A 115,343-nucleotide genomic window follows, 5' to 3' on the forward strand; every position below is an offset into this window, starting at 1 on the left:
GGCGCTGCCCTCCGCTTAATTCATGGGGATAGCGGAAAAGATACTGTTCCGCCGGCCTTAACCCGGCCCACTCCAACGCCTCAATCACTTTTTCCTTTTTGTGTTGTTCATTTTTTATCTGTCCATTTATTTCTAATGGCTCTGCCACGATGTCGATAATCAAAAATTTCGAGTTCAGGGACTCATAGGGGTCCTGGAAAATCATCTGTGCTTTTTGGCGGAATGCTTGTAGCTGCTTTTTATCCTTTTGATGGATCGGCGTACCATCATAGGTAATTTCCCCTTGGACATTGTCGAGCAACTGCAGGATGGCCTTCCCCGTTGTGGTTTTCCCACTGCCACTTTCGCCAACGAGTGAGAGGATTTCCCCTTTGTTGATTTCTAAATCGATGCCATCAACAGCTTTCACACGTTTCTTTTCCTTCGCAAGGATTCCTTTTATAAAGCCACTCTGTAAATCGAAGCTGACGCGCATATCGTTTGTTTTGATGAGACTGTCCATCCTACTCCCCCCTTAAGTGACAGGCAACATAATGGTCTTTTGCAATTTCTCTAAGCGTTGGAGCGGTCTTCTTGCACTCCTCCGTTGCTTGCTCGCATCTTGGATGAAAATAGCACCCTGTTGGTGGGTTGATTAAATCTGGTGGAGATCCAGGAATCGATTCGGTCATTTCCCGTTTTCCATGAATGTCGGGGAACGCTTTGACCAGCTTTTGCGTGTAAGGATGCGAGCTGTGATTGATCACGTTCTCCACCGTTCCCGTCTCCACGATTTTCCCGGCATACATCACCACCGCCTTGTCACAGGTTTCTGCCATAACGGACAGGTCATGTGTGATGAGAATCAGGGACATTCCGAGCTCTTGACGTAATTTTTCGAGTAACTCTAAGATTTGCGCTTGAACCATCACGTCCAACGCGGTAGTTGGCTCGTCGCCTATCAATATTTTCGGGTCACATGCAAGTGCCATCGCAATCATGACACGTTGCTTCATTCCCCCACTAAATTCATGGGGGTATTGATCAATTCTCTCGGGATCGATTTCGACTAATTCCATCAGACCCTTGGCTTTTTTCCTTGCTGCCTTATAATCCAGTTTGTTGTGATACATCATGACATCGGTGAGTTGCTCCCCGATTTTTTTTACTGGATTCAAGGCATTCATGGCCCCTTGAAAGGCGATCGAAATTTCGTTCCAGCGATATCTCCTGATTTGATTGGAATTCAACTCTACTAAATTTTTTCCGTTATAATGTATTTCCCCACCTGCAATTGTCCCTTCCTCCGGCAACAGGCTGGTGATCGATAAAGCGGTTGTTGTTTTCCCACAGCCGGATTCCCCAACAAGGCCGATCGCTTCGCCTTCTTCCAATGTGAAACTGACATCATCAACCGCTTTGACGATTCCTTCTTTTGTATGAAAATAGGTTTTTAGGTTTTTTACTTCTAGAAGACTCATCATCTATCTCCTTTTTAGCTTTGGGTTCAAAATTTCATCAAAGGCATACCCGATAAAGGTAAAGCCAAGTACAACAAGCACCACACATAATCCCGGCGCCATTAAGTACCAGTACGCGCCAAGGCTTGCTGCCCCCGATTCAAAGGCATAGTGCAGCATCATGCCCCAGCTTGGCTGTGTCGTATCCCCCATCCCTAAGAAGCTCAGGGTTGTTTCGGATAAAATCGCGACCGCAGAAACAAGGACGGTATTAGCAAAAATGAGGGGAAATACATTCGGTAAAATATGTTTTCTCATAATATAAAAGTTATTGGCACCAATGGAACGTGCCCGCTCGATGAACTGCCTTTCTTTGATGGAAAGGGTCTGGGAACGCACAATCCTGGCAGTTCCCGGCCAGCTCGTCAAGCCAATGACAAATATGATGTTCCATAAGCTTGCTCCGAGGATCGCAGTTAAGACGAGAGCCAGTGGCAACCACGGCAATACCAAAAATACATCTGTCAATCTCATTAACAAGGTATCTACTTTGCGCCCATAGTAGCCGGAAGCAATCCCCACCACCGTTCCAACAAACATCGAAATTAAGGTAGAGATGAATCCGACCATAATCGAGATTCTTGCGCCTAATATGACGCCTCCTAACACATCTCTGCCAAGGTCATCGGTTCCTAGCAAGTTATCCCAGGTAGGTGGACTTAACACGTCCGCTACCCCATATTCTTTTGGGTCATAGTCGGTTAAAAGCGGGCCAAATATCGCTATCAGCACGAAGAAACCTAGAATGATTGCCCCTGTGTACCCCATTTTGTTCCGTATAAATGTTCCGAGAAATTCTGTTGTTTTCTTTGCAGCAATTGAATGTTTTTGTTCCATCTTCCTTCACCCTAGGCTTTATTATTTATTCGTGGATCCAGGTAACCATATATGATATCCGCACAAAGATTTGCAAGCACCACACATACACTGACGATCAGGAAAATCCCCTGTAATAATGGATAATCTCTGTTGTTCAATGCCTCATACATCAAGCGCCCCAAGCCTGGCCATGAAAATACCGTTTCAATTTGAATGGCGCCTGCAATCATAAATCCGATGTTGATTGCGATGATGGTCACCATTGGGAGCATCGCATTCGGTAGCGCATGTCTTCTAATAATTAATTTTTCGGAGAACCCTTTTGCTTTTGCAGTAGTAATATAGTCCTCGGTCAATACCTCGAGTAATGAATTACGCATGATTAAGACGAATTGCCCTATTAAGACAAGGGCCAAAGTCAAGGTTGGTAAAAATAAGTGTTTGGACACATCCAGTGTCTTCTCAAAGGAATTGGCAAATACCGCACCTGCTGTATTCATCCCGCTTGTTGGAAATAGATTCAATGTGACGCTGAAAAAGACAATCAGCATGATTCCAAGCCAAAATGTGGGCATTGAGTAAGTAATAAGAGAAAAGGTCAGGGAGATAATATCAATCTTTTTGCCACGTTTAGACGCGGCAACAATTCCGATGAACATGCCAACGATGATTGCGACGATGGTGGATAATCCAACTAATAAAAGGGTCGGAATCAGCTTTTCACCAATGACTTGAATGACCGGCTCCTTTGTCATAAAGGACATTCCCAGATCACCTTGGGCCAGCTGCTTAAAATAAAGCCACAGCTGGACATACATTGGCTGGTCGACCCCAAATAACACTTTAATTTTTTCAATCGCTTCCTCTGATGCATTCGGGTTTCGAACGATCATGGCTAGCGGGTCTCCCGGCATGACGCGAAATAGAAAGAAGTTAATGATTAACACGAGAAAAATCGTAACCATAGATTGAAAGAGTTTTTTGATCAGAAAGTATTTATTCATTGTTTTCACCTTCGCCTTTGTAATAAAGGGCAAGGTAGGATCGCACTTTGCCCTTTACTTTTCTTACATATCGTCGTCTATAGAAACATCTTTTTTCTTGCGTTTCGCGATGAATATTCCCGTCATGATCACGGCTGCAACGATTACAACAGCAATGACAGATCCAGAGGAACTAGAAGCTTTTTCATCTCCTGTTGTATTCGCTGCTGTTGCTTCGGTGCCATCTTCCGTGTCAGCTGCTGCTTCACCTGCAGATGCCAGTTTTACATTTAAATAGTTTTCGTGGTTGAACGAATAGAAGTACACACCTGCTACCTTAGTCCAACCTTCCCATTTCTCGGTATTCACCGCTTGAAGGGCATTATCATACAAAAGGATGATATATGGTGCATCCTCATATAAAATTTCTTGCATCTGATGGACGACTTTTTGTCTTTCATCTTTATCAATGATGGTCATTTGTTCTGCGAGAAGCTTATCGTATTCCTCGTTGGAATAGTAAGAATCGCTTAAGTTACCAATTTGTTCAGAGGACATGACATTCAAAATGGTTGTTGGGTCTGCATCTGTTCCCCAGCCCCAGATGAACATATCAAAATCGGCATTATCATAGATTCGGTCTACAAGCAGCCCATCATCGACTGTTTCGAGCTTCACACCAATTCCCACTTCTTCCAGCATGCTGCTGATCATTTCACCAGCGCGGACCTCTTCGGATGTTTTCGAACGAACCATCAGCTCAAATTCCAATGGTTCCCCATCTGCTTCCCGGATTCCATCTCCATCTTTGTCGGTAAAACCGGCATTATCCAAGATTTCCTTTGCTTTTGCCGGGTCAAAGGAGCGTAGGTTCTCCGGTTTGTAATGCCAGAAGTCTAAACTCGGAGGAATTAACGTCGACCCGGCTGCTGCTTGACCGGCATAGGCCACATCAATGATCTTTTGCTTATCCATCGCATAGCTCATCGCGTGACGAATGTCTTCATTTCGCAGTAGTGGATTTCCTTTTGAATTTTCATCAGGCCAAGTATTGATGGAAAGCTCCGTAAACCCGTGTGTGGTGGCTGAAACAACCTCCATGCCTTCCTCTGCATCCAGCACTTTCACTTGGTTTGCACCAATATTAATGGCTGCATCAATCTCGCCAATTTTTAACGATTGCGTCAAAGTGTCCGTGTTTGCATAGAGAACGAACACAAGGTTATCAACGTTGGCCGGCTTGTAAAAGTAGTCTTGGTTTTTTTCCAGCTTAATGAACTCATCTTTTTTGAATTCACTAAACTTGAAGGCACCAGTTCCAATTGGGTTTTCATTTGGCCATGTTTCAAGCTCTTCCATCGAGATATCTTCCCAGATGTGCTTTGGTAAAATCGGGGTCGTGCTTTGCAGCATGTTCGCTTTCGGGTCCTCTGTTTTGATGACAACCGTATGCTCATCCGGCGTTTCAATGGATGTGATGCCATCTAAGTACCCTGCGTATAAGCCTAAGCCACTTTCTTGTAAGGTTTCATAGGTGAACTTAACGTCTGCAGAAGTAAACGGCATACCATCATGCCATTTGACTCCTTCTTGCAGATTGAACGTCCAAGTTAAATTATCATCACTTACCTGCCAGTCCTTTGCCAATCTTCCTACCGGCTCTACATCATTATCAAAGGCAACTAATGGATCATAGATTAACTTAAAGATTTCAGTCGCGGAAATGGTCCACGCTACAAACGGACTAAGACTATCAGCCTCTGCCGTCCATCCAATTTTCAATGTCGTGGGATCCTCCGCATTCGCCTGGTTCATCGGTAGTACCAGGTAACTGAACACTAACATGACCGTTAACAATATACTCCCTAGCTTTTTCATCCTTTTTTCCCCCTATTTGTTTATTGAAAGCTGCTTTCGCATCATACGAAAAGAGCCTTACTTCACACCAGATTCTGTTACGAACAACTTTTTATTGGTCGCATCCAGATAAGCATTTACACCCATCGGCAGGGTTGCGAGGTCTTTCGTATGCCCGATTGAGAGTCCATGTATCGCTGGGATTCCTAATGGTTCAATGAAGTCATACAGAATATCCTCCAAACTAAACGTCACGTGGAAGCCCGGATCCATTTTTTTCGGCTCACACAGTGTGCATTCTCCTATGACAATTCCCGCAGCCTCTTGCAGTTTCCCGGCATTAAGGAGGTGAGTGAACATATGGTCGATATTCCACGGCTCCGCCCAAACTTCTTCGAGAAAGAGAATTTTCCCTTTCGTATCGATCTCGTATGGCGTGCCTAGTGACGCACAAACTAGAGTAAGGTTTCCTCCTACCAGCTCTCCTTCTGCCTCCCCCTTGTTAATCCGATTGATCCACTTTTTTTCATTCGCTTTGCGGATTTCTCCAATTGGATCCGTTTCCATTAATGCTTTAAATAGAAACTCTTTTCGATAATCGGTCAGGTCCTCTGCGTTAAAGCCCGCCATACCCGGACCATGAAACGAAACTAAGCCTGTATATTTTTGAATCGCAAGGTGAATGGAAGTGATGTCACTATAACCAATGAAAATCTTTGGATTGTTTCTTACAAGATCAAAGTCTATGTATCTCAGCATTCTCGCTGAACCATAACCACCCTGTGTTACAAAGACGGCATCGACCTGATCGTTCCTGAACATCTCATTGAAATCATGTGCCCGTTCTTGGTCCGTTCCCGCTAAATACTCATGCTTGTTATGAACATTGTCCCCGACCACAACACGGAAGCCCCACTCCTCGAGCGTCTCGATGCCGCGTATGATATCGCTCCGATTGTAGTGGGGACTCGCGGGAGCCACAATCCCAATCGTATCCCCTTTCTCAAGCCGTTTCGGTTTGATTTTTTCCATAAGTGAATCTCCCTCCTATTTGGTGTTAATCTAGTAAACTTTTTTGTAGCCCAAATCCCGTGAGATTTCCTCTGCGGCAAGGAGTAGCGCTTTAATGTATTGGGGCCGTTTGTCTTCGGTGAAAAAGTGTTCCGGCCCAGTAATCGCAATACCCGCTTCGAGCTTCCCTTCATAGTTAAAGATGGGGGCAGCATAGGCAACTGCACCTAATTGCAGTTCTCCTTCTGATTTTGCATATCCATGCTGTCGAATGGATTCAATGTCGTGTTTCAGCTCTTGTCTTTGTGAGATGGTGATCGGTGTAAAGGTTTTAAACGTGTCCGATAATCGATCAAACTCTCTTTCCGGTAAATAGGCCAAAATCAATTTAGACAAGGCACCTGCATAGATTGGCAGCTTTTGCCCTACCTTAATTTCAAAGCCAAAGTTATGGAATGACTCGATGTTGACCAAGCACAGTGCTTCCCCATCGTCATAAACGCTTAAATTCACATTCATCTCCGTCGTTTTTGCTAGTCTTTGCAAATAGGGAGAAGCCTTTTGCACAAGGTCAAGGCCTTGAATTAGGATGCCTGCAATCCGGACAAACTGCATCCCCGGACGAAACTTCCCTGATATTTCATCCTGCTCCAAGTATCCTCTCTGTAGAAGCGACTGCACGTTTCTATGTACTGTTGTTAATGGTAGTCCTGCTTTTTTTGAAATGTCCACTAACGTAAGCTCACGCTCTCTCAGGGAAAATGTCTCGATAATATCGAGCGCTCGATCCACAGCTCTCACGCCTGTTTTATTTTTATCAACTGATTGTGTCATTTAGATCCCTCCTTTCAAGGCTGTATGGGGATGCAACCGGCATATTTCCACAGAATGGAAACCTGTTTCCGTTTATATGTTATAAAAATTTTATTCTGTCCCCAGAATAAGCAGTACTGTTTTTTAAATATTTTATATATTCAGAACATACCAGAGTGCAAAATGCTCCCTTGTTTCAATACAAGATCACGTATTCTTCCGTGAGAGTGAATCCCAATTCTTGATAAAAGGAATGCAGATGCGGGAGTGTTGCATCGTAGAATAAAAACGGTGTTTTGTTTTTCTTATATAAGTGATTCGCTAAGGCGCTTGTGCATGCATAGCCATACCCTTTTCCACGAGAATCATCATCTGTGTAGATTCCACCTATTAAGGCATATTGAGATGTTTCGGAATGTGCCAGTGCAATGGAAACAACCTTATTTCCTTCTTTAAAGATAAAAGCCGATCCATTCTTGATGATGTTAGGCAGCCGTTCAGGAATTTCAATCATTATTTCTTTGTCGGCATAAAAATCAGTAATGGCATGAATATCTTCAAGTGTTGCCTGGATGACCGGTGAGATAGTTGGTAATGGAGAGTCATTGCTTCTATTTAGGTATCCGTACCAATAGGGATACGTTTTTCGATTCGGTATGTCGCCCAGCTGCGAAAGTATATCCGCTCGGCCATATAAATAAGTGGATGAAATTTGTTCAATATGTTTCTTGAGGAGTGAAATGTAGTGTTTATCGTTATGGATTAGGGAGATTCCAGTATTTAATGGGCTAAAATACTGTACGGCTACAAGTTGGCGGTTGTCGTAATAACCAAAAAATCCAAATCTATCATTATCGCTTTGTAAATACTCCAGATACTCATAAAACTGTAAATTGTTCCTTCGATCTTTCGCGAGCATTTCTAATAGTTCCTGTTGATCTTGTGTATTCAATACCCTTTTTTCAAAGATGGCCCATCACTCCTGATTCCCATTTCCTAGTTTCCGTTAGGTGGAAATATGTTTCCGTTTTTCTGTTATTTGTAATTATACATACATTCGCATTCTATTTCAAATATTCTGTTAACTTTAGTCGTCGATAAGGCTGTATTTCGGGAATTTCTATGAGGGGTTAACCCTTGGGCTTATAGGGTTTTGTAGGGAAAAAACTTTTGGAGAATTTTTTTTATTTTTTATTCGATTGAATTTGATAATGTGAAAGCTGAGCCATCCTTTATTTGCTCATTCGGTCTGTTGAGTACGTTGGATGGCAATTGTTAAAGGAGAAAAGGATAACCGTCCTTTAGAGGGAAAAACCCCGACCAACCTTTTGGGTATGGGTTGTCAGGGTTTGAAAAAATATTATTTAATACATAAGTAGAGTATATGACGCAAAAAGGCAATGCAACTCACTTGCTCATCCATTTATCTGGGACGAGGGAACTGCCCCTCTGTCCGCACCTTTGTCGGTGGTAGAGAAAGCGTAACCGTGGTGCCTTCTTTCACCTTTGATGTAATTTGGATGTCTCCGTCATGGGCCTGGATGATTTCTTTGACGATGGATAAACCAAGGCCCGTTCCTCCAATTCTTCTGAGGTCGGAATTGTCTACCCGATAAAATTTGGTAAAGAGATGCTGTATGGCATCATTAGGTATTCCAATTCCATTGTCCTTTATGTCTACTTGTACCATATGATCGTGAGAGACTGTGATATGGATTTCCCCACCATCAGGAGAGTATTTGATCGCGTTGCTCACTAAATTAGTCATTACCTGCAACAGCTTTTCTCGGTCTCCTTCCACTTTCGTTTGTTCTGTCAACACGTGAAGTTGGATAGGGTGAGTGGCAGCGTTGACTTGGAAAACCTCACTGACCTCTTCAATGATACTTACTATATCCTCTTCCCGTTTGTGATAGAGCTGTTTCCCTGCTTCCATTTTCTGAACGTCCAAAAAGTCATTGATCAGAGCAGTCAGACGCTTGGCCTCTTGGTAAATGGTTGTCAAGTATGTCTTTTTCCGATCCTCAGATAGCTCTTTATATAGCATCCGCTCTGTAAAACCTAGCACGCTTGCCAACGGTGTCCGCAATTCATGACTAACCGTACTGACAAACTCCGATTTCATTCGATCGATTTCGTACTCTTTGGTGATATCCCGGAACACCAGGATATATCCGTAGCTCAAGTCTTGTCTGGACACCTTTTCCTTATACATTTTCATGACGCATGCACCATGTTTTTGCTTTAATTCAAAGGTGATGGTGGTGTCGTCTGCTTCCTGCGTGTTAAAAGTCTGGAGAAGGTCAGATTGGAGCTTCTCTTTATTTTCTGCCATTTCTATCAATACTGTTGTCCATTCTTCAAAAGATAAATGCAAGAGACGTTTAGGATTAGGGAAATCCATGATTGCACACATTTTCGTGTTGGGTTGGAGGATACTGCCCCTCTCGTCTACGAGTAAGACTCCCTCTTGGATGGTGTTCAGGATGTCTTGATAAAAAAGGCGATTTTCCTCTGAATCCTCATAAAGATCCACTTTCTCCAACGCCATGCTGACCTGCTTGGCCAAGGCTTCTCCTGTTTCCAACTCCCTTTCTGAAAAAGGAACATCGTATCTAGTAAACTGCATGTAAGCTGACAAGGCACCATTCGATGTAATGACAGGGATAAACAAATCAAAGGCGAGCATGTCCTTAGAGTGGTACGTACTCTCCATCTTTTCGCTTTTTCTACTAACGGTAAAAGCTTTTTGTTTTTCTTTTAACTGCTGCAGGAATACGTTGTTTTCTTCCTCCCTCATCGCTTCTACTGCCGCTTCCGAGAGGCCAATGGAAGCAGCCGGTTTCTTCTCATCTAATCTCATGAAAATACCGACATTGGCATGAAAGACCTTTCCCATATTCCTTACCACATTCTCGAGAAGTTTTCCTAGGCTTAATGTCTCGGCCATTTCATGTATGAAGGTGTTTCTTATCCCTAATTGTTCATTATTTTCTTCAATCATGGATAAGGTTTCTTGCAACTGATCCTGTTGCGCCTGCAATTCGTCCTGCTGGGCCATTAACTCCTCGTTTTGCCCCATCAGTTCTTCTTCTTTTGATTGTAAGGTATTGACCATTGTATTAAATGCATTGGATAATACGGCAATTTCATCAGATCCATTTTGGTATGACGGCAGTTTCGTGAGTCTACCACTTGTGATATCATCTGCTGCTTCTGCTAGTTCCCGCAGTGGTCTTCCTACCTTTTTGATGAGTATCCATGTGATGGTAAATAAAAGGGAAATCACTAGAAGAAAGTACAAGGCGAACAACAACTGACTTGCTTGCAGTTTTTCGGACATTATATCCACATTGTTTTCCATTTCCCGATCTACTTCATATCGATACTCTTTCATATAATCCATAAAAGACAAAATCCGTTGAGAGGTACCTTGGTTAAACAGATAGTCCTGAAGCTCTGCCATTTCCCCTTCATCAAACAGGTTCTCTACTCTTGGCAGATAGATGGTGAAATAGAACTGGTGAAAATCTGATACTTCATCAACAAACTGTTCATCATCTCCACCTTCCACCATTTGCCCCAACCTATCAATATCTCTTTTGATGGCACTATCATACCCTTTTGCCTCTTCCAGCATTGCTTCATTGGAAAAAGCGACATAGCCACGATATTGCAAGAAAGAACGATTCATATTATCATCAATTGACTGAATGAGATCTTTCTTCTGTACCAGCTGCTCTTTCCTGTCAATAAATTGATTAGACAAGGAAAACTCATACACTAATAGAGTAATGATACCCGTGATTAAAACCAGAAAAAAGATTCCGTTTATGAGTAAAAATTGCCTTGAAATACTATTCTTATTTTTCATCTAATAAAGCCTCTACTTTTTTCGCAAGCTCCATGGGACTAAACGGTTTGGACATAAATCCTGAAGCACCGGAGGCGAGAACTTCCTCGCGGACAGCCTGTTGACTTTTTGCTGTCAGGATAAGAACAGGCGGAAAGTGCTTGAGCTTCATGGTTTTCATCCGTGTTAATACTTCCAATCCTGTGTACACTGGCATCATATAATCCAGGATGATTAAATCGAATGCTTCTGTCGTTTCCAATCTCTCCACTGCTTCTTGCCCACTGCATGCCTCCACGACATGATGTCCCTCATCCTCCAATGTATCTGTTATCAGCATGCGAAGCACACTCTCATCTTCTGCAAGCAATATTTTTGCCATCTTTTATTCCCCCATTTTTTTCTGTCCATCTATTGAGAAACACCTTTACGCTGCATGTCTCCCCACCCTCTTTTCTTCCTTAAAACATCCACAATCCCCTGGCATCTCCATATTACTGTCAAAGGTCTGTACCAGAATGTTTCTGTTAGGGAATAAAAAAACAATACCGCAATATGCCTTGCCTTAGGATAGCGCTTGAGACTCCACTCTTCCATCAACACAGCCAGCATGGAAAAGATGGAGCCGTAGATAACAAAGAGCAGAACAAGCAGTAAAGCCAAATCTTTATAAACCCCGCCAATGAAATAAGATTGGATATATAGATATCCTGCCAATTCCACGACTGGCCCTAAGAATTCAATTAGAATAAAATAAGGCATCGAGACCATTCCAATCGATCCGTATTTTGGATTAAATGCCATGGACCGGTGCATCCAAAGGCTCTCTAACAGTCCCCTTTGCCACCTGTTTCTCTGTCTTTTTAAAAATATTCGTTTCTCTGGTGCCTCTGTCCAGCAAACGGGATCTGCCACATAGACGATTTTCTTGTTCGCATTTTTTTCCTTCAAATGTCGGTGTAACCGGACGACCAGTTCCATATCCTCCCCAACCGTATGAGAATATCCTCCAACCTCAATGACCCACTTTTTAGAGAACACGCCAAAGGCACCCGACACAATCAGTAGTAGATTGTGTCTGCTCAATCCGACACGTCCTACTAAAAAAGCTCGCAAGTACTCGATGACCTGCATGACGACTAGTGGATTAAGCGATAGCCCTACCTTCTTGATGGACCCGTTCTCAATATGTGAACCGTTCGCAATCCGTACACTTCCGCCTGTCGCAATAACATCTCCATCGGAATCGATGATCGGCTTCATTACTTTTAGAAAGGCATCCCTTTCCAGTATCGAGTCTCCATCCACCGAGCAAAAATAAGGATACGAGCTTACGTTTATACCCGCATTCAAAGCATCCGACTTTCCACCATTCTCTTTATCTATCACATATAAGTAGTCAATTATGGAAGACTGATAGATACCTTTCACTTCTTTGGTATCTAGCTTTTGCTTCACTATCTTCTTAATTTTATTCAGTTGAAATTCATCGATCAGCTTTTCCATCGTGTCATCTTTGGATCCATCATTAATGACAATGATTTCAAATTGCGGATATTCGATGCTGAGGAGGGACCTCACAGAGGGAATAATGCCCAACGATTCATTATAGGCTGGTACTAATATGGATAAAGGTTTCGAATAACTCACATGAAGGAGATCTTCATATGGCTCCGTATCATCCAATTGATAGTTTTTCCTGATTTGAAACAGGGCAATGATCAGCATGGCCAGGTAAAACACAATGACGATACCCATATAAGCAATGATAAACCAGCCAATCCCTTGTAAGAGAATTTCCATGATATTATTGCTCACGAATTTCTCCTCCTTTATAAAGCCATTCCTCTGCCATATCTCTCGCATAGCGGTTGGTGGAGGTTTCGTAGACGTGACGAAGCAGTTCTGTTCCTCCGTCAATGGCCAGGATCGATTTTGCGGCATTATTGCGGACATCAAAATTTGTATCACTTAGAAACTCCGTCAACACGGAAAAGCTTTCTGAAAGATTCGTCCTGCCGAGAAGCTTACTGAGCATCAGCCGCTCTTCCCATGTACTCTCAGGTGAATAAACTTGATCCATCCTTTTCAGGATCCCCGAGTACCCTAGTTCATTCATCGCCTTTAACATCCGAATTTTCATTTCTCCACTAGCACTGTTCAACTTCTCTTCAAGATATTCAAGATACTCCCTTTTCCCATCAATTCCAATCATATCGACCACCGGTAATTGAATATATTTTGGGTACTCTTTCAAACAGCTGACCATTGTGTGAAACTGGCTCTCCGTCATCACACCAAGAAGCGAACGATACATAAATTCCGAAAGACGCCACTCAGGATCTTTCAGTAAGTCTTCCCATTGAAATGTTTGAAAACGGACCAATATTTTCAACAACTGCCTTCTTTCTTCCAGAGAAAGTTTTCGAGATTGATAGGAACCGAGCAAGAAAGGAACCATCCCTCTCATTTGAAAATCCTCCATCGCATAAAGACTATTCATCCGGATACTCCAACGCCGATGAAGAAGGTTCCGTTTATAAAGCTCACTGAAGTGTGTTTCAGAAAAAATGGTGATTCGCTCCTCCACTTCATCCCCTTGAACCACATCAGCAAAGTCACTGAACAATTCCTCCAATGCTTTTAACTCCATACGACTCCAAGCTTGTTCAAGAATAGTGTTGTCATTACGATATAAATATCGAAAAACCATCTCTCTGAGCTCTTCCTTGAAATCGTCTATCTTTTGACGGTATCTATTCTGCAACAGTTTAGAAAGTAACATATAAATGAATAAAACCGATTGTACCGTAAACAAAGAGAGAATGATCATGATGACAACAGAAATAAGACTGTTTGCCAAGATTACATCACCCTCTTTATCAAATGCTGCAGCCTTGCTTCCACTTCAAGGAGCTTGAAAGGCTTTGTCACATAATCATCTGCTCCAAGCTGCAGGGCTTTTTGAATATCCCTTTCACTTTTCCGCGAGGTTAACATCATTACTTTGAACTGATCATGACGCCTTTCGGAACGGAGCTTCTGCAACACTTCCAAGCCATCCATTTTCGGCATCATGCCATCAAGGATAATGACATATCGGTCGTTACTTTCCAGCCATTCAGATTCTAAAAAGCTTTTCCCATCTTCAAACGTTTCTAGTTCGATTTTTTTATTTGCAGGAAGCACCATTTTATCTATTACTTCGGAAAGCATCATTCTTACAATCTCATCATCATCCACAACGGCGACCTTAATACTTTGTAGAAAGTCCACTTGCTCCCCTTCATATGCCTCGATCCGGGCCTTCCCATTCTTTTTTGCTTCATATAGCGCTTTATCCGCACATTCCATGACTCGCTCTAATGCCAGGCCTGCATCCTTTACCTGAATCACTCCGCCTGAAAAGGAAACGGAAAACGGCAAGGCATCTCCATGAAATTTCAACTGCATAAAACCATTCAACAGCCGTTCCACCACGTTTTTCGCCTGCTCCTTTGAGGTATTAGGCATCAACAAGGCAAACTCTTCGCCACCATATCGGGCAAAAATATCTCCTGGCCTGATATGGTGCTTCATATACTCTGCCAGCCCTTTCAACACCTCATCACCAATCACATGACCATACGTATCATTAATATTCTTGAAGTGATCAAGATCAATGATTCCCAGGCTAAAAGTTTCTTTCCTTCTTACAAGATCCGCCTGCAGTTTTGCAAATACAGACTGAAAATATTTTCGGTTATAAGCCTTAGTCAGTTCATCCATCAATAACAGCTCATCATATTGCTTTTTTCTTTCCACTTGCCTCGAAATCCTTACAAAAAACTCTTCCAAATCAAAGGGCATACCCAAAAAATCATCCGCTCCAGCACGGAATGCATGTAACCGATTTACCCTTTCGGCATTTGCACTGATGACCATGATGGGTGTCAATAGCTTCTGCCCACTTGATTGAAGGCGCTTCAAAAAGGAAAGACCATTTTCACCCTCCCACTCCTCTTCTAATACAAGACAATCCGGTTTCACATCATAAAATGTATCCAATGCCTTTTCCATATCCGTACTAACCAATACATGAAAAGACCTTTCCTCCAAATACTCTTTCCATTCAACCAGTAAAGAAGCATCCGGATCGGCAATTAGAATCGTTGGACGCTCTGCAGGTTTGCTGGCCTTGAGACAATATCCAATGACATTCTGCAAAAATAGATGGGCCTCTTCCCACTTCCAAAGAAACTCCCCATCACCATCCATCTTCTCATATAACGCTTCTGCCATTTCTCCAAGCTCATCCAGCCCAACTGTCCTGGCAGTCCCTTTTATCGAATGAACAAAACGATATACTTCTTCATGAGGGATGTGGCGAGCGTCATCTTTCCACTTTTCCACTTGATTTAAGATGTTACCTATCAGTTTCGATTTATATTTTTCCAACAATATGCAACCTTTCCTTGAGGCAATCCCGACGATAATACCTCTCATTCCCAATACACTATTTCCAATTATAGAGATGTATCCTATCCATGTCATGAATATTTTTCAGGAATTCCCACCTTTAACAAAGAAGCAATATTAAGGGGACGGTTCTTTTGTCCCTATTCCAATATACCGTGCTAAAAATAAAAGGAACTACTCGGAAATAGTAGTCCCTTTTAGTAATATGCTTCCAAATTGATTTATTTCTTCAAGAATCGTAGATAGTTCCATTCCTCTTTCAGTTAAGGAATATTCTACTTGTACAGGAATGGAAGGAATGACTCTTCTTAAGATTAGGCCGCTGTTCTCTAATTCTCTTAAATGCTGACTTAATACTTTTTTACTGATACCAATAAGGATCCTTTGTAGTTGGCCAAATCGTTTCTTACCAAATTTGAGATTCCAGATGATTAATACCTTCCATTTTCCGCTAATTAAATCTACAACATAATCCACTGGACAAATATTCGTATTTTCCATATATCCTCCAAAGGGAAAGGGTAATGAAATAATACCATATTTTCATAATTTTCACATTATGCTGCCAGCTTAGTCCTTTCGAAATTCATTAACCAGTTGACCATTCTGATAATGGGAAAGGGGATGGAACGGTATAGTTGGTTCTTCAAAAATATGCAGTAGCCTTTTTTTATAATTTTCAAAGTAGTCATTTCTAATTTCCAGAGGAGCTGACGAGGGGAAGATAAAAGGCTCTAACACTTCTATTCCACTAAAATATAGTTTTTCATGCTGAATATTAAATAATCGTTCCTCTAACTTTCCCTTCAATCCAAATTCCCCATAGTTGTTCAAGTTGGGAGCACCATGGGTCACAGAGAGCATCGCCTTTTTCCCTCTTAGATTACCTTTGTCATAAGCACCGGGACCATAGGCAAATCCAAATGCGAATACACGATCAAACCAGCCCTTTAAGATGGCTGGTGCCTCTGTCCACCAAATCGGAAACTGGAAAATGACGAAGTCGGCCCACTCCAATTTTTCCTGTTCAAGCAGGATGTCTTGCGAAAAAGACTTATTTTTGGAAGCATTCATCTGTTCCGTTAAATAATTTAATTGGTGGGGATTTTTCCTTTCCCTAAAATCGTTTCCATCCGCTATGGCCTTGAAACTCATTTCATATAAATCCGAAATCCCTACGTTATGTCCCTGGGATTCAAGCAGGGAGCAGGCAAATTCCTTCAGACTCCCATTTAAGGATGTTGGCTCTGGGTGGGCATAGACTATCAAAATATTCATGTATTTTTCCCCCTGATCATTTATAAGCTTAACGATAAATGATTAGGAAGTTACTGACAATTAGGCACTTTCAGGTTGCTGGGTTACTGATTTGTTACCACTATATTCCCCACATAAAGAAGAAGCATCGGAACAGCCCGATGCTTCATTCTTTGTCAAAGTTATCAAGCAATGCCCTCACTTCATCTGTCGATTTCGTGTTCATCATTTGATTTCTTAATTCACCGGCTCCACGGAATCCCTTGACATAAATTTTGAAGAAGCGATGAAGCCCTGTGAATGAACGTGGTACTTCCTCCGCATATTGGTCTTGAAGATCAAGCTGCAGTCTTAAGAGATCAAGGTATTCTTTACTGCTATGCTCTTTTGGCTCTTTTTCAAATGCAAAAGGATTTTTGAAGATGCCTCGCCCGATCATGACGCCATCAATTCCATATTGTTCAGCAAGCTGCAGGCCCACTTGACGGTCGGGAATGTCTCCGTTGATGGTAAGTAGGGTATTAGGTGCGATGCGGTCGCGTAGATTTTTGATCTGCGGAATGAGTTCCCAATGTGCCGGTACTTCGCTCATTTCCTTTCTTGTACGTAAATGGATGGAAAGGTTCGCAATATCCTGTTTTAATATGTGCCCGAGCCACTCCTCCCACTCATCTACTTCAGTAAAGCCAAGTCGTGTTTTCACGCTGACAGGCAGTCCGCCCGCCTTTGCCGCTTGAATAAGCTCTGCCGCAACGTCCGGACGCAGGATAAGGCCGCTGCCTTTCCCTCTTGTGGCCACATTCGGTACAGGGCAGCCCATATTGATATCGATGCCTTTGAATCCCAGCTCCGCCATGCCAATGCTCATCTGCCGGAAATATTCGGGATTATCGCCCCAAATATGTGCCACAATCGGCTGTTCATCTTCTGTAAAAGTCAAACGGCCACGCACACTTTTGATACCCTCAGGATGACAATAGCTATCCGAGTTTGTAAACTCTGTGAAAAATACATCCGGTCGACCGGCTTCACTCACTACGTGACGAAACACTACATCTGTCACATCCTCCATTGGGGCAAGTACAAAAAATGGCCGTGGTAAATCACGCCAAAAATTATCTATCATGTCAAACTCAAATCCTCTCTATACGATACAACTTCTAACTCTCGGTCAAAAAATATTCTTTTACACTTATATCATGCTTCCTCACTTATTATCAATCATAAGTACAATTATAATTTGTGCAAATTGACAATGTTTATTTTAACGAAAATTGGTGCTGAATGGTATTTTTATTACCAATAAATCAGATGGTATTTTATTCATTAAACTTTAATGAAAATAAAAAAACCTGTAATCGTTAATTTCTTAACGCTTACAGGTTTCTATATACGAGTAGGTGCCAGTTACTTTCACGCCTTCCTCAACCTGAAGTAATACATCCAACTTCTCGCAATGAATGTCCCAAACATCATGATACAAAAGAAAAACATAATCGTATTCGTATTAAGTATCGTCCACGCTTCCTCACTGCGAAGCATATATCCTATGTTCATGCTTATAATAAAAAGATATAAAAGGACCATTGGCAGGAATAGCATGGTATAGGAAAAAGCCACTTTCCTGGCATGCTTGAGCTTATGGGTTTTGTCGCTGTACATGTTTGGTGCTGTTTCGCCTTCTTCGTATGGCTTGCTCCAGATGGTCCATTTTTGCAGCGCGGATCCTGAGCGGTATTCGTCCTTCCAGCCTGCTTGTCTATGAATCTCGAAATAGCTGTCTTTGGAGAGGTTCTGATAGTCTGCACTGAATTTGACCTTTTTTGGTTCGCCTCTCAGGAAGTAAAAGGTAGTGCCGAGTTTGTGTACGCGGTGGAGGCGATTTCCTTCTGCTGCCATTTGCTCCAGCCATTGCTCGAGTTTATCCGGGGAGTACATCCATCCGAACCTGAAGCGCTTGAAGAGAACACCTTCGCGTTTAAGTTCTTTTTCTTCTGCTTTGTTAAGGGGTTTCTTTTCCAGCGTGTGATGGCCTGTAAAGGTTGCTGGGTTCTCGTTCGATAGTGCTTTATTTGTCTTCTTTATTTTCCAGACAGAGTAGATCATGAAGATGTTGAAGGCTGTTGCTAGTGCCGCGCCGAGATAGGTGATGATCCAGAATGGGCTCTCCACCACTTCCACTTGGCCGCGTGAGAAAAAGACTGTGGAGAATATGGCTACATTCAGAAGCGTTGTACATGTAAAGTAGATGAGTAGGGCGATGAATGTGTACATGATATAGTTGTTTCGCTTGATGATGGCATCGCGACTGGTGGATGTGGTTACTTCTGCTTGCGGTCTTTCGTTTGCGATCACATACCACTTGCCGCTTTGGCTGACTTTTTCCCAAGCATCTCTGCGCAATGTTTGGGAAAGGGTTGCGGTCTGAATTTTATCGTAGCCGATCCGGTAGGTGACTTCCTTCGCTTCTCCCTTTGTAAAAGTGAAGCCGCGCTTGAATCTGTGCAGCTCTTTGAGATGATAGCCTGCCTTTGCCTGTTCGGAAAGCCATTGCTCCGTTTTCTGCACATCGTAGCTCCATAATGGTTTGAAAACTGTTTTCATAAAAATTCCCCCTTGTACTTCAATGCATTTCCGTGAAGCTCCTTCAGCCTCTCGATTTCTGCGGTAATCAAGGCCTTTCCGGTATCGGTGATTTCATACACCGTCTTTCTCTCTGCATCCGCAAACACCGTGATGACCCCATCCTTCTGCATTTTCGTCAGCGTTCCGTAGATCGTGCCCGAGCCCAAGCGTATCCGGCCATTGGAGATCTCCTCCACATGCTTGATGATCCCATAGCCATGCCGAGGCTCCGTCAATGACAGCAAAATGTAAAACGCCGTTTCTGTCATTGGTATGTACTTTTTTATCACTTTTGTCAGTTCCAATCCTGTCACCTCTTCTTTTTCGATACATCGCGGTGAGATATGTCATGATATGACTATATCACGTTGTGACATAATAAAACAAGAAGAATTGTAAAGATACGTGAAAGGAAACAAGGTAACGGTTCTCTGCTTTTGAAGCAGAGAACCGTTACCTTGTTTTTTTATCACCGTTGCTTAACAGGAATCCAAATTTCGCTTTTCACAGACTGTGAGGTTAAGTCTTTGGTTATGATGGAGAGGATTTCGGGGCCTTCCGCTATCTGATAAATGGAAGATGGAAACCACTCTGCGTATATCCTTCCCCAAGTAATCTGCAGCGTACTTGGAAAAGGTCCCATTGATTCAAATATCGCCCAGGTCAAGGCAGGTACTTCAAGTTTTGAAAAGCTTTCAGGGCATTTTTGGGTTGTTGCTACACCTATATACTGATCAAGCTCTCCTTTTTCTTCCATCCGCCCTTCAGAAAAGTTTGTAGAAGCTTGAATCATCCCTTGTGGCTCTACATTAGAGACTTTTTTCAATTGATCTATGTCTTCCATACTCAAAGATTTCCACATTGCTGTTATTTCCGGATTTTCTCCTTCAAATATGATAGGGACCCTTTTCATGATACCAACTATGTTAAATGCTTCTTTTTGTTCGATTCTGTAATTCATTTCATCTCCCCCTCTAATCGATAATTGAAAGGTCATAGATGGATATGTCTTTAACTGCTGTCCATTGTTTCTTGCTTCTGATGGAGTGACACCATGCAGATTGTAAAAAGCCCTGGTAAACGAATCGGGTGAGCTGTAGCCATATTTAATCGCAGCATCGATTATTTTCATTCTACTATTGGTTAACTCAAATGCTGCCAAACTAATTCGTCTACGGCGGATGTATTCTGATAATGTAATGCCGGCAAGAAAAGAAAACATTCTCTTAAAATGATATTCAGAACAATGAGCGATTCTCGCCACCTCTTTGAAGTCTATCTCGTCCGTAAGATTATCCTCGATATACCTCATGGCATCATTCATGCTTTTTAACAAATCCATTATACGACCTCCTTTCATTATTAGAATAACAGGAGTTGAAGGTAGCCTTCCGACTTTATGTGCACGAATTTGTCGGTTGCAGCGGAAGAATCCCTTCAGCAGACCTTGGCTTTTCCGTATCAATCAACACCCAAACCTCCGGAGGAAGATAAAGCCCTCGGAAAACTGTTCAAGCCATGGATCAGCGTGATCAGAGATACCAGTTCTCCGCTAAGTCAAATGGGGCCGAGGAACCTGTCCCTGTGGATCATATAGGATGCAGGATTTAATTATTCACTCTCTATAACCATCGCAGTCAGCCCTCTTTCTGTCTTAGTTTCATGCCATTCTTTTTTGTCCCAAAAGACAGCATCGCCTGTTTGTACTTTAGTGTATTCTTTATTATCCCCACATACATAACCTTCTCCACTCAGAATTAATAGTAGCTGGGGTACTACGGCTTGGTGATATCCAACGACTCCGTTCTCTTCTAGATACATACAACCTATGTGAGTCGGCTTCTCCGTTTGTATAACGCGGGTTATGAAAAAATCTGAATTAAACTTTGTAATTTCCTTACCACTATCTTTAGTAAATTTATATATTTTCATATGTACCTCCAAAGTTTAATTGTGAAAGGTTACTTCCTAGAGACTATTATCATATAATGGAAATTACACCAAGAACAGACTGTAAATTAATGGTTAAATGCTGTATAATAAAAAAGAGAGATGAATTCAGGGGAAATTGATTCCCGAGATTTCATCTCTCTTATTTTATTTGAAGTAACCACGAGAAAATAAAGACTTTGGTCCTTTGCTTCCGTTATTTTCCCCAAAACGCCTTCGCTTCATCTTCTAGCTTCTTTAACCTTTGATAGTAATCAGGGAACTCATTCAGATGCGCAAGCGCTATTTTCCCAGTAAGCAGTGGGTCATCACCGGTTACATTGGTTTGTGGAGATCTTTTACCATGTTCAAGCTCTGTATTTACACCGCTCCAAAATTCATAAAGCGAAAATGGGCTTGTTGAAAAATCAATTCCCAGTAGTAAAGCTATCGCCTTAGCCTCTTCCATGCTGAAACTACTTATAACTCTGTTGTTCGTTGACTGATAGGTTCTTCCAGTGTATGGGGAATAATAATATCGATATGGATAGTAATGCATCAGTACCCCTCCAAATTAGCATAGTCAAAGGTACTATATGATGCTTTTCGGCAGGTGTTCTAACAAAAAATGGATTTCCCAAAAATTGATGCTTCTAAATCAAACTGAAGTTATTCAGGGCCATATAGATTGGTAAGCATACTGAACCCAGAAAATATCGCAAACAAACAGCCAAATTATAACAAAGAAAAAAACAGGTGAAAAGCATTAACCCCCCCTGCATTTTTCATATGCTTTTAGTGTTCAATTTTCACCAAAGACACATCAATAATAAGGATACGGGGATATGACGACAAAGGGACGGTTCTCGGTTGCGATTTGTGAAAAGCACTCGACATGTGAAGTTTATATGTGGTAACACATGGTTGCTGGTGCATTCACATCCAATTTATAAGAGGTTATTTATGTTGAAAAGTCCGTTCTTTTTTCGTTTGGTTCTCGTCCTGCCCCCTGATGCTTTTCCTTAATCAAAATCACTCCAATTAGACCAAAAATAGAGAAGATGACTGGAGTGAAGAAACCGTAGTAGTATCCATCACCAATGCTACCTGAAGTTGACTGAAAATGATCCAATATATATCCAATGATGCTTGGCAGCAGTACTGCACTCAGAAATCCGCCCGTATTCGCAAACCCAGTTACAATGCCCGTTTCTGTTATAGGAAAAGTTTGACGAACGACTGCAAAGGTTAAGGAATTTGACCCAAATCCAAAGCCAATGATAAAGAAAAGGATAATCAGTAAATAAAATGGTGGATGCTCTCTAAATATTAGAAAGATGGACCAACACAATAAAACCGTGATATGAAAAACAATGTAAGGCCGTTTAATCGTTGCTAAACAACTTGAAATCCATCCAATCAGAGGTGCTCCAATAAGCGCTCCAATTAGACTAAACATGATAAGCTGACTTGCATCTAAGCGTGTCATTCCATACACATCCATCATATATGGCACTGCCCACGACCCTATAAATCCGATATACCCTCCGACAATCCCAAAGTGACACAAAAATAACGCCCATGCCTGCCGATTCGAGAGTATTCTTCGTAGTAGAACCGAAGTTTTTTCTCGTTGAATTTTTGAGGCTACAAAAAATGATTGCTGTGATTTTTTTACGAGGACAAAATAAAGGAAAATACTTAGTAAACATAAGAGGATTCCAGCTGAAAGAAATGCTCCCCTCCAACCAAGTAACACAATCAACGCGGAGAAAGGCACCGTTGCCAAAAGGAACCCCAGGCTACCTGTCATTCCTGCAAAACCAATTAATCGAGTAAATTCCTTCTCATTAAACCATTGACTTAAAATCAGCACCATATTGACCCAGATGGTCGCATCCCCTATTCCCGTAAGGATTCTTGCAAAAAACAGGACAAATTCATGTGTGCCAAAACTATAAATGATTGTACCTACACCTGTAAGGTTCGCCCCGATAATAAGTAAAAAATTTGGCCCATAACGATCAGCCAACATACCCATTGGAACCTGCAAACCAGTGTATACAAAAAATTGGATACTTGTCACTAATCCAACCGTTGCCGCTGTTACACCAAAATCGATCATCAATTGGTCTGTAATTAACCCCGGAGCCGTTCGCTGGCTCGACATTATTAAATATGTAAACAATACAGAAGTAAATATAACCCATCTAAATTTACTATTTTGATTGTCCATTGATATCTACTCCTGTTAGCTTTTACCTTATATATATGGGTTTCCTGTAACAGTAGAAACAGTATTTAAAATGAATCAAGGGGACCTGACCTGTGAGCACGAATAAAAGCATCCCAACATCTTATTGGAATGCATCAATACAAGTTGCTTTCAAAAGGTTCTATCATCAATAATAAGGATACGGTGGATATGGATATGGAGGATAAGGTGGATAGTAGTATGGATACGGATATGGTCTTGGAGCCAATAATGCTCCTGCAGCCAATCCTGTTACAAACGGAAGGCCAAAACCAAACCCAAAGCCTGGACGGCCAAATCCTAGACCCGGACGGAAACCAAAGCCTGAACCAAATCCCCCTAATCCAAACCCTGGACGACCTATTCTTCTCTCCTGACGAAAATCATGATAATTTATATTCACTATGCGTTGCCCCCCTTCAAGTTTCTCCATATCATCCTATTCAATGGACATACGTCTATAAACTTGTACCCATTAAGATGTGCGTTTGCCTACTTTATAAGTAGTCGATGAAGGAAAAGCATCGAGGACTTTTCCGATGCTTTTCACAAGAAAAAAGGCAGGTGATTATCCTTATCGGACACCTGCCTTTCTCATTATATCTTTAAAGGAAAACAACAACTACTTCAAATGGAGTCACCTTTAAGACATCCATTACTAACAGGTTAAGATTCAACAACTCTTGTCACTTTATGTCCGCACTCTTGGCACTTTCCTTTTAAAACGATTCCAAATTGATCGTCTTCAATCGTAAAACTCTCAATTGTAACGGCATCTGTACAATGCCTACAAAAAACATTTTTTGTTATCTGATTTCTTATATCTTTAGGAATGGAGAGCCATTTTTTATTTGCATCCATATAAAAACACCCCTCTTCATTCTATTTTTCAATAAGTTTACAGAACCGGTTAAAGGGGTTCAAGCACAGTTACTGCTTTCACGCGTAAGATCAAGGCGTAAACAGTTTCCAATTCCCTTCGGATACAACTTCGACCGCTCCATCGATTACTTTGATGGCGGTTTGATCATCCATTGCATACGCCGGCCCCTGCATCTTGGCTGCCCATTTCTCTGCAGCAGCCATCGTGTTATGCGGCAGCATCTCGTGATCCAGATGCGGGAACATTGCAAAATCGACCAGACCCAGCGCTTTATCACTACCGTTTGGTGGAGTCCAGCCAACGAAGAATTCCCCGATGTTAGGTGTCATCACCATGCTCCCAGCACTCATTCCCACATAGACTGAACGCAGCGACGGCAAGAGATCTGCCAGTCCGGACTGCCGCATCCAGTGGGACAGGTAGAGAGCGTCGCCGCCCGCCACCAGTAGGACGTCCGTCTCCCGTACCAGCGGCACCCAGCGTTCTTCGTCGATGCTTGGCAGCGCTGTGAGCTCCAGCACGCCGACGGACTTCCAGCCCAAGTCGACCATGGGATTCTCGGAATTTCCGCTGATGAACTCCCAGGCATTGACGCCGGGGCCTACCCAGGGGTGTCCGTACAACGCAGTGGGTATGCAAAGGGCGCTACACTCGGCAATCGGTTTGTCCAGCATATCCACCAACGCGTCATGTATGCTTTTGTTATTGACCCCTGCAGAAGTAAGCAAAAGTTTCATAACCCTCAACTCCTCGTTTATTATTAATTGCTAACAGTGTTTCCACTTACTCAAATACTTGACGCAACTCGATTTGACCTTCTCCATATCCTTGTGGGTCAGGCATCCGCATGGCCCACTCGACCGCTTCTTCCTTCGATTTCACATCAATCAGTATGAAGCCGGCAATCAATTCTTTCGTGTTTGAAAATGGACCTTCCGTAACCACGGGTTGTCCCCCGGTTCCGGAAACGAAAGGCGCATCCCATTTGAACTTGGATGAAGTCCTTTCGCCATGACCCGTACGCCAGCCTTCACTAATTCCTGATTGTACTTCGTCATGGCTTCCATTAGCTCTGGATTCGGGAGGTTGTTGCCTTCCGAATTCTTTGAGGCTTTGACAATCAACATAAATAGCATTATTTGTTCCTCCTTCTTTAGAAAAATCTCATTCGCATCCACTTGAGCGAAATAGACTATTATTCTCGCACCTTTGGCCAAGAGCCTTGCTGTTTGCGAATTAATACAATTTGTCCTGTATGATATACGTTGTGTAAAATTTGACGAGCCAGTCGCCCGGCAAGTTCCTCATCCAACTGGCTGTCTTTAACTTGAGCCAGTGATCTACGCAAACTTTCACAAATTTGGAGCGTGTCTGCCAAGACGGCATTCCACTTTTCAGAATCTGCCGGGTCACCGACATATCCAAATGTATCCTCTGCCAAGATTTCCTTCCATTTAGAATCTACTGTTTCCCCGATATCTCCAAATGTAGCCTTATTATTCGACACATTTTCCCCAGTGGTGGTGTCATTGACCTGTTTAACAAGCAGGGCGTTGTAATAGTTAAGATGTTTCACAGTTTGCCAAATTGTATTCCCTCCACCAGGGGGTTGCCAACTGGCATTTATGGAATTCAACCCCTTAAGCGCCGATTCCAGAGGTGCAAACCAGGTCTCTGTATCCCAACAAAAGTCATATTCCATGCGAAAAACATCCATCAGTTTCAGGTTCATTCATTTGCAATCTCCCCTCACTTTAAAGAATGTGGCTCTGTTCCTGATGCTTTTACTTATTCACTAGTTATTCGCATTCGACAAAACGCACAATAATTCCTGTTAAGATGAATCACAAAATAAAGAGGGACCTTTCCGGCTAGTCAGAAAGGTCCTCTATCGATTTCTTTATCTACTTAAAAATATACCATTATTTCTAGGTATCGAAGTCAGTTGGTTCAATTATACTTTCTTCTATGGAGAATATTTCTTGGGGAGCATCCACACCAGTTCTTACCCCAAATCATCAAAGTATAGCTTCACATCAACTGAAAAGAAATCTTCCATATAGTAAATAAAAAAATTTATTTCGCTCATAAATAGCCCAATATCTTGAGGTCTTTGTATACAATCCAAGAATACATTTTTCTTCCCTCTCTGTTTAAATGATCTGAATCGATAAAATAATCTTTGTTGTTTACGAATCTTTGATCACTCATATAATTTAAAAATGGGACATCTAATTCAAGAGGCTCTACGTACTGAAAAACAAGTCTATTCATGACTTCCTCAGTTAAATATTCTTGATAAGACTGATGTACTGGCTCCATGGTTAATACTACTTGGTAGCCTTTCTCTTTACAATAATCTACAATCTCTCTTAACTGCTTCACATTTTGTTCAATGTTATTATTTTCAACTGCTTCTCTGTATTCGTCTTCTACTCTCTCATACTTTCTTTCGGAGTAATTTTTGCCGTTATTTGCCCAAGGCTGATGAGCATTCCATCTAAATTCTTTCAATTTACCCGAGAGCGCTGAATGAAAACTCCCGTTATTTGCCCCGGGTAAGTACAAGTAACTGTAATAATCAAGTACACTAAACGGTTCAATATCGGTACGATCCAAAATTTTATAATAATTACCTACGTTCTTGGTCTCAGAATTTGCGAATGAAATTTGAGATATGGAAACGATCACTACACCACCAGGTTTAAGGTACTTGCCGTATTCTTTTAACAATTTAAAATCGTATTGAAGCGTCTGAGAAGGAAGTGCTAAGTCCAGATGGGATAAACCCGTAGGCTTAAAATAATAACCGTACATGGAGTGAGATGCACCCAGATTGATGATATCAACTGGATTTGGATTTTTCTTAAAAGCCAGTATTGCATGGCTAATGTTGTAATCATAAGAATCCTTTACGAATTTATTTACTGGCATAAACAGTAATATAACAACTGTAATGATTATTGTTAACTTAATGAATAGACGTCCCATAGCACATAGCAATTCCTTTCAAAACATTGTTTCTTTCCCATGGAATTTGTATTAAAATCCGCCATAAATAAACCCTTTACCCGTAACACCGAATATAAGGACTGATAGAATGATAAAAATATAAAATGCAAATCTAACAAATGTCGGGCGCTGCGATAGCAATTTCCATGTTGAAACATTTTTTCTTTCAATATACTGAAATAGTTGAAAAACAATAAAGAAAAATACAAAAATCACCAAATCTAGTAGCGTAAATATTTCAAACGCTTTAACGATTCCCAATGGATTCCAGGAGCTAATGGATAAGAAAAGTTGTGCATTTTCAAAAGCTTGTGTGACGGAATCTGATCGGTAAAAAACTCTAGAAAAGCAAACTAGTAGGAAGGTTATTGCAATTTTCACCCATTTATGGAACACTGGATTTCTATCCAAATGAATAAATGAAGCTACTTCTCCACGCAAATGTTTTGTATAATCTCCAAACACTCGATAAAACCCATGAATTAGACCCCATATAACAAAAGTCCAAGCGGCTCCGTGCCAAATTCCGCTTACTAAAAAAGTAATAACAATTGCTGCATAAATGTCACTTCTTTTCTTTTTCCCCTTACATAACGGGAAAAAGATATAGTCCCTTAGCCATGTAGAGAACGTTATATGCCATCTATTCCAAAAATCCGATATCGAAACTGCAAAATGCGGTTGCTTAAAGTTTTCTGCCAACTTTATCCCTAGCATTCTGGCACAACCGATGGCAATGTCACTCAACGCTGAAAAATCAGCGAACAATTGTATCGAGAATAGAATAGTAGCTAGAACGATTTGTGAACCAGTCGGGTTAGGATTATCGAAAACACTGGATACAATTGGAGCTAGCCGATCTGCAATTAATGTCTTCTTAAAAAAACCCCATGCAATTCGCTTCATCCCATAGCTTAAATTTTCATAATTCAAACTATGTTCCGCTTTTAATTGTGGAAGTAATTTCTTGGCACGTTCAATCGGCCCCGCAACCAATTGTGGGAAGAATGCAAAAAATATTGAAAAATAGCCGTAATGTCTTTCTGCTTTTTGTTTTCCATGGTAGATATCCACAAGGTAACTTACTGCCTGTAAAGTATAAAAAGAAATCGCTAATGGCAATACAATTTCCTGATATGGTATGGAATAATTCAAATTAAAGTAGTTTGCAACGGCTCGAAGCGATTCATTTACAAAATTAACATATTTAAACCAACCGAGAAAAAGCAATAGCACGGAAATCCCAACGAGCATGGCGTTTTTCTTCTGTCTTTTTGTCTCCTGTTTTTCAATTACAATTCCAGAAAAATAGGTAAATACTGTGCTTGCAAGTAGTAACGGTACAAATTGGATACTTAAGATCGCGTAAAAAACGTAACTTGCTACTAATAAAAGGACCCATCTGAATCGATGTGGGATTAAATAATAAGTAAAAACGATTATTGCAAAAAATAGGAGAAACTCAATTGATATAAAACTCATCCAACCACCTGTTAAAAAATAAACTTAAGATGTTTCTATAACTTATCCATGTTTAGGTAACTCGGAATAGAGGATTTTTCCATACTGATTACGTGGGATTTCCTCAATCCTAATAATCTTCATGCCCTTTAAGTTTAATTTTTCCTTAATATTTTTTTTAATTGGAACACCATCATCTTTTAATGTGTAAATATACATTTGGTCATCCGTCCCAGCGCAGATACAATCATGACCATGCTCAAATAAAAACCCTTCAACCTCGTCAAGGCTGATACGGTTCCCATAGACCTTAATCATTCTTTTGATTCGGCCACTTATATAAAAATACCCATCCTGATCAAAATAGGCCATATCACCAGTACGCAAAATACCGTTATTCTCATCTTCTTTTGAAAGATCGAATATCGACTCAGCATATCCCAAAGAAACATTTGGTCCTTTGTATATCAATTCGCCCTTAACGTTAGGCTCTGTAATTTTGTTGCCATTGTCATCATGCAGAATCAGCTCTCCACCTGGAATCGCAATACCAATACTTCCGACTTTTTCAAGATTTTTTTCGCATGGTAAATAGGCCATACGCGCCGTTGCTTCCGTTTGACCATACATGGAAAAGAATCGGATCCCTTTTTGATTGCATACGTTAGCAAATTTCGACGATAGAGTTGAACTTAATTTTCCACCTGCTTGAGTTAGTTTTTGTAAACTCGGAAGATTAAAATCTTCAAACTTCAGCCTATCAAGCATCTCATACACGAAAGGAACTCCGCCAAAAGTTGTTACTTCTTGATTTCTACATAAGTCCCAAAACTCTTTTTTCATGATGGATGCATCCGTTACAACTATCGTCGCTCCGCATATGAAATGACTATTGATGATAGAGAGACCATAGGAGTAATTCATTGGAAGTGTTGTGATAGGTTTATCCTCTGCATGGATGTCAAGGTACTTTGCTATTGATTCAGCATTTTTAAAAATATTTTCATAACTTAAACGAACAAATTTGGGGCTTCCAGTACTTCCAGAGGTTGTTAAAAGGAGCGCAAGACTTTCATGAAGATCATGTTGGAAAGATGACGGACATCTAAATAATGTGTAATCTCCAAATACAAATGTACGATCCATTTCATTTAATAGGTCTTGATTTTCGCTACTCGCCCAAATGTATGTAGGCTTATAAAGGTTAATCAACCTGCGCAACTGATCCATATGGATGGACGCGTCCAATAGTACAGGTACAACACCACCTCTAATAAAGCCCACATAGCCAAATAAAGATTCTTTATTATTTGAACATAAGCAAAAAACGAGCGTTCTTTCTCCTACTTCTCCACAGATAGCGTCAGCAATTTCTAACATTTCAGAGTAAGAATATTGTCGTTCAGCGTATACAGCGGTGAGGTTCTCAAAACACTCCAATTCTTGGAAACTAATCATTAATAAAGTCGACTCCCAAGCGTTTCAACAACTCAATTCCTGATAGGTAAGAGTTGAACTCTGTAATCCATTCTGAATCTATTGAGACATCAAAAACATCCTCCATCTCAGAAATGAGGGCCATATGTCCAATTGAATCCCACTCTCTTATTTCTCCAAGTGTTAAATTTTCATTTACATCATTTTCCTCTATGTCCAGCGCATCGATAAATGTATTTCTATATTTTTCTATATTTCTCATCCATTTACACCCTCTCAATAATTCTCAGCTGTATGAAAATCTTGTTAGCTCAAACAGTTTCTATATATCTAATAAACTTTTCTAATGTCCAGCAACCACATCTTGAAAATGCTACACCTGAATTTTAGGGTAGCATAATCTCTATTTCTGTCTGATGTTATACTTTTTTGTCTAGGTTCATGCACACGTTAACTCGATTTCTAGAGTACTGAAAAAAGAACTTACTCGAATCAAAAATTATTTTTCATTGAGACACCACAAATTCTCATACTTATTGATAACAATAATCATTTTCATATAAGATTCTAGCATATCGCTTTTCAAAAGGTCAATAACTCACGCAACCTTATTAAAGATGGTATTTACCTCCTCTAAGTCACGTATTCTTTTAAAAGTTCTTTATTTTCCTTGTCATCAAGTTTTAGATTCCCTCTACCAACAAAAGCAGCTTCTCTGTACTGGATTTCTTAACCCAATTGTAATGTTTCTTCTGCAAGATACAGCTCACGTGCAATCTCCGCAACCCTCTTGTCACTTTCAACTAACTGAACAGCCTCTCAACAAAAGCTTGATAACAAGCAAATAGAAGTTAAAAATGCGAAAAAATTTATAAATATGATCCCTTTTGAAAAAATCAAGAATGATGAGTATTTAGAAAGGGGGGAAGTTAATACTTGCTCAAGTCTCGGAAAAGAAAAATGAAATGATTTCATTGCGTGAAAGTGAAAAAGTCATGGATAATATCAAAAACTAAAACAAGAGCTTATCAAATTCAAATAATTTGAGAAGCGCTTAAATTTTTTATAGACCGATCAACCGAGTCTATATAAAAAAAATGGCACTCCGATAATACATTACCTGTGTGCCCCTCAAACAATTAAATAGAAGCAGGTTCCCCCTTTATCGGGGACCTGCTTCTTCTTTTAGAATTATCTGGGATACTACCTCAACATGCACCGTATGCGGAAACATATCCACCGGCTGCACCTCGACTGTCTTATATCCTCCATCCTCGAGCACTCGCAGATCACGCGCAAGTGTCGCTGGATTACAGGATACATAGACCACTCGCTTCGGTTTCATTTCTTTGATGGTCTGCAGTAATGCTTCATCACAGCCTTTTCTTGGTGGATCGACCACGAGGACATCGGCTGTGTTTCCTTCTTTGTACCATTTCGGGATGACGACTTCAGCTTCCCCGACTGCAAACTCTGCGTTATTAATCTCGTTCAGCTCTGCGTTTCTCTTGGCATCTTCGATGGCTTCAGGGACGATTTCGACTCCGAATACTTTTCGGGCTTTCTTGGCAAGGAACAATGAAATGGTTCCGATGCCACAGTAGGCGTCGATGACACTTTCCTCGCCTGTCAGGCCTGCATATTCGAGCGCCTTTTCATACAGGACCTTCGTTTGTTCCGGGTTGACCTGGTAGAAGGATCTTGCAGAAATGGCGAATTTGATGTCTCCGATATAGTCGTAGATGTACTCGTTGCCCCAAAGGACGCGGGTTTCGTCGCCAAAGATGACGTTGGTTTTCTTCGGATTCACGTTTTGCACAACTGACTTCACTTCCGGCAATGCCGCGGCGATTTCTTCGACGATTGCCTTTCGGTTTGGGATGTCCGGGGTGCGGGTGATCAGCACGACCATCACTTCCCCAGTGACAAGGCCATAGCGCGCCATCACATGTCTTAGTGTTCCTTTTTGTGTTTTTTCATTGTAAGCGCGAACGCCATGCTTCTCACAGATCTCACGGACGGTTTGCACGACCGCATCGTTGATTTCCTGCTGGATGAGGCATTCCTTCATATCGATGATCTCGTGGCTGCGCTGCTGATAGAAACCGGCGATCAGGCCGCCTTCGCGTTCACCGATCGGGACCTGGGCTTTGTTGCGATAGCGCCAAGGGTTGTGATCCATTCCGAGTACGGGGTGGACCGGTATGTCCTTTAAGTGTCCGATGCGCTCAAGGACGTCCTGGACCTGTTTTCTTTTGGCGATAAGCTGACCCTCATAGCTCAGATGCTGAAGCTGACAGCCGCCGCATTGCTTGTAGATCGGGCAAGGTGCATCCACACGGTGCGGGCTTGGCTTTTTGATTTCTTCCAAGCGACCGAATGCATAGCCTTTCTTGACCTTGATGACTTTTATCATTACATCCTCATCCGGGAGGGCATTCTGGATAAAAATCGGAAAGCCGTCTATTTTCGCTACTCCGGCACCGTCATGCGTCAAATCCTGGACAGTGACATCGTAAAATTCGTTTTTTTGTACAGGTAATTCTGTCATAATTATTCTCTTCCTTCACGTTAACATGCTTTTCCGATTGTACCATATGAAGGGAGGCGGGGAAAGCAAGGGGACGGTTCTCTGCTTCGGAAGCAGAGAACCGCCCCCTTGCACCTTTTTTTCGAGGGGGCGAACCTCGATTCCCTTACAATAAATGGATTGTTGCTCATTTACAACAGTTTATTGAATAATTTAAGATATTTATCGCATAACTCTATTCGTTTATTGATCTATTCCTGTCATTTATTGATTACTCTCCTTGCACCTTCTGAAGTTTAATTAATTCAGTGATTTTCTCATCGTCACCTGGATCCACGTACACAAGCTCTGTGTTTTCTATAATGCTCTCTGTTAATTTTTTCATATAATTCTCATCCAGGTCATCAGGGACATTCGTTTCCCAGCGTAAAGGGACGTTGTACACGTTAATCGTGCCATCTCCATTACCACTATAGGTGACTGATCCATCTACAAGACGGCTGCCTGCCAACTGGATGACATCTTCCGGATAGTTGGCACTGGTGTCGTCATTGGGATTGATGGGAGTGCCTGCAGGAATAAGATGTGCATTCAATTCGTCGATTTCTTGATTGGGTCCAAGGAGCAGCCAGACGCGGGCATATTCGATCTGCTTAGGGGTATACCCGGATAAATCTCCTTTATCGCCTGCCTTTAGATCCCTATTTTCAAAATCCTGTATCAGCAATACAGAGAACTCCCCATCATAGGACACCCAATTTACCGAATCGATATGGATATCCTCCTCGATTTGTGGCAATTCGTCCATGATTTTTTTCGCCATTTCATTCATGGTTTCTATTTCTTCATACACTTTTACATGACCATTCTTGAACTTTTCATCCATCCCGTCACTATACTCTTTAGTATCCGGGAGGACCTTAACCGTATAGTCTGTCCGCCCAGTGTCTTCATTTTCCCATTTTTCCGCCACATAATGGACGTTATCCATCGCGTAATTCTCATTCAGGTATTTTCCCATGTCAAAGTTAGGGGTACTGCCTTCTGTTTTATTTGACGGATTTTCTGTCCCTTCCTTTGACTCGATTTCTGTTTTTGGTGAAGCTTGTTCGTCTCTAACTTCCTGTTTCTTGTCATCCTGTTTATCACCGGTCGCCTGCTCCCCACTTTCTGTGGACTTGGAACAAGCTCCAAATACGAGCAAGATTCCCGCTAGCAAGATAATAAAAGCTATTTTTTTCAAATCTTCCACATCCTTTAATGTACTTCAGTTACTTTTCTAAAAATCCTTTTTTAAAAGTTAATTTCTTTATCTTTTTTGAATCCCTTGGGCCACAACGACTTTTGAATTTTTTAATCAAACGTTTGTTTAAAAAAAGCTATTTCAAAAGACCATATTCATTCCGAGCTTCAATAGTATGAATACTTCCTTCTTCCACTCATAAACATGGATTTATATTGAAATATGTATTAAACTAGCTTAGTGAGAATGATTATCAAATTCAAGTATGTATATTTCACATTGACTCTATGAATACAGTTGAAAAGGAGATTCTACGATGGAGCATGCAAAATCAAGATTAGCCGAGATCATTCGCGAGCGCCGTTCGGTCAAAGCTGGTTATACCGATAAGGAAGTATCACAGGAGACCGTGCTTGAGCTGTTGAACGATGCCATCTGGGCGCCAAACCATGGGTTGCGGGAGCCTTGGCGCTTTATTTTTGTCTCATCAGCCGAGAAGGAAGGCTTTGTGGAGGATCTCGTCAAAACGTTTCCTCCAGATATGCAGGAGAACCGGCGGAACTATTTCAGCCAACCTGCCGCATTCCTCATCGTCGTGATGGCGGAGGACCCGAGACAAAAGCAATGGGAAGAGAATTTCGGTGCAGTCAGCTCGCTTATCCAAAACTTCCAGCTGCTAGCTTGGGAACAAAAGCTTGGAGTGGTATGGAAAACAAACTCCCATATCTATGATCCAAAAGTGCGTGACCTATTAGCCGTCAAGCCTGGAGAGAAGATTGCCGGGTTCCTGCACTTGGGTTATTTTGAAACACTTCCCCCACAGAGAACGCGCACACCCGCAGAAGCTAAACTGACGGTCTATAAGAAATAGCAGGGACAGGTACCTCGGCCCACTCAGAGTTTTTGTGCTGAGGTCCTCCTCGCTTGTTGAATAATCGAGCTAAAAGCACCTTTACTATTTGTAGCTCGTCCCACTTTATAGGGTATTTTTAAATTTTTCCGGCTTTTTCACATAACCTTCAATGATATAACCACATTCCGTGCATATGATGTACTCGACTTCACAGCCTAAACTCATTTTATTTATCGGGAACATCCCTCCATGGCCACTTTCCTTTCCCGCCCCCAATTCCTTCGCACCGCATTTCGGACATTTGTTGCTTTCATATGTGAACCCCCTTTTGACTTTCTACTTATTATAACGAGTTAGGCTGTTGATTCGTTTCATTTTTCCAACTATTTGTCAGCAAAACCTTTTCTGAAAAACCTTTTTTATAAGTTGATTTCTATTATTTTTTCCAATCCCTTGAGCCGCAATAGCTCTCGGATTTTTTAATCAAACGTTTGTTTAAAAATTGCTATGTCAGGAAAATCCACGTTGTTTTCCCCTCTTTCAAAAAAACGACCCTCTTTAGAAGAAGGTCGGTTTCTTGTCAAATTTTCCTAATCGGCATTGCGGACAATCAAATAGATGATGAAGCCGATCGGGCCGAGCAGGAAGACGACGAGGGCCCAGAGACAGCCGATGTTCGAGCCCCTCTTTTCTGAAGCGTCACTGTACACCCAGAACAGGGCGATGATTCCAATCGCAAACCAGAGTAAACCGAAGATTGCTTCCATGGTGCGTCACTCCCCTGACTATTTGTTTCGTACAATCAAGTAGGCAATCAAGCCGATCGGGCCGGCGGCGAATACAACAAGCGCCCAGAGGCAACCGAGATTTGTACCCTGTTTATCCTTAGCATCGGAGTATACCCAGAACACTGCGACGATACTTAAGATCCAAATTAGAAAAATGGCGATAAAAATTAATGATTCCAATGTTTTCCCTCCTATCGGGATGATTTCTACTTTATTCTACGAGTATATGAGCCAATAAGTTTCATTTTTCCAATTTGTTTAAAATGAGGGATTTAGGGGAAATTAAGACCAATTTCATTATTATATATTAGGAGGGTCTTATAACTTGAAACGAATATTCGGTGTCCTTCAAAAAGTCGGGAAAGCGTTGATGCTGCCGGTGGCGCTGTTGCCTGCTGCGGGTATCCTGCTTGCCTTGGGTAATGCCTTGAAAGAAGAAAATCTGATTGAGCTGATGCCGTTCCTTGCAGTTGACTGGGTGCAGATGGTGGCGTCCGTCATGGATGCTGCAGGTGGTATTGTATTTGGAAATCTCCCTGTGCTCTTTGCCGTCGGAGTGGCAGTTGGACTTGCTGGCGGGGAAGGGGTTGCCGCGCTTGCTGCGATCATCGGCTACCTTATCATGAATGCGACGATGGGTGTTGTGCTCGGGGTCGATGAAGGGATGCTTGAGAATCCTGCATACGCCAACGTTCTCGGGATTAATACGCTTCAGACCGGGGTGTTCGGCGGGGTAATTGTCGGGATACTCGGGGCTTTTATGTACAACAAGTACTACAATATTGAGCTGCCTTCCTATCTCGGATTCTTTGCAGGGAAGCGATTTGTTCCGATTGCGACCGCAGCCTCTGCCGTTGTGCTTGGTATTTTGATGACATTCATTTGGCCACCTATCCAGGGCGGCTTGAACACCCTTTCGGAAAGCATGATCAACACGAACCTGACCTTGTCCGCCTTTATCTTCGGGGTCATTGAGCGTGCCTTGATTCCGTTTGGTCTGCATCATATTTTCTACTCACCGTTCTGGTTTGAGTTTGGCTCCTATACGAATGAGGCCGGTCAGGTTGTCCGCGGGGATCAGGCGATTTTCTTCGCCCAGCTGCGCGACGGCATTAAGCCGACTGCCGGAACGTTCATGACCGGTAAATTCCCGTTCATGATGTTCGGTCTGCCTGCTGCGGCACTGGCGATCTATCATACGGCACGACCTGAAAAGAAGAAGGTGGTCGGCGGAATCATGGCCTCTGCTGCTCTTACTTCCTTTTTAACAGGGATCACCGAGCCGATAGAATTCTCGTTCCTCTTTGTGGCACCTGTCCTCTTTGGAATTCATACCTTGTTTGCGGGACTATCCTTCATGGTGATGCATATCCTAGATGTCAAAATCGGGATGACATTCTCCGGAGGGGTCATCGATTACCTACTCTTCGGGGTCGTGCCGAATCGGACAGCCTGGTGGCTCGTCATTCCGGTCGGTCTCTGCTTTTCGGTCATCTACTACTTCGGTTTCCGCTTTGCGATCCAGAAGTTCAACCTGCAGACTCCAGGTCGTGAGGATGTCGACGAGGACGAAGATGGGACAAGTACCTCCACAGCGGGCGACCTTCCTTTTGACGTCTTGGAGGCGATGGGTGGAAAAGAGAACATCTCCCACCTCGATGCGTGTATCACAAGGCTTCGCGTACAGGTCAATGAAGTCAGCATGGTCGATAAAAATCGTTTGAAAAAGCTTGGCGCTTCCGGCGTGCTCGAAGTCGGAAACAACATCCAGGCAATTTTCGGACCAAAATCGGATACGCTGAAGTCTCAGATTAAGGATGTCATGGACGGCAAAACGCCTCGTCCAGCAAAAACGGAACCAACAAAAGAAGTCGAACAGCAAATCGAAGAGGTCAATCCGGATGCCCTGCAGACGCACTCCGAATCAGAAGGCTTCCTCTCCCCGATCAAAGGGGAAATCAAGCCGCTTGATGACGTGCCAGATCAGGTATTCTCTGGAAAAATGATGGGCGACGGCTTTGCGATTTTGCCGACAGAAGGTGTAGTGGTATCTCCAGTCGACGGCGAAATCGTGAACCTGTTCCCGACGAAGCATGCAATCGGAATCCAGTCGGATGGCGGCCGTGAAATTCTGATCCACGTCGGAATCGATACGGTCAACCTGAAGGGTCAAGGCTTTGAAGCACTTGTCGCACAAGGCGATAAGGTCACGAAAGGCCAGGAGTTGCTTCGTTTTGACATTGAATTCTTAAAGCAGAATGCGCCATCGATCATCACCCCGATCATTTTCACGAACCTGCAGGACAATGAAAAGGTTAAGCTGAATAAGCATGGGGAAGTGGCGTTGAAGGAAGAGGATATTGTGGAGATTTCGAAGGGGTAGATATCGCTGCATAACGAAAAACCCGACCTGCAGAAGAAGGTCGGGTTTTTGCTCTGTTTAGGAAATTTGATTAACAAGTTGGCTCAAAGCCTCGTTTACTGGTGTAGCTGGGCGACCAAGCAATTTTTCAAAATCATTGCTTTCCACTTCCAGTTCGCCTTCACGGATGCCTTGTTGAATGGCTACAAGGAATGGAAGAAGGAATTCGGGTACCCCTGCACCTTTCATAATCTCGGCATATGTTTCATCATCCACTTGCTGTACCGCTACTTCTTTGCCTAATACCGTTCCAAGCGCAGCTGCAAACTCTTCTTGTGTGAGAAGCTTACCGGAAAGTTCGTAGACGGTATTCTCGTGTCCGTTTCCTGCCAATACGATCGCCGCAGCTTCTGCATACTCCTGTTGCAGTGCCCAGCCGATTTTGCCTGTTCCTGCAGATGTCACCCAAGGCGCTCCAGCCATTACACCTTGTATGCTCGGAATTTCATTTTCCAGGTACCAGTTGTTTCGTAAAAATGAGTATGGAATACCGGTTTTCAATATAGCTTCCTCTGCCGCTTGATGAGGTGGAGCAAGGAACATCTTGCTGTCACGCGCATTTCCGATACTGGTGTACGCAATAAATTTCACTTGCGCACGCTCTGCAGCAGCTACCGCATTCGTATGCTGTCTGATTCTTGCTTCATTGTCCCCATCCGCAGAAATGATTAACAGACGGTCAATCCCCGCAAAAGCAGCATCCAATGTTTCCGGCTGGTCAAAATCCCCTTGGCGAACTTCTACTCCACGAGCACGCAACCCTTCCGCTTTCTCTGGATTACGAACACTGACAGCCAGTTGATCGGCAGGTACAGTCTCCAATAACGCCTCCACCACTTTGGAGCCTAATTTTCCTGTTGCACCGGTAACTAATAATTTCATTGTCTATTCCTCCCATATGTGTTGTAAAAATCTATCTGGTTTAAAAAACTCATTTTAGTTGTAATCAAATCGATTACATGTAATCATATTAATTACATTTAATGTTTTTGTCAATAAATATAGTATACTTACACTAAAGAGGTTACTGATTGTTGTGGTAACCATGCAAGGAAGGTGACTACTTATGTCCATCAGCAGCCGATTTGCTGTAGGAGTTCATATATTAACTCTGATTGATTTTAATAAAGACGGGGTAAGCTCGTCGGAGTATTTGGCTGGAAGTGTAAACACCAATCCAGCCCTCATAAGAAAAATTACAGGAATGCTAAAAAAAGCAGGGTTAGTGGAAGTACATCCTGGTATCGCGGGTGCAAAGCTTGCCAGGGAATTATCTGATATAACCTTGCTGGACGTCTACAAGGCGGTTGATGTCGTACCGGACAATGAATTGTTCAGTGTTCATGAAAACCCGAACCCTGCTTGTCCTGTAGGGAGGAATATCCAGAACACAATCGGTCCCTTATTCTCCGTTGCACAGACCGCATTGGAGAAGGCTCTAGGAAATGTGACCATTGAAGATGTCGTAAAAGATATTATCGAAAAAGAAAAATTGGAAAGTAAAGAATAAAAGACATCCTATCTCACGGATGTCTTTTTCGTGCTTTCCAGTCTATTCGGCAACGGACTAGCCCATCTGGCATACATTAAAGAAACAGCAGAAAAGGGAGTTGCGCCTACCATGCCTACAACCAATAATTCCTTTGAATACCTCCTCCGCACGCAATTTTCATTCACTGTCGACGACGCGAAATTGGACAGCATACTAAAGGCGATTGCGGAGCAGAAAATAAACATAAACGCCTATGCACAGCACAAAAATAGCAGCCAGAATCTTATCCGTTTGGTGGTTGGCAGCAGTGAGGCGGAGAATCCATCCGACCTTCAGGGCATTCGCCGAATACTCATGCCGCTCCGGTTAAAGACCCAGGAAAAACAAGTCATCCAAATCATTCGCCTTCGGGCTGGAAAAGCCGGACAAATTCAAGACATCTTTTCCTCACTTTGGTGCAAGGTCGAAGTGAAAGCCATCTATATAGGGGAAAAAACGAATGTCTATGTAGAAACCTCCAATCTCGACCAGCTGATTAGTATTCTGTCCAAAGAAGAAATCGAACCGTGTACGTAGACCTCTCTATTTTGACGAATGGTGGAGCCGGAAAGTTTCAGAGAATCTGCTTGGCCTAATATGTGCCAGCAGATTCTGCTGTTTTAGTCCAAGCACTCCTCGTCCCTTTTCAAACACTGTATGTAATGCAATGTCCAAAGGATTGCTAGTCTTATTACGGAAAATCGATGGATTCTCGATTCGGGTGGACACCACTTCCCCGCACTTCAGGCAAAAGGTATAAAACTTCTGCGAGCCTGCCGAGAATTTCTTATCCAACGGCCTGACTCCCATATAGTCGGTTCCTTGAGCGAATTCCGTGTTGCTGCCTTTCGGGCATTTGGTTTCGTTCATGGGGAATTCCTCCTTGATATTTGTATGAAAGTAATACGAATTTGGAGGGGAAAGGTTTTTCAGATAGCATTATTATGTCTCTTTCAAGCTGCCGCTCGTTGGGATGCAGGCGCTACAAACACTGCCCGCAAAAAAATGCACACACCCTTTAAGATGTGTGCATCCCCCTTTTACTTCCCGTACATCTCTTCCCATTCCTCACGAAGCACGCCAAGCTTAACCGAATCATAATATTCGCCATTATAGAAGCGCGCCTTCCGGATGCGAGCTTCTTCCTGCATGCCAAGTTTCAAACCGACCTGGATCATCCGCTTGTTCCCGGACCATGTTGTGTACCCCAGCCTTGGAATCTGCGGGAATACCCTGAACAGATGCGACGTCCAGAGCTTGATCGCCTCCGTGCCATATCCGCCGTTCCAGTGATTGGGAGAGTAGATTGTTATACCGATCTCCATCCATTTGGTGGGCTCGTATTCCCAGTAGTATGTGACGCTACCGATAATCTCGTCTTCGGCTATGATGAGCCACTGGCTGTCCTGACCCTTCTCGATTCTTTCGAGCATGACAGACTCAAACGCCTTAAAGTCCACCCGCTTCCACGGAAAATACGGCGCATCCCACTTCTTGAATTCCGGCTCTTCCTCTCCGTAGATGAGGTTCCAAAGCACCGGAAAATCCTCTACATCTATAGGTTTAAGATCTATCTTGATTCCTTTTACTACACTTGCGCTTACCGCCATTCTCTTCCACTCCATCTATGTTTATTATGATATGTTCGTTCCTTACGTTCCGCTTTTTCATCATCATAATCGCCTCCCAATAAATGTCTACTATCTAATTTCTACTTTTATTACCAATCTCCTTCTAAAGTCGTACGTTATTTCGTTCATCCGATGTTTGGCGCTTTTGTCTGATAAGGATATGATTAAAGGAAAAAGAGGTGTCTTCATGAGAAAACTAGTCTTAATTACCGGTGTCACAAAAGGGCTCGGCCGGGCAATGGTAGACCAATTTGATGAGGCTGGCTGGACGGTCATCGGGTGTGGCCGTTCGGAGAAGAAAATCAAGGAGTTGCAGGAACAATACAAAGGGAGGCATGCTTTTTGGACGGCTGACGTTTCCGATGACAAAAGTATCGCTGCCTGGGCCACTGAAGTCCATACTCGCTTCGGCTTTCCCAATCTCCTTATCAACAATGCCTCCATCGTCAATAGGATTGCCCCTGTCTGGGAGGTATCCCCTGAAGAGTTCGCTCAGGTCATGAGCATCAATGTGAACGGTTCTGTTAATGTGCTACGAGCATTCGTGCCAGGGATGCTACTTGAGGGCAGCGGAGTTATTTTGAACATAAGCTCCAGCTGGGGACGGTCTGCAGAAGCTGGACTTGCCCCATATTGCGCCTCCAAATTTGCCATCGAAGGACTTACGCAATCCTTGGCATCTGAGCTCCCTTTGGGCATGGCCGCCATCTCACTCGACCCGGGTGGCAGCATCTCCACCCCGATGCTCCATGCCTGCGGACCGGAATATGTGGATAGCTCGCCAACGCCGGAAGAATGGGCGAAGAGTGCAGTACCTTATATTTTGGGTCTTGGTGTAGAGGATAATGGGAAAGCGTTGACGTTTCCTTGTCGATGAAGGTTTTTTGGTAGCGGGAAGTGTTGAGTTGGTTTTGCTCGTCATAACCATGATGATGAGCTTTTCGACTGGGTGGAGTGGCCGTTTTGCTCATCATAACCCCGATGATGAGCTTTTCGACTGGGTAAGGAGCTGGTTTTGCTCGTCATAACCCCGATGATGAGCTTTTCGACTTGCTGGGGAGCTGGTTTTGCTCGTCATAACTCTCAAATGGTCACTACTCCCCTCCCAAAATATAATTCCGCAATTCCTCCGTCACCTTGGCAGACGTCTCATACACCCCGTCTCCCTCTATGTACATGAAGTAACTCTTCTCCCCCTCATCGCCCAGCCACAAATGGATGCCATGAGCCGGAAATCCGCCTTCGCTATCTGTCTTGTATTCCACCATTACATCATAGTCCGGGTTGGACAGTTCTCCATCCCCGCTCTGCAACCGTGCAGTCGTTATCGCTCTTTCCCAGAAATCCAGCGCATCCTTGTCACTGAAGGAATGGAGGAGATCCAGGTTCATGTCTCCCCGACCGTTTGATTCTGAAATATTTACTGCCTCGAGGGGCTCGTCCATGAGGACCATTGTTTCTCCGAAAGTGGACTGGCACCCAACCAGCAGAATCCATACCATTGCTGTAAACCATCTATTCATAAGAGTCACCTTTCTTTTTACACTGGTCACGGTCGCCGCTCCCAAGGCTCCAACACACCAACCAAACTTACTTCACGCCTACCAGCTACTGCCTCAATCACACCAATTGCAATCTCGTCATTCCTCAGCCAGCGAGAACCGTCACCCTCCAGCACAAACCCGAGCTGAACCTGATGATAGCTGCTACCAGCTGTAATACTTACACTCTCTTTCACTTCTCGTAAGTCCGCTTTACTCCCAAGCACATGAAAAAGCGACCATTCCCCACGTTGATTTCCAACAATTGAAATCACCTGCCCCAAAGCCTGTGGAGCATCCGAATGAATCCATGCCACCACCAACTCAATCGGACCGTTTTCCTCAACTGCCCGCTCCAGTCCAGCAGCAAACTGTATCTCATTCTTGTAATCTACCAACACCGGACTGATATGCCCGCTCCTGGCAGTTAGCCTCTGCATACGTTCAGCATCTCGACCAACGACCGAGATATGATATCCCTCTCCTGCAAGCCATAGTGAAACCTCTGAAAGCATTCCCGTCCCGCCAATCACCAGCGCATGCTTCCTCACTTTTTCACCTTTGCAAAAATGCAGGTATCCCGTAGGCTGCCATCTACACCACGGTCATCATTTCGCAAGATGCCTTCCAATGTATAGTTCAATCGCTCTGCCACCGCACGGCTTTTGACATTGTTCGGGTCGCAGCGGATTTCCACCCGGTTCGCTGCCAGTTCCTCGAATGCGAAGCGAGTAATCCCTTCGACCGCTTCGGTGATGTAGCCTTTACCACCCTGTCTCGTATCGATCCAGTAGCCGATCTCAAATTTAGGTACGTCCCAATTGATCCGGTGCAGGCCGGACGATGCGATGAATTCCCCTGTCTCTTTCAAGAATACTAGCAATCTCAGATCCTCTCTTTTCAGGAATTTCGCATGGCTCTCGCGGAGATTCGCCTCCACTCCATCAAGCGTCTGCTCGTAGTTTGCAAATGGCAGCCAGGGCTTCAGTTCCTCCAGGGATGCCGCAACCGCGTCAAACACAGCCTGCCCGTCCCCAGGCATCGGCATTCTGATCAGTAATCTATCTGTGGTAAATTCAGAAGGAAACTCTTTTAAAATAGGATTTGTCATTTTCCATTGCTCCTTGTATTTGAAATAAAAAATAAGCTTTGCACTATCGAAATAGTGCGAAGCCCGAATATGTAGATTATTTCTCCCAGATTTCGATCCATCTTCCATCTGGATCCGATATCCAGATGAATGTACCATACTCGCTCTTTTCAGGCCCCTTTAAAAGCGGGATTTCAAGCTTTTTGAAATGCTCCATCCACCCTTCAAAGTCCTCCACCTGGAAATTCAGCATGACAGATTGGTCCACCGGATAATAATCATTGTCCTCTTTGAACAAGGAAAAGATGGTGATGTTGTCCTCATCCGGCTTGATGATTGTGCCGTTCCATTCCTCCATCCCCATTCCGAGTGTTTCCTTGTACCAGTTTTTCAGTGCCACTATATCCTTCGATCTCCAGAATACGCCACCAAATCCTTTGATTTTCATTACACTTGCCCCCATATCGTCTAATACATACTCATATTCGATGTTTTTAGTCAGATTCCCTCTAAAAAAGAGGAACTCCTTTATGCCAGGAAGCTCCCCAAGAAACATCAAATCCTCTCCATATACGTCCCATCTTCATAGACCATATAGATGCCGACGGTTCCAGAGCCACCATTCTTCTGCATTTCTTTCGAGACGAGTTTAATCGTATAGAAGGATCCGGAATTGTCCGTTTCTAGCGTGCCTCCCATATCATCGAATTGGATGTCTTCATTTTCCTCAAGCTCCAATACATGCTTTAGATATTCGATGGCATCGGCGCTGGAGGCGATGTTCACGCTGCCTTCTGTTGTTTCGGATTCCGATTTGTCCGCTGGTTCCTCTTGTGATTCGGCCGGTTCCTCTTCCTCTGAACCGGCAGCTTCCTTAGCACTCTCTTCATCCTCTTTTTCTGTAGATGGAGCAGCCTCTTCCCCACCATTATCCTCTACGCCAGAAGCACCTGTTGCCTTATCGTTCTTCTCACTTGTTTCTGTTTCCCCGCAAGCCGCCAAACCGCTCACAAGCATCAACAAACATACCCCAATCAAAAATCCCTTCACTCTTCCTCCCCCCTTTGATAATCACTGCTCCTCATTAAATTCAATCAGATTCCGATCCGGGTCCATACAAAAGATCTGTTTGAAGCCGCTCTTGCTCTCCGGCTTCGCCTTGACCTCCAGTCCCTTTTCCTGCAAATACTTCAACGTCTCATCATAGCTTTTCACCCGAACGGCAAAATGGCCGTCCCGGCTGTCGAGCTTATTGCTTGTCCGCAAAGTTTCCGCCTCGCTATTCTGAATCAGGTGCAGCTGCGCCGTCCCCACCTGATACCATGCACCAGGAAAGTCAAAATCGGGACGCTCTAACTCCGGAAAGCCGAGGACTGTTCCGTAAAAGTGCTTGGACTTCTCAATATCCGTAACGCTTAGACTGACATGATGAAAGTTCTCCAGTTGAATCACAAGACCACTCCTTTATTTTTGTGTTGTGGACTATTATAGCATTTTTCCAGAATTTACTTAACCACTTGATATAAGGTCCGGTATCTTTTTGGGGTATGGCCGGTGAACTTCTTGAATAACTTCGTGAAATGACTTTGATCGTGAAAATTAAGCCAGGTATAGATCTCCGTCAGGGAATAGCTCGATAAGGTGAGCAGCTTGATTGCTTCCTCCACTTTTTCCTTTTGCATGTATTCACTCAATGACATTCCGACTTCTTTACGGAAAAGGGAGGATAGATAGTTCGGGTGCATGCCCGCGACTTCTGCCAGCCGGGAGAGGGTAATCTCCTCATAAAGGTGCTTATAGATGTAAGTCTGGCATGCCATGATCGGCTTGGAGTATCTGTTGAGATTGCTCTCATGAACCCGATCGGCGAAGGTGCATAGTGCACTGTTCAAGAGCGTTTTGACCTCACTTACATTCTTCAAGTCCTCTGCAGATTGGATGTACATATCACTCATCGTATAGGCAAGCTCCGGCTGTAGCCCTCCTTCCATGGCCGCACGAGTCGCAAGTGTAATAGCGGAGATGAATAGGTTCTTCTCGCTGCGTAATTGGCTTGATTTTGATAAGACACCAAGCTTTCCCTCGACCGGACTGTTTAGCTGCCTTAATATGTCTTCTTTCCTACCGTCCTGAACTGCCTGAAACAGTTTTTTCTCAAACATCACACTTGCATGGAAAGCGATCTCCTGCCTGCTTTTGGAAACATGCAGATCCACAGGCTCCTGCATGATATTTTCCATTTTTATCACTTCAAGCTGCTGGATCACTTCCGTTATATCAATCTTTTTATGATAGATAAGAAAATAGGCAAGAATCGCTACATGCAATAGCTGTACCTTACTGATTCGGGGGACTGTCCGGTAATAGGTTCTCAACTCTTTTTGCGGGATATCAAGCGCCAAATCATTATATAGTCCCGTAAATACATCCTCAGAGAGATCGGAATAAATGGAGGGCCCGATAACAAGATGCCCGGAATATTGGATTCCCCTCCCCACCTTGATTGTGATGACCTGCTCGAGAAAGCGGGTTGATTTCAATACAGGTACTTCAGGAGCATCTCCAAGTAAATGCAACAGCTGATGGATTGCCTTATTTTCCGCATAGACGGGGTTGAGAGAAAAATCCACTGGAAACTTATTTAGAACCTCCCCTTCCTTACTTATATAAAAGACCGGAATTTGAACAGTTTCATAGATTATCTTGCAGATAAACTCGGCATCTTCCATATCTCTGATCATCAAAACATCCATCATAATCCTCTCCTCTCTTTGAAAACGCTTCAAAAAAAGATTCATCCGCATTATTTCCATACCATTTTTATTAAAATTATACCAAAAATACAAAATGAAAACGGTTAAGATTCAAAATAATCAATAAATAATACTTCTAGGAGGAAAGACAATGACGAGAGATATTTCCTATTTACTGCAAGAGTTGACGTTGGAAGAAAAGGCGGGACTATGCTCCGGTTTGAACTTCTGGCACACCAAGCCTGTAGAAAGACTTGGCATCCCTTCCATCATGGTGACGGATGGCCCTCATGGATTGAGAAAGCAGCGCGAAGGTTCAGACAATCTTGGAATCTTTGACAGTGTTCCAGCCACTTGCTTTCCATCTGCGGCCGGCTTGGCAACATCGTGGAACCGCGAGCTTGTAAAACAGGTCGGTGTAGCGCTTGGCGAAGAATGCCAGGCCGAAGATGTAGCGATTCTGCTCGGACCGGGAGCGAACATTAAGCGCTCCCCACTCTGCGGCCGTAACTTCGAGTATTTTTCCGAGGATCCATTCCTGTCCTCGGAGCTTGCAGCAAACCATATTGAAGGGGTGCAAAGCCAAGGGGTCGGTACTTCCCTGAAGCACTTTGCGGCAAACAATCAGGAGCACCGCCGCATGTCCACCAATGTATTGGTCGATGAAAGAACCTTAAGGGAAATCTATCTTGCAAGCTTCGAGGGTGCTGTCAAAAAGTCTCAGCCCTGGACGGTGATGTGCTCCTACAACCAGGTGAATGGCGATTTTGCAGCGGAAAATAAATACTTACTGACAGACATTTTAAAAGAGGAATGGGGCCATACCGGATTTGTTGTATCCGACTGGGGCGCTGTTAACGAGCGTGCTGACGGATTGGCTGCAGGACTTGAGCTGGAGATGCCTTCAAGCAACGGGGAAGGCGACCGAAAGATTATCGATGCGGTCGAGAATGGATCTCTCCCAATGGAAGCGTTGGACCGAGCAGTGGAACGACTGTTGAAGATCATTTTCATGGCGGTGGACCACAAGAAAGAGAATGCAGCGTATGACCAGGAATCCCACCATCAGCTAGCAAGAAAAGTGGCTGCGGAAAGCATGGTCCTTCTGAAAAACGACGAACAGATTCTGCCTCTGAAAATGGAAGGGAAAATTGCGTTAATCGGGGAATTCGCGAAAAAGTCCCGTTACCAGGGCGGCGGAAGCTCTCACGTGAACCCGACCAAGCTGGACAGTGTCTATGAGGAAATGGAGAAACTTGCGGGCAATAAAGCAAGTCTGAACTATTCGCAAGGGTATCAACTGGATTCCGATGATATCAACCATGCCTTGATTGGCGAAGCCAAAGTGGCTGCTCAGAACGCCGATGTCGCCATATTATTCGTCGGTTTGCCAGATCGGTATGAATCCGAGGGCTATGACCGCACCCATTTGAACATCCCTGCCAACCATCAGGCTTTAATCGAGGCGGTTGCATCTGTTCAAGAAAATGTCATTGTCGTCCTCAGCAACGGATCACCAGTTGAAATGCCCTGGATCAGCCAGGTAAAAGCAGTATTGGAAGGCTACTTGGGTGGCCAAGCATTCGGTGGCGCTGTGGCAGACCTGCTATTTGGCGAAGTGAACCCGAGCGGAAAGCTTGCTGAAACATTCCCGGAACAATTAGGTCACAACCCTTCCTTCCTGAACTTCCCGGGTGAGGGAGATCAAGTCGAGTACAAGGAAGGCATTTTCGTCGGATACCGCTACTACGACACGAAGAAAATCCAGCCACTTTTCCCATTCGGCTATGGGTTGAGCTATACCACCTTTGACTATACGGACATTATGGTTGATAAGAAAGATTTTGCAGACACAGAGACCGTAAATGTTCATATCACCGTAAAAAACACCGGAAGTCGCGCAGGAAAAGAAATCGTTCAGGTCTATGTAAAGGATCTGGAAAGCACTGCTTTCAGACCGGAAAAAGAATTGAAAGGCTTTGAAAAGGTTGAACTGCAGCCAGGAGAAGAAAAAACGGTTGTGGTCAAACTAGACAAGCGCTCGTTCGCCTACTATGATGTGGCTCGAAAGGATTGGCATGTTGAAAGTGGGGAATTTGAAATCCTCGCCGGCAAATCATCCGAGGAGATCGTGCTTTCTGAAAAAGTGGTGGTTCACTGCACTTCTCCTAAGTTCACAAAAGTGGTAACGAGAAACACAATCGTTGGGGACATCATAGACGACCCTGTTCACGGACCTGTTATCCAGGCAGCCCTACAGGAAATGAATAAGAACAGCGGGTTGATGGAGGCGATGCAGGAAGGCCAATCGGAAATGATGATTGCGATGATGAAATATATGCCACTCCGCGCGCTCGTAAATTTCAATGAGCATTTTACAGAAGAAATGCTTCAGGAGATTCTTCAAAAGCTGAACAAAACAGAACTCGTAAACAATTAAAATGGGAAAAATGGGTTGCGGCCGGAATACGCAACCCATTCCTTCCATCTTTCTTGGATAAAATGAAAACGCTTTAACCATTATGGATCAGGGGAGGAATATTTCAAAATGAGTGCAATTCGAAAAACCGATCTACCTTATACTTCCGCTACAGGGGATACTGCTGCAACGAAAATCAGTTTCACAGAGAAATTCGGCTACGGTTTAGGTGACTTTTCCAGCAATCTCATTTTTACCGCCATTTCTTCATTTCTACTATTTTATTATACGGACATTGCCGGAGCTTCTGCAGCCGCAATCGGTACCATCATTCTCTTATCCAGGCTATTGGATGGCGTCACCGATATCGGGATGGGTGCCATTGTCGACAAAACGAAATCCAAGCACGGTAAGGCCCGTCCTTGGCTCTTATGGATGGCCATTCCTTATACCATTTCTGGAATCCTTTTGTTTACAGTACCAGACCTTGGTCCTGTCGGAATGCTAGTGTATATCACGATCACCTACAACCTGATTCATATCATTTATACGGCCATCAATATTCCTTATGGCGTCCTTAATTCCCTTATCACGCAGGATCAGTATCAGCGCTCTTCCTTGAATATCTATCGTATGTTTATGGCGCTTTCCGCCGCAATCACCATCATCTTTTTCACGCTTCCACTCGTCAATGCTTTTGGCGGCGGAAAACAGGGCTGGATTATCACGTTCTCCATCTTCAGTGTTTTATCAGCTATTTTATTTCTTATTACCTTTTTTACAACGAAAGAAAGAGTGAAACCAGCCCAGCATGACAAAACACAAACTGTACCTTTGAAAATCGGACTGAAGGCCCTTTTCCGGAACAAATACTGGGCTTTGATGGTAGCATTCATGCTTATCACCTTTACCGGCTCCGGCATCGCGGGCGGACTGGGCATCTATTATGCGCAGTATATCCTGAATAATCCAAACCTTGTCGGCCCACTCGGTTTGGCCGGTCTCTTCCCGATGCTGTTCGGATTATTGTTCATCTCACCGTTAATTAAGAAATTCGGCAAAAGAAACTCCATTATCGCAGGCCTTGTTCTAGGATTAGTCGGTACGGTCATTATTGTAATCGATCCAAGCAGCTTCAGCCTCGTCCTGATCGGATCAATTATCCGTGGTATCGGTGGTGTTCCACTGGTCGGATCCATCTGGGCGATGCTTGCGGACACGATTGAATACGGTGAATACAAATCCGGCGTCCGTACAGAAGGTCTTGTTTACAGTGCTGGCAGCTTTGGAACCAAAGTAGGCATGGGCCTCGGCGCTGCCATAATGGGTTGGACACTCTCTTTTGGAGGTTATGTCGGCGGTATCGCTGAGCAATCCGACTCTGCAACGGCCACCATCCTATTCCTGTTTGTCTATGTACCGGTCATCATTACCGCCATCCAGCTGATCATCCTCTACTTCTATAAGCTGGATAAGGAGTATCCTAAGATTTTAAAGAAGCTGCAGAACAGAGCATAATGATAGTTAACGGTCCAACTAGGTTATTGTTGGGCTGTTTCTATTTAATGTGTCAATATGGCTTTTGATTCCTTTACTCAGAAAATTCCTGTTACGAAACTTCCATGAATTTTTTCTTCATATTCTGGAAGTGAATCTAAAAATGAATATGGTCGAAGCACAGGGACGGATCTCAATCTCCTCAATCACTAAAATATCTCTTATTCATAAAGTACTGTCCATGTGCTTTCAGACATCTTTTTACGTTACGTTTATAGACGGTATAATCTTATGTGGAAACCTAACTTCCTTTAATATGAAAACTTATGTTTATACGTTGAGAAAGGAATTATTGCCTCTATTTTGCACTGCATCTTCATAATTTCTTAATTACACAAAAATATTGTAAAAGTGAAGAGACGGGAGCAAAAGAAACTTCACTGATCTTTCCTAATAATCGAGGTCTACGGATGTACGAATAACCCATTGTGCATCGTAGAGCCTAATGATATTTAATCAAAATGGAAAATGAAGAGCTCCCATTCAAAAAAAGGCATCTCTTTTTCGATGCCTTTTTAAAAAAACTGATGTACCCTATACTGAACGAAAATCTATTCGAAGCCAAAGACCCGTCCCTATACTTCCTTTAAAAACGATTTCTCCGCTTCCGTAAAAACGCCGGAATTTTTAAATTTTCCTCTGGCTGCTTTGGTTCATCCTCCGGAACCAGTTTGGTATGGCTTATCGGATTATTTTTCACTGGGTGTTCTTTTTGGTAGGTATCAGGATTAGTACCCTCTTCCACTGCTGGCTGGAAAGAAGGTTGTGGTGTTGGGGCCTCTTTCACCGTGAATCCAGTGGCGATGATCGTTACGATGATTTCTTCTTTTATGTTTTCGTTAATGACCGAACCAAAAATCATGTTTAATTCTTCGTGAGAAGCGGAAGCAACGATACTGGCTGCCTCCTGTACTTCAAAAAGACTTAAATTGTGGCCGCCGGTGATGTTCATGATGACACCATGCGCTCCATTGATGGACGTTTCCAGTAGCGGACTGTTTAAGGCTTTCTGCGCAGCAGCTGCAGCACGTCCGTTCCCTTTAGCCATACCAATACCCATTAAGGCCGTTCCTTTGTGGGACATGACCGTTTTTACATCCGCGAAATCAAGGTTGATCAATCCTGGGACCGCAATTAAATCGGATATTCCTTGAACACCCTGTCGAAGAACGTTATCTGCTTCACGGAAGGCTTCCACCATAGGTGTTTTCCGATCAACAATCTCCAACAACCGGTCATTTGGGATGATAATCAAGGTGTCTACTGCTTTCCCCATTTCGGTTATTCCCTCTGCAGCATTGGCTGCACGCTTAGGGCCTTCAAACTTAAATGGACGTGTTACCACTCCAATTGTCAAGGCACCAAGGCTACGGGCGATTTCCGCAATGGCTGGCGCCGCCCCTGTGCCTGTCCCCCCGCCCATTCCGGCTGTTACGAAAACCATGTCTGCCCCTCTTAACACTTCTTCGATCTGTTTTTTACTTTCCTCCAACGCTCTTTTCCCTATTTCAGGATTTGCACCTGCTCCTAACCCTCTTGTCAATGACCCACCGATTTGTAACGAAATTTCTGCTTTTGATTGATGGAGCGCTTGTGCGTCTGTATTTACGGCAATAAATTCTACTCCCTTCACACCGTCCTCAATCATACGGTTCACGGCGTTGTTCCCTCCACCGCCAACTCCGATTACTTTTACCGTGGCAAATTGGTCTATCGTAGTATCAAACTCCAACGTGATTCTCCCTCCCCCTTCATACATATTGCCTCGATTTCAAACTAATCAAGATTGCCCGTAGTACTTCTTTATATTATTCGAAGATTCTATCAATTTTTGGATGGTTTAGTAGAATAATAAGCAGGATATTTTGGTCCCTCCTGATTAAAGAGGCGTTGCTGGACCAGGGATTGGGCTGGAGGAATGATGTGTGAGCCAATTTTCATCCATTTATTATACTTGTCTAATCACTAGTAAATTACCTAGCATATTTTATAGTAAACCATGAAAGGAGGGGAACTAAATGTCAAATGATAAAAAACGCCGAGATGAAGTAGCAGGTATTTTTGAAAATGGAAAAGTAATTTTTGATGTGGATAAAGTAATTATCCGTGCAGACGAAATAGTAGTTATTAAAAAGGATGATCACAAAAGACGTGGAAATGATAATGTAGCTGGGGCATCAGAAGATGAAAGAGATGATAAAAGAAGACGTTCTTGGATTTAACCTCTAATTCATAACAGTTCTAGGAAACAATCTCCTTTATGAAGAACAGATGCCTATTTCCTCGTTCAACAAGCTGGATAAAGAGTATCCGGAGAATTTAAAAAAGCTGCAGAACAGAGCTTAATGATAGTTTACAGTCCAACTAGATTATGTTGGGCTGTTTCTATTTAATGTGGCATTATGGCTTTTTATTCCTTTACTCGGGTTATAACGTATCTCCTGTCATTATCATCCTGTAACGGTACAATCTCAGTTCATCACCTTTCCCCCTAAACATAATTTATTAGACAACTAAAAAGGATTTTTAAATCCCCTGAATAATAAGTAATTGATGCGAAATAATAAGGAGGAAAACGGATGATAGAATATGAGATTCTACAAAATACCTCTCCAACACTGGATGAATACATTCACTTATGTACAATTGTCGGATGGAAAGAATATATGAATTTTGATGTTGCGGAGTCATCACTTCGAAACTCCCTCTATTCGGTTGTTGTGAAGAACGAGAGCGAAATCATTGGAATGGGTAGGATTGTAGGGGATGGTGCCATCTATTTCTACGTTCAGGATATAGTGGTTCATCCTGATTACCAAGGATGCGGTATAGGCAAAGCGATTATGAACGCTCTAATGGATTACATAGATGAATATGCTCCAATTAAGGCATTTATTGGACTATTCGCTTCAGAAGGTAAAGGAGATTTTTATGAAAAATATGATTTTAAAAATTATGCTCCCAATATGACAGGAATGTTCAAAGTAAAATAACGCTTGGGATACCATCTCCCAAGCGTTTCCTCCATCACTTCGGCAGCACCCTCCTCCCCGTCACCAACTCGATACTCCTCATAAAAAACCAAGTAAACCCAGCATAAAACCCTAGCAACGGCCGTTTGAACGACGCCGGTTTATTACCTTCAAAGTAGAAATGACCAATCCACGATAAAAGATAATGCAGCACCGTCAAACAGATCGTCACGTAAAGATTGATAAACAAAAAAATCCAAGCCAAAAAAGCAAAAAGGAACGCGAAGTAATGCAACACTTGGTTCCACTTATTGCTGTGCGCCTTTTGATAGTTGATCAGATCACATCGAATCCGCTCCCTCATCCCTTACTACGCCTCCAATTTCCCTTCGTTAAAATGGATCTGTTTTGACGGCAGCAGCACCGTGATAAACAGTACCATAGCCAGCACCACCCCAGCAAAACTGAAGACCATGCACGCAGTTTGGATCGTAAACCAATCGGCCGCTACACCAAGTATCAAGGTCAACACAATCTGTACGATCGCCTGCAGCATTTCAGCCAAGCTGCCGAACCTCCCCATGATCTCCACAGGTACACACTGTTGAAAAAACGTTGCGTACCCTGCATTTGCGAAAGCCATGAAAAATCCGAGAAATACAAAAGCCAAAGTGGCCGTCCAGAAGCTGAAAGATGCATAGAACAAGAGATACCCGACGCTCGTAAAAAGCATCCCCCCTCCGATGTAAACCCGAAGCGGCACCCTGTTCGCCACCATCGCAGCAACCGCCGCACCTGCCAATGCCCCAAGTCCCGTCAGACTCACAATCAATCCGTAATCCTGATCAGTCAGCAACAGATGCTGCTTGATGAACGTAACCTCCTGGGAATCGAGCGCAAATCCAGTCAGCATCGCCCCCTGGAATAAAAGATACACGACCATGAAGTAGGTGGCTCCTTGCGCAAACCGTTTTACAATACGCCAGTCTCCCACAAGCATGCTCCAGGTGACACGTTCCCGCTTTTCTTTTACCACCTCATCGACATCCGGCAATAGGTAGATGAAGAACGCACATACCAAAAATGTTGCCGAGTTGATGAAAATGCAAAGCTCCGTTCCTACTAGCATGATAAGCACCCCAGCAATTGCAGGTCCCAACAGAAAGGCACCGGAGCTCGTCATGCTCATCAGTGAGTTGAACCGTTTTCTGTCTGAGGCAGGAATCAGTTTCGTTATGTACACGGAAGAGCTTGGGCCAAAAAATGCACCAGCTATATTAATCAGCAATAGTAGAAAATAGATGACCCACAAGGATCCGATGAAAGGAATCAGGAAGACGAGGAGCCCCCGCACTACATCCACCCCGATCATCAGCTTCCTTTTATTCACCCGGTCGATGACACTCCCAGCCCATGTATTCGTAATAAGAATCGCAATCGGCCGGATTACATAAAGTCCGGCAACCGCAGCCGCCGAACCGGTCAGATCAAGTATTGATAGATTGATAGCGATGAGGTAGATCCAGTTCCCAAGATAAGAGACACCGATCCCCGCAAGCAGCAGAAAAGGGTACTTCCAGTTTTTCATCTACTCACCTGCTCTGGCTTTTTCGTAGTCTTCCCTCAAAAGACCATAATAAGTAAGGTCGATATATCGTCCGAAGCGCTTCGCATGCTGTCTCCAGGTTCCTTCATGCGTCATGCCGAGCTTCTCCATGATGCGCCAAGAGCCAGGATTATCGCTGTATGCCCCGGCAAAAATCTTGTTCAGCTTGAGTTCTTTAAAGCCATATTCCGTCACCGCCTGAGCAGCCTCTGTTCCAAAGCCCTTGCCCCAATATGGTCGGCCAACCCAATACCCAAGCTCGCCGCGTTCATAGGCCGGAGTCAGGTTGATATTGATCAGTCCTATCAAGCTATCACTCTCTTTTTCCACCATTGCAAATAACACAAGGTTTTCCTTCTTGCTGAACACCTCAACGAAATCCTTTCCTCCGCCTTCCGGATAAGGAGACGGAACATTCAACGTTGTCTTAGCAAGCTCATAATCGCTTGCCAGTTCCTCTATCCGTGCAGCGTCGTCTATATGTACAGGTCTCAGAATAAGTCGTTTCGTCTCAAGAGTTGCCATGATTAATTCTCTCCTTTTTTCATCACGTTCCATTTTGGCTCCAAATCTATTACGCTTGCACCTTCCATTTCCGAAAATGCTACACTAAGGCTTTCCCGCATTTCGCTCAAAAATGTAACAGCGGATTCCTCATTTGGTTTTCCGCTCAAATACAGCCTGCCACCCGATTCACTATTTTCTAGCCACTCCTGCTTGAAAACCTCCCCCTCATACAACGTGACCGTTATGGAACGATACGTTTTCCCCTGGTTATTTTCAAGAAAAATGGTGTCATGAACATACTCCATAAAATGCTGATAGGCTTGTCTACTCTCCCAAAATCCGAGAATCACCGCTTCACCACTCTCGCCCCAGCCACCAAACTGTCCAAGGAAACCTTCCACCTCAGCCAGATGGTCCCACTCCTCCTGGGCTTTCGAGAATGCAGATCTCTTCTCTTCCTCTACCTCACACCAGATGTATTTGACCAGCACACCAATCACTCCGTTCTACTCCACCTTGTATATGACAGGATCATCCTTTTTCACAAACGGCCCGATTCCATAAAAAATTCCCAATCCCAGCGCAATGATGATTATAATGGATATAACCATAATTTCTAATTGACTCTTCTTCTCCTTGGCCTTTACCTTCTCACGATACAACGACTGAACGCTTTTCTTCTTATCACTAAGCTTCATCGTGACTCCTTTCAGCCAGAAATGATTGAATATTAAAAAATGTAACATAATAGAATGGTATTTTCACTAGAAAATGTAAAATATAGGTGTTTAAATTATAGTTGGGTAATTGGAATAGTGGAAGGCGAGTTTTTTCCGAAGAGATATAGTTACTCCCAACCCATCACCCACCAACACTCCGCCGATACATCTCCAAAAACCGCTCCGCCACATTGGACAGATAATACTTCTTCATCCAGGCAATTCCATACTGGGACACGAGCTCCCCATCCTCCATCAGATAGGTATGAACGTCTGTTTTCGAAAATACGTGCATCGCGTTCTCCGGTACCAATGTTGCGCCGAACCCTTGCTGCACGAGTCTTGATAGAAGTGTCAGGTCAGAGCAGCCACAGACAATATTGGGCGTCAGTCCGTGCTTGGCAAAGGCCTGAACGGAGAAGTCATATAGTCCCTGTCCTTTTGTGCTTGGCAAAATAAGCGGCACCCCAGCAATAGTAGAGAGTGTTACCTCACCGGTCCATGCTTCGCTTATTACAAAATAGAATGGCTCGTTCTTCAGCATGATGCTAGCAAACTCCTCGGAATGCACAGGAAAGCGAATAACAGCCAGATCTATTACCCTTTCCCTCAAAAGCTGAAAAAGCTGACCTGATTCATTTTGATGGATTTCATAGGTAACGGCGGGGTATTGCTCCCGGAATTCGAATAGAAGCTGTGACAGAGATGTTTCGGAGAGGGTGTTGACGCCGAACTTCAACGCTCCCTTCAGACCTTGTCCCACCTCTTTCACTTCTTCCATGCTTTCTTCCATCAGCTTGGTGATCTGTAAGGCATGATGGTAGAGTTTCTCCCCTGCTTCTGTGAGATGGAGCTTTTTGCCCTCTCTGTAGACAAGTGCAACACCAAGATTCTCTTCCATCTGCTTGAGCTGCTGGCTCAGCGGCGGCTGGGACATATGCAGTTTTCTGGCCGCCTGTGATATGTTTTTTTCTTCCGCGATAACAGTGAAATAGCGCAGCTGCCGGATATCCATTGTTCTCCCCCCGAATCATATGTTTTACCTATGATTTCTCAACAAAACAAATATCATACATATAGTTTTACATATGGTACCATATATTAGGGGAAAGGCAGGATGAATATATGCGAACGATTCTATTTCTTTTGATATTAATTTTTATCCTAATGCTCGTTAATATATGGGGATCCAATAGCGCTGAAAAACGCGTTGCCCCGCTTCAGGAAATCGAGGTTTTTGAGGAAACAGATAAAAGAGGAGTCCTACTATGAAAAATCTGCTATCATCCTTTACAGTCTTTTCATCGATACAATGGCTGTTTTTTATTTTTGCCAACACAGTAGTCGTTCCTCTATCGATAGGAGCGGCTTTTGACGTTTCACCGGAAGTGAGCCGGATGATGCTGAGTGCATCGCTCCTGTTCACAGGGCTCGCGTGCATTTTCCAGGGCTGGATAGGCCACCGCTATCCACTATTGGAAGGGCACTCCGGTCTGTTGTGGGGCGTGATGCTGAACCTCGGCCTGACCGCTTCTTCACTTGGCATGAGCTTCACGCAGATAGGAGGCGGACTCGCAACCGGTCTTCTACTTGCTGGCGCTGTCACGATGCTGATGGCCCTGTTCGGTTGGACCACCGTCCTTCCTAAAATTTTCACTCCGATGGTGATGACGGTCTACTTATTTCTTCTGACATTCCAGCTCATGATGGTATTTTTCCAGGGGATGCTCGGGATTACGGACGAGGGCACCATGAACGTAGGGGTCAGTCTGCTATCACTGTTCCTTGTTATCTTTGTCAGTGTACTGAAAATAAAGGCACCAAAAGCCATCGGGAACTTTGCGATACTGATTGGAATTGTTGTGGGGTGGATGCTTTATGTGGTCTTATTCCCGGAAAGCGGACAGGAAGCGCCTGCCGCAGCCTTTTCATTCGGGTTATTTCCACTTGGTGCACCTAATCTGGAATATGGCATTATCGCCGTTGCGTTCTTCGCTGGCATGCTGAATCTGAGCAACACGATCGCTTCCGTTCAGGCAGCAGCAGAGCTCTATCGTGAAAAAGCAAAGCCCGGCCAGTTCCGGAACTCGTTCTTTTTTACAGGAATGTTTTCGATGGTGGCGTCCTTGTTTGGACTTGTCCCGTACACGCCGTTCACTTCTACCATTGGATTTTTACAAAGTACAAGAATTTTGGATAAACGGCCGTTCTTTATAGGTGGGATGCTGCTTGCAGTGATCGGGCTGCTGCCTCCATTGACCTCGTTCCTCGTGACGATGCCGATGACGGTCGGGAATGCGGTATTGTTTGTGGCATATCTGCAGCTGTTCGGTACTGCCTATGGAAGTTTGCGTGGAGCGGTGTTCAATTCGGATACGATCTTCCGGCTTGCAGCTCCGGTACTGTTGGGAGTTTGCCTGATGAATACGTCACCGGCCGTTTTTGGTCCGCTGCCCGTATTGTTGCAGCCGTTTTTGACAAACGGATTAATCATGGGGGTATTATTATCCATCGTGTTGGAAAAAGTCACGAACTGGAAACAGTTTGAGGATAAAGAAGTGAGGAGAGCTTGAGAGGTGATTGTTTCTCAGGCTTTTTTTATGTCCGAGTCCTATGTTCGGATGCGCTATCTAATTTGCGATTCATTAGATTTAGCATTCCCATAACATCCTCTTGTTGCCCTTGCTCAATACGATCAAGCTTTTGAAAAACTTAACTGAATTGTTGATTGACGCCTATGAATTGCTCGTCGATGTTTTTGAATTGCTGATCGATGCCAACGAAATGCTGGTCAATACTTTTGAATCTCTGATCGATGCTTTTGAATTGCTGGTCAGATTCAACAAATTTTTTGTCCATCTCATTAAATCGCTGGTCGACCGCTCCAAATTTTTTGTCCATATGTTCCAATAACACTTGTAGCATTTCCTGATTGTCCATGTAAATCACCTCCATGTATTTATAGTTGGATTATAGCATGTTTATATTCTGCTCATAGCTTCCATTTTCGAACAGATATGACTCAGAAAATTGCTTTTTCGAGCAAAATAAACCTTATCAACACAAAACAGCCGTCCGATATTTCAGGACGGCTTTCCTTTAATTTAATTCCAACTGCCTCATCATCTTCCTCTTCGCATAGTAATAATACCCTGTCTGAATCACGAGATAGATCCCCGCAATCGTAAGGAAGTGAAGGAAAAAGCTTGGATTCTCCATGATTCCTCCTGCATCCTTGGCGAAGACGACAATGTAATGGAAGGCTACGGCTGTTCCGAGTAACGGTGCGAAGAAGAATAGGACCTTCAGCTCACCCGCAATGAGGCGCTGGATTTCCTTTTTCGTAATTCCGATTTTATACAGCTTGTGATATTTCTCCTTATCCTGTTCAATGTTCGAAAAGACGTTCAGATACAGCAGGATGAACGAGCCGAAGAAGAACAGCACGCTGATAAAAGTGGAGACGAAGAACATGATCCCGCTGGAGTTTCGTTGGTTGTTGTAGTCGGCGATTCTGGATGAGGGCTTTAACATTTCCTCTTCTGAGAGATAGGAGAAGTGCTCATTGTTGAAAGGTGGCGTTGACTGATTGTGTTCCAACAGTTTTTGCTCCAACCCCTCCACAGCAACCTCTGACTCCTTCCAGGCTTCCACGTTCAGTAGATGGATGCTGGCCTCCTCCTCAGCCAGACGGTTCCTCAGCTTATCATAATCCGCATCGTTTACTACCAGAAAGTCTGCGAGTGGATAGCTCAAGTTGTTGACTTGTTTTTCCACAATCGATTCCTTTAAGGTTAAATGAATATCGCCTTTTTCAAGGGTCAAACCATTTTCGTAAATGCTATCCCCACCTAGATATTCGGGCATTTGATTGTGAAAATAGATGTATTCACCATCCCCGACTACCTTGGACGACCCTGTCAGGCGATGAAAGTCAGACAGAGGCATGAAGGTATAGCGGTTGATCAAATCATCCCAGTACGGATCCTCTTCATGGTATTCGAAAAGCTGGATAGTAAGATGTTCTTTTATTGGATTCCCTTCAAAAATGGACACAAGTTCCTTCTCCGAGATGTTGTTTTTCGTTACCGTCTCGACAAACGCAATATCATAAGGATGATCTTCCACCACCTGCTTTTCTGTAGCCGAATAGATGAACAACAATAAGGTCGTGTAGAAAATCGTCACCATCCCCATGACCGTCACCAGCATCAGGACCGCCGTGAGCTGCTTGAATTTATATTCCAGACTCGTCAAGAATAATAGCTTCCGATAATAGAAGGGTTTATGTTTTTTTGCCATTTCGATAAAGAAGCTCATCGATTGCGAAAGCGCAATATACAGCCCGAACAAGAGCGTGATGGTCCATATCAGGAGTGTCAACCCGTCGCCACCTGGATTTGACTCGTTCAAATAATTGAAATAGAGCATCAGTGCCGAGCCGATGACGAGCGCGACCCCGAAACCGCCGAGCAGTGGGCTTCGCAGCTTGATCGCATCGGCAACGCGGTCGCTCTTCAGGCTGTCGGAAAGTGTTCGGAACAGCGTAAGGTAAAGCGTGATCCCAACAGATAGGAGAAAAACGATCAGAAATGCCCCAATGGTATAGCTGAACATCTCGAATGAAAGGTGAAACGGTACCTGCCCCATCCCGGCACTATTCATCAAGACCAGAAAGAATAGCCTTGAAAAGACTGTCCCAGCCAATAGACCGCTGACAATGGAGGCTGCCGCGATCACGCCATTTTCAACCAACAGAAGTCTCACGATATCCCGGTTGGACATGCCGAGGGTCATCAGCAATCCGAACTCTTTCCTCCGCCTTCTCGTAAAAATTCTGTGGGCATAGTTGATGAAAAATACCGTGAAGATGATCAGTGCCACCCCCGGAATGGCAAGTGCGTCCTGGATCGATTCCAGCTCCTTTACTTCTACAATCTTCTCGTTAAAATAAACCGTGGCATACATGAAGAAGAACATGACAGCAAAGCTATTGCATAGGTAGTAGAAAATATATTTCCCCTTATTCTGCTTTGCCATCTTCCAGATAAGCTGATTAAATGTCATGGCTTCTGCCTCCAAGAACGGCAAGATTATCCATGATCTGGTCCAAAAACTCTTTTCGCTCGCCTTTTCTTACGATATAGGAATCGATTCGTCCATCTTTTATAAAGACCACCTTGCGACAGTAGCTTGCCGCAAACACGTCATGTGTGACCACCAACACCGTCGTTTGCAGCTCCACCACAATCTTCTCGAAGCATTCCATGATGACCGAGGAAGATTTGGAATCTAGATTGCCGGTCGGCTCATCGGCGAAAATAATGCTTGGGTCGTTCACGAGCGCACGGCTGACCGCAGTCCGCTGCTGCTGACCGCCGGAAATCTTGAACGGATATTTACTCAGGATGGTATTGATTCCGAACAGGTGAGCGAGCTCATTCACCTTTTCATCCATATCCTTTGCTACTCTTTTCTCCAACACCATCGGAACGAGGATATTCTCCCTCACCGTCAAGCTGTCCAGCAGATTGAATTCCTGAAAAACAAATCCAAGCTGCTTCCGGCGGAATACGGCCAATTCCTCTCCGTTCATGGAGCTGATCTTGCGGCCCTTGATCTCTACCTCGCCTGAAGTCGGCTTATCGATGCCGCTCAGCATGTGGAGCAGGGTCGTCTTGCCACTTCCGGATGGCCCCATGATCGCGATGAACTCGCCTTTGTTTATCGAGAGGTCCACCCCGTCAATTGCTTTTGTAGAGCCTTCTCCGGTGGATTCCCCATATATTTTAACTAGCTTGCTAGCTTTTAAGATTGGTTCTGTCATTTCTATGTCCCCCCTCTGCTTTCTATTTTCATCTTACAGGGTTCATACAATCGCAACCATTTTTCCCACTAAAAATACCTTACAGTTTTGTAAGGTATCGGATGGTGACCGTGGTTCCTTTTGTTGCTTCCGATTCGATGCTGATTGTGTGGTTCAGCTTGTCGGCAATTTTCCTGCAAAGGTAGAGACCGATTCCTGAAGAGTTCAGGAACCTCCTCCCATTTTCCCCTGTAAAGAATGGCTCAAAGACCCGCTCCACGTCATACGACGGAATTCCCGCCCCTTCATCGATAATGGAAAGCAGCGTGTCGGTACCTTCCTTGGCAACGATGAGCCGCAGTTTTTTACTGCCCTTTTTCAAGCTTGAATATTTAATCGCATTCGAGATGATTTGCTCCAGCATCACTTCATTCCACTTTGGATCTGTGATAATGCAGGAATCCTCCTCCTCACAATCAATTGCCGGAAAGATAGAATGATAGATTAGCTCACTTTTTCTACTGTTAATGATTTTACGCAAGGACAAAAGCAGGTCGACCCCATGGACGTCCAAGTCGTTTTCAAAGCTGTCCATCCTGATCATCGTCAATCCTTGTTCAATGGATGCATGCAACCTTCTGTTCTCGAGCTGGATTTTCTCCAGCACCACCGGTTTATCCTGTGTTTCCATCTCATTCTGGATCATCAATTCCATCACGGACACTGGCGTCTTGAGATGATGCATCCAATGGGATAGAAAGTAGAGTCTTTCCTTGTTCTGCTCTTTTAGGTCATTCAACTCTCTTGAATGTTCATGGTTCGTCTTGCTCATCCATTTTTGAAAAGTTTTCTGTTCTTCCGTGTGCGGTTGATACTCCGCATATTGATGTTGGAGCATCTGCTCGAGCCCCTGATTTGGTTGATAATAGCGGAACCAATCCACGACTAGGTAGACAATCAGCAGGAATCCCCCTATCGAAAGCGGGTACCATACTTCCGTGTTGGCGGGTTCGCTGAGGTGGAAAAAGGTAACGATAGATGTCATGTTGCAAAGGTAAAAGAGGATGAGAACGGCTCTATCCCTCAAAAACTTTTTGAGTATCCTCTTACCCATTGGATTCACCTGGTACGCTCAACATGTAGCCTACCCCTCTTTTGCTGGTGATGACGTTCGGCAGCCCGAGGCTTGCGAGCTTCTGCTTGATCCGCGTCATGTTGACCGTCAACGTATTATCATCGACAAACGTCACCGTGTCCCACACCTCTTCAATCAAGGCCTCCCGCGAAATGTATGTATGATGCTGTTCCATCAGCTTTTTCAACAGCTTGAACTCGTTTTTGCTTAGCTCCAGCTTTTTGTCGTTTAAGGTTACGCTAAGCGTATGATTATCGACGCTCAGTGACCCCACCGACACTTTACTGCTGTCCTGTCCCGCATATTCCCCATATGCCCGCCTTATCGCCGCTTTCACTTTCGAATGCAATATCTCAAACGTAAATGGCTTCGTCATATAATCGTCTGCCCCAAGCTCAATCGCCATTATCTGGTCCATTTCCGAGCTTCTCGCAGAAATGATGATGATCGGTACATTCGACTGCTGGCGAATGCTCCTGCATAAAAAATATCCATCATAGTATGGTAGATTAATATCCAATAAAACTAGGTCTGGCTGTATCGTGGTAAATTCCCCGACAATGTTCCGAAAATCCATTGGGGCGTGCACTTCATATCCATACCGTCCCAAATGGGCGCAGATCAGTTCACTCAGCTGCCCATCATCTTCAATAAGCATCAATCTGTGCATGGTAAGACTCCTTTTAGTGGAAAAACGTGTGTTATAGGTATATTTTAGCAGAAACGGAAGTAGGTTTGATAAAATTACTGCTGCAAAAAAAAAGACCGCCGTTACCAGGCAGCCTTCATCACTATATATTTATTTCTACAGAATCCGGCATTTCCCTTCTGCAAAAGTCACTTGAACCATCCCTTCATCTTGAACCAGATGTACAAGCTCACACCGAGTACCCCCATGACACCAAGTGCAGCAAAGTAACCGTAATGCCACCTCAGCTCCGGCATGTTCTCGAAGTTCATTCCATAGATACCCGCAATAAAGGTTAACGGGGCAAAGATGGACGTGATGATGGTGAGGACCTTCATGACATTGTTTGATTGATGAGAGTTCAAAGAAAGATAATTGTCCCTGATATCTGCCGTCAACTCCCTGTTATTCGTCACCATCTCGGAGAGCTTCAGGAGGTGGTCATAAATATCCGAGAAATATTCCTTTCTTTTCATTACGCCACTCAAGCGATGGGAATTCAGCATCCGGTACAGAAGATCTCGCATCGGGTTGATCGTATGCCTGAGGTTCAACAAGGCATATCTTGTATCGAACAGCTCCTCCATTAATTGGTTCATGGACTTGTTCTGAGTATTGTCCTCGATCTTGTCCAGCTCATCTTCCATCCTATAAAGGAAAGGAAAATAATTATCCACCACATTGTCCAGCACTTCATAGAACACGTAGTATTCGTCCCATTTTTTCACGTTCTTTGGTAGGGCCATCAGATTGTCCCATACCTCATTCACTTCCTTGGAAGGAGCATGATGGAAGGTGACGACATATTTTTCCCCCAAAAGAAATTCAGTTCCTCTTTGGTGATTTCATCATCTTTTTCCTCGATGCAATGTGTCACATAAAACGTATGGTCCTCATAATAATCCAGCTTCGGCCGCTGCAGTCTATGTATGCAATCCTCAATCGCCAGTGGATGGAAGTGGAAAGTTGTCTCCAGGTGTCCGATTTCCGCTTCTGTAGGCTGGTCAAAGTCCACCCAGACCCATTTATAGGCATTCACATTCAAGTTGTCAATCCTTATATCTTTATCTAAATGATGATCTTTTGTCATTCCCACAATTCGTATCACAGTATCTTCCTCTCGCTCTTTCTATAGTTTACTTATACCCCTTTTCCGAAAGTTTTAAATCCAGCGTTGACTCTTGGGTTACCCAAAGGCCTATACTTAAGGTAGACGGCAGAGGTGCACATCTGTAAAGTCTGTTTGGAGGAGTGTAAGCATGTTTAAAATCGGGGAATTTGCAAAACTGAGTGGCCTGTCCATTCATACGTTATACCATTATGAGAGCATAGGCCTGATTGAGCCAAGCTTTGTCGATCCGCATACCAATTACCGCTACTATGACGCGGACCAGCTGGTGTTGATCAATAAAATCGTCGCGCTGAAGGATGCGGGATTTGCACTTGGGGAAATTGTGAAGGTCCTTGGGGACGTGCCAATTAACAAAGAACTCATCCCCTTGCTCGAATCAAAAGCCGAATCCCTGGAAAAACTGCTCGAGCAGGAAACCAACAGACTCGAACGTCTCCGTACCAATATTTTTCTCATAAAAAACGGAGGGGTACCGATGATGAATGACATCTCAATCAAGAAAGTGGAGCCGATATTAGTAGCTTCAATTAGAGAAGAATTTAAAGAAGAGAGTTTTGATACTTTTTGTGAGAGGCTTTGGAATGAAGTGAATGAATACATCGACCGTTCGCCTGCCAAACGGACGATTCCGTGTATGACCCTTTACCATGCAGGTTTATATGTCCATACGGATTCAGTGATTGATCTAGAGGTTGCTGAGCCGATTACGAAGGTGATACCAGAAAGCGCGACCGTGAAGGTGCACGAACTACCTGCCGTTGAAAAAATGGCATGTGTGGTGCATAAAGGACCTTTTTCCACTATCGGAGGAACTTCGCGCGCCTTGTTTGAGTGGATTTCCGAGAACCGGTATAGCGTAAGTGGTCCTTTACGGGAGATCTATCATAAAGGGGACTGGGTGACCGAGGATACGAGTGAGTATGTGACGGAGCTGCAGGTGCCGATTGGATAGCTTTTTCAAGACGCGAGGATTTATTTCCTCGCGTTTTTTGACTGCCGGTTAATCATTTTCTTTTTCATGAAACCTCCCTCCACTATGTGCGTAATACATAGTAATAAAACATTGAGGGGGAATGTAACTTGAAAGAAAAAGGCTGTATCAAATGCGGATCCACCAGCGCAGGAACAAAAGAGATCGCCACAACCGGAACAGGGCTGTCCAAAATGTTCGATGTCCAGCATAACCGCTTCATCGTCGTTTTCTGCAAGAACTGTGGCTACTCGGAATTCTATAACAAGGACACCTCCACCGCTTCGAACTTGTTGGATTTCTTTTTTGGAGGGTGAGGTTCTATATCGTTTAAGCGGGCGTCCCAAACAATGGAGACGCCCGCTTTTTAGATTGCTTCAGCTTTTATGATGAACCGCTGCTGCGTGACATCAAAATAGCCCTTTGACTGGATGCTGCGGTGGATGCTATAAAGTTGTTCCATATAATCAACAACCTCAAAGTCCGGAATCTGCCAGGGAATGGCCATCAAATAATAAATCAACGCCCCTACGTCATAAAATCGCTGGATAGGCGATTCCTCTTTGAATAAAGTTACACGAAAGCCATTCTCCTCAAGCTCTCTTTTAGCGAAGTCCAGCTGCCAGTGGAGGTACTCGTCGTTCAACGGAATCCCGAGCGCTTCATTGATTTCGGCACAATCCGCCCCTCCAACCTGCTGCATCAGAAAAATCCCTCTGTCCGAGGTGACCCTTCTTACCTCAGGTGCAGAATAGGCTTCATGCTTGTTGATGATGAGGTCGAACTGACCTTTTGCAAAAGGCAGGAGATTGTCCTCCTCTATCTCGACCACGGTCACCCCCAATGGTCCGAGCCGCTTTTGGGCGATGGGAAAGTTGGGCTTGTATCCTTCCGTTGCAAACACAGACTGTGGAAACGGCTGAAGCTTGGCAAGAAGCTCGCCCCCACCTGTCCCCATATCAAGCAAGGATGTCGCATCAGTGATCAGCCTTTTCGCCATACTGCCGTAAGACCATGAGAGCAGGCTGTTGGCCATACGCCCTGTATCCGTCACATAGGAAAAATCCCACCCGGAGAAATCCTGTTCGGCCTCTTTTAAATAATGGATGAATGATTTGTCATTTAACATGTGATTACCTCCAATTTTAGTATGCTTTGCGCAGGCTTGCCCGCCGGAGGTCCGCGACTGCGTTTTTATATGTCATGCTTCAATAGATTCATAGTGGATAGTCCTTTCATCTTTATCTCCTTCTAATATACCAAATGTTCCGACTGCTTAACTCTCCCAGTCAAATAATATTTCCAACCTCCTGTTTTATATTCTCTTGTATACGACCATATTGATACTAAGACTCTGTGAATATATCAGTTCTAAGGTCCATTTTATTCACATATACAGGTATTAACTCTTACTATGGGACAAGCACTCGAATTGGAGGGAAAATCTTATGAGAGATTTAAAAACCTTGGAAAGCATGCGAGGCACAAGCATCCTCGTTATGGTAAGCGGTATTTATGAAGATGTCCTGGATCCGCTTGCGAGGCATCTCGAGGCTATGGAAGAATCGAAAGGGCTATCACTCTTTTTACGTACCGGGGGCGGGGATACAACCACGGCATTTAATATAGTGAATCTGATCAAGCAATATTTCAAAGAGTTTGAGATTATCATCCCGACCGTGGCCCATAGTGCAGGAACACTCTTGTCACTTGGGGCAAGCAGGCTAGTCATGACAAAACAGGCCTCCTTAAGCCCATTTGATCCATCTGTCCGAAACGACCGCATTAATGATGGAATGAATATAAGCTGGCGCGATGTTAGTTATTTTATGTCCAGCGCACGCGAAAGCTTGAACCTGTCGACTTCTGGGGATCCAGCGCAGCCCCTGCAAGCACTTATAGAAAACCAGGTCCACCCTTTACTGTTGGGACACGCAGAAAGAACCGTCTCGCAGATCAGGACGTATGCCCCGCTTTTGCTTGGCAACCGCCACAACCGGCCTGCCGAAGAAATCATCCATCATTTTCTGGAATCCAATACACATCATAACTTCCGATTCTATAGGGATGAGGTCAGTCGCGTAGGGCTAAACGTCATCCATCCCACGAAAACGGAAGAAAAGCTGATCCTATCCATTTTTGAGGACATCTCCAAGGAACTGGACCTGAATAACCATGAAAACAAACGGGGGCATGTGAAGGCGCTGATTCAATCTAGTAAGTACGGCAAATCAGTCTGCATCAACACCAAGGAATTTGAAGGTTGGATGGATGAAGATGAAAGGTTTACGAAGGCGAAATTATTATCCTGATGGAAAGGAAAGCATGTCTGTTTAGGAGACATGCCTTCTTTTTATTTTCACAAATATTCTTCAATGACAGCCATCACCTTATGCGGCCCGCCTGCTTTATTCGAAGGAATAACCAATATGCTGCATGAATCGGGATAGTAACCCGAGGCAAAGCTTACACCGGGGTCATATCCCATCACATGGTACTTATAAATGGCATCGTTTCGTTTGTCGATCCATATACCGTATCCGTAATATTCATCTTTCCCAACCTCTACATGGGGAGTGAGGAGTTGGCTTGTGATTTCTACATTCAATAATTTCCGCTCCATCAAGGCTGTCCAAAGCTTCGCCATATCAGGTGCTGATATATAAGCCCCGCCATCCGCCCCACCTTTTATAGGTATGGAATAGATATTACTTCTCCAGGTTCCATCTTCGTTATCTATATAGCCTGTCGCAGTATCGTCAGGTAACTGGTCGAAGGAGAAATATCCTGAGCCCTTCATTTCGCAAGGGAGAAATATATTCTTCTCCACATAATGTGTAAAGCTTTCACCGGTGACGTGTTCAACCAACATTCCCAATAATACAAATCCGGCATTATTGTAATGGAATCTTTCACCAGGCAGGAACATCATTTTACCCTGCTGGAACATTGGCAAAAAATCTTCCAATTGCTTTATCTGATACATGGGCCTGTTTTTCCACAGATCCTCATAATCCTCCATTACTTCTTCGTCAAAATAATCCGGTATTCCCGATGTATGAGTTAACAGGTGATGTACCGTAATCCCCTTATCAAAATGAGGAAAGTCATTGGACGTCAGCACTTCACTGATTTTCGTCTCGAATGCCAGCTTCCCCTCCTGAACAAGCCGACCTATCGCGATGGCTGTAAAAAGCTTGCAGCCCGAAGCAATCCCGAATCTGGTCTCCACCTTATTTGGCAATCTATCAGACCGGTTGGCATATCCAAGGGCAGATCTATACAAAACTTCATTTTTTTCCTGGATCCATACAACACCAGAAAAATCAATCTCTCTGGCTTTTTCCTCTATTACACTATTTATCTTCATTCACACACACATCCTATTGTTTGTTCAATGGCAAGTGGTTAGGGACTCACTAACAATATTACCATATTATTCATAAGCGATTTCATTCTTCTCTACCAACATACCAAATATTCCGAACCTTATCTGCAACAGTTCCTCCCATTACCTGATACAATAGAAAATATAGAATGTCAAAGGGGGAACTCTCTATGAAAATACTTGTTGTTGGTGCAGGCGCGGTCGGCGGCTACTTTGGCGGCAGGCTGTTGGAAAAAGGCGAAGACGTGACTTTTTTGGTAAGGGAGAAGCGGAAAAGGCAGTTGGAGGCGACCGGCCTGGTTGTCAAAAGTGTACATGGGGATGCAGTGTTGCAGCCTTCTCTCCTTACAAGCGGTCAACAGGTGGAAGCCTATGACGTCATTTTATTATCCATGAAGGCTTATCACATGGAGGCGGCAGTGGAAGATTTCAAACCGTATGTCGGGCCTGGAACGATGATCGTTCCGTTGTTGAACGGGATATCGCATGTGGAAAAGCTGGTTACTGCCTTTGATGAAAAGAATGTCCTCGGCGGCTTGTGCTTTGTGGAATCGACGCTGGATTCAGAGGGCAGCATCGTGCAGACGAGCGGCATCCATGATCTCGTTTTCGGGGAACGCAACGGCGAGCGGACCGAACGGGTGTTGAAGCTTGCAGAGGTGTTTGGCGGTACGAAGAGCAATTTTGTCCTATCTGATAATATCAACCGGGATATGTGGCATAAGTATCTGTTTATCGCTACTTTGGCAGGTGCGACGACCTTGTTCCGCTCACCGATAGGCCCTATCAGGGAAGATTACCTGGGAGCTGCTATCATAAAAGATACCTTGCATGAAGTGGCAGCCGTGATGCGCAGTGTGGATGCACCGATTGCGGAAAATATCGTGGAACTGAACTGGGACAAACTCCACAGCATCGAAGCCGGCATGAAATCCTCCATGCAGCGTGACATGGAAAAAGGATTACCGGTTGAAGCGGACCACTTTTTCGGGTATCTGCTTGGGCTAGCGGCAGACAAAGAGATTTCCGTACCGACTTTGGAGAAAATCTACGCCAATTTGCGTATTTATGAAGGACAATAACGGTTTGAATGGTGCTTCCTGTGGGACAGGGGCACCCTTCTTTTATGAAAATAGGTAATTGCCGGTCTTAGTTAGAGGCTGATATTGGTTAATCGATCCAAAAGTGTGGGTGATCGAGCGGAAAATGGACCAAATCGATCCGTTGGAGAGGATAATTGATCCGAAACCTGTCATTATCGGTCCAAACCGTGCAATAATCGATCCAAAATACAAAAAATGGAAAAGTTTTTAACCAGACCTATAATTTCCCAAAAACGTATTCCAATCAAAAAGCGAACCCCCTCACAAAATTGTGCTGGAGTTCGCTTCCCTCTTTCCCATGCATTAAGTTAAACCTAGTAAGCCTTCGCCCAATACACCATATGCTTCGCTTTCGCACCGCAGCACACACACTCATCTGCCAAGCTCTCCTGCTCAAACGGCATGCAGCGCGATGTTGCACTTGTTTCTTCCTTGATCTTTTCCTCGCAACTCTGCTCGCCGCACCACATTGCTTTGATGAAGCCGGCCTTTTCCTCGAGCTGTGTCTTGAACTCGTCAAAGGTTACCGCCACGCTCGTTTTGTCCTCGCGATGCTGTCTTGCTTTTTCCAGCAGGCTCGCTTGGATATCCTCTAGCACCGAAGCAATGGTCGATTCCAATCCGTCCACCGATACCGTCAGCTTCTCACCCGTATCACGGCGCACGAGCACGACCTGGTTCTGCTCGATATCACGAGGTCCAGCTTCTAAGCGAAGTGGAATTCCTTTCATTTCGTACTCATTGAATTTCCAGCCAGGCTTCTTGTCGCTAGCATCAATGCCGACGCGAAACTGTGCAGCCAGACGCTCCTTCAAGTCGAAGGCAAAATCAAGCACTCCCTCTTTATGCTGGGCAATCGGAACAATCATCAGCTGTGTTGGAGCTATTCTCGGTGGAACGACCAAGCCCCGGTCATCGCCGTGGACCATGATCATGGCACCGATGATGCGCGTGGTAAAGCCCCATGAAGTCTGCTGTACATACTGCTGCTTGCCTTCTCGGTCAAGGAATTGGATGCCGAAAGCCCTCGCAAAACCATCACCAAGATGATGGGACGTCGCGGACTGCAGCGCCTTTCCGTCATGCATCAAACTTTCAATTGTGTACGTATGCTTCGCTCCAGCAAACTTTTCCTTCTCCGTTTTCTGGCCCTTCACGACCGGGATCGCGAGGAACTTTTCGCAGATCTCGGCATACACTTCGAGCATTTTCACCGTTTCTTCCTGTGCAAGCTCATCTGTCTCATGGCAAGTATGCCCCTCCTGCCACAGGAACTCTAGTGTACGAAGAAATGGTCGAGTCGTTTTCTCCCAACGCACCACGTTCGCCCACTGATTGTACAGCTTCGGCAGGTCGCGGTAGGAATGGATGATATTTTTGTAGTGCTCCCCGAAAAGCACCTCAGAGGTCGGGCGCACGACCAGACGCTCTGCAAGCTTCTCATCGCCGCCATGTGTCACCCAAGCCACTTCCGGTGCAAAGCCTTCAATATGGTCCTTCTCTTTTTGCAGCAGGCTCTCCGGAATGAAGAGCGGCATGTATACATTCTCATGGCCTGTTTCCTTGATGCGGCGGTCCAGTTCATTCCTGATATTTTCCCATAGCGCATAGCCATAGGGACGGATGATCATCGAGCCGCGCACACTCGAATAATCCACAAGCTCCGCCTTCGTCACGACATCGGTATACCACTGCGCGAAATCCTCATCCATACCGGTAATTCTCTCTACAAACTTCTTGCTCATCGCAAACACCTCTTTTATCAAAATAAAAAAAGCCACGCTCGTATAAGGGACCATTTCTGGCGGTACCACCCTCATTCAAAGCATCGCTTTACACTCTTCCATGGTAACGGTTTTGAACCGCTGCATCTTCAATCAATCCGACACAGAACTCCGAGGCAGGTTCGAATGAACATCTATAGGCGCCTTTCACCAATCAGCACCCTCTCTAAATAGACGCGACCATCCTACTAATCCTCTTCCACGTTTTCATATTTGAAAAGATTATATCCAGTTTGGTATGTATTGTCAATATTCTTAAAAAGGGAGCTCGTGCGTTCGATAGTCGATGCCCATTTCATCAAACCAGGCATTCAGGCCAGTCCATAAATTTTCACATAGCTTATAGAGGGTTTCTTTTTCACGAAGATCCCCGACTTCAAGAAACTCCACAAGCTCCCGATATCCGCCTGGCTTTGACTTCAAATCCAGTGACTCCTCATAGGTCCGAGCCCTTGTCGTGTAGTATGTACGGTTGGCCAGCCCGATCAATTTTGCGGTCTGCCAGGCCAGGTCCTTTGCACCAAGCGGAATATAGCTAGAATTCCCGTTTTCAAAATTGTTCCTGATTTTGCCCATCGTTTCATACGGTTCCCAAATCATGAATGTCCGCATCATGTCCCGCACCGATTCCTCCGATGCCTGAAACGGTACTTCCTTCAACTCAGCAAAAATCCCCTCTGGATCATGGATAGCTAGAACATTGACGAATGATCCTGCCCAGATGGACCAACCATCATCCATCCTTCTTGCCCGTTCAAACAGCTTGCTCTTTTCACGGCAGCTGAGCTCCAGCTTGAACTTGCCGTAAATGAATTCATGACCCGGAATCGATACGCCGTCCTTTGTCACCACGTGCATCTCGATATCGGAATAAAGGCCCTCTTTTTTATAGGCAGTGGAGCCGTAGACACCGACCGCTATGATATCCTCCCCGAATCTTTCCATCAATCGATCTGTAATAGTCCGGATCATGTTCATCTTCTCTTCCCTCGTTGTTGGTGAAGGGTATGCCAGCATGCTCCTAATCCCCAATCTCAATCAATTCTGTCTTCGTCCCTATTTTCACGGCCTGATAGCTTGCTCCCGCTACCGTTTGAAACAGGATCCCTTGAACGGATTCATCCTGACTAGCCAATTCCTGCATTTCTTCTTTTGATAGTTCATTAGAATCAAACATAACCGTGCCTTTTATTCTTAGGTTGTTGCCTTCCAATTTCTCCAACTCAACTATCTCGTGGTCTAGCATTCTTTCTTCAATCCAACCGGCAATCAACGGTTCGATGCTGTCTACATTTATCGCAAGCCCTTTACTATGGGTCAAGGTGATATCATATGTCATAAGCTGATGGCCTAGCTCCTCATCCCCTTCCATTGAGAAGGTCATTTCGTTAAGGCTTACCTCCATAGGCTCGCTCGTTTGCGGATCTGCACTGCAAGCACCCAGTAGGAAGGCTAGCAGGACAGAAAAAATTAAGCCCTTACATTTTCCGGCACTCATCAGATTGCCTCCTTTTTCAATAATGCTGTTTTCGCATACATTGTTGTTATTGACGTATCCAATGTAAACACGTAATATTACTTGCTATCGTGCTCTTTTCCCTTGTCATAGATTAATTTTCTTAGAATGATAAAGGGAAAAATGCTGTAAAAAATCCAAAAGCCGATTTTCTACGGACAAAAGCAACAAACTTTACGAAAAGAGCCTTAAAAAGATGCGCTCGGTTAAAATCTTAACATAATTTCCTGAAAATGGAGAGGGATAGCTTCCCTATTTTCAGATTTTTTGAAACTTTACATTTATAGTTCCGTATAACTAGAATAGTAGGGAGGCAAGGCATTCCTCTAATCTGAAAACGAAAGTAGGGACTGCACATGACCAAAGCACAAATCATCCAGCACCATCAAAAATTCATGAACTGGGTACAAACACTCGGCGACCTCTCTGAGTCCCAATGGAGAGCTCCAATTTCACATGAAAAATGGACCGTCGCAGAAGTGATCGGCCATCTGATTCCATGGGATGAATTTGTCCTACATAAAAGAATACCTTATTTTCTGACTGGCGAAACATTACCAACAGCACCAAATCCGAAGGTCGTAAACGAACTCGGGGCAAAGGATGCGAGAATGGAAGATAGTCAGGTGACCCTCCGCCGATTTCTTTCTACCAGAAGGCAGCTATTGGAGGAGATAGAGCAAATCGAGGAGCTCTATTGGGAGCAGGAGATTACAATTGGTGCCACTACTCTTAAGCTATCGGATTATTTTACAGACCTGGCCAAGCATGATGACCATCACGCTGACCAGATCAAAGCCATCCTTTGAAACTTTTTCTGCCTGTTGCCGTCTAGTGTTATAAAAGGGGGATTACCTATGAGATCAAGATTTATTTTGCCTGCATTCTTTCTTTTATTACTACTCGCATTAGCAGGCTGTGGAAAAACAGGAGAAACAGATGCGGCCGGGAATAAAATATACCCTCCTGATGAACAGGGGTATGTGGTGATTGACGGTGAAGAGAAAAAATTAGAAAAAGGGAATTACTCTTGGGAAGTGAAAAAGGGATTAACCACGGAGGTTACGCAGACAGATGCGGCTTCTCCCAATCAGATAGCAGAAAACGTTGAAGCGATTACGGCTCCGCCTGACACGGAAATGTCCTTTAAGCTTGTCGGCGATCCTACATTTAAAGTCTACCTCTGGAATAAGCAGGACCGCGAAAAAGAAATAGAATTGCAGGAAGGAAAATTTCGCACCCCAACTGAAAAGGGCCGGTACATTTATGAAGTATTGGCAGAATGGGAAAATGGGGAAATTTCATATACCTATGTCATCGAGCTTGAGTAGCCGGGGCGGGACCACCGTCCCTCCCCTACCCGCCTATCACTCTCCCAGAAAGCAGCTCCAATTCGGCAAGCTTTTCCTCTCGCACTTCTACATCCAATCGATATTTCTCCTCCAATACCTCCCACAGCAACTCCCCCTTTTCCTCAAAGGTCAAAGGCAGCAGCTTCACAAGCCTCCGAAATTCAGCAAGAAACTCCGTATAGGAAATCCATGAAAAATCAAACTGCTCCTCCAGTTCCCTTTTCAGCTTGCGGGTCAGCTTGGGACTGGCACCATTGGAGGTGACCGCCACTTGCAGATGGCCGCGCCTCACCGTTGCAGGAAAGGTAACATTTCCTTCTCCCGATTCATCCACCACACAAACGAGCTGTGAAGGAGGCAGTGTACGAACCAATTCCGCGTTCACCTCCCGGTTATTCGTTGCCAGAATGACAAGAAATGCTTCAGCAAAATCAGAAGCCAAAGCACCCCGTTCTACAAGTTTATATCCTTTTAAAACGGAAAGTTCCAGTACCTCTTCTGAAAATCCAGGCGCAATAAAGGTGATATCGGCCAGCTCCGCATCCAGCACCTTTGCCTTTCGCGCAGCAATTCTGCCTCCACCTGCTATCACTACCATCTTTCCTCTCAAATCAATGACTAGCGGCTGCATATTCCGCCCCCTTTCCTGACGCCCGTTCCACTACTATATCCTGGATAGCCTGATGACGGCTAAGCGGCTCGATCAACACGATATCCTGTCCGGCACGCCGTCTCTTTTTCACCTCACGGGTCACTTCATTCAGCAATAACCCGGCAAAAAGCAAATACGGAACCACGATGACTCTGCCGTCGGCTACTTTGCTGATCTCCTCGATTCCTGCTGCGAACAATGGTGTGGTCGCAGCCAAATAACAAACCTCCACCCGCGAGATTCCAAGTCTTTTGCCAATAGCTTCTTTTATCAAGACAAAGGCTTCATGGATGGCAGAATCACTGCTTCCTCTCCCCACCAGCAGAAGGGAGTCGGCAGCCTTCACTTCCCCGGCTTTCGTTCTCACAAGTTCACATATTCCCTTGACGATCCTGTCCTGCACCCCGAATGCTTCTGCAAGCCGCACGTTCACTTCGGGGAATTTTTCACGCAAAGGCGCTAACGCTTCCGGGATATCCTCTTTTATATGCCCGGCGGTTAAAAGAAAGATAGGGACAACCGTGATTTCCGTCGCACCCCTTGCCACACAGTGTTCAAACCCTTGCGCGATAAACGGTTCGGCCAGCTCTAGAAAACTGATTTCCTGAATGGGAACACTCACCTTCTCCATTACCTTCTGTAAAAATCCCTTCGCTTCCTCCGCTCCATGTTTGGAACGGGTTCCATGTCCAATGTACAGAATCGCTTTCGACACAGTGGATGCTCCTCCCTTCTATCCATGCACTACCGGCAGGTGAGGGACAACCTCCTCCTCAAACCAGTGTAATCTTTCGTGAAGCTTCACCACTTCCCCAATGACAATCATGCTTGGGTTGCTGATGCTGGCTTCCTTCACCTTGCGTTCTATGTTTACGAGTGTGCCGACAACTGTCCGCTGCTCATTCAACGTACCCCAATGCACAAGTGCAATCGGTGTTTTCGGGGACTTCCCGTTCTCCTGGAGGTGACGGACGATGTTCGGCAGTTGGGAAACGCCCATGTAGACGCAGATCGTATCCACCGCATGCGCAAGATTTGCCCATTGGTGCTCAGCCTCCTTATCACCCGCCTGATGACCCGTCACAAAGGCAAAGCTTTTGCTTAGCGTCCGGTGGGTGACTGGAATTCCTGCGTAGGCTGCAGCCCCGATACCGGCTGTGATTCCCGGTACCACTTCGAACGGCACATCATTCCTCGCGCACTCCTCCGCTTCCTCGCCTCCGCGGCCGAACACGAAAGGGTCTCCACCTTTTAATCGAACGACCTGCAGCCCCTTCTTTGCATATTTGACAAGAAAGTGATTGATCGTCTCCTGCTTCATCGTGTGGTAGTGTGGTAGTTTTCCGCAGTAGACAAGCTGGGCTTCCTTTTTTGCATAGTTTAATAGTTCAGGATTCACGAGACGGTCGTACAGGATGACATCGGCCTGCTCGAGGCAGCGCAGCCCCTTCACCGTTATCAAATCGGGATCCCCAGGTCCTGCACCAACTAAAAATACCTTTCCTGTCATGCGCTACCACCCTTTCTCCTCTGGATCTAAAATATAGCCGCTCTTTTTTCCCAGGCGCTTTTTCTCTCGTAAAATAATTTCCTTTACTCTTGGTCCTTTCAGATAAAACTTCTCCAGTTCGACATCCAGATGCTGAAATGCCGCTTCATCATTCTCTGCAAAAATAACGGATACGATTTCCTTTGCTTCGAGGGCTACATCAAATCTATACAGATATGCCATCGATTTCTTTTCCTAAAATAGTATCGAGTACATGCTGCAGGGCAGGTACTCCGACCCGTCCCACGAAGTCGAAGAAAGACTCCCCTATATCCTTCTCGGCCAGGAAGTAGAGCAGCAGCTCCTCGAGCACATCCGTCAAATCCTCAGCAGCAACCTTCCCCTTCAGCTTTTCATTGAACTTGCCGCCTTTATTCAAGGTGCCTCCCACATAGATTTCATAGGCTTCGACCATTTCCTTCTTTTCATTGCGTAGCTTCATCCCCTGCAGACCGATATCGGCAATCTGGCGCTGGCCGCAGGAATTCGGGCAGCCAACCATATGCATGCGGATCGGCACATCAAGGCTGATCCGTGCATCCAGTTCCTCGGCGATAAGGCGCATCCGTTCCTTCGTTTCCACTAAAGCCAGATTGCAATATTCAATTCCCGTGCATGACACTGCATGACCGATGAAGGAATTCGGATTGATGGAAATGCGCTCGAAAATCGGCTCCTTCAGCAGTGCCTCCACGTTTCCAATAGGAATATTCGGAATAATCAGATTCTGTGAGTTGCAGGTACGGATCTCCCCATTTCCATATTTTCCAGAGATCCTCGCGAGTTCGAACACCTCATCGGCATCGAGACGTCCAACCGGTACATTGAAACCGAGGAACTTCAATCCTCCCTGCTTCTGATCCTGGACTCCGTAGAAATAGCCAGCATTCCATTCTTCCTTTGGCTCCACGCCCTTGGAAGGAAGTGGACCTGTGTATTCCAGTAGCTTTTCCTTGAACTTTTCCGCCCCCAATCCGCGACAAGGAATTTCAAGCGGGCGAGATGGCGCTTCTCCCGGTAGCCGAAATCTCGGAATATCGTCGTAACTGCAATTGCGACTTCAAGCGTCCGCTCCGGTTCCACAAACACATCAATCGTTTCTGCCAGGAAAGGTCTCGAAGATAACCCGCCACCCACTTTCAAATGGAAGCCTATCTTCTCCACCCCATCTATCACCTTTGTTGCCGGTGTAAAAGAAACACAGTTTATTTCCGCGTTCGAAGCATTCTTTTTGTTCGCGCTGATCGACATTTTGTATTTTCGAGGAAGGTTCGAGAAATCCTCATTTTTCTGAAAGAAGTCATAGACCTCTTTTACAATGGCGCTCGTGTCAAACAGCTCATCCGGATCAAGGCCTGTGATCGGATTTCCGACAATTGTTCGCGTGATATCGCCGCACGCCCCCGCACTTGAAAGCCCAACCGCTTCCAGACGATTGAAAATATCCGGAATCTGTTCAATCTCCAGCCAATGGAACTGGATCGCCTGCCTGGTCGTAATATCAAATACACCACGACCGTAATCTCTGGCAATGCCTGCAAGCGTCTCGACCTGTGCCTTTGTAAGGATCCCCGATGGCACATTCACTCGCATCATGAAATAACCGTCCTCTTTCGGGCGCTGCAGATAGAGTCCGGCCCACTTGAATAGATCCCACTGATTCTCTGGGATGGATTCAAAACCGTTTTGCGCGTAGTGCGGGATGTCATCCAGAATACGCAGCCCATCCTTCTCGAGCTTCGCCTTCTCCGTCTTGTTCAACTTCTCGTTTTCTGCCCAATGCTTTACATATGCCAATCTGTTCCCCTCCTAGATAATTTTCTGTAGTCGCAGGTAGTCAAGAATGGTCGTTACCGACTCTTCCACACTAGAACGTTCGGAATGGATGGTGATCTCCGCATTTACCGGTGCCTCATAAGGGGAATCGATTCCTGTAAAATCCTTGATTTCCCCGCGGCGCGCTTTGGCATACAACTGCTTCGGATCTCTTTTTTCACATTCCTCAAGCGGACAGTCGATAAAGACTTCGATGAATTCCGCCTCTTCAAACAGCTTCCGGACCTGTTTCCTGTCCGCCCTAAACGGCGAAATGAAGGCGGTCGTGACAATCTTCCCGCTGTCGACGAAGAGCTTCGCCACCTCCCCGATACGCCGGATGTTTTCATTGCGGTCCTTTTCCGTGAAGCCAAGATCCCGATTCAATCCATGCCGGACATTGTCGCCATCAAGTACATACTCATTGATGCCCTGACGGTACAGCTCCTTGGATACGGCATTGGCGATGGTGGATTTTCCGGAGCCGGACAGGCCTGTAAACCAGAGCACAATGCTTCCGTGTCCGTTCTGCACCCGGCGCTCCTCTTTTGTAATGGCAGTTTCATGCCAGGTGATGTTCGTTGCTTTTGTCATAGAATAGTTCCTCCTTATACGGCCGCTGCTTTATTGAGTCCTTCGATCAGTACCTCGATTACTTCCTTTCTGCTGAAGGTGGAAGGTGGCAGCTCGCCTGAACGCAGCATCTCCCTTACCTTTGTCCCTGATAAAATAACCCTGTCTACATAACCATGCGGGCAGGTTTTATCCGATGCCATCCCTTCGCACTTATTGCAGTAAAAGCTATGTTCGAAAAATAATGGCTTGATGCCAAGCTCCTCTTCGGTAAAATTGCTGAAAATATGCTGTGCATCATAGGTTCCGTAATAATCGCCTACGCCTGCGTGGTCACGGCCGACGATAAAATGCGTGCAGCCGAAGTTTTTTCTGGCGATGGCATGGAAAATAGCTTCCCTCGGTCCCGCATAACGCATAGCTGCAGGGTAGACCGCCAATTGAACACGGTCTTTCGGGTAATAGTTTTCCAAGAGGACCCGATAGCTTCTGAGCCTGACGTCCGCCGGAATGTCATCGGATTTTGTTTCACCCACCAACGGGTTGAGGAACAGTCCGTCGACCGTTTCAAGCGCCGCCTTCTGGATATACTCATGCGCGCGGTGCACCGGATTTCTCGTCTGGAAGCCGACAACTGTTTTCCAGCCCTTCGCCTCAAACAGTGCCCGCGTTTCTTTCGGCTCAAGCCAGACATCTGCTGCAACACCCTTGTCAGGCTTCCTTGTCAAGGTCACCTCTCCCGCCACATAAATATCGCCGCGTTCAAATAACCGCTTGACGCCGGGATGTGCATGCTCTTCGGTTTTGTATACTTCTCTCGCCTCCTTGGATAGGTCGGGTTCATACCATTCGGACACCGTGATCACACCGTAGATTTCCTTATTGTGTGTAAGTTTATAGGTCTCGCCTTTTGATAGGCTTGCTGCAACTCCTTTTGTCACTGGCAGGGTAACTGGAACAGACCAAACGGTGCCAGTTGCGAGACGCAGCTTTTCCACTACCGATTCGTAATCCGCTTTTCCGAGAAAGCCTGTCAACGGACTGAAGAGGCCGACCCCGATCAGCTCCAGGTCGCTTAGGGCGATGGCGTCTATTTCAATCTCCTTTTCTATAAGACTCGTATCATAATTTGGATGATAGGCCTGCACGAGTGTGCCGCCATGTGGTGTTGGCAAGGACATATTATTCAACCTCTCTTTTTTAAAATTAATCTTTACTCGATACCGGGATTGCCTGCGCCGTGGCACGAAGCATTAAAAATCTCACCCCGAACACGGAAACGAGCACGCCAAGCATCGCAATGACCGGATACATATTCTGTTCGATTAATAGCTGAATCAAGGTGTAGGACAGCACCATCGATAAAACCGGGGAAACGACCCAGACTACCAGCAGCTGCACGACAATATCCTTTTTCAGCACCGCTCTTCCCTGTTTCACAAAACCGATCCCGATTATGGACGAAGTCGTAATCTGGGTGAGTGGGACAGGTATGCCAAAAAGGGAAGCAACTGTCACAATCCCCGCTCCTGTCCCTGAGATAACACAGCCTTCCTCCAGCTTGATCTTCGTGATTTTCTTGCCATTCGTCTCCAGCACCCGCTGACCTAAAAGCAGTGCTCCCACCGCAACAAACAATCCTCCCCATAGAATTCCTTGATTTGTGTCCATGATGCCTGCCCCGACAAGCGGACCAACGGCATTTGCGACATTATTCATGCCTGCCGAGAAGGCTTCGAACACGCCCATCAAGACAACCAGGACCGATAAGACCGGGACCGCCCTTTTGGACTTCACCCATTTGTCTATGAATCTATGCTTCAGCATCCAGCCAGCCGCAATCGCGATGAAGAAGGCGACTACCGGAGTAAGGAGCCAAAACAGTACAATCCAGGCAAGCTTTCCGGCAAAGACAGATTGATAGACGATTCCTGCACCGACTACCGCCCCAACCGTCACTTCGCTTGTGGACAAGGGGATGCCGAATAGATTGGCTAAAAATAAAGATAGAGCTGCAGACATTATGACAATCAGCGCCACCGCAACGGTAAACGTACTTTGCGGTACAATCCCGCTTCCCATCGTTCTGACCACCTCGCCGCCACCGAGCCACGCTCCAAAGAACACGGCGATTCCACATAAAACCAAAGCTGCATTTCTTTTCACAACGCCTGACCCATAGGCAATTCCCATGGATGCTGCCGCACCGCTCGCTCCAATATTCATGGCGAAAAAAAGACCAACGATGACGGCTATGGTAACTAGCATGCTTCTTCCTCCTTTAACCTCTGCCCATCTCTAATTTGTATGAAGGCCACATTCCGTTTTTCCGCTGCCGACCCAGCGCCCTGCCCTTGAGTCCCCTCCGTCGCCGACCGCCTGCGTACAGGGAAAACAGCCGATGCTCGGATAGCCATGGTCATGCAACTCGTTAAAGGGCAGATCTTGTTCGCGGATGTGCGTCCAAACGTCCTCCCACGACCAATGAATGAGGGGACAGATTTTGATGTTCTGGAACTTATCATCCCGATTCAGAAAATCCGTCTTTGCACGAGTCGGCGACTGGTCCCTTCTAAGGCCGGATATCCAAGCCTCTTTTGGGGTTAGTGCTTCCTTTAGCGGCTCCACTTTCCTTATCTGGCAGCATCGTCCCGGATCTCTTTTCCAAAGTGCGGTTCCGTGAGCAGCAGCCTGTTCCTCCAATGTGAGCGCAGGCTTCCTTTTTTCGATTTGAAGATCTGGGAACCGAGCTTCTATCTTCTTAATTACCTCGTAGGTTTCCGGAAAGTGCAGCTCGGTGTCCAGGAACACAATCTGTGCATCCGGCTTCACCTCCTGTATCAGGTCAATCAGGACCATCGCCTCCGCCCCAAAGCTTGAAGCATAGACAATTTCGTTATCCTTGTAGGTGTGGTATGCCCATTCCAGCACTTCCTTTGCACCTTTTGTTTTGGTCTCCACCGGAAAAAGCGAAACTTCTTTCCAATTCTTGAACGTTATCTTCTCCGTCATCTGTTTTGCTGCTCCTTTCTTGTCCACGAAAAAAGGCAGCCCTCCTGCATATGTGTACATGCAGGGGGACCGCCTCTAGTTTGTCTAGTCAGCGCCTATTGTTTTTTCTGAAGGCGAACCTTCTCATTTTTCTCGATTTGAATGACTTTTCCATCCTGTACCACCAAGGTGATAGATCCGAATTTCACAGATTGCAGCATTCTTTCCAAATGAACCATGACATCTTCCCATTCCGCCGATTTCAGATTGGCCCGCCTCCTCTATTCAAATGCTCCAACGCCTCCAAGGGGGGAAAGCGCCAGAGCTGGACAGTAAGCAAACTTGGGTCTTGAAAAATAAAAAACGCCTCTCCCATTTGGAAAAGGCGCATATACTAAGAATGCTGCACCTTATCTTCCAAAATGGGTATCCATTTTGCTGGAATTGGCACCTTGCTTACAGCAGGTTGCCGGGCTTCAACGGGCCAGTCCCTCAGCCGCTCTAGATAAGCGTCTATTATTGTTTGTGCGATGTTAGCTACGTTTGTTACTGCTTGATATTAAAATTAATCCTACCATACACATATGAATTGTCAACAATGTTTTTGCCTATTTTTTTGAATTTTTTATTTTTTGGGAGGATGGTCCTAGACTTGTCGATTCCCCTCTATGCAAAAAAGCTGCAGAAGTAAAAACACCTGCAGCTTTTTCTTATATACACTTATTCATTTCAATCTCTTTGCGCTTTTCCGTCACCAGTACATCCAAGTGGCGATACAGGTTGACGAATTCGCCTGGCAGCAGTCCGCCGTACTCTCCGTCCAGGTTCAGCTGCATTTTTTCATCCGTATGGACTTTGACACGGTTGGCTTTTGTGTAGATCACATGCGGATCCTTCACGTGCTCACCGCGAAGAGCAAGCGTCGCGACACGAATAAAGTCGGCGATGTTTGCTTTCTTCAAAATGATCAAATCAAACATCCCGTCGTTCATGCAGGAGTCCGGTGCAAGCTTCTCGAATCCACCGACAGAGTTGGACAGTGATACGAGGAACAGCATGATTTCTCCTTCAAAGACTTTTCCATCATATTCAATCTGAACATTGGTCGGTCTGATCGAAGGCAGCATTTCCATACCCTTAAGGTAATAGGCCAGCTGTCCGATGATCGTTTTCAGCTTGCTTGGTACCTCGTAGGAAAGCTCGGTCATTTTCCCGCCGCCTGCGATGTTCATGAAGTATTGATCATTTGCTTTCCCGATATCGACCGGCATTGGAACTCCGTTTGCTATGACATCGGCACACGCGATGATGTCATCTCTCGGCAGGTCAAGGGCGCGCGCAAAATCGTTGGTCGTTCCAACCGGGATGATTCCTAGCTGTGGACGATAATCCTGTTCCGCAAGTCCGTTGACCACTTCATTGATTGTTCCGTCTCCACCAGCCGCGACAACCAGGTCATATCTGCGTTCAACCGCAAGCCTTGCAGCCACCGTCGCATCTCCATGTCCGGTAGTAGCATGACAGGATGCTTCATATCCAGCCTGTTCCAACCTCACTAAAACCTCTGGCAAGTGTTTTTTAAACGCTTCACGCCCAGATGTTGGATTATATATTACTCTCGCTCGTTTCATTTTCCCATCATCCTATATTTATATTTAAACGCTTCTATATTAATTTCTATCGATGTATACTAGCACTCATACTTGAAGTCACTCTAATTTAACTATAATTTCCAATCGAACCTGGGTCAACCTCAAATTGACCCCAGATAACATATTAGCCTATTCCCTGCATCAGATGCAATAAAAACGAAAATTGCGAGAACCGTAAACTTTGTAACAAAAAGGGCCAGACCCCAAGCAGTACTACATTCTGTAGCAAATTCCTGCCGGGGTCTGGCCCTCTTTACAAATTTTTTATTCCGCTCGCTTATTTCTGCTCTTCCACGTTTGTTTCTTTTTTGTCGGTGTTTTTTGGTGTGCTGATTTCGTTTGTCAGGCTGTCGATGCTGTTGCGGATGTTGCCTTTGCCTGAGAAGTTTTCGATCAGCTCTTTTACGTCGATGCCAGATGATGCTTTCAGGGATTCCTGAAGCGTGGACATCAGGTTCGTTGCGTAGCCTGTGATTTTGTTGGCACCGCCGTTTTCACCGCTGCTGCCAGTGTCAACAACCGTGATCTTGTCGATGTTACCAAGTGGAGCTGCCACTTGCTTCGCGTATTCAGGAAGCATTTTGATGATCATATCCAAGATAGCCGCTTGACCGAACTGTTCGAATGCTTCTGCGATCTTTTCCTTCGCTTCCGCTTCTGCAAGTCCCTTCAGACGGATAACTTCCGCTTCGGATTCCCCTTGCGCTCTTTGTGCATCGGCTTTTGCGATACCATCGATACGGATCTTTTCCGCTTCCGCTTTTGCCATTGCCTCGATACGGTATTTGTTCGCATCCGCTTCGGCCATTTGCTTCGCCTTGTCTGCTGCCGCTCCCTGTTCCACAGAGTAACGGTCCGCATCGGCTTTCTTCTTCACTTCGGAATCATACTGGCGCTCACGACGCAGAATCTCTTTTTCCTCAAGCTCAATCTGCTTTTGACGCTCGATGATCTGGATCTGCATTTGCTGCTCCGTTACTTCTTGCTTCGCGCGCGCTTCCTCAAGGTGGTACGCCTGGTCGGCACGTGCTTTTGCGATATCCTGCTCTCTGCGGTACTCCGCGATTTTCATTTGGTTCTCTTTTTCCGCTTCCGCGATTTCCGTCGCACGCTCAAGCTCTGCACGCTGTGCATCCTTTGCAGCTTCTGCACGTTTGATACGTGTTTCTTTGTCCGCTTCTGCAGTCGCAATATCCGCATCACGCTTCACTTGCGCGATACGTGGCTTTCCTAGAGATTCTAAGTATCCGTTGCTGTCACGTACATCTTTGATTGTGAAGGAAACGATGATAAGACCCATCTTTGCCAAATCCTGAGACGCTACGCGCTGTACTTCCTGTGAGAATTTCTCGCGATTTTTATAAATTTCTTCTACTGTCATGGATCCCAAAATAGAACGCAAGTGACCTTCTAGTACTTCACGCGCTTCGTTTTCCATGTCTTCTTTAGCTTTCCCTAAAAACTGCTCGGCAGCTGTTGCAATATCACCGATCGAGCTGCCGATCTTGATGATTGCCGTACCGTCTGCCATTACAGGTACACCTTGCTCTGTGTATACTTCCGGAGTTTTAACGTCCAGTTTAATAGAAAGCAAGCTTAATGGATCGGATTGCTGGAACACCGGCACGATAAACGCACCGCCGCCTCGTACAATCTTAATCTTGTTTCCTGCTTCGTCCACGTGTACATTTTTTCCGCCTAGATAACTACCAGTAATAATTAGCGCTTCGTCAGGTCCTGCCGTCTTGTAGCGTGCAACAAACACGACTACCAGTGCAAAAATCAGGATGGCGACGACTGCGATAATGATGGCGATTTCTCCAAATACCATGTGCGATTCCCCCTATTGATTATAAGATTCTAATACTTTTTCGTATGGGGTCACAAAAACTACCCCTTTTTGGACATCGATGATCAGTACTTCTGTTTCGTATGGGATTGCTTCATTCTCAAAGCTCTGCGCCGATTTGGAGACGGTGCTGCCGCCGATGCTCAGTACCACTTCCCCAAAGCCATCCTTCGGTATCGAAATGATGACCTTGGCAAGCTTCCCTTTCATGTCATCATCCGAATATCCGAGTGAAGCCTCGGCAGAACGGATCGGCACAAAAACGAATACATGCAGCAGAGTGACTAATATACTGGAGATAACGGTGGATGCGCCCAACACAAACCAATCTGTCAGTGGTGAAAACTTATCCAGCAAATAGCCTGATGCACTGAACACCGTCAAAAATGATAAAATAAGTGCCGGATCCACAGGTATTGCATCAAAAATCCCATCCACAATATCAGACAGCAGAATATAAATAAGTGTTAAGCTTCCAAAAACAATGAGACCCCAAAAATAAAGCTGCATCATTTCCATTCCAAACATCGTCATAGGCAATCGGTCCTTTCTTTTAGGACAGGTTCCTTGTCCCACCTTTTCCTTCAGCGCTTTCAGGCTTCTCCCAACTTCACGTCGACTGATCGCCTCCCCCATTTGTACTTCCAGTAGTATATACGGAAGAAATCCCCCCAGGTTTCAAAATTTGGCAAAGATTATTTACCAACTGTTTAAAAGCTTATAGAAGGTGTAAAATAGAAAAGAGACAATTATGAATATATGAAAAATTAATTACATCTCTTCCATAATAAACCAAGCCAGAGAGGAAAACCATTACAAATGATAAAAAAATTACTGATTGGAACATCCTGCGTCGCACTTCTTGCGGCATGCAATCCACTTGAAACGTTGTCCAGCGAAGAACCTGTCCTGATGAGCAGTCGACATGCTTCGAAATCACCTGAGCTTCCACCCGTCAAAGAGAAATGGGAAGGATTTTTCAACAAGGAGGTAGCGGTCGTGGAGGAAGAACCTGAAGAAGAGACACCAACAGAACCTACTGAAGAAGAAGAGGAGCCGAGCGAACCCGTGACAGGAGAACCGGATGCTCCCTCTGAAGAAGAAGCGATCCCGGTTGTCGCAAATCCGACAGCGATCAATGTGATGGTCAATAAATTCTGGGCCTTGCCGGATGGGTACCGCCCTCCCGACCTGATCCGCCCGAATGTGCCGTTTTCCTTTGGCAACGAAAACAGCGACCGATCGAAACTGCGCAAGGAGGCCGCCGAATCCCTGGAGATGATGTTTGCCGGCGCTCTCCAGGAAAGCATCGAGCTGTATGCCCGCTCCGGTTTCCGTTCCTATGAAACCCAGGAGTCCATTTTCAAAAATGAAATTGCAACCTATGGCTACGAGCAGGCCGTCCTGTATGTGGCCCGTCCCGGAACAAGTGAGCACCAGACCGGACTCACGATGGACATCACCGCCAAAAGCGTAGGTCTGGAGCTTGTCGAAAGCTTCGAAAACACTGACGAAGGCAAATGGCTCGCTTCCAACGCCCATAACTACGGTTTTATCCTGCGCTATCCGAAAGGGAAGACGAATATTACGGGCTATGCATTTGAGCCTTGGCATTACCGTTATGTCGGGGTGGATATTGCGACGGATATTTTTAATAGAGGGATTACGTTGGAAGAATATATGGGTGATGTGAGGGAGTTTTAAGATTTAATGAGGGCAAGGTGCTGCGGGAATGCGGCGCCTTGCCCTTTTTATGTGGGTTGCGGTTGAGGGATGATGAGCTTTTCGCTTCATTCGTTTGGTGGAAAAACCCGTCATCGGCTTTATGATGAGCTTTTTGCTTCGCTTGTTTGGTGGAAAAGCTCATCATCGGCTTTATGATGAGCTTTTCGCTTCGCTCGTTTAGTGAAAAACCTCGTCATCGGCTTTATGATGAGCTTTTCGCTTCGCTCGTTTAGTGAAAAACCTTGTCATCGGCTTTATGATGAGCTTTTCGCTTCGCTTGTTTGGTGGAAAAGCTCATCATCGCATCCGACAACGCCCCATTCTCCCCATTTAAACAAAATATCAGCCGTTCGCACCACTGAAACTAACAAATTGGTTCTTTTCCTCGCACGTTTGTAATTCCGGGAATGAAAATCCCTACACCGCGCTCTATTTCCATCCGCGAAACCACCATTCTATACGTTTACGCCCGATTATTGGATTTTACGCCCGCTTTCTCGCATTTGCGCCCGAAAAACAAAATTTGCGCCCGATGTTGTGGGCTTTTCGCCCGATTACACCTACTTCTCGCCCGAACGCCAAATTCCGACAAATCCCACAATCTGCTTCCCAGACCCGCACCATCGCAACCCCGCTCCACCGCCATCCCACTGAAACAACAAAAAAGAACCCCAGCCCAAAGCCGGAGTCTCACTAAAATTATCTCAACTTAATCTCCTCAAGCAACAGCTTGTTGACCATCGGAGGGTTTGCCTGTCCTTTTGTTGCTTTCATGATTTGCCCTACAAGGAAGCCGATTGCGCGCTCTTTCCCACTTTTGAAATCTTCGATGGACTGAGGGTTTGCATCAAGCGTTTCGCCGACGATTTTACGAAGGGTGCCTTCGTCAGAGATTTGTACAAGACCTTTGTCTTTGACGATTTTCTCTGCGTCTCCGCCGTTTTCGATAAGCTCCTTGAATACCTTCTTTGCAATTTTGGAAGAGATCGTGCCTTTTTCCAGCAGCTTGATCATGCCAGCAAGTCCTGCTGGAGTCAACGCAACGTCATGCAACTCTTTCCCCTCCGCGTTCAAGTAAGCCGAAACCTCGCCCATCAGCCAGTTGGAGGCAAGCTTCGCATCTGCACCTTCGCCCACTGTCTCTTCAAAGAAATCGGACATTTCCTTCGTCAGGGTGAGAACTTGTGCGTCGTACGCAGGTAAGCCCAGCTCTTCCACGTATCGGCGCTTTCGCTCATCCGGAAGCGTCGGGATTTCGGCACGGACGCGAGCTTTCCACTCGTCATCGATGTGAAGCGCAACAAGGTCCGGCTCAGGGAAGTAACGGTAGTCGTCCGATCCTTCTTTTACACGCATCAAGATGGTTTCTTTTGTCGTTTCATCATAGCGGCGGGTTTCCTGCTCGATTACTCCACCCGATAGTAGAACCTTCTCCTGACGAACCACTTCATGCTCCAGGCCCTTTTGAACAAAGTTGAAGGAGTTCAGGTTCTTCAGCTCCGCTTTTGTTCCGAACTTCTCTTGTCCAACCGGACGAAGCGAGATGTTCGCATCACAGCGAAGGGAGCCTTCTTCCATTTTACAATCGGATACTCCGGTGTATTGGATGATGCTTTTCAATTTTTCAAGATAAGCGTAAGCCTCTTCCGGCGTACGGATGTCCGGCTCGGATACGATCTCGATAAGAGGTGTTCCTTGACGGTTATAGTCCACCAGGGAATAGCCGTCCCCTGTGTGCATCAGTTTTCCTGCATCTTCCTCAAGGTGAAGACGAGTGATTCCGATGCGTTTCTTTTCGCCGCCCACTTCGATTTCAATCCAGCCATTTTCACCGATCGGCTTGTCATATTGGGAGATCTGGTAAGCCTTCGGGTTGTCCGGGTAGAAGTAGTTTTTTCGGTCGAATTTCGTGTCGGTTGCCACGTCGCAGTTCAATGCCATTGCGGCCTTCATCGCGTATTCCACTGCCTGCTTGTTCAACACAGGAAGCACTCCAGGGTACCCCAGTTCCACGACACTTGTGTTGGAGTTCGGTTCTGCGCCGAATTCGTTCGGGCTTGCCGAGAAAATTTTGGATTTTGTTTTTAGCTCTACGTGTACTTCAAGTCCAATAATCGTTTCAAAGTTCATCGTCTCACCCCTTACAGCTGTGGTTTTTGTTTATGATGGTCGGTTGCCTGCTCGAACGCATGTGCAACACGGTAAATTGTGCTTTCATCGAAGTGCTTTGCAATGATCTGCAAGCCGACAGGCAGTCCATCCACGAATCCTGCTGGTACAGAGATTCCTGGTACGCCCGCAAGGTTTACCGGGATGGTCAGGATATCGTTCGCATACATCGTTAATGGATCCTTCGTTTTTTCGCCCACTTTAAATGCTGGAGTAGGCGTTGTTGGTCCAACGATAACATCATATTTTTCAAAGACCTTTTCAAAGTCCTGTTTGATCAAGGTACGAACCTTCTGCGCTTTGATGTAGTATGCATCATAGTGACCTGCACTTAGGGCATATGTTCCAAGCATGATACGGCGTTTCACTTCCGGACCGAAGCCCTCGCTGCGCGTCTGCTTGTACATCTCTAAAAGGTTTTTCGCATTGTCCGTACGGTATCCGTAGCGAACACCGTCAAAGCGAGCCAAATTGGCGGACGCTTCTGATGATGACAGTAGATAGTAGGTAGCCAATGCGTATTTGGAGTGAGGCAGGGACACCTCTTCCCAAGTTGCGCCTAGTCCTTCCAATACCTTCAATGCGTCCAGTACCGATTGACGCACTTCTTCGCTTACACCTTCACCAAGGTATTCTTTTGGCACACCGATTTTCAGACCCTTTACATCTCCAGTCATACTGGATAGGAAGTCTGGAACCTCCGCGTTAGCTGAAGTGGAATCCATCTCGTCCATTCCGGAGATCGCTTGTAGAAGGTAGGCGTTGTCTTCAACGGTACGTGTGATTGGTCCAATCTGGTCCAGGGAGGATGCAAAAGCAACCAAACCGTAACGGGACACACGGCCATATGTAGGCTTTAATCCGACTACCCCACAGAATGCTGCCGGCTGACGAATCGATCCACCTGTATCAGAACCAAGGGAGAAGAAAACCTCTCCTGCTGCTACTGCCGCTGCGGAACCACCACTGGATCCACCTGGTACACGGTCCAGATCCCATGGGTTGCGGGTCGCTGCAAATGCAGAGTTTTCATTGGAGGAACCCATTGCAAATTCATCCATGTTGATTTTTCCGATTGTAATGGTTTCTGCTTGTTTCAGTTTTTCGACAACAGTTGCATCATAGATCGGGTTGAAGTCGCCAAGGATCTTGCTCGCACATGTTGTACGAATTCCCTTTGTCACGATGTTATCCTTCACACCGACAGGAAGACCGAATAATAGGCCATGCTCCTTCTCTGTGCCAAGCGCTTCGTCGAGCACACTCGCCTGTTTGCGGGCATTTTCTTCATCAAGCGTTAAAAATGCCTGTACTTTTCCATCCACTTCACCTATCCGTTTGTAGGATGTATCCACTAAATCCGAAACGGAGATTTCTTTTTTATGTAAAAGGCTATGTAATTCCGATAGCTTCTTATCAAACAATGACATGGTTTTCCCTCCTTACTATTCCAGAATTGTCGGTACGCGAATCTGGCCATTCTTATGATCCGGCGCGTTTTTCAATACCTCATCGACCGGTAGGCCTTCTTTTGCTATATCCTCTCTCATGACATTCTTCATTGGAAGTACATGAGTGGTCGGTGCAACATGATCTGTATCCAATTCATTCAGCTGCTCCGCGAATGTAATGATTGCATCCAATTGACTTGTGAACATTACCGCTTCCTCTTCGCTGATCGCAAGACGAGCCAAATGTGCCACATGTTTTACTTGATCCTCAGAAATACGGGACATCCTATCCACCTCCGCAAAATATCGAAACTTGCACAATATCCTTTTATCATACTAAACTTTACCCCGCTCAAGCAATAGAGAGGACCCGCTACTTGTATGTTTCTTCACAAATACATGAAAGTGAAAAACACTTATTTGTATTCCATCTATTTTTGGGGAAGATAATCGTGTAAAAATAGTTCTGAAAATGTCAGTCAAATTACAGGAATATTACATGATTGAAAATTCTAAATAGTTTTACTTCAATTTGTTTGTCATGCTCTCCTATCCCCCAAGCATCAAGGGATACAACTCTTTTCTACCTATTGAAAATAGTTTCATTCGCTTGAAATAAGGGAAATACTTTGTTAGCTTAGATACTCGTAACCGGTAACAGAGCAATTTTGGGCGCCGAAATTGCTGAAAAAAGAGAGAAAACACAGGAGTTGATAATGTTGGAATTTGAAACATTTATATCTTTAGGCTTGTATTTCATCGGGATGTTGGCGATTGGATACTATGCCTACAAAAAATCTACGGATAACATATCTGAATATATGCTTGGGGGCCGCCAGCTAGGTCCTGGTGTTACTGCATTATCTGCAGGGGCATCCGACATGAGTGGCTGGATGCTGATGGGATTGCCTGGTGCCATGTATGCATCTGGTATTTCAAGCATTTGGATAGCAATCGGTTTAACCATCGGGGCATACTTGAACTATATACTCGTAGCACCTCGTCTTCGTACCTATACGGAAGTAGCAAATGATTCGATTACTATCCCAGATTACTTCGAGAATCGTTTCTACGATGGCACTCGAATTCTTCGTTTTGTATCTGCAATCGTTATTATCATTTTCTTTACACTTTACACGTCTGCTGGGATGGTTTCCGGTGGAACACTATTCGAAAGTGCCTTTGGATTGGACTATCGAATGGGTCTATTCGTGACAGCTGGAGTAGTGGTAGCATACACCCTATTCGGCGGATTTTTAGCGGTAAGCTTAACAGACTTTGCACAAGGTGTTATCATGCTGCTTGCCTTGGTTCTTGTGCCAATCGTTGCTTTTACAAGCCTGGGTGGGTTGGACACAACTGTGGATGAAGTACGGGCTATTGATCCAAGCTACTTGGACTTCTTTACAGGAACGACTGTCTTAGGAATCATCTCCCTGCTTGCATGGGGACTTGGCTACTTCGGACAACCGCATATCATTGTCCGCTTTATGGCTATCAAATCGATCCGTGACTTCAAAGCTGCCCGCCGTATCGGGATGAGCTGGATGATTGTATCCATCATCGGTGCGATGGCTACAGGTCTTGTCGGTATCGCTTATGTAAACCGTACAGGAATGGAATTGGACAATTCCGAGACCATTTTCATTGCCTTTGCACAGGTACTGTTCCATCCACTAATCACAGGTTTCTTACTGGCGGCTATCTTAGCAGCTATCATGAGCACGATTTCTTCTCAATTGCTCGTAACATCCAGTGCTTTAACGGAAGACTTCTATAAAACATTCTTCCGTCGCGAAGCTACAGATAAGGAACTGGTACTGATCGGTCGTCTTTCCGTACTTCTGGTTGCTATTGTTTCCATCTTCCTTTCCTACACGCCAAACGATACAATCCTTGATCTTGTAGGACAGGCTTGGGCAGGATTTGGTGCCGCATTCGGACCAGTTGTTCTATTGAGCTTATACTGGAAACGTATGAACCGTTGGGGTGCACTGGCAGGTATGATCGTTGGAGCATTGACCGTTCTGATCTGGATCTATGGTCCATTTGAAATCAATGGGGTTCCGACAACCAAATACTTGTATGAAATGATTCCAGGGTTCTTCTTAAGTGCACTTGCAGTTATCATCGTAAGTTACTTGACGAACTTCCCTCGTAAAAAGGTCCGTGAGACATTTACGGAAATGGAAGAAACAATGGTTGAGGAACATAATAAAAAAGATTAATGAATTACACGAGGAGAGCCTATTACAGGCTCTCCTTTTTGTTATATTAAAAATCCTTTTTTAAAAGTTAATTTGTTTGAAAGATTTCAATCCCTTGGGGCCGTTCAGATTGCAAAAAAATTAATCAAACGTTTGTTTAAAAAATACTTTCCCGGGAAAGTATTTACGGGCAACTTTACTTTTTTCAGATGAAAATAACGCTGTTTCCAATATAACTTTTCAAAATGTTAATTTGGTAACAAAACGCTGAACCCCTTGATACTCCTCACTTTTCATATGGGTTAATCAAACGTTTGTTTAAATTAAGCTATTTCAATAAAACAGGGTCTTACTGAGTATAGTAAGACCCTATTTGTCATTTTTCCGAGTCGATCAAAAGGATTACTTCCAATTTATTTGCCGTGTTCACTGCGAATACACTGTATACGGTATCCGCTTCAAGCTTTGTTCCGGTAAGATCGAGTACCTTCTTTCCCTCAGGCGTCCTGATTTCTAAATCGTAGGTTCCAGGATCAACTTCTTTGTAATCAGTGATTCCTTTAAAGAAAGCTCCAGTGAAAAGAGCATCTCCTCCTTTTAGCCCAACATCCACTGTAGGAGCGTCAGGGGAAAGATGGCCCACACGGACCTTTGCTTTTCCTTCTGCAGGTTCTGTGGAATCTTCTGCAATCACCAGTTCAAGGTTGGCAAGCTTGTTCGCAGCAGCAACCGTGTAGGCTTTCCCTGCTTCCACTCTTACCTTCTGGGATAACACTGCCTTGTCCTTTTTCCCTGCAGGATAGATCTCCACTTTGTACTCGCCTGCTTTTAGCGGAAGGTACTCTGTAGCATCCTTGAATTCTGCACCTTGCACAACAGCCGTTCCATCGACATACACATCAACAGCAGGGGCATCTGGGGAAGCGTGGACAATTCTTACTTTTGCATCGGCTCTATTCTCCGCTGCTGAGACACCATTGACTATCACAAACATGAGCAAGAGAGCCGTGAGCATAAACATTATTCTTTTCATTATAGTCCTCCTTCATTTTGACGGATGCAAACGAACTTTGCACAATGTTTAGTATGATGTTATCCACTGAAAATATGTAAAATATATCCTCTTGTTTGTCTGGCGCATTATAGCTTGCCATTAGAACGCTTAAAAAGATAAAAGCCCAAATCCACATGAGATTTGGGCCTTCACTTATATTATAAAGTTTCAGATGTTGTTTTCGCTTGAAGGTGAAGCAACAGGTAATCAGGTCCGCCCGCTTTGGAGTCTGTCCCTGACATGTTGAATCCGCCGAATGGCTGGTATCCAACGATTGCGCCTGTGCAGCCACGGTTGAAGTATAGGTTCCCCACGTGGAAGTCTTCACGAGCTTTTTCGATTTTTTCACGGTTGTTTGTGATAACTGCACCAGTCAATCCGTATTCTGTGTTGTTGGCAATCTCAAGCGCATGATCGAAATCCTTTGCTTTGGAGAATGCTACAACTGGTCCGAAGATTTCCTCTTGCATTAAGCGGCCTTGTGGATCTACGTCTGCAACGATTGTCGGCTGAACGAAGAATCCTTTGGAGTTGTCTCCTTCTCCACCTGCAAGGATGCGTCCTTCTTCTTTACCGATGCCAACATATTTCATGACTTTATCGAATGCAGCCTGATCGATGACCGGCCCCATGTAGTTGGAGTTGTCAGTCGGATCTCCCACAGTTAATTCTTTTGTTAATTCTACTGCACGGCTCAACACTTGGTCATATACATCTTCCACGATTACCGCACGGGAGCACGCAGAACATTTTTGACCGGAGAATCCGAATGCAGATTTTACGATGGATTGTGCAGCCAACTCAAGATCGCCTTCGCTGTCTACTACAATCGTATCTTTTCCACCCATTTCAGCGATTACACGCTTCAACCAAATTTGGCCTGGGTTCACTTTGGAAGCACGCTCATAGATGCGTAGACCTACGTCACGAGATCCTGTGAAGGAGATGAAACGTGTACGAGGGTGGTCAACAAGATAGTCTCCCACTTCCGCACCGCTACCTGGTACGAAGTTAAGAACGCCTGCAGGTAAGCCTGCCTCTTCCATTACTTCCACAAATTTAGCCGCTACGATCGGAGTCGTGGATGCCGGTTTCAACAATACAGTGTTACCCGCTACAATCGCCGCTACTGCTGTACCAGCCATGATTGCAAATGGGAAGTTCCAAGGAGAGATGATGACACCTACACCTAGTGGAATATAGTTATAACGGTTATATTCGCCTACGCGGCTTTCAACAAGCATACCGTCTTTTAATTTCAGCATTTGACGAGCATAGTACTCAAGGAAATCGATTGCTTCCGCTGTATCCGCATCCGCCTCATTCCAAGGTTTACCTGCTTCTTTTGTTAATAATGCAGAGAATTCATGCTTGCGACGGCGAATGATTGCAGCCGCACGGAACAGGATGTCCGCTCTTACTTCCGGCTTCACTTTGCGCCAAGTGTTGAACGTCTCATCGGCAGCCTGCATTGCCTTTTCCGCTAACTCACGATCTGCTTTTGACACACGACCAATAACTTCCTCTTTATTAGCAGGGTTCACGGATACGATTTTATCTTCAGTCGTAACACGTTCTCCTCCAATTACCAGGTCATAATCTTGTCCTAAATAGGAGTTTACTAGCTTTAAGCCTTCTAAGTAGGCTTGCTTGTTCTCCTCATTAGTGAAATCTGTAAATGGTTCATGTTTGTAAGGTAATACCATTACATTCGCCTCCTTTGCATTGTAAAGCGCTTGCATACATTTCTCATTCTACCTTATACTTACGGGTCTTTCAAATATTGTTTAATGGAAAATCTGAGGGGGCGGTTTTCTCTTGTTTTTTGCCACTTAGGCGGCTGTGTAGAGCAGGCTTATATATAGAAAGTTCCGTTATATTCCGCTGTTGATTTCCTCACTAGGCACAGCGACCCAAGGGGCGGTGCTTGAGCCTCCTCGGCTTTGCCTGCGGGGTCTCAAGTCTACCGCTACCTCCCGCAGGAGTCTTCGCCTATTGCTCCAATCAACAGCTAGTGACCTTGAAATCAACACTATCCTCCTAACACAGCCATTTAGAAAAGAATAGTATTTTGTAAAAAGCATTGAATTGTTGTTTTGGTTATGTATTTTACCCGTGGATTTCTGCTGCAGGCAATTGTCTTCCGCTATAATCCACTCACTTTTTTAAAGATAACAAACTTAAGGAAACGAGGCCGAAATTCTCAGGGAAACGGTAGAACTTAAATTTCTATAACCCCTCCTCACTTGCTTCTTGCCCGGTTCCATTTCTCCACTGCACAATAAAAACCCGCCATCCAAGATAGCGGGCTTTCTCTTTAATAGATATGAACAAACGGCTCATCTGCACCCGCATCTCTGACGATGAGGGCTTCTTCGCCATTGATGGAAGTGATGGAAACTTGTAGATTAATATAGTTCGGGAAGTGCTCCATGACAAGTCCTGTCACATATTGGGTAAATCCGATCAACTCTGATTTTCCGTAGAAGTCCATGTTGATTTCGATATTCAGCTGCTGCAGCTCCTGTTCGCGATAGTATCCTTTAGCGATGACACCTGTATGATTCGGAAAATAATCATCGATATCAAGCTTAAAGTTATCAAACCGGACCGCATCGTCACGGTACTTCTCTGTTGCATCCTTTGATGGGAAGAGGTGATATTCCTCATTCAATTCTTCCCAATTGCTTACAGATCCTTCTCCTGAAGGGATGTTCGCTTTTGCAATGAAGTGGCCGGGAACAATGGATGTTGCAGGGCTTTGCTTGAATAGGCCCACTACAATCGGTACATTGCCGAGCCCCTCGATTTTACGCATCCGGCGGACAACCTCTTCGGCGATTTCTTTTCCGGCCTTTTCAAGCTCCTTGTCAGGGATGGGATATTCCCTTGGGTAGCCTCCTTCAGCAGCCGGCAAGTTGTAATAATGCACAGAGTTCAGGGCAATCCCCACGGATACGCCACCAAGTTCTACGGTGCCGTCATCTTTGCGGACCAGATAGTTCTGCTCCATGATATGCGCAAGGTAAATCGGGCTTTTTTCATTTGTTTCTTCGGTCGTTTTCCCTTTTACCAATACAGGGTTAAGCCCATTATTAGGGGTTTTATAGTCTTTGTCAGCCGCTTTCTTTTCCTCCAGTTGAGCATCTGTCAGTTTACGTGACAGCCATTGATTCACCGTTGTGCGGTCAATGTATTGCCCTTCCTGATACAGATACTTATCGGAAGGGAAAGGTTCTTGAGATAGACGCATGAGCCCCGTTTCAAACTGCTCGACGTCCACTCTGCTATTTAAGCGTGCCACTACCTGTCCACGAGTTTCCCCCGCTTTGAAGGGAAGAATCGTCTGGTAGTAGTCGTCTGAAATTTTGTATCTTGGAACAATCGCCTTTTCCATGGTTTCCTGTTCGCCTGGATCTTGAATCACTTCTTCTTCTTTCTCAAAGCCGGGAACACAGCCCGTTGCTGCGAGAGAAACAACAAGGAGAATCGCCAAAAACCTATTCACCTTACAACACCTCTTATGATTGTATTTCTTCAAGCATTTGCGCCTCGTTCCATACTTCAATGCCCAATTCATTCGCCTTTGCCAGCTTCGAACCCGCATCTTCCCCTGCAATGACGAGGTGTGTATTCTTACTTACACTGCCTGTCACCTTGCCGCCGAGCTGCTCGATGGCCGCCTTGGCATCATTACGTGACATCTCCTCCAGCTTACCTGTCAGAACAATGGTTTTACCCGCAAAATAGGAATCCACATCTTCCGCACTAACCTTCTTCGGACCTTTGTATTCCATATTGACACCGGCACTTTTCAGCTCCTGCATCAATTCCATCGCTTCAGGCTGCTCGAAATATGCCACGATCGAATCCGCCATTTTATCGCCGATCTCATGAATAGCAGTCAGCTCTTCCTTAGTAAGGGAGGCCAGGCGATCCATATCGCCAAATTCCTGGGCCAAGGTTTTCGCCGCTTTGGCTCCAACCAGTCGGATCCCAAGTCCGAATAGAAGGCGCTCCATGGAGTTTTCCTTCGTCTTTTCAATGGATGAGATCAGGTTATCCGCAGATTTTTCACCCATGCGCTCGAGACCAAGAAGCTGTTCTTTTGTCAGCTTATAGATATCTGCCACATCTTCAATAAGATTTTCACGGAACAGCTGGGAGATCACCTTTTCCCCGAGGCCATCGATATTCATGGCATTTCGGGAAACAAAATGGATCAATCCTTCCCGGATCTGCGCCGGACATTTCGGGTTGATGCAGCGAAGCGCCACTTCCCCTTCAATGCGTACAAGCTCACTTTCACATTCCGGGCAATTCGTCGGCATGTGGAAGTCCTTTTCTTCTCCGGTGCGTTTTTCCACAAGGACGTTTACTACTTCAGGGATGATGTCTCCCGCTTTTTTTACAATAACATAATCGCCAAGCTTTATGTCCTTTTCGCGGATCAGATCCTCGTTATGTAAGGACGCACGTCCAACGGTCGTACCTGCTACACGGACAGGCTCAAGGATGGCAGTCGGCGTAACGACTCCCGTTCTTCCGATATTCAGTTCGATATCGAGCAGCTTTGTCGCGACCTCTTCGGCGGGAAACTTGTATGCAATGGCCCAGCGAGGACTTTTCGCCGTGAATCCGAGCTGTTCCTGCTGCTCCGTTTCATCAACTTTAATTACAATTCCATCTATATCATACGACAAGTCTGGGCGTTTTGTGTGCCAGGCTGTGACATATTCGATCACTTCTTCGATTGATGTGCATTTTTTTCGCTCTTTGTTCGTTTTGAAGCCGATCTTCTCCAAGTAGTTCAAGGCTTCGCTATGAGATTCAATGCCTGTCTCCCCGGCATCCGCCAAGCTGTATACATACACATCGAGATTGCGCTGTGCAGCAATTTTAGGATCTAATTGGCGCAGGGAACCGGCTGCTGCGTTGCGAGGATTTGCAAAAGGCTCCTCTTCGCGCTCAAGCTTTGCCTCGTTCAGCTTTTCAAACGACCTTTTCGGCATAAAAGCTTCCCCGCGCACTTCGATGGATACAGGATCCTTCAGGCGCAAAGGAATGGAACGGATCGTCTTCAGGTTCATTGTGATGTCTTCCCCTGTTGTTCCGTCTCCACGGGTCGCACCTTGGGTAAACACCCCATCCTCATAGCGGAGGGACACGGCCAGCCCATCTATTTTCAACTCACAGACATAAGTTACCTCCTCGCCTACAGCCTGTCTGACCCGGCGATCGAAGTCGCGCAGGTCTTCTTCGTTAAAGGCATTGCCAAGGCTGAGCATCGGTGTACGATGCTCGACCTTGTTGAACATTTCCAAAATGTTTCCGCCCACACGCTGAGATGGGGAATCAGGAGTCTGCAGCTCAGGAAAATCCTTTTCCAGTGTAAGAAGCTCATGCAAAAGGGAATCATATTCGGCGTCAGAAACCGATGGCTTGTCCAATACATGATATTCATAGTTGTATCTATTCAAAATATCATGAAGCTCTTGAACCCGCTTTTCTGCTTTATCTCTTTCCATGCTTGTCGCCCTTTCTTTTCTAAACTTTCGTAACTGGTGCAAATTTCGCTAACAGTCTTTTGACACCTGTCGGACTTGGGAATGCGATATCAAGCTCCTTGTTGTCGCCTTCTCCTTTTACGCTTACAACGGTACCGATTCCCCACTTTTTATGCTCCGCTTTATCACCGACACCCCAATCAAGGCTTTCGCCGCCTGTTGCTTTGAGGCCACGGTTGACAGCAGCGGACGCGGCACGTCTCTGTGGCTGTGCGGGGGAGGACGGAGAACCGCCGAAGGGAGAACGGGTGCTTCCGAATGGAGTCGGCCTTGATGTTGCCCTTGTTTCCTGTTTCGCATAGTTCTCTATAAGGTCTTCCGGAATTTCCTTGATGAAACGGGAAGGAGGATTCATGTTGGTACGTCCAAACAATGTTCTCATTTGGGCGCTTGTGATGAACAATTCCTCTTCCGCACGGGTAATCCCTACATAGGCAAGGCGACGTTCCTCTTCCATCTCCATCTCTTCAAAAAGGGAGCGACTATGAGGGAAGACGCCTTCCTCCAAGCCGATCAGGAATACAACCGGGAACTCCAGGCCTTTTGCAGCATGCAGGGTCATCAGGATGACGGACTCCTGCTGCGCTTCGTCCTCTTCATCCAATTTATCGATATCCGCTACAAGCGCAAGATCCGTCAAGAATGCAAGCAGGCTCTTATCATCGTATTTTTCCTCGAAGTTCTTGGTAACGGAAAGAAACTCGTCGATATTCTCGAGACGGCTCTGGGACTCGATCGTCTTGTCCGCTTTCAGCATGTCGCGGTAGCCTGATTTGTCCAATATTTCCTCTACCAGCTCCGTTACGGAGATATATTCCTGCATTTGCACATAGTTGTTGATCAACGCATGGAATTCCTTTAATGCGGCTGTTGCTCGTCCACTGACCCCGATCAGGTCGATCTCCGCCAGTGCCTGGAAAAGGGAGATGTCATGCAAGGCTGCATAATGGGCCACTTTATCAACGGTCGTAGCGCCGATGCCGCGTTTCGGGACATTGACGATACGGGCAAGACTGATATCGTCATCCGGATTTGCAATCAGACGCAAGTAGGCAAGGATGTCCTTGATCTCTTTTCTGTCATAGAACTTTGTGCCGCCTACAATGGAGTAGTTGATGTTGGACATCAGAAGCATTTCCTCCATCACACGGGACTGGGCGTTCGTACGGTAAAGAATCGCAAAGTCGGAAAGCTTTCGTTTCGGGTCCTTTTGAAGGATCTCCCTCATCTTCCCTACCACAAATTGCGCCTCTGATTTCTCTGAATCCGCCTGATAGTAGAGGATCTTCTGGCCTTCCATATTTTCCGTCCAGAGATTTTTTTTCTTTCTGCCGATATTGTTTTCAATCACGCGGTTTGCCGCTTCAAGGATACGTTTTGTGGAACGGTAGTTCTGCTCCAACAGTACAACCTCGGCATTCGGGTAGTCTTTTTCAAAAGAAAGGATATTCGCGATATCCGCCCCGCGCCAACGATAGATGGACTGGTCGGAATCCCCTACTACGCATAGGTTTTTCAGTCGGTCCGCAAGCAGCTTCACCAATGTATATTGGGCACGGTTCGTATCCTGATACTCATCCACGTGGATATACTGGAACTTGCGCTGATAGTACTCCAATACTTCCGGTACGCGCTTGAACAGATGGATCGTCGTCATGATGAGATCATCAAAATCAAGCGCCTGGTTTTTCTTGAGGCGCTTCTGGTAGTCTGTGTAGATTTCCCCGATCTTCTGTTCATAAGGGCCCATCGGCTGCTTCGCATATTCCTCAGGGGTCATCAGTTCGTTTTTCGCTGAACTGATCGTGCCGAGAATGGTACGCGGTTCAAATTTCTTCGGATCGATGTTTCGGTCTTTCAGTATATTTTTTATTACGGAAAGCTGGTCTGTTGTGTCGAGAATCGTAAAATTACGGTTCATCCCGATGCGGTCGATGTCACGCCGCAGGATACGCACACACATGGAGTGGAACGTCGAAATCCAGATATCCTCCGCAGCCGGTCCAAGCAATACCTGCACACGCTCTTTCATCTCGCGGGCCGCTTTATTCGTAAATGTGATCGCAAGGATATTCCATGGCGCCACTTCTTTTTCCGCCATGAGGTATGCGATACGATGCGTCAGCACCTTCGTCTTGCCACTGCCCGCTCCTGCCATGATCAACAGGGGGCCATCCGTTTTCTTTACCGCTTCCTGCTGCATCGGGTTCAACCCTTCGAGCAGTCTTTGACTTAAATATTGCATGTTTTCCCACCGCCTATACAAACGTATGTTCTTATTTTTATTCTACTAGATTATTTTACATTTGTCTCTTATATTTTCTTAACGGCCTTCACTGTTTTCAAGGCCTCTGATAGATTGTCATATACAATATTTCCTACCACGACGGTATCTGCGAATTGCGCCATTTCCGCTGCCCGATCGGCTGATGTGATCCCGCCGCCATAAAATAGTTGTGTGGATTCCAGCGTTCGTTTTGCCGCTTGAACCATTTCCACGTCCCCGTAGGTCCCACTATATTCTAAGTAAAAGATAGGGAGATTAAACATTTTCTCGGCGAGCCTTGCATAGGCAATGACGTCCTCTTCAGTCAGGTCCGTTTTTGCCTCGGTCAATTGTGCCGCCTTGCAGTCCGCATTCAAGATGCAGTAGCCCTCAGCGACAATTTCCTCCCAGCTCATGATATCCCCGTATTCCTTGAGCGCCTCGATATGCAGGTTCACGACCCAATCGGTTTTACGGCTGTTCAATACGGTCGGAATGAAATAAAAGTCAAAGCCCGGTGTGACCGATTCGATGTTGGAGACCTCGAGTACACATGGCAACGAATATCTGCGAACCCTGCTCATCAGGTGCAGGACATTGTCCAATGTCACGCCGTCCGTACCACCAACGAGGATGGCATCCGTTCCAGATTCGCATACAAGCTCCAAATCCTCATCCGTTATCTCTTTATTAGGATCTAATTTAAAAACGTGCTGCCATTCACGTATTTCCTGTAACACTGCAAACGTCCCCCATTCTAATTTTCCATTTGTCTATTATAACAAAATCAGAGCGAATACGAAAAAGATGTAGGCAGAATGTTTTCTGGAAGATGCGACCTATTTTGGGGTTCTGGTGTGCGGGGGTGGGGTGGTGTGCGGGGGTGCTGTTTTTCACTTTATTTGGAAGCTTGACAGAATAAGTGAGGTTTTGGACAGAATAGCAAGGGAAGTGGACAGATTGAGGCACGTTTTCACTAGATTAATGGGGAAAGTGGATAGATTATGGTCTACTTTGGACAGATTAACCAGGCTTGGTGTTAGCAAGGTTGTACAACTGTTGTTTACACGCGTTCGACTTTTCCTGTATTTGGAAAGTTGATCGATAAAGTGTAGTTTCAGACCGATTAACCTAGAAAACGGACCGATTGAGGCACGTTTCCGCTCGATAAACCCGGAAAGTGGACCGATAATGACCTATTTTGGACCGATAACCCCACCGCCCGCCTTGCTCAGCTACCCCCTAACCCCGCTCAACAGGCCACTCAAATCAGCCGTCAATAGTATTAAAATTACATTACAAAGGCTATCCGCACCACTTAAACGGGTATATCCACTATTACAACGTGAAAAACAAATCATTTTCCCGCAGCTTGTTTCATACCCTTTTCAAAAGGAGGTGTCCTAAATGCCTGTATGGCTTTGGTTCGTAATTGGTTTTGCCATTCTGTTAGCGTTCGGTGCGCTGGTGGATTATATGGGAAAGAGAAAGCGGAGCACAGACCCAGCAAGTGTGCAAGAAGGCGTCGAACAGATAAAAACGAAGCAGGAGACTTTTTATAGGTAACAGAAAAAGGCGGCCCATCATCCAAAGATACGGGGCCGCCTTTTTTATGTAGAGTTGAATTACTCCACTTCTTCCTTCTTCTCAGCATGAACACGGTCCAATGCCATTTCGTACGCATCGTTTCCGTAGTTCAGGCAGCGCTTCACACGGGAGATTGTCGCTGTGCTTGCACCTGTTTCCGTTTCGATTTTATGGTACGTAAAGCCTTCCTTCAACATTCTTGCCACTTCCAGGCGCTGAGCCAGGGATTGGATTTCGTTTACCGTACAGAGGTCATCAAAAAATCGATAGCACTCTTCCAGATCTTTCAGGGAAAGGACCGCTTCAAATAACTGATCCAGCTCTTTTCCTCGTAATTTGTTTATTTGCATATGTTTGTCTCCTTTTCTAATATGTCACGATAGATAAATCCGGAACGATCTGTATCCACGTTTTTCCCGGTGTGAACGGTACGGGACTTCCATTCAGGTAAGGAAGGATCCGTCCTTCATCCTCTTTCCATTCCACTTCTTGGCGGATACCGTTCTGAATGAGGATTGCCCGTCCTCCGGAAGTGATATCTATTTCTCTGCGGCCGGCATCGTCCACAATCTTGTGGTCAGATTCTACAATGAAAATATTATGGGCCACGATTTCTTCTGATGTGTCGAGGTCGATGTTTTTCTCCCCGCCACTGGAGCGTACATAGTGGTTTTCACTTTCCTCATAGCTGTACTCCACATGAGTAGCCGCTCTTTTGGAATAGGTGATTTTTAAATAACCTGTTTCTTCTCCTGCCGGTGTATCCTCTTTTTTGTGAAAGGATAGCGCTGGTACAGCTTCTTCCAAGGAGTAGCCGAGCCTGTCCGAACCTTTTTCTATATTATCATACGTAATATAGGAATTGTGAGGGGCAACGCGGAAGCTCGCCCGCTTGAAGAGCGTCCCGTCATAGGACAATCCGTTGATTCCGTCCACTTCCCCCGCTTCGATTTTCTCGCGGGCTTCAGGGCTCCAGCCATGGAACACGAATATCGGATCATAGCCTTTTGCCAAATCGATAAAATAGGATCGGGCACTTCTAACAGGTCCAATGGAATCAGGTGGCACTTGGCTTTGGAAAATTGCGAGTAACCGGGTGATATCGCCTTCAGCTAATACTTCGTAGACAATATCCGCTTTATGCAGCCCTGATTGTGGTCTTGCTTTCACATCATTATTTATGACAACCGCAAAAGGTCTTTTATCTGTAGCTGTTTCTCCTGGTGTGCCTGTAAGTGGGAAGATTTCTTTTACTTCTTCTTCCTCTTCTTGTTGTTGTCCGTTTCCTGTTTTTTCGGAAGGGTTTTCGCCTACAGGACTTTCACCTGCATCAGGACTTGATTCATTGTTGGCTTTACATCCTATTAAAAGGATTGTCATCAAGGCTATCAATAGTATTACTTTTCTATTTAACATCTACTTACGCACAACCTTTACCTTTGTTCAAGTTTACTTTTATATTTTAACGCATTATTGACGGAAAGAGTACCGTTTTATTCATCACATCGTATATTCCTCTAGGAGTTATCCTGATATAAGGAAGATGTGTGGATGAAAGGAACAGCAAGGTGTAGATCGGATCGTTGAAGCTGTATCCTCTCGCAAATAGATGATTGCGAAGTGCGGTCTCCTGCTCTATCAGTTCCTCAAGTGGCTCCTTGGACATGCCCCCACCGATTGGTAATGGAATATCGCACACCACCTGCTCATCCTCCACAAGCACCATGCCTCCGCCGATCGCCTTCATATGCTGAAATGCCTTCATCATATCATTTTTTCTTTTGCCGATCAGCACAATGTCGCCTGTATTCGAGTAGGAGCTTGCAAACCCGTGAACATGTGAGCCGAAGCCTTTGATGATGGTGTTCACGCGCCAGTTGCCCGCCCTGTCGATCAGCATCAGGAAGGACTGGTCATGCTTCTCGGATAAGGTGTCGCCGGATACGTCACACGTAATGGAGTAAGGCTTGATGATCACTTCATTCATCATTTCCATTCCAAGCGCCATCGAAAACTGCAGATCATCAATTGTCAGGTCCCAATCAAGCTTCAATGGCTCCAAGCCTGCTTTCTCCCAGTTTATTGCAGGGAATGCATCCTGTATAGGCTCGCTGTCCCTTTTGATCCACTGACCTTTGGAAAGAACAGAGACAGGAACAGGATCACCCATATCCGAAAGGAAGTTAATGTTGGCAATGCGACCAGGCGCAATGCTTCCATGGAGGTCCTCCATCTGAAAATGCTTGGCTACATTGAACGACGCCATTCGATAGGCTTCTATTTCAGGGACACCCTTATCAAGTGCAATCGCAAGCGTACGGTCAATGACACCGTTTTCATAAAAGCTTGGCGTAGAGCCGTCCGTTGTGAAGAAGGTCTGGTCATAATAATGGATGCCCGATTTTTCCAGCTCCTCCAGCATGACTGGAAGGTCCGGACGTATGGAAGAATAGCGCAGCGCCGCAGTATAGCCTTGCTTGATGCGCTTTTCCACATCGGCGCCTGTCATGGCCTCATGGTCGCTGTCGATGCCAAGCAGCTTCATTTTCGTAAGTGTCTTTTCGGATGCTCCAGGAAAATGACCCTCCACAGGCTTGTTCCTTACCTTCGCCTCCTGGATCCAGTGAAGAAGCAAGTCGTCCCCAGCCATCAGCTTCGGCCAGGCAGTCAGCTCTCCCCCTTGCAGAACGGAAGGGTGATTGAGCCAGTCCTTCATCGCAGGTGTCGTAAAAATGGCGTCCTCCTGCTGGATTTCCGTCTGGGCGTCAAAGCGGCACCACCAATACATCGTAGCGGCAGTTTTATTCATTTCTTCAATAAAAGAAAACGCTTTCTTTTTTGACAATTGTAAAATAAGCATCAAATTATCATTCACAAAGGTGGTTGTGCCTGATTTGGATGCATATTGGGCAAATGAAAGGGGATTATATAATTGAAATGGATGCACATGCGGCTCGATATAGCCTGGCACAAGATACTGGTTGGTGCAGTCCACCACTTCTGTATGCTGTGTGTGTTCGGGCATATTGTCCCCGACATAGATGATGCGATCCTCGTAGATCCATATATTTGCCTGCAACCAGGCCTTAAGATGAACATTCAGGTAGGTGGCATTGGTTAGAACGATGCTTGGCTCCTTCTTCCCGTCTACCACTGCTACGTGTTCTCTCAGCTTTTTACTTTTCCATCTATATTTCTGTTCGTGCACAATGATCACCTACTTTTGATTCTTTAAAAAAATGGTCTTTTATCGTATGACGACCGGTTATTATTGTGATATAACCTCTTTTTACCATGGTACCATATCACAGTCTTTACCGCATTAACGATTTTGGAAATTTTTCGAAATCTTTCAAGCAGAAAGTTCATGCTAAAACAATTCTGGAGGGAATTATTTATGAAACCAAATATCGGAATAATCAACGCCTTAATACGTCTGACAGCAGGGTTTACCATTCTTGCATGGATCATTAGCAAAATGGTGAGAAAGCCGCATCGTGATTCTTACATACTTGTAGCTATGCTTGCAGCAATGAAAATAGGGGAAGGCATTCTGAAATATTGCCCAATAACTGACCTGTTTGAACGCTATCAAGGCAACCGCGGCCACAAGGATGACTTTGACTTCGGAGGCGGAGGAGAATCCGGAACCGACCACAAGCAAGACAGCAGCACCAACAAAGACTTCAAAAAAACAGCAAGTGAATTCGACCTCGACTTCGACGACCTTCGCCAACAGCTAGAAGGCGATGGCGATGGCACTGGTGCAAGCTCCTATAATCCATCATAAGACATCATAAGGGTAAAAAAGTGCAAAAAAGTGCAAAAAAAATTCCTTTGGGGGCCAGACCCCCAAAGGAATTTCATTCTCCATGTCGAACCTGTTAAAGTTTATGCTTATCCATTCCATATCCCCATTAAAGGAGGTTGGTCATTATGTTCTTGGAGTATTTGACAGATATGTCGTTTGTTTTGGCTTCAGTAATCGGCGGGATTGTTGCGATTCTGTTTGTGTTTGTCAAACGGAAGAAACGCCGGCCGCAATAGCTTTGTTGGCAATATCCTTTCGGTTGAAGAGGTTGTCGCTCTTCACTTTGCTGAGCTCAGCGTATACCTTTTGCTGTGCGGACACCAAAGATGGGTCCTTTGCTGCCACAAGCAGCACCCTGCCGCCATTTGTAACAAGGTTGCCTGCTTCATCCCTTGCTGTTCCTGCGTGAAACACCATCGCCCCGTTTACCTCATCAAGCCCCTCGATCAGCCCACCATCCTCATAGGCTTCCGGTATCCCTTTGAAGCGGACACGACACCGACTACGGCTTCCTCAGACCAAACCAGCTCCAAATCCTCCTGCTTGAGGACCTTCAGGAACACTTCGCCCAAATCCGATTCCAGCCTCGGCAATACCACCTGTGTTTCCGGATCGCCGAATCGCGCATTGAATTCGATCACTTTCGGGCCTTTCTTTGTCAGGATCAAGCCTGCATACAATATCCCCACAAATGGTGTCCCTTCACTGACCATTGCTTCAGCTGCAGGAATCAGAATCGTTTCCAGCGCTTCGTCCACGATCTCTTTCGGGATATGAGGAACTGGTGAATAAGCGCCCATTCCACCGGTATTCGGTCCTTGGTCTCCATCAAACGCACGCTTATGGTCCTGGGCAATGACCATCGGATACACCTTTTTGCCATTCACAAAAGCCATGAACGAAAACTCTTCGCCTGCAAGGAATTCCTCGATCACCACTTTGCTTGAGGCCTTCCCGAATTTCGATTCGGCCATCATTTCATGGATCGCTTCGAGTGCTTCCCCTTCCGTCATGGCAACGACAACGCCTTTACCTGCCGCCAATCCGTCCGCTTTCAGCACGATCGGGGCTCCCTTGCTTTCTATATAAACTCTTGCATCCTCATACGAATCAAAGGTCTCATAACCTGCTGTCGGGATGCCGTGCTTTTTCATCAGGTCCTTTGCGAAGCTTTTGCTCCCTTCGATAAGGGCGGCGGCTTTGCTTGGTCCGAAAATCTGCAGCCCCGCTTCCTGGAAAGCATCGACAATCCCATTCAATAAGGGGACTTCCGGGCCAACGACTGTGAGATCCACCGCTTTTTCTTTTGCAAAAGAGATCAAAGCGGACGTATCCGTTTCATCGATTGGTACATTTGTGCCAAGGCCTTCCATTCCAACATTACCTGGTGCGATGAAAACTTCTGTCACGGATGGGCTCTGAGAAAGCTTCCAGACAATCGCGTGCTCTCTTCCACCTTTTCCAATTACCAATACTCTCATTGAAACTCCTCCAGTCGTAAAAAGTAATCTTGGATTAATGCTTAAAGTGACGTATCCCTGTAAACACCATTGCGATTCCGTATTCATCTGCCTTCTTGATGCTGTCTTCGTCACGGATGGAGCCACCTGGTTGGATGATGGCTGTTATGCCTGCTTTTGCCGCGGCTTCCACGGTGTCATCCATCGGGAAGAATGCGTCAGATCCCAGTGCTGAACCTACCGCTTTTTCTCCTGCCTGTTCCATGGCGATCTTTGCTGCGCCAACACGGTTCATCTGTCCGGCACCGACACCTACTGTCTGGTTTCCTTTTGCAAGGACAATGGCATTGGACTTCACATGCTTCACCACTTTCCAGGCAAGCTTGAGGTCTTCCCATTCCTTTTCTGTCGGCTCGCGTTTCGTCGGTACCGTGATATTCGCTTCATCAAGGCCTGCATAGTCCTCTTCCTGCACAAGCAATCCGCCGCGGATGGAAGCGTAACGGGTCGCAGTGCCACCAATCTCGCCCATATCAAGTGTCATCAGGCGAAGGTTTTTCTTCTGCTTCAGCACTGCCAATGCATCGTCTGCGAAGGATGGTGCCACAATGATTTCAAGGAACAGCTCATGTAAAAGCTCTGCCGTCTTTTTGTCCACTTCCGTATTGAATGCGACAATGCCACCGAAGATGGAAACCGGATCCGCTTCGTATGCACGCTGGTAGGCTTCAAGCGCAGTTGCCCCAACGCCAACTCCACAAGGGTTCATGTGCTTGACCGCTACAACTGCCGGTTCGGTGAATTCTTTTACGATTTGAATCGCAGTGTCCGCGTCATTGATGTTGTTGTAGGATAATTCCTTCCCGTGCAGCTGGGTTGCAGAAGCGATCGAGAATTTGGAAGCCAGTGGCGCTTCATAGAATGCCGCTTTCTGATGCGGGTTCTCGCCGTAGCGCAAGTCCTGTTTCTTTTCAAACGTAACGGTCAGTGATTCAGGGTGTGCTTCTTCCACTGCTTCTGTCAGATAGCGGGCAATCATGGCGTCATAAGCTGCTGTATGGCGGAAAACCTTTGCTGCTAGACGACGTCGCGTTTCCACTGTCGTTTTGCCGGATTCCCTAATTTCATTCAGGACTCCTTCATAATCGGCCGGATCGACCATCACCGTTACATCCTGATGATTTTTTGCCGAAGCTCTCAGCATGGTCGGGCCGCCGATATCGATGTTTTCAATCGCATCTTCAAATGTTGTGCCCTCTTTGGAGATCGTCTCCTTGAATGGATATAGATTTACCACAACCAGATCGATCGGAGTGATGCCATGCTCGGAAAGCTGCTGTTGGTGGCTTGCGTCCCCTCTTCTCGCCAAGAGTCCCCCATGGATCATCGGGTGAAGCGTTTTGACACGACCATCCAGAATTTCCGGAAAGCCTGTAACTGCGGAGATTCCCGTTACTTGCACCCCATTTTCCTCTAGGATCATCTTAGTTCCGCCTGTAGAAATAACCTCCACACCTAATTCGACTAGCTGCTGTACAAATGGTACGATTCCTGCTTTATTCGAAACACTGACTATTGCTCTCATCGGGTGATTTTCTCTCCTTTGATTGAAAAAAGTTGGTGTAATGTCTTAGGGTAAAAAATGTGTTCTATGTCATGTATCTTTTTTTGTAAGGATTCTCTTGTATCTCCTGCTGCCACCTCAATCGGCACCTGGGCAATGATTGGTCCCGTGTCCATGCCTTCATCCACAAAATGAATGGTGATACCAGTCACCTTCACCCCGTACTCCAACGCCTGACCGATTGCATCCAGTCCTGGAAAAGCTGGAAGAAGCGAAGGATGAATATTGACGATTCGTCCCTTGTATGCGGATAGCAGGGTCGGCCCGATCAGCCTCATATAGCCGGCAAGAACGATAAAATCTATCCTGTGTACTTGAAGCTGCTGTAAAACTGCATTTTCATAGGCTGCCTTGTTCGGATACTCCCTTGGAACAAACGCGACTGCTGGTATGCCGGCACGTTCCGCTCTCTCAATCGCATACGCACCAGGCTTATCGCAAATTAATAGAGCCGGCTCTGCATCAAGCAGACCTTCTTGGCATGCATCCACGATCGCCTGGAAATTGGAGCCGCTCCCTGATGCAAAAATGGCGATTCGTTTCAGTTTCATCGGATTTCTCCCCCGCCAAAGGTAATGCCCTCTCCCTCTTTTACACGGCCGATGAGGTAAGCTTTCTCTCCGTTTGCCTCTAGAATCTGGACCACTTCCGGTAAAATTTCTTCATTCACCGCAAGCACCATGCCGATTCCCATATTGAAAATATTGAACATCTCCGTGCGGTTCAGCTCTCCGACTTCCTGCAGAAGGTCGAATATCGGCGGGATCGGCCAAGTACCATAATCGATTTCCGCTTGCAGACCCTCTGGAAGCATGCGTGGGACATTTTCGATGAAGCCGCCGCCGGTAATATGCGCCATGCCGTTGATATCATATTTTTTCAACACTTCGAGGATCGGCTTCACATAGATTTTTGTCGGTGTTAAAAGCTCTTCTCCAAGCGTCCGGTTAAGTCCTTCATACTTTTGGTTCAAATCCAGTTTGCCTTTTTCAAAGACAATTTTGCGCACAAGTGAATAGCCGTTGCTGTGGATTCCACTTGACGAAAGCCCAATCAGTACATTCCCAGGTTTGATATTTTCACCGGTAATGAGACGTTCCTTGTCCACTACGCCAACCGTGAAGCCGGCCAGGTCGTATTCCTGCTCATCGTACATGCCAGGCATTTCTGCCGTCTCCCCGCCAACAAGTGCACAGCCTGCCCGCTCGCAGCCGTCGGCAATCCCTTTTACAATCATTTCAATTCTTTCGGGATCTGCCTTCCCGCATGCAATATAGTCCAGAAAATATAATGGCTCCGCGCCTTGGACCACTACATCGTTGACACACATCGCAACTGCATCCAATCCTATTGTGTCATGTTTATCTAGATGAAAGGCAAGCATCAGCTTCGTTCCTACACCGTCTGTCCCAGATACGAGCACCGGGTTCTTCACGTTCACTGCGGATAGGTCAAAAAGGCCGCCAAATCCTCCGAGACCTCCCATAACCTCAGGTCTCATCGTTCTTGCCACATGCTTTTTCATTCGTGACACCGCTTCGTAGCCTGCTTCTATATCTACACCTGCTTGCTTGTATGCATTTGCCATATGTGTCTCCCTTCCTTGGAAAAAAGTATCGTTTTTTGCTGGTTATGACGTGAGGGTCGGTGGGCTCGGGTGTGTTTTTGCGGATATTGTGCAAAATGTCTGCCGTGTGGATGGAGTTTTGCTTGGATTGCGGTCGACAGTTCTCGACCTTAAACTGATATCTGTCCAATTCTGGCCAAAATCGAGCCAAAAATTGTGATAATCGAGCCAAAAGTCCAGATAATCCATCCGAAATGGAGCATAATCAATCCAAAACCATCCAATATCAATCCACTTTCCAAATTAACCCATCATTCCGAAGGCATTGGCACAGACAAATATTATTACTCAGGAAGGCTCTCCTCAGCTAAAAACCTGCCCAGACCTCAACACCCAATCACCAGAAAAGCGACGAATCTCCCCGTCGCTTTAATTTTCAAATCAGCATTTCTCATGAGGCAATACCGTATCCGGGAAGATCTCGGTTGGATATTTGCCTGTAAAGCATGCCATGCACGCTCCGCCTGTTTCGCCTTCAAATGGTCTCGCGATCGCTTCCACCATGCCGTTTGGAGTCAAAAACGAAAGTGTATCCGCGCCGATCAACTCTCTCATTTCCTCGATTGAATGGGACGAGGCGATCAGCTCTTCATGGGTGGACGTATCGATGCCGTAGAAGCATGGGTTCTTGATCGGCGGTGAACTGATCCGGACGTGGACCTCTGTTGCCCCCGCTTCCCGAAGCATGCGGACGATGCGCTTGCTTGTTGTTCCACGCACGATGGAATCATCGACCATGACGACACGCTTGCCTTCGACCACTCCACGTACCGGGGAAAGCTTCATCTTCACACCCTGCTCACGTAGAGACTGGGATGGCTGGATGAAGGTCCGGCCTACATATCTATTTTTGATCAGACCAAGTTCATACGGTATGCCGGAAAACTCCGCATAGCCGATTGCCGCTGAAATGCTGGAATCCGGTACACCAGTCACGACATCCGCTTCAATCGGTGCTTCCATCGCCAGTTGTTTCCCTAAGCTTTTTCGGGCTGTATGAACATTGATGCCATCGATATTGCTGTCAGGTCTTGAAAAATAGATGTATTCCATGCTGCACATCGCACGCTGTGTATGCATCGTGAAGCGCTCTGAATGAAGGCCGCCATTATCGATGATCAACAATTCGCCTGGCTCGATGTCACGGATGAAAGTCGCTCCCACCACATCAAAGGCACAGGTTTCGGATGCCACGACATACGCATCATTCAATTTTCCGAGAGACAAAGGACGCAACCCATTCGGATCCAACGCTACCATCATTTCCGTTTCTGTCATGATCAGGAATGCATAGGCACCTTTAAGCATGGACAGGGCATTTTTCACACGATCTTTTAAAAGGGTATAGCCGCTGCGCTTGATCAGATGCGCGAGCACTTCCGTGTCGGAGGTGGTCTGTAAAATACTGCCCATGCTTTCAAGCTGATGCTTCAATGCGTTGGCATTCACCAGGTTTCCGTTATGCGCCAATGCGAGACTGCCAGTTTGCGAGTGGAATAGAAGCGGCTGGACGTTCTCGTAGCCCCCGCCACCTGCCGTTGCATAGCGGACATGACCGATGGCCGCTTTTCCGTGCAGGTCACTCATTCTTCCATTTCCGAACACTTCGTTCACAAGGCCTTCCCCTTTTACTGCCGACAACTTCTCCCCATCCGTTGTCACAATTCCTGCTCCCTCTTGGCCACGGTGCTGCAGGCTGTGCAGCCCGTAATAGGTGATTTGGGAGGCTTCGGGATGTCCCCAGATCCCGAACACCCCACACTCTTCATTTAAGCCTTTTAGTTCAGCAAGCATGGAATTGCTCCTTTCCAAGCACTTCTCATATCATCTACTAAAAGATGAACTGCAACCTCACGGGATTTCGTTTCGATATGAAGCGTGTTCGTTGCTGTCACTTCCCCGATACATGTCGCCTTCACCATCTGCTCGAACTTCTCTTTGTTTTCCGGTTTCACACTTAGGACAAAACGTGATTGTGTTTCGCTGAATAAGGCTGATGTCAGCTCGCCTTCGACTGTCACTCTTGCTCCAAGGCCTTTTGCACCAATCGCACTTTCAGCCAACGCTACACCAAGTCCGCCCTCTGAGATATCATGAGCCGATGCCACAAGTCCTGCGCGGATCGCAGCCAGCACTTGCCCTTGACGGAATGCTTCCTCTTTAAGATCGATCGCAGGCGCTTTTCCGAAAATTTTGCCATAGGTCATTTTCTGCAGCTCACTGCCGCCGAAGTCCGCTCCGGTTTCCCCGATCACATAGATCAGGTCACCAGCAGCTTTAAATTCCTGCGTCGTGATATGTGAAAGGTCATCGATCAATCCGACCATTCCGACAACAGGTGTCGGATACACCGCTACACCGTTTGTTTCATTATATAAAGACACATTTCCACCGATAACTGGTGCTTCTAGTGTTCTGCACGCCTCGCTCATGCCATCTGTCGCTTTCTCGATCTGCCAGAAGATCTCCGGCTTTTCCGGGTTTCCGAAATTCAGGCAGTCCGTGATCGCCAAAGGCTTCGCGCCGG

111 protein-coding genes, 5 pseudogenes, 1 riboswitch and 1 other annotated feature (2 of these 118 running past the window's edge) are annotated in these 115,343 nt (G+C 45.3%); of the genes and pseudogenes, 21 read left to right on the top strand and 95 right to left on the bottom strand.

The features are described 5' to 3' along the window. The 34 genes and pseudogenes from ABN702_RS17865 to ABN702_RS18030 all read right to left on the bottom strand — a co-directional run. Window positions 1-502, bottom strand: the 5' portion of a protein-coding gene (locus ABN702_RS17865) for an ABC transporter ATP-binding protein (protein ID WP_417898104.1). Its footprint begins 497 nt before the window's first position; the window shows 502 of its 999 coding nt (coding positions 1-502); the start codon lies at window positions 500-502; the stop codon falls past the left edge of the window. Between the two features lies 1 nt (window position 503). Next, the gene (locus tag ABN702_RS17870) at window positions 504-1,463 is read right to left on the bottom strand and encodes an ABC transporter ATP-binding protein (RefSeq protein WP_417898105.1); all 960 of its coding nucleotides are present in this window, start codon (window positions 1,461-1,463) and stop codon (window positions 504-506) included. Then, entirely contained in the window at window positions 1,464-2,336 is an 873-nt protein-coding gene (locus ABN702_RS17875; RefSeq protein WP_417898106.1) for an ABC transporter permease, read from the bottom strand. A gap of 11 nt (window positions 2,337-2,347) precedes the next feature. After that, window positions 2,348-3,322, bottom strand: a complete 975-nt coding sequence (locus tag ABN702_RS17880; protein WP_417898107.1) for an ABC transporter permease — start codon at window positions 3,320-3,322, stop codon at window positions 2,348-2,350. Window positions 3,323-3,385: 63 nt separating this feature from the next. Next, a complete protein-coding gene (locus tag ABN702_RS17885; RefSeq protein ID WP_417898108.1) occupies window positions 3,386-5,179 on the bottom strand; it encodes an ABC transporter substrate-binding protein in 1,794 nt (597 codons plus the stop codon). Between the two features lie 57 nt (window positions 5,180-5,236). Next, the gene (locus ABN702_RS17890) at window positions 5,237-6,190 is read right to left on the bottom strand and encodes a S66 peptidase family protein (protein ID WP_417898109.1); all 954 of its coding nucleotides are present in this window, start codon (window positions 6,188-6,190) and stop codon (window positions 5,237-5,239) included. 30 nt (window positions 6,191-6,220) lie between these two features. After that, window positions 6,221-7,003, bottom strand: coding sequence for an IclR family transcriptional regulator (locus tag ABN702_RS17895; RefSeq protein ID WP_417898110.1), 783 nt, complete (start codon window positions 7,001-7,003; stop codon window positions 6,221-6,223). A gap of 175 nt (window positions 7,004-7,178) precedes the next feature. Then, the gene (locus tag ABN702_RS17900; protein WP_417898111.1) at window positions 7,179-7,934 is read right to left on the bottom strand and encodes a GNAT family N-acetyltransferase; all 756 of its coding nucleotides are present in this window, start codon (window positions 7,932-7,934) and stop codon (window positions 7,179-7,181) included. 471 nt (window positions 7,935-8,405) lie between these two features. Continuing rightward, a complete protein-coding gene (locus ABN702_RS17905; protein WP_417898112.1) occupies window positions 8,406-10,856 on the bottom strand; it encodes an ATP-binding protein in 2,451 nt (816 codons plus the stop codon). Beyond that, entirely contained in the window at window positions 10,846-11,217 is a 372-nt protein-coding gene (locus ABN702_RS17910) for a response regulator transcription factor (protein WP_417898113.1), read from the bottom strand. The genes ABN702_RS17905 and ABN702_RS17910 overlap by 11 nt, the downstream gene beginning before the upstream one ends. 29 nt (window positions 11,218-11,246) lie before the next feature. Then, window positions 11,247-12,638 carry a glycosyltransferase family 2 protein gene (locus ABN702_RS17915; RefSeq protein ID WP_417900957.1) on the bottom strand — a complete coding sequence of 464 codons (1,392 nt, stop codon included), beginning with the start codon at window positions 12,636-12,638 and terminating at the stop codon, window positions 11,247-11,249. Window positions 12,639-12,642: 4 nt separating this feature from the next. Further along, on the bottom strand, window positions 12,643-13,698 hold the full coding sequence (locus ABN702_RS17920) for a HEAT repeat domain-containing protein (RefSeq protein ID WP_417898114.1): 1,056 nt from the start codon (window positions 13,696-13,698) through the stop codon (window positions 12,643-12,645). A gap of 2 nt (window positions 13,699-13,700) precedes the next feature. Then, window positions 13,701-15,272 carry a diguanylate cyclase gene (locus ABN702_RS17925; RefSeq protein WP_417898115.1) on the bottom strand — a complete coding sequence of 524 codons (1,572 nt, stop codon included), beginning with the start codon at window positions 15,270-15,272 and terminating at the stop codon, window positions 13,701-13,703. 195 nt (window positions 15,273-15,467) lie between these two features. Further along, a complete protein-coding gene (locus ABN702_RS17930) occupies window positions 15,468-15,794 on the bottom strand; it encodes a winged helix-turn-helix transcriptional regulator (protein ID WP_417898116.1) in 327 nt (108 codons plus the stop codon). A 69-nt stretch (window positions 15,795-15,863) separates the two neighbouring features. Then, window positions 15,864-16,571 (bottom strand): NAD(P)H-dependent oxidoreductase, encoded by a 708-nt coding sequence (locus ABN702_RS17935; protein ID WP_417898117.1) that lies wholly within the window; start codon window positions 16,569-16,571, stop codon window positions 15,864-15,866. 145 nt (window positions 16,572-16,716) lie between these two features. Then, window positions 16,717-17,676, bottom strand: coding sequence for a tRNA dihydrouridine synthase (locus tag ABN702_RS17940; RefSeq protein WP_417898118.1), 960 nt, complete (start codon window positions 17,674-17,676; stop codon window positions 16,717-16,719). Between the two features lie 287 nt (window positions 17,677-17,963). Continuing rightward, window positions 17,964-19,154, bottom strand: coding sequence for a DUF2812 domain-containing protein (locus ABN702_RS17945; RefSeq protein ID WP_417898119.1), 1,191 nt, complete (start codon window positions 19,152-19,154; stop codon window positions 17,964-17,966). Then, entirely contained in the window at window positions 19,151-19,480 is a 330-nt protein-coding gene (locus tag ABN702_RS17950) for a PadR family transcriptional regulator (protein WP_417898120.1), read from the bottom strand. Before ABN702_RS17950 ends, ABN702_RS17945 begins: the two co-directional genes overlap by 4 nt. Window positions 19,481-19,644: 164 nt before the next feature. Then, window positions 19,645-20,517 (bottom strand): AraC family transcriptional regulator, encoded by an 873-nt coding sequence (locus ABN702_RS17955; RefSeq protein ID WP_417898121.1) that lies wholly within the window; start codon window positions 20,515-20,517, stop codon window positions 19,645-19,647. A gap of 269 nt (window positions 20,518-20,786) precedes the next feature. Continuing rightward, window positions 20,787-21,107, bottom strand: a complete 321-nt coding sequence (locus tag ABN702_RS17960) for a cupin domain-containing protein (protein WP_417898122.1) — start codon at window positions 21,105-21,107, stop codon at window positions 20,787-20,789. A gap of 214 nt (window positions 21,108-21,321) precedes the next feature. Next, on the bottom strand, window positions 21,322-21,663 hold the full coding sequence (locus ABN702_RS17965) for a DUF5661 family protein (RefSeq protein WP_417898123.1): 342 nt from the start codon (window positions 21,661-21,663) through the stop codon (window positions 21,322-21,324). 402 nt (window positions 21,664-22,065) lie between these two features. Further along, the gene (locus tag ABN702_RS17970; protein WP_417898124.1) at window positions 22,066-23,340 is read right to left on the bottom strand and encodes an MFS transporter; all 1,275 of its coding nucleotides are present in this window, start codon (window positions 23,338-23,340) and stop codon (window positions 22,066-22,068) included. 166 nt (window positions 23,341-23,506) lie between these two features. Next, complete coding sequence (locus ABN702_RS17975) at window positions 23,507-23,761, bottom strand: spore coat protein (protein ID WP_417898125.1); 255 nt, start codon at window positions 23,759-23,761, stop codon at window positions 23,507-23,509. 263 nt (window positions 23,762-24,024) lie between these two features. Beyond that, entirely contained in the window at window positions 24,025-24,219 is a 195-nt protein-coding gene (locus ABN702_RS17980; protein ID WP_417898126.1) for a hypothetical protein, read from the bottom strand. 90 nt (window positions 24,220-24,309) lie between these two features. Continuing rightward, window positions 24,310-24,978: a Type 1 glutamine amidotransferase-like domain-containing protein gene (locus tag ABN702_RS17985; protein WP_417898127.1), complete on the bottom strand. Its 669-nt coding sequence runs from the start codon at window positions 24,976-24,978 to the stop codon at window positions 24,310-24,312. 46 nt (window positions 24,979-25,024) lie between these two features. Then, a pseudogene (locus tag ABN702_RS17990) lies at window positions 25,025-25,377 on the bottom strand (YciI family protein). Window positions 25,378-25,436: 59 nt separating this feature from the next. After that, on the bottom strand, window positions 25,437-25,973 hold the full coding sequence (locus tag ABN702_RS17995; protein WP_417898128.1) for a DinB family protein: 537 nt from the start codon (window positions 25,971-25,973) through the stop codon (window positions 25,437-25,439). Between the two features lie 353 nt (window positions 25,974-26,326). Further along, window positions 26,327-27,232 (bottom strand): hypothetical protein, encoded by a 906-nt coding sequence (locus ABN702_RS18000; RefSeq protein WP_417898129.1) that lies wholly within the window; start codon window positions 27,230-27,232, stop codon window positions 26,327-26,329. Between the two features lie 51 nt (window positions 27,233-27,283). Continuing rightward, window positions 27,284-28,735, bottom strand: a complete 1,452-nt coding sequence (locus ABN702_RS18005) for an MBOAT family O-acyltransferase (protein WP_417898130.1) — start codon at window positions 28,733-28,735, stop codon at window positions 27,284-27,286. Window positions 28,736-28,777: 42 nt separating this feature from the next. Then, on the bottom strand, window positions 28,778-30,172 hold the full coding sequence (locus ABN702_RS18010; protein WP_417898131.1) for an AMP-binding protein: 1,395 nt from the start codon (window positions 30,170-30,172) through the stop codon (window positions 28,778-28,780). Next, a complete protein-coding gene (locus tag ABN702_RS18015) occupies window positions 30,165-30,413 on the bottom strand; it encodes an acyl carrier protein (protein ID WP_417898132.1) in 249 nt (82 codons plus the stop codon). Before ABN702_RS18015 ends, ABN702_RS18010 begins: the two co-directional genes overlap by 8 nt. Window positions 30,414-30,758: 345 nt before the next feature. Next, window positions 30,759-30,970: pseudogene (locus tag ABN702_RS18020) on the bottom strand (transposase); the annotation flags it as partial. A gap of 343 nt (window positions 30,971-31,313) precedes the next feature. Next, window positions 31,314-32,705 (bottom strand): 23S rRNA (uracil(1939)-C(5))-methyltransferase RlmD, encoded by a 1,392-nt coding sequence (gene rlmD / locus ABN702_RS18025; protein ID WP_417900958.1) that lies wholly within the window; start codon window positions 32,703-32,705, stop codon window positions 31,314-31,316. 247 nt (window positions 32,706-32,952) lie between these two features. Next, the gene (locus ABN702_RS18030) at window positions 32,953-33,924 is read right to left on the bottom strand and encodes a hypothetical protein (protein WP_417898133.1); all 972 of its coding nucleotides are present in this window, start codon (window positions 33,922-33,924) and stop codon (window positions 32,953-32,955) included. Between the two features lie 316 nt (window positions 33,925-34,240). On the opposite strand from ABN702_RS18030, the gene ABN702_RS18035 reads away from it, so the two are divergent. Then, window positions 34,241-34,795 carry a nitroreductase gene (locus tag ABN702_RS18035; protein WP_417898134.1) on the top strand — a complete coding sequence of 185 codons (555 nt, stop codon included), beginning with the start codon at window positions 34,241-34,243 and terminating at the stop codon, window positions 34,793-34,795. 572 nt (window positions 34,796-35,367) lie between these two features. On the opposite strand, the gene ABN702_RS18040 is transcribed toward ABN702_RS18035, so the two are convergent. Further along, on the bottom strand, window positions 35,368-35,544 hold the full coding sequence (locus tag ABN702_RS18040; RefSeq protein ID WP_386640241.1) for a hypothetical protein: 177 nt from the start codon (window positions 35,542-35,544) through the stop codon (window positions 35,368-35,370). Between the two features lie 18 nt (window positions 35,545-35,562). Then, on the bottom strand, window positions 35,563-35,745 hold the full coding sequence (locus ABN702_RS18045; RefSeq protein WP_417898135.1) for a hypothetical protein: 183 nt from the start codon (window positions 35,743-35,745) through the stop codon (window positions 35,563-35,565). A 145-nt stretch (window positions 35,746-35,890) separates the two neighbouring features. On the opposite strand from ABN702_RS18045, the gene ptsG reads away from it, so the two are divergent. After that, complete coding sequence (gene ptsG, locus ABN702_RS18050) at window positions 35,891-37,948, top strand: glucose-specific PTS transporter subunit IIBC (protein WP_417898136.1); 2,058 nt, start codon at window positions 35,891-35,893, stop codon at window positions 37,946-37,948. Between the two features lie 57 nt (window positions 37,949-38,005). On the opposite strand, the gene ABN702_RS18055 is transcribed toward ptsG, so the two are convergent. Continuing rightward, window positions 38,006-38,869, bottom strand: a complete 864-nt coding sequence (locus ABN702_RS18055; RefSeq protein WP_417898137.1) for an SDR family oxidoreductase — start codon at window positions 38,867-38,869, stop codon at window positions 38,006-38,008. Window positions 38,870-39,053: 184 nt separating this feature from the next. On the opposite strand from ABN702_RS18055, the gene ABN702_RS18060 reads away from it, so the two are divergent. Both ABN702_RS18060 and ABN702_RS18065 read left to right on the top strand, forming a co-directional pair. Further along, window positions 39,054-39,497, top strand: a complete 444-nt coding sequence (locus ABN702_RS18060) for an Rrf2 family transcriptional regulator (RefSeq protein WP_386640253.1) — start codon at window positions 39,054-39,056, stop codon at window positions 39,495-39,497. A 30-nt stretch (window positions 39,498-39,527) separates the two neighbouring features. Continuing rightward, window positions 39,528-40,055 (top strand): hypothetical protein, encoded by a 528-nt coding sequence (locus ABN702_RS18065; protein WP_417898138.1) that lies wholly within the window; start codon window positions 39,528-39,530, stop codon window positions 40,053-40,055. A 6-nt stretch (window positions 40,056-40,061) separates the two neighbouring features. Here ABN702_RS18065 and ABN702_RS18070 read toward each other — a convergent pair whose 3' ends face one another. Together ABN702_RS18070 and ABN702_RS18075 are read right to left on the bottom strand one after the other, a co-directional pair. Then, window positions 40,062-40,388: a hypothetical protein gene (locus ABN702_RS18070; protein ID WP_417898139.1), complete on the bottom strand. Its 327-nt coding sequence runs from the start codon at window positions 40,386-40,388 to the stop codon at window positions 40,062-40,064. A 170-nt stretch (window positions 40,389-40,558) separates the two neighbouring features. After that, window positions 40,559-41,128 (bottom strand): GNAT family N-acetyltransferase, encoded by a 570-nt coding sequence (locus ABN702_RS18075; protein WP_417898140.1) that lies wholly within the window; start codon window positions 41,126-41,128, stop codon window positions 40,559-40,561. Window positions 41,129-41,309: 181 nt separating this feature from the next. Between ABN702_RS18075 and ABN702_RS18080 the strand changes: the two genes are divergently transcribed. Continuing rightward, window positions 41,310-42,026 carry an SDR family oxidoreductase gene (locus ABN702_RS18080; protein ID WP_417900959.1) on the top strand — a complete coding sequence of 239 codons (717 nt, stop codon included), beginning with the start codon at window positions 41,310-41,312 and terminating at the stop codon, window positions 42,024-42,026. Window positions 42,027-42,243: 217 nt separating this feature from the next. Here the strand turns inward: ABN702_RS18080 and ABN702_RS18085 are convergent, their stop codons facing one another. The 7 genes from ABN702_RS18085 to ABN702_RS18115 all read right to left on the bottom strand — a co-directional run bounded on the left by ABN702_RS18085 (window position 42,244) and on the right by ABN702_RS18115 (window position 46,536). After that, window positions 42,244-42,672, bottom strand: a complete 429-nt coding sequence (locus ABN702_RS18085) for a hypothetical protein (protein ID WP_417898141.1) — start codon at window positions 42,670-42,672, stop codon at window positions 42,244-42,246. Window positions 42,673-42,698: 26 nt separating this feature from the next. Further along, complete coding sequence (locus tag ABN702_RS18090; protein WP_417898142.1) at window positions 42,699-43,241, bottom strand: short-chain dehydrogenase; 543 nt, start codon at window positions 43,239-43,241, stop codon at window positions 42,699-42,701. Then, window positions 43,238-43,801 (bottom strand): GNAT family N-acetyltransferase, encoded by a 564-nt coding sequence (locus ABN702_RS18095; protein WP_417898143.1) that lies wholly within the window; start codon window positions 43,799-43,801, stop codon window positions 43,238-43,240. Before ABN702_RS18095 ends, ABN702_RS18090 begins: the two co-directional genes overlap by 4 nt. 76 nt (window positions 43,802-43,877) lie before the next feature. Continuing rightward, window positions 43,878-44,228, bottom strand: a complete 351-nt coding sequence (locus ABN702_RS18100; RefSeq protein ID WP_417900960.1) for a VOC family protein — start codon at window positions 44,226-44,228, stop codon at window positions 43,878-43,880. 107 nt (window positions 44,229-44,335) lie between these two features. Beyond that, a complete protein-coding gene (locus ABN702_RS18105; protein ID WP_417898144.1) occupies window positions 44,336-44,830 on the bottom strand; it encodes a hypothetical protein in 495 nt (164 codons plus the stop codon). Window positions 44,831-44,851: 21 nt separating this feature from the next. Then, window positions 44,852-45,232: a VOC family protein gene (locus ABN702_RS18110; protein ID WP_417898145.1), complete on the bottom strand. Its 381-nt coding sequence runs from the start codon at window positions 45,230-45,232 to the stop codon at window positions 44,852-44,854. Window positions 45,233-45,285: 53 nt separating this feature from the next. Further along, a complete protein-coding gene (locus ABN702_RS18115; protein WP_417898146.1) occupies window positions 45,286-46,536 on the bottom strand; it encodes a helix-turn-helix domain-containing protein in 1,251 nt (416 codons plus the stop codon). Window positions 46,537-46,684: 148 nt separating this feature from the next. Here ABN702_RS18115 and ABN702_RS18120 point away from each other — a divergent pair, with 148 nt between their 5' ends. Then, window positions 46,685-48,973, top strand: a complete 2,289-nt coding sequence (locus tag ABN702_RS18120) for a beta-glucosidase family protein (RefSeq protein ID WP_417898147.1) — start codon at window positions 46,685-46,687, stop codon at window positions 48,971-48,973. Window positions 48,974-49,081: 108 nt separating this feature from the next. After that, window positions 49,082-50,470, top strand: a complete 1,389-nt coding sequence (locus ABN702_RS18125) for an MFS transporter (RefSeq protein WP_417898148.1) — start codon at window positions 49,082-49,084, stop codon at window positions 50,468-50,470. A gap of 625 nt (window positions 50,471-51,095) precedes the next feature. On the opposite strand, the gene ftsZ is transcribed toward ABN702_RS18125, so the two are convergent. Beyond that, window positions 51,096-52,268, bottom strand: coding sequence for a cell division protein FtsZ (gene ftsZ / locus ABN702_RS18130; protein WP_417898149.1), 1,173 nt, complete (start codon window positions 52,266-52,268; stop codon window positions 51,096-51,098). Window positions 52,269-52,527: 259 nt separating this feature from the next. On the opposite strand from ftsZ, the gene ABN702_RS18135 reads away from it, so the two are divergent. Both ABN702_RS18135 and ABN702_RS18140 read left to right on the top strand, forming a co-directional pair. Next, complete coding sequence (locus ABN702_RS18135) at window positions 52,528-52,731, top strand: hypothetical protein (protein WP_417898150.1); 204 nt, start codon at window positions 52,528-52,530, stop codon at window positions 52,729-52,731. A gap of 357 nt (window positions 52,732-53,088) precedes the next feature. Beyond that, on the top strand, window positions 53,089-53,502 hold the full coding sequence (locus ABN702_RS18140) for a GNAT family N-acetyltransferase (RefSeq protein WP_417898151.1): 414 nt from the start codon (window positions 53,089-53,091) through the stop codon (window positions 53,500-53,502). Between the two features lie 34 nt (window positions 53,503-53,536). Here the strand turns inward: ABN702_RS18140 and ABN702_RS18145 are convergent, their stop codons facing one another. The 6 genes from ABN702_RS18145 to ABN702_RS18170 form a co-directional block, all read right to left on the bottom strand. Then, entirely contained in the window at window positions 53,537-53,845 is a 309-nt protein-coding gene (locus ABN702_RS18145; RefSeq protein WP_417898152.1) for a DUF962 domain-containing protein, read from the bottom strand. A gap of 6 nt (window positions 53,846-53,851) precedes the next feature. Further along, on the bottom strand, window positions 53,852-55,069 hold the full coding sequence (locus ABN702_RS18150; RefSeq protein WP_417898153.1) for an MFS transporter: 1,218 nt from the start codon (window positions 55,067-55,069) through the stop codon (window positions 53,852-53,854). Further along, entirely contained in the window at window positions 55,070-55,612 is a 543-nt protein-coding gene (locus ABN702_RS18155) for a GNAT family N-acetyltransferase (RefSeq protein WP_417898154.1), read from the bottom strand. It lies immediately after the preceding gene. A gap of 2 nt (window positions 55,613-55,614) precedes the next feature. Then, complete coding sequence (locus tag ABN702_RS18160; protein ID WP_417898155.1) at window positions 55,615-56,094, bottom strand: YdbC family protein; 480 nt, start codon at window positions 56,092-56,094, stop codon at window positions 55,615-55,617. Between the two features lie 6 nt (window positions 56,095-56,100). Next, the gene (locus tag ABN702_RS18165) at window positions 56,101-56,292 is read right to left on the bottom strand and encodes a hypothetical protein (protein ID WP_386645063.1); all 192 of its coding nucleotides are present in this window, start codon (window positions 56,290-56,292) and stop codon (window positions 56,101-56,103) included. 163 nt (window positions 56,293-56,455) lie between these two features. Next, the gene (locus ABN702_RS18170; RefSeq protein ID WP_417898156.1) at window positions 56,456-57,328 is read right to left on the bottom strand and encodes a LysR family transcriptional regulator; all 873 of its coding nucleotides are present in this window, start codon (window positions 57,326-57,328) and stop codon (window positions 56,456-56,458) included. A gap of 253 nt (window positions 57,329-57,581) precedes the next feature. Between ABN702_RS18170 and ABN702_RS18175 the strand changes: the two genes are divergently transcribed. Beyond that, a complete protein-coding gene (locus tag ABN702_RS18175; RefSeq protein ID WP_417898157.1) occupies window positions 57,582-58,886 on the top strand; it encodes a uracil/xanthine transporter in 1,305 nt (434 codons plus the stop codon). Between the two features lie 139 nt (window positions 58,887-59,025). On the opposite strand, the gene ABN702_RS18180 is transcribed toward ABN702_RS18175, so the two are convergent. The 6 genes and pseudogenes from ABN702_RS18180 to corA form a co-directional block, all read right to left on the bottom strand. Beyond that, the gene (locus ABN702_RS18180; RefSeq protein ID WP_417898158.1) at window positions 59,026-59,253 is read right to left on the bottom strand and encodes a hypothetical protein; all 228 of its coding nucleotides are present in this window, start codon (window positions 59,251-59,253) and stop codon (window positions 59,026-59,028) included. A 159-nt stretch (window positions 59,254-59,412) separates the two neighbouring features. Continuing rightward, the gene (locus tag ABN702_RS18185) at window positions 59,413-61,380 is read right to left on the bottom strand and encodes an ABC transporter permease (RefSeq protein ID WP_417898159.1); all 1,968 of its coding nucleotides are present in this window, start codon (window positions 61,378-61,380) and stop codon (window positions 59,413-59,415) included. Beyond that, the gene (locus ABN702_RS18190; RefSeq protein WP_417898160.1) at window positions 61,370-62,140 is read right to left on the bottom strand and encodes an ABC transporter ATP-binding protein; all 771 of its coding nucleotides are present in this window, start codon (window positions 62,138-62,140) and stop codon (window positions 61,370-61,372) included. The genes ABN702_RS18185 and ABN702_RS18190 overlap by 11 nt, the downstream gene beginning before the upstream one ends. A gap of 79 nt (window positions 62,141-62,219) precedes the next feature. After that, the gene (locus tag ABN702_RS18195) at window positions 62,220-63,233 is read right to left on the bottom strand and encodes a sensor histidine kinase (protein WP_417898161.1); all 1,014 of its coding nucleotides are present in this window, start codon (window positions 63,231-63,233) and stop codon (window positions 62,220-62,222) included. Continuing rightward, window positions 63,226-63,924: a response regulator transcription factor gene (locus ABN702_RS18200; RefSeq protein ID WP_417898162.1), complete on the bottom strand. Its 699-nt coding sequence runs from the start codon at window positions 63,922-63,924 to the stop codon at window positions 63,226-63,228. The genes ABN702_RS18195 and ABN702_RS18200 overlap by 8 nt, the downstream gene beginning before the upstream one ends. Window positions 63,925-64,091: 167 nt before the next feature. After that, window positions 64,092-65,050 (bottom strand): annotated as a pseudogene (gene corA / locus ABN702_RS18205) (magnesium/cobalt transporter CorA). A gap of 151 nt (window positions 65,051-65,201) precedes the next feature. On the opposite strand from corA, the gene ABN702_RS18210 reads away from it, so the two are divergent. Both ABN702_RS18210 and ABN702_RS18215 read left to right on the top strand, forming a co-directional pair. Then, window positions 65,202-66,026: a MerR family transcriptional regulator gene (locus tag ABN702_RS18210; RefSeq protein ID WP_417898163.1), complete on the top strand. Its 825-nt coding sequence runs from the start codon at window positions 65,202-65,204 to the stop codon at window positions 66,024-66,026. A 128-nt stretch (window positions 66,027-66,154) separates the two neighbouring features. After that, window positions 66,155-66,361, top strand: coding sequence for a zinc ribbon domain-containing protein (locus ABN702_RS18215; RefSeq protein ID WP_417898164.1), 207 nt, complete (start codon window positions 66,155-66,157; stop codon window positions 66,359-66,361). A gap of 50 nt (window positions 66,362-66,411) precedes the next feature. Here the strand turns inward: ABN702_RS18215 and ABN702_RS18220 are convergent, their stop codons facing one another. Then, on the bottom strand, window positions 66,412-67,173 hold the full coding sequence (locus ABN702_RS18220) for a class I SAM-dependent methyltransferase (protein WP_417898165.1): 762 nt from the start codon (window positions 67,171-67,173) through the stop codon (window positions 66,412-66,414). A 319-nt stretch (window positions 67,174-67,492) separates the two neighbouring features. Between ABN702_RS18220 and ABN702_RS18225 the strand changes: the two genes are divergently transcribed. Continuing rightward, window positions 67,493-68,356, top strand: a complete 864-nt coding sequence (locus tag ABN702_RS18225; protein WP_417898166.1) for an SDH family Clp fold serine proteinase — start codon at window positions 67,493-67,495, stop codon at window positions 68,354-68,356. A 47-nt stretch (window positions 68,357-68,403) separates the two neighbouring features. Here ABN702_RS18225 and ABN702_RS18230 read toward each other — a convergent pair whose 3' ends face one another. Next, entirely contained in the window at window positions 68,404-69,414 is a 1,011-nt protein-coding gene (locus tag ABN702_RS18230; protein ID WP_417898167.1) for a serine hydrolase domain-containing protein, read from the bottom strand. A 188-nt stretch (window positions 69,415-69,602) separates the two neighbouring features. Here ABN702_RS18230 and ABN702_RS18235 point away from each other — a divergent pair, with 188 nt between their 5' ends. After that, window positions 69,603-70,514, top strand: a complete 912-nt coding sequence (locus ABN702_RS18235) for a ketopantoate reductase family protein (protein WP_417898168.1) — start codon at window positions 69,603-69,605, stop codon at window positions 70,512-70,514. A gap of 335 nt (window positions 70,515-70,849) precedes the next feature. On the opposite strand, the gene proS is transcribed toward ABN702_RS18235, so the two are convergent. From proS to ABN702_RS18250, 3 genes are all read right to left on the bottom strand, one after another. After that, window positions 70,850-72,280 carry a proline--tRNA ligase gene (gene proS / locus ABN702_RS18240; RefSeq protein ID WP_417898169.1) on the bottom strand — a complete coding sequence of 477 codons (1,431 nt, stop codon included), beginning with the start codon at window positions 72,278-72,280 and terminating at the stop codon, window positions 70,850-70,852. 42 nt (window positions 72,281-72,322) lie between these two features. Beyond that, window positions 72,323-72,530: a binding site (T-box leader), on the bottom strand. A gap of 44 nt (window positions 72,531-72,574) precedes the next feature. Then, a complete protein-coding gene (locus tag ABN702_RS18245) occupies window positions 72,575-73,336 on the bottom strand; it encodes a kanamycin nucleotidyltransferase C-terminal domain-containing protein (protein ID WP_417898170.1) in 762 nt (253 codons plus the stop codon). Window positions 73,337-73,340: 4 nt separating this feature from the next. Further along, window positions 73,341-73,817 (bottom strand): hypothetical protein, encoded by a 477-nt coding sequence (locus ABN702_RS18250; protein WP_417898171.1) that lies wholly within the window; start codon window positions 73,815-73,817, stop codon window positions 73,341-73,343. 374 nt (window positions 73,818-74,191) lie between these two features. On the opposite strand from ABN702_RS18250, the gene ABN702_RS18255 reads away from it, so the two are divergent. Together ABN702_RS18255 and ABN702_RS18260 are read left to right on the top strand one after the other, a co-directional pair. Next, entirely contained in the window at window positions 74,192-74,644 is a 453-nt protein-coding gene (locus ABN702_RS18255) for a DinB family protein (RefSeq protein ID WP_417898172.1), read from the top strand. Window positions 74,645-74,692: 48 nt separating this feature from the next. Next, the gene (locus ABN702_RS18260; RefSeq protein WP_417898173.1) at window positions 74,693-75,166 is read left to right on the top strand and encodes a hypothetical protein; all 474 of its coding nucleotides are present in this window, start codon (window positions 74,693-74,695) and stop codon (window positions 75,164-75,166) included. 25 nt (window positions 75,167-75,191) lie between these two features. On the opposite strand, the gene ABN702_RS18265 is transcribed toward ABN702_RS18260, so the two are convergent. The 13 genes and pseudogenes from ABN702_RS18265 to ABN702_RS18325 all read right to left on the bottom strand — a co-directional run bounded on the left by ABN702_RS18265 (window position 75,192) and on the right by ABN702_RS18325 (window position 86,904). Further along, window positions 75,192-75,818 (bottom strand): NAD(P)-dependent oxidoreductase, encoded by a 627-nt coding sequence (locus tag ABN702_RS18265; RefSeq protein WP_417898174.1) that lies wholly within the window; start codon window positions 75,816-75,818, stop codon window positions 75,192-75,194. Next, window positions 75,799-76,554: a sirohydrochlorin chelatase gene (locus ABN702_RS18270; protein ID WP_417898175.1), complete on the bottom strand. Its 756-nt coding sequence runs from the start codon at window positions 76,552-76,554 to the stop codon at window positions 75,799-75,801. The genes ABN702_RS18265 and ABN702_RS18270 overlap by 20 nt, the downstream gene beginning before the upstream one ends. Window positions 76,555-76,572: 18 nt before the next feature. Then, complete coding sequence (gene cobA, locus ABN702_RS18275) at window positions 76,573-77,349, bottom strand: uroporphyrinogen-III C-methyltransferase (protein WP_417898176.1); 777 nt, start codon at window positions 77,347-77,349, stop codon at window positions 76,573-76,575. A 3-nt stretch (window positions 77,350-77,352) separates the two neighbouring features. Further along, on the bottom strand, window positions 77,353-77,571 hold the full coding sequence (locus ABN702_RS18280) for a DUF3906 family protein (protein ID WP_386644985.1): 219 nt from the start codon (window positions 77,569-77,571) through the stop codon (window positions 77,353-77,355). Next, window positions 77,555-79,185 (bottom strand): annotated as a pseudogene (locus ABN702_RS18285) (nitrite/sulfite reductase). Before ABN702_RS18285 ends, ABN702_RS18280 begins: the two are co-directional and overlap by 17 nt. Window positions 79,186-79,197: 12 nt before the next feature. Beyond that, window positions 79,198-79,797 carry an adenylyl-sulfate kinase gene (gene cysC / locus ABN702_RS18290; protein WP_417898177.1) on the bottom strand — a complete coding sequence of 200 codons (600 nt, stop codon included), beginning with the start codon at window positions 79,795-79,797 and terminating at the stop codon, window positions 79,198-79,200. A 14-nt stretch (window positions 79,798-79,811) separates the two neighbouring features. After that, window positions 79,812-80,957 (bottom strand): sulfate adenylyltransferase, encoded by a 1,146-nt coding sequence (sat, locus tag ABN702_RS18295; protein WP_417898178.1) that lies wholly within the window; start codon window positions 80,955-80,957, stop codon window positions 79,812-79,814. Between the two features lie 25 nt (window positions 80,958-80,982). Next, on the bottom strand, window positions 80,983-82,044 hold the full coding sequence (locus ABN702_RS18300) for an anion permease (protein WP_417898179.1): 1,062 nt from the start codon (window positions 82,042-82,044) through the stop codon (window positions 80,983-80,985). A gap of 30 nt (window positions 82,045-82,074) precedes the next feature. Then, window positions 82,075-82,788, bottom strand: a complete 714-nt coding sequence (locus ABN702_RS18305; RefSeq protein ID WP_417900961.1) for a phosphoadenylyl-sulfate reductase — start codon at window positions 82,786-82,788, stop codon at window positions 82,075-82,077. Between the two features lie 95 nt (window positions 82,789-82,883). Beyond that, window positions 82,884-83,006: a YezD family protein gene (locus tag ABN702_RS18310; protein WP_417898180.1), complete on the bottom strand. Its 123-nt coding sequence runs from the start codon at window positions 83,004-83,006 to the stop codon at window positions 82,884-82,886. 168 nt (window positions 83,007-83,174) lie between these two features. Next, window positions 83,175-83,279: riboswitch (SAM riboswitch) on the bottom strand. Window positions 83,280-83,477: 198 nt separating this feature from the next. Further along, window positions 83,478-84,398, bottom strand: coding sequence for a diacylglycerol kinase (locus ABN702_RS18315; RefSeq protein WP_417898181.1), 921 nt, complete (start codon window positions 84,396-84,398; stop codon window positions 83,478-83,480). A 298-nt stretch (window positions 84,399-84,696) separates the two neighbouring features. Beyond that, window positions 84,697-86,250 (bottom strand): SPFH domain-containing protein, encoded by a 1,554-nt coding sequence (locus ABN702_RS18320; protein WP_417898182.1) that lies wholly within the window; start codon window positions 86,248-86,250, stop codon window positions 84,697-84,699. Between the two features lie 12 nt (window positions 86,251-86,262). Continuing rightward, window positions 86,263-86,904 (bottom strand): hypothetical protein, encoded by a 642-nt coding sequence (locus ABN702_RS18325; RefSeq protein ID WP_417898183.1) that lies wholly within the window; start codon window positions 86,902-86,904, stop codon window positions 86,263-86,265. Window positions 86,905-87,087: 183 nt separating this feature from the next. Here ABN702_RS18325 and ABN702_RS18330 point away from each other — a divergent pair, with 183 nt between their 5' ends. Next, complete coding sequence (locus ABN702_RS18330) at window positions 87,088-87,972, top strand: M15 family metallopeptidase (RefSeq protein WP_417898184.1); 885 nt, start codon at window positions 87,088-87,090, stop codon at window positions 87,970-87,972. A gap of 720 nt (window positions 87,973-88,692) precedes the next feature. On the opposite strand, the gene gatB is transcribed toward ABN702_RS18330, so the two are convergent. Genes gatB through gatC form a run of 3 tightly spaced genes read right to left on the bottom strand, consistent with a single transcriptional unit; the run spans window position 88,693 to window position 91,898 of the window. Next, entirely contained in the window at window positions 88,693-90,123 is a 1,431-nt protein-coding gene (gatB, locus tag ABN702_RS18335; RefSeq protein WP_417898185.1) for an Asp-tRNA(Asn)/Glu-tRNA(Gln) amidotransferase subunit GatB, read from the bottom strand. An 11-nt stretch (window positions 90,124-90,134) separates the two neighbouring features. Further along, window positions 90,135-91,592 (bottom strand): Asp-tRNA(Asn)/Glu-tRNA(Gln) amidotransferase subunit GatA, encoded by a 1,458-nt coding sequence (gene gatA, locus ABN702_RS18340; RefSeq protein ID WP_417898186.1) that lies wholly within the window; start codon window positions 91,590-91,592, stop codon window positions 90,135-90,137. A 15-nt stretch (window positions 91,593-91,607) separates the two neighbouring features. Then, on the bottom strand, window positions 91,608-91,898 hold the full coding sequence (gatC, locus tag ABN702_RS18345) for an Asp-tRNA(Asn)/Glu-tRNA(Gln) amidotransferase subunit GatC (RefSeq protein ID WP_417898187.1): 291 nt from the start codon (window positions 91,896-91,898) through the stop codon (window positions 91,608-91,610). Between the two features lie 434 nt (window positions 91,899-92,332). On the opposite strand from gatC, the gene putP reads away from it, so the two are divergent. Beyond that, window positions 92,333-93,841, top strand: coding sequence for a sodium/proline symporter PutP (gene putP / locus ABN702_RS18350; RefSeq protein WP_417900962.1), 1,509 nt, complete (start codon window positions 92,333-92,335; stop codon window positions 93,839-93,841). Window positions 93,842-94,196: 355 nt separating this feature from the next. On the opposite strand, the gene ABN702_RS18355 is transcribed toward putP, so the two are convergent. The 6 genes from ABN702_RS18355 to ABN702_RS18380 all read right to left on the bottom strand — a co-directional run bounded on the left by ABN702_RS18355 (window position 94,197) and on the right by ABN702_RS18380 (window position 103,447). After that, on the bottom strand, window positions 94,197-94,853 hold the full coding sequence (locus ABN702_RS18355) for a DUF4397 domain-containing protein (RefSeq protein ID WP_417898188.1): 657 nt from the start codon (window positions 94,851-94,853) through the stop codon (window positions 94,197-94,199). A 179-nt stretch (window positions 94,854-95,032) separates the two neighbouring features. After that, complete coding sequence (gene pruA, locus ABN702_RS18360) at window positions 95,033-96,580, bottom strand: L-glutamate gamma-semialdehyde dehydrogenase (protein ID WP_417898189.1); 1,548 nt, start codon at window positions 96,578-96,580, stop codon at window positions 95,033-95,035. Window positions 96,581-97,191: 611 nt separating this feature from the next. After that, window positions 97,192-98,382: a CamS family sex pheromone protein gene (locus tag ABN702_RS18365; RefSeq protein WP_417898190.1), complete on the bottom strand. Its 1,191-nt coding sequence runs from the start codon at window positions 98,380-98,382 to the stop codon at window positions 97,192-97,194. A 13-nt stretch (window positions 98,383-98,395) separates the two neighbouring features. Further along, window positions 98,396-100,402: an NAD-dependent DNA ligase LigA gene (gene ligA, locus ABN702_RS18370; protein WP_417898191.1), complete on the bottom strand. Its 2,007-nt coding sequence runs from the start codon at window positions 100,400-100,402 to the stop codon at window positions 98,396-98,398. 19 nt (window positions 100,403-100,421) lie between these two features. Continuing rightward, on the bottom strand, window positions 100,422-102,686 hold the full coding sequence (pcrA, locus tag ABN702_RS18375) for a DNA helicase PcrA (RefSeq protein WP_417898192.1): 2,265 nt from the start codon (window positions 102,684-102,686) through the stop codon (window positions 100,422-100,424). Window positions 102,687-102,754: 68 nt separating this feature from the next. Beyond that, window positions 102,755-103,447, bottom strand: a complete 693-nt coding sequence (locus ABN702_RS18380) for a heptaprenylglyceryl phosphate synthase (protein WP_417898193.1) — start codon at window positions 103,445-103,447, stop codon at window positions 102,755-102,757. Between the two features lie 667 nt (window positions 103,448-104,114). On the opposite strand from ABN702_RS18380, the gene ABN702_RS18385 reads away from it, so the two are divergent. Next, the gene (locus ABN702_RS18385) at window positions 104,115-104,273 is read left to right on the top strand and encodes a hypothetical protein (protein ID WP_417898194.1); all 159 of its coding nucleotides are present in this window, start codon (window positions 104,115-104,117) and stop codon (window positions 104,271-104,273) included. 59 nt (window positions 104,274-104,332) lie between these two features. On the opposite strand, the gene ABN702_RS18390 is transcribed toward ABN702_RS18385, so the two are convergent. The 3 genes from ABN702_RS18390 to ABN702_RS18400 are packed head-to-tail and all read right to left on the bottom strand — an operon-like array spanning window position 104,333 to window position 107,502. After that, the gene (locus tag ABN702_RS18390; protein WP_417898195.1) at window positions 104,333-104,644 is read right to left on the bottom strand and encodes a YerC/YecD family TrpR-related protein; all 312 of its coding nucleotides are present in this window, start codon (window positions 104,642-104,644) and stop codon (window positions 104,333-104,335) included. A 16-nt stretch (window positions 104,645-104,660) separates the two neighbouring features. Next, window positions 104,661-105,710 carry a DUF3048 domain-containing protein gene (locus tag ABN702_RS18395; RefSeq protein ID WP_417898196.1) on the bottom strand — a complete coding sequence of 350 codons (1,050 nt, stop codon included), beginning with the start codon at window positions 105,708-105,710 and terminating at the stop codon, window positions 104,661-104,663. 46 nt (window positions 105,711-105,756) lie between these two features. Continuing rightward, window positions 105,757-107,502: an adenine deaminase C-terminal domain-containing protein gene (locus ABN702_RS18400; protein ID WP_417898197.1), complete on the bottom strand. Its 1,746-nt coding sequence runs from the start codon at window positions 107,500-107,502 to the stop codon at window positions 105,757-105,759. A gap of 189 nt (window positions 107,503-107,691) precedes the next feature. Here ABN702_RS18400 and ABN702_RS18405 point away from each other — a divergent pair, with 189 nt between their 5' ends. Then, a complete protein-coding gene (locus ABN702_RS18405; RefSeq protein WP_417898198.1) occupies window positions 107,692-108,084 on the top strand; it encodes a DUF2892 domain-containing protein in 393 nt (130 codons plus the stop codon). A gap of 170 nt (window positions 108,085-108,254) precedes the next feature. Continuing rightward, entirely contained in the window at window positions 108,255-108,341 is an 87-nt protein-coding gene (locus ABN702_RS18410) for an EYxxD motif small membrane protein (protein WP_417900963.1), read from the top strand. Here ABN702_RS18410 and purD read toward each other — a convergent pair. The 6 genes and pseudogenes from purD to purL form a co-directional block, all read right to left on the bottom strand. Then, window positions 108,313-109,586: pseudogene (purD, locus tag ABN702_RS18415) on the bottom strand (phosphoribosylamine--glycine ligase). The gene ABN702_RS18410 and the pseudogene purD overlap by 29 nt on opposite strands. Before the next feature lie 34 nt (window positions 109,587-109,620). Then, entirely contained in the window at window positions 109,621-111,150 is a 1,530-nt protein-coding gene (gene purH, locus ABN702_RS18420) for a bifunctional phosphoribosylaminoimidazolecarboxamide formyltransferase/IMP cyclohydrolase (RefSeq protein WP_417898199.1), read from the bottom strand. Further along, a complete protein-coding gene (gene purN, locus ABN702_RS18425) occupies window positions 111,147-111,734 on the bottom strand; it encodes a phosphoribosylglycinamide formyltransferase (protein WP_417900964.1) in 588 nt (195 codons plus the stop codon). Before purN ends, purH begins: the two co-directional genes overlap by 4 nt. Before the next feature lie 2 nt (window positions 111,735-111,736). Next, entirely contained in the window at window positions 111,737-112,777 is a 1,041-nt protein-coding gene (purM, locus tag ABN702_RS18430) for a phosphoribosylformylglycinamidine cyclo-ligase (RefSeq protein ID WP_417898200.1), read from the bottom strand. 420 nt (window positions 112,778-113,197) lie between these two features. Then, entirely contained in the window at window positions 113,198-114,610 is a 1,413-nt protein-coding gene (gene purF, locus ABN702_RS18435; RefSeq protein ID WP_417898201.1) for an amidophosphoribosyltransferase, read from the bottom strand. Further along, window positions 114,595-115,343: the final stretch of a phosphoribosylformylglycinamidine synthase subunit PurL gene (gene purL / locus ABN702_RS18440; protein WP_417898202.1), read on the bottom strand. It continues 1,471 nt past the right edge of the window; only the last 749 of its 2,220 coding nucleotides appear in the window; its start codon lies beyond the right edge, outside the window — the gene reads right to left on this strand; its stop codon occupies window positions 114,595-114,597. The genes purF and purL overlap by 16 nt, the downstream gene beginning before the upstream one ends.

Origin of the sequence: Bacillus haimaensis, assembly GCF_048270625.1 — a bacterium.
Taxonomy (GTDB): Bacteria; Bacillota; Bacilli; order Bacillales; family Bacillaceae_I; genus Sutcliffiella_A; species Sutcliffiella_A haimaensis.

Coding starts and splice junctions, on each gene's coding strand:
- ABN702_RS18075 (WP_417898140.1), bottom strand. CDS start 41,128: ATGGCGGTAAGCGCAAGTGTAGTAAAAGGAATCAAGATAGATCTTAAA.
- ABN702_RS17965 (WP_417898123.1), bottom strand. CDS start 21,663: ATGCATTACTATCCATATCGATATTATTATTCCCCATACACTGGAAGA.
- purH (WP_417898199.1), bottom strand. CDS start 111,150: ATGAGAGCAATAGTCAGTGTTTCGAATAAAGCAGGAATCGTACCATTT.
- ABN702_RS17955 (WP_417898121.1), bottom strand. CDS start 20,517: ATGGATTTGTTAAAAAGCATGAATGATGCCATGAGGTATATCGAGGAT.
- ABN702_RS18165 (WP_386645063.1), bottom strand. CDS start 56,292: ATGAAGCTTAGTGATAAGAAGAAAAGCGTTCAGTCGTTGTATCGTGAG.
- ABN702_RS18280 (WP_386644985.1), bottom strand. CDS start 77,571: ATGGCATATCTGTATAGATTTGATGTAGCCCTCGAAGCAAAGGAAATC.
- ABN702_RS18010 (WP_417898131.1), bottom strand. CDS start 30,172: ATGATTAGTTTCCAAGAATTGGAGTGTTTTGAGAACCTCACCGCTGTA.
- ABN702_RS17945 (WP_417898119.1), bottom strand. CDS start 19,154: ATGAAAACAGTTTTCAAACCATTATGGAGCTACGATGTGCAGAAAACG.
- ABN702_RS18145 (WP_417898152.1), bottom strand. CDS start 53,845: ATGAGGGAGCGGATTCGATGTGATCTGATCAACTATCAAAAGGCGCAC.
- ABN702_RS17905 (WP_417898112.1), bottom strand. CDS start 10,856: ATGAAAAATAAGAATAGTATTTCAAGGCAATTTTTACTCATAAACGGA.
- ABN702_RS18135 (WP_417898150.1), top strand. CDS start 52,528: ATGTCAAATGATAAAAAACGCCGAGATGAAGTAGCAGGTATTTTTGAA.
- pcrA (WP_417898192.1), bottom strand. CDS start 102,686: ATGCAATATTTAAGTCAAAGACTGCTCGAAGGGTTGAACCCGATGCAG.
- ABN702_RS18015 (WP_417898132.1), bottom strand. CDS start 30,413: ATGAGAAATATAGAAAAATATAGAAATACATTTATCGATGCGCTGGAC.
- ABN702_RS17910 (WP_417898113.1), bottom strand. CDS start 11,217: ATGGCAAAAATATTGCTTGCAGAAGATGAGAGTGTGCTTCGCATGCTG.
- ABN702_RS18035 (WP_417898134.1), top strand. CDS start 34,241: ATGGAGCATGCAAAATCAAGATTAGCCGAGATCATTCGCGAGCGCCGT.
- ABN702_RS18310 (WP_417898180.1), bottom strand. CDS start 83,006: ATGGTTCATTTGGAAAGAATGCTGCAATCTGTGAAATTCGGATCTATC.
- purF (WP_417898201.1), bottom strand. CDS start 114,610: ATGCTTGCTGAACTAAAAGGCTTAAATGAAGAGTGTGGGGTGTTCGGG.
- ABN702_RS18265 (WP_417898174.1), bottom strand. CDS start 75,818: ATGCAGCCGCTAGTCATTGATTTGAGAGGAAAGATGGTAGTGATAGCA.
- ABN702_RS18305 (WP_417900961.1), bottom strand. CDS start 82,788: ATGACGGAGAAGATAACGTTCAAGAATTGGAAAGAAGTTTCGCTTTTT.
- ABN702_RS18000 (WP_417898129.1), bottom strand. CDS start 27,232: ATGGGACGTCTATTCATTAAGTTAACAATAATCATTACAGTTGTTATA.
- ABN702_RS18100 (WP_417900960.1), bottom strand. CDS start 44,228: ATGAAAATCAAAGGATTTGGTGGCGTATTCTGGAGATCGAAGGATATA.
- ABN702_RS18185 (WP_417898159.1), bottom strand. CDS start 61,380: ATGACATTTAATCAGCTTATCTGGAAGATGGCAAAGCAGAATAAGGGG.
- ABN702_RS17875 (WP_417898106.1), bottom strand. CDS start 2,336: ATGGAACAAAAACATTCAATTGCTGCAAAGAAAACAACAGAATTTCTC.
- ABN702_RS18170 (WP_417898156.1), bottom strand. CDS start 57,328: ATGGATATCCGGCAGCTGCGCTATTTCACTGTTATCGCGGAAGAAAAA.
- ABN702_RS17935 (WP_417898117.1), bottom strand. CDS start 16,571: ATGAATATTTTGATAGTCTATGCCCACCCAGAGCCAACATCCTTAAAT.
- ABN702_RS17995 (WP_417898128.1), bottom strand. CDS start 25,973: ATGAACCTGAAACTGATGGATGTTTTTCGCATGGAATATGACTTTTGT.
- ABN702_RS18260 (WP_417898173.1), top strand. CDS start 74,693: ATGAGATCAAGATTTATTTTGCCTGCATTCTTTCTTTTATTACTACTC.
- ABN702_RS18245 (WP_417898170.1), bottom strand. CDS start 73,336: ATGCTGGCATACCCTTCACCAACAACGAGGGAAGAGAAGATGAACATG.
- ABN702_RS18385 (WP_417898194.1), top strand. CDS start 104,115: ATGCCTGTATGGCTTTGGTTCGTAATTGGTTTTGCCATTCTGTTAGCG.
- ABN702_RS18250 (WP_417898171.1), bottom strand. CDS start 73,817: ATGAGTGCCGGAAAATGTAAGGGCTTAATTTTTTCTGTCCTGCTAGCC.
- proS (WP_417898169.1), bottom strand. CDS start 72,280: ATGAGCAAGAAGTTTGTAGAGAGAATTACCGGTATGGATGAGGATTTC.
- ABN702_RS17940 (WP_417898118.1), bottom strand. CDS start 17,676: ATGATAGATAATTTTTGGCGTGATTTACCACGGCCATTTTTTGTACTT.
- gatA (WP_417898186.1), bottom strand. CDS start 91,592: ATGTCATTGTTTGATAAGAAGCTATCGGAATTACATAGCCTTTTACAT.
- ABN702_RS18355 (WP_417898188.1), bottom strand. CDS start 94,853: ATGAAAAGAATAATGTTTATGCTCACGGCTCTCTTGCTCATGTTTGTG.
- ABN702_RS18315 (WP_417898181.1), bottom strand. CDS start 84,398: ATGAAACGAGCGAGAGTAATATATAATCCAACATCTGGGCGTGAAGCG.
- ABN702_RS18125 (WP_417898148.1), top strand. CDS start 49,082: ATGAGTGCAATTCGAAAAACCGATCTACCTTATACTTCCGCTACAGGG.
- ABN702_RS18395 (WP_417898196.1), bottom strand. CDS start 105,710: ATGTTAAATAGAAAAGTAATACTATTGATAGCCTTGATGACAATCCTT.
- ftsZ (WP_417898149.1), bottom strand. CDS start 52,268: ATGTATGAAGGGGGAGGGAGAATCACGTTGGAGTTTGATACTACGATA.
- ABN702_RS18070 (WP_417898139.1), bottom strand. CDS start 40,388: ATGAACGAAACCAAATGCCCGAAAGGCAGCAACACGGAATTCGCTCAA.
- ABN702_RS18255 (WP_417898172.1), top strand. CDS start 74,192: ATGACCAAAGCACAAATCATCCAGCACCATCAAAAATTCATGAACTGG.
- ABN702_RS18055 (WP_417898137.1), bottom strand. CDS start 38,869: ATGAAATTATTAGTTACCGGTGCAACAGGAAAATTAGGCTCCAAAGTG.
- cobA (WP_417898176.1), bottom strand. CDS start 77,349: ATGACAGGAAAGGTATTTTTAGTTGGTGCAGGACCTGGGGATCCCGAT.
- ABN702_RS18405 (WP_417898198.1), top strand. CDS start 107,692: ATGAAACCAAATATCGGAATAATCAACGCCTTAATACGTCTGACAGCA.
- ABN702_RS17870 (WP_417898105.1), bottom strand. CDS start 1,463: ATGATGAGTCTTCTAGAAGTAAAAAACCTAAAAACCTATTTTCATACA.
- ABN702_RS17885 (WP_417898108.1), bottom strand. CDS start 5,179: ATGAAAAAGCTAGGGAGTATATTGTTAACGGTCATGTTAGTGTTCAGT.
- ABN702_RS18200 (WP_417898162.1), bottom strand. CDS start 63,924: ATGCACAGATTGATGCTTATTGAAGATGATGGGCAGCTGAGTGAACTG.
- ABN702_RS18060 (WP_386640253.1), top strand. CDS start 39,054: ATGTCCATCAGCAGCCGATTTGCTGTAGGAGTTCATATATTAACTCTG.
- ABN702_RS17895 (WP_417898110.1), bottom strand. CDS start 7,003: ATGACACAATCAGTTGATAAAAATAAAACAGGCGTGAGAGCTGTGGAT.
- ABN702_RS18210 (WP_417898163.1), top strand. CDS start 65,202: ATGTTTAAAATCGGGGAATTTGCAAAACTGAGTGGCCTGTCCATTCAT.
- ABN702_RS17960 (WP_417898122.1), bottom strand. CDS start 21,107: ATGAAAATATATAAATTTACTAAAGATAGTGGTAAGGAAATTACAAAG.
- ABN702_RS17890 (WP_417898109.1), bottom strand. CDS start 6,190: ATGGAAAAAATCAAACCGAAACGGCTTGAGAAAGGGGATACGATTGGG.
- ABN702_RS18040 (WP_386640241.1), bottom strand. CDS start 35,544: ATGGAAGCAATCTTCGGTTTACTCTGGTTTGCGATTGGAATCATCGCC.
- ABN702_RS18080 (WP_417900959.1), top strand. CDS start 41,310: ATGATTAAAGGAAAAAGAGGTGTCTTCATGAGAAAACTAGTCTTAATT.
- ABN702_RS17930 (WP_417898116.1), bottom strand. CDS start 15,794: ATGGAAAATACGAATATTTGTCCAGTGGATTATGTTGTAGATTTAATT.
- ABN702_RS18005 (WP_417898130.1), bottom strand. CDS start 28,735: ATGAGTTTTATATCAATTGAGTTTCTCCTATTTTTTGCAATAATCGTT.
- ABN702_RS18220 (WP_417898165.1), bottom strand. CDS start 67,173: ATGTTAAATGACAAATCATTCATCCATTATTTAAAAGAGGCCGAACAG.
- ABN702_RS17880 (WP_417898107.1), bottom strand. CDS start 3,322: ATGAATAAATACTTTCTGATCAAAAAACTCTTTCAATCTATGGTTACG.
- ABN702_RS18150 (WP_417898153.1), bottom strand. CDS start 55,069: ATGAAAAACTGGAAGTACCCTTTTCTGCTGCTTGCGGGGATCGGTGTC.
- gatC (WP_417898187.1), bottom strand. CDS start 91,898: ATGTCCCGTATTTCTGAGGATCAAGTAAAACATGTGGCACATTTGGCT.
- ABN702_RS18330 (WP_417898184.1), top strand. CDS start 87,088: ATGATAAAAAAATTACTGATTGGAACATCCTGCGTCGCACTTCTTGCG.
- ABN702_RS18115 (WP_417898146.1), bottom strand. CDS start 46,536: ATGATGGATGTTTTGATGATCAGAGATATGGAAGATGCCGAGTTTATC.
- gatB (WP_417898185.1), bottom strand. CDS start 90,123: ATGAACTTTGAAACGATTATTGGACTTGAAGTACACGTAGAGCTAAAA.
- ABN702_RS17985 (WP_417898127.1), bottom strand. CDS start 24,978: ATGAAACTTTTGCTTACTTCTGCAGGGGTCAATAACAAAAGCATACAT.
- ABN702_RS17915 (WP_417900957.1), bottom strand. CDS start 12,638: ATGGAAATTCTCTTACAAGGGATTGGCTGGTTTATCATTGCTTATATG.
- ABN702_RS18320 (WP_417898182.1), bottom strand. CDS start 86,250: ATGGTATTTGGAGAAATCGCCATCATTATCGCAGTCGTCGCCATCCTG.
- ABN702_RS18235 (WP_417898168.1), top strand. CDS start 69,603: ATGAAAATACTTGTTGTTGGTGCAGGCGCGGTCGGCGGCTACTTTGGC.
- cysC (WP_417898177.1), bottom strand. CDS start 79,797: ATGACAAAAGCAACGAACATCACCTGGCATGAAACTGCCATTACAAAA.
- ABN702_RS18120 (WP_417898147.1), top strand. CDS start 46,685: ATGACGAGAGATATTTCCTATTTACTGCAAGAGTTGACGTTGGAAGAA.
- ABN702_RS18390 (WP_417898195.1), bottom strand. CDS start 104,644: ATGCAAATAAACAAATTACGAGGAAAAGAGCTGGATCAGTTATTTGAA.
- ABN702_RS18225 (WP_417898166.1), top strand. CDS start 67,493: ATGAGAGATTTAAAAACCTTGGAAAGCATGCGAGGCACAAGCATCCTC.
- ABN702_RS18195 (WP_417898161.1), bottom strand. CDS start 63,233: ATGGGTAAGAGGATACTCAAAAAGTTTTTGAGGGATAGAGCCGTTCTC.
- ABN702_RS18190 (WP_417898160.1), bottom strand. CDS start 62,140: ATGACAGAACCAATCTTAAAAGCTAGCAAGCTAGTTAAAATATATGGG.
- ABN702_RS18180 (WP_417898158.1), bottom strand. CDS start 59,253: ATGGACAATCAGGAAATGCTACAAGTGTTATTGGAACATATGGACAAA.
- ABN702_RS17980 (WP_417898126.1), bottom strand. CDS start 24,219: ATGGATGCAAATAAAAAATGGCTCTCCATTCCTAAAGATATAAGAAAT.
- ABN702_RS18325 (WP_417898183.1), bottom strand. CDS start 86,904: ATGGGGGAGGCGATCAGTCGACGTGAAGTTGGGAGAAGCCTGAAAGCG.
- purM (WP_417898200.1), bottom strand. CDS start 112,777: ATGGCAAATGCATACAAGCAAGCAGGTGTAGATATAGAAGCAGGCTAC.
- ABN702_RS18155 (WP_417898154.1), bottom strand. CDS start 55,612: ATGGCAACTCTTGAGACGAAACGACTTATTCTGAGACCTGTACATATA.
- pruA (WP_417898189.1), bottom strand. CDS start 96,580: ATGGTATTACCTTACAAACATGAACCATTTACAGATTTCACTAATGAG.
- ABN702_RS18230 (WP_417898167.1), bottom strand. CDS start 69,414: ATGAAGATAAATAGTGTAATAGAGGAAAAAGCCAGAGAGATTGATTTT.
- ABN702_RS18300 (WP_417898179.1), bottom strand. CDS start 82,044: ATGCTAGTTACCATAGCCGTCATCGTTGGTCTTTTTTTCGCCATGAAT.
- ABN702_RS18085 (WP_417898141.1), bottom strand. CDS start 42,672: ATGAATAGATGGTTTACAGCAATGGTATGGATTCTGCTGGTTGGGTGC.
- ABN702_RS18410 (WP_417900963.1), top strand. CDS start 108,255: ATGTCGTTTGTTTTGGCTTCAGTAATCGGCGGGATTGTTGCGATTCTG.
- ligA (WP_417898191.1), bottom strand. CDS start 100,402: ATGGAAAGAGATAAAGCAGAAAAGCGGGTTCAAGAGCTTCATGATATT.
- sat (WP_417898178.1), bottom strand. CDS start 80,957: ATGTCCTTGCCAACACCACATGGCGGCACACTCGTGCAGGCCTATCAT.
- ABN702_RS18095 (WP_417898143.1), bottom strand. CDS start 43,801: ATGACAAATCCTATTTTAAAAGAGTTTCCTTCTGAATTTACCACAGAT.
- ABN702_RS18175 (WP_417898157.1), top strand. CDS start 57,582: ATGAAAAATCTGCTATCATCCTTTACAGTCTTTTCATCGATACAATGG.
- ABN702_RS17970 (WP_417898124.1), bottom strand. CDS start 23,340: ATGGACAATCAAAATAGTAAATTTAGATGGGTTATATTTACTTCTGTA.
- ABN702_RS18140 (WP_417898151.1), top strand. CDS start 53,089: ATGATAGAATATGAGATTCTACAAAATACCTCTCCAACACTGGATGAA.